This window comes from Aliivibrio salmonicida LFI1238 (genome assembly GCF_000196495.1).
GTDB classification, from domain to species: Bacteria; Pseudomonadota; Gammaproteobacteria; order Enterobacterales; family Vibrionaceae; genus Aliivibrio; species Aliivibrio salmonicida.
The window spans coordinates 2,418,344-2,533,686 of record NC_011312.1 but is presented as its reverse complement, the minus strand read 5'-3'; the positions used below and the strand labels follow the sequence as shown (position 1 = coordinate 2,533,686).

Below are 115,343 nucleotides of genomic sequence, written 5' to 3'. Positions count from 1 at the left end.
CTAAGAATGGGTTCATTTCTTCAGGAAGATCCATGTATGGTAGATCTTTATCACCACCGATATCCATAGTACGGATAATCACTGATTCACCATGCATTGCTTCTGCTACTTCTTTATAAGCAACATATTGCTCTTCTTCAGTAGGAAGTGCATCACGATCCATGAATAGGAATTCTGTACGATACAGACCAACACCTTCACCGCCGTTACGAATAATACCTTCACAGTCTTTTACTGTGCCGATGTTACCGCAAACTTCAACTTGGTGGCCATCTAGAGTGATAGCAGGTAGGTCTTTTAGTTTTGCTAGCTCTTCTTTTTCAGCAACTAAGTCGTCACGAATTTTTTTCGATTTAGCCAGTTCTGCTTCTGATGGGTTGATAACAATTCTGTTGTTAACCGCATCAAGAATCAACATGTCACCGTTTTTCACTTGCTTAGTGATATCGTTAGTACCAACGATAGCAGGAAGTTCAAGAGAACGTGCCATGATAGAAGTATGAGAAGTACGTCCGCCAATGTCACAAGCAAAACCAAGAACGTAATCTAGGTTTATTTGTGCCGTTTCAGACGGTGTTAAATCTTTAGCAACCAGGATAACTTCTTCATTAATGTTGCTTAAAGAAACAATTGTAATGCCTAGTGCATTTTTAACAAAGCGGCTACCGATATCACGGATATCTGTAGCGCGCTCTTTTAGATAGTCATCATCTAAAGATTCAAGTGCACACGCTTGCTCTTCAATTACAGAGTAAATTGCAAAATCAGCAGAAAGTTTGTCGTCTCTTATAAGGGCTAAGATTTCTTCTTCTAGCTCTTCATCTTCAAGAAGCATTATATGCCCCTCAAAAATCGCTTCTTTTTCTTCGCCAAATGTTGCTAGCGCTTTCGCTTTAACCGCTTCTAATTGCTCAGAAGACTTAGCTCTAGCGTCAAAGAAACATTGAATTTCTGTTTCTACTTGAGATTCAGAGATTGGAGTTTTGTTTAGGACAATTTCATCTTCCTGAAGTAATAATGCTTTACCAAAAGCAATACCCGGAGATGCTAGAATGCCAGAAATCATAGCTTTACCTTAACATTGATCAAATTAGAGAATGAGAATAATTAAAGAAAAAGCTGATTAATGCAGCTCGTCCATTAGTTTAACTAGGTGGTCTACTGCTTCTTTCTCTTGAGCGCCTTCGGCAGAGATAGTTACGTTAGTACCTTTAGTTAGACCTAAAGTTTGTAGTTTGAAAAGGCTAGTAGCGCTTGCGCTTTTGCCATTAGAAGTTACTGTGATTTTAGCATCAAACCCTTTCGCTTCTTTAACGAACTGAGCCGCTGGACGAGTGTGAAGGCCATTTTCTGCAGTAATTACTACGTCTTGTGAATACATTGTGTATACCCCGATTTATATTTTATGTTGAATTAATGTCGTTAACCCATTCGTTTCTGAAAACTACTTTCGCACATCATTGTGATAGACACAATCCACGAATGTTAAATAGATTAATGACAGTAATTTTATATAAGTTTACTTATTTTGTAATCTTAAGTTCACTTTTCAGTGATACTTTATAACGGATTGTAATTATTTTACACCTAAAAATAAAGTGGCTTGATTATTACTAAGGAGGGAAATGAAATCAACAAAAAAAAACCATAAGGGGCTTTTTTGGCGTAAAAATTGATTTCAACACATGAATGTTGCGGTTTTATTGCTCATTTTCTTGTTCTGTAAACAAACCAGCAAAAAGTGCTGTACTTAGGTAACGTTCACCCGAACTTGGTAATATGACAACAATTTGCTTATTTGCGAACTCTGGAAGCGCTGCAATGCGGTTTGCTGCAACGACGGCTGCTCCTGAAGATATGCCTGCTAAAATGCCTTCTTCTTCCATTAAACGACGAGCCATTTCGATTGAATCTTCTGATGTCACGGCTTCAACACGATCAATTAGCGTTAAATCTAGGTTTCCTGGAATAAACCCAGCGCCGATCCCTTGAATTTTATGTGGTGCTGGTTTTATCTCTTCGCCTGCAAGTGCTTGGGCAATAACTGGTGATTCTGCAGGCTCAACAGCAACAGACAGTACGGCTTTATTTTGAGTATGTTTTAAGTAACGACTGGTGCCTGTTAATGTGCCTCCAGTACCTACTCCAGCAACAAATACATCAATGTTGCCGTCAGTCGCTTCCCAGATTTCAGGGCCGGTTGTTTTTTCATGAATCGCCGGGTTTGCAGGGTTATTAAATTGTTGAAGAAGTAAATACTTACTAGGATCACTTGCTACAATTTCTTCCGCTTTAGCGATGGCGCCATTCATGCCTTTTACCGCTTCAGTAAGAACAAGGTTTGCCCCTAGTGCTTTAAGCAACTTACGACGTTCTAAACTCATTGATGCAGGCATAGTGAGTGTTAGTTTGTACCCTTTAGCTGCGGCAACAAAAGCCAATGCAATGCCGGTATTTCCTGATGTTGGTTCAACTAACTCTATGCCTTCTCTTAATGTACCCGCTTTTTCTGCTTCCCAAACCATGTTTGCACCAATACGGCATTTAACGCTAAAGCTTGGATTACGTGCTTCTACTTTTGCTAATACATTACCATTACTCACACGGTTTAAACGTACAAGAGGGGTATTGCCAATCGTTTGTGAATTATCTTCGTAAATCTTTGTCATGATCTGTTCCTTCATTTCACGTAAAGCGTGATTAATTATAAAGTAAATATTTTGGTCACTCATTTGAGCAACTCGACCTATCTAGAATACGAAGAGTTGCTTAAATGAGAAAGGATCTAAAGGTTATAAGATATAGATGAACTTATTCTATGTGGGTTTAAGCATTAAAGGCGAGAGTGCTTATCACGATAAACATCTACCCACATTGCTGTTGCGCCACATACAGCAATAGGCATTACAAATAAATTTAGAATAGGGGTCATCGTAAAGAGAGTAACTAGCGAACCAAATGATAGGCATTTACCGCGCTTTGTTTTTAAATCATCTCTCATCACTTCGAATGGTACTTTATGGTTATCAAATGGATAATCGCAATATTGAATTGCCATCATCCAAGCCGTAAACAAGAACCAAAGAATAGGAACCACACTTTGTCCTATTGCCGGAATAAAGAAGAGAATAAACAAGCCTAGCGCTTTAGGTAGATAATATTTCAGTTTTTGCCATTCACGTTTAAAGATCCGCGGGAAATCTTTTAATGCGTCAATGACCCCACCGTCAGGCGCAGGTTGATTGGTTAATTTTGCTTCTAAATGCTCCGCTAGTAAGCCATTAAATGGTGCCGCAATCCAATTCGCAATCGTACTAAAGAAATAGGAAAATACCGCAAGAATACTAATGACAATGAAAGGCCATAGTAAATACGATAACCAATCTAACCAACTCGGTATTTGGGCTAGAATTTGTTCGATCCATCCACCAATTTGGTTGAATAGATAAAAAAATGAACCGCCTAATAAAATAAAGTTTATCAGTAGGGGAATAAAGATAAAGCGTCGAATACCTGGGGTCATTGCAAGTGACATCCCTTTCACAAAATATTGAACACCTGATTGGGTTTGTTTAAATGAACTCATAATCTATATTTACAGTTTGTGTATCATTTATTCACTATACTCAAAAATACGCACAAAGAAATGCAATTACCGATAATTTAGCGACTGATATTGTTCAATTGTAAGATTTATGTCACCACTTTCATTTTGTTATTCAACAAGTACCCTATTATTTGGTACATTACCAATAAGTAATGGTAGATTAGCACTATTGGTTAGGCTACCTTAATAGTAGTGATAATATTTCTTCCTTATATACAGTAAGAAGAATTAATAAAGCAGAGAGTGAGCGATGCAAGAATTGCGATTAGTGTTGATACTTGTTGGGGCATTGGCCATTGCGGCATTGTTGTTTCATGGCTTATGGACAAGTCGAAAAGAGACAAGCTCAAAATTTGGTAAGAAAGTAGATATCGATTTTGATTCTGAAAGTGAAGATGAGCAACCAACCCCAGCTCGTGGTTTTGAACAACCAAAAGAAAGCGTAGTAGACGTTCGTCAAGAAAGAAAAGAACCAGCATTTGGTCGTGATGAACCTAATTTATCCCAAGATCCGTTGTTTGATGGTGGTACTGACGCGATTCTTAAACAGAATGCAGAAGAGAAGGAAGTGGAGCCGAAAGTAATTGAAGAGCCTATAATGACAAGGCCCTCAATTTCTGAATCGATGGTAAAAGAAGAGCCAACCATTTCGTTTTCTGCGATTGATGATGTTGAACCGACTTTTCACAAAGAGTCTTCAGTTGTTCCTGCGCCCGTTGAACCCGTTATTATTCCTGAAATAGAGCCTGAAGTTGTTCCTGAGCCAGAAGAAGATGTGATTGTCATCAATGTGCATGGTATGGGGAATGAGCGATTTAATGGTAATCGTTTATTTAATAGCTTAGAGCAAAATGGATTAATCTTCGGTGATATGGCTATTTACCACCGTCATTCTGATTTGGCCGGTTCTGGTAAAGTTGTATTTAGTACTGCTAATATGGTTGCTCCAGGGCATTTCCAAGTACCAGAGGGTGAAGAGTTTTCGACACCAGGTATTTCATTTTTCTTACCATTGCCATGTAATGGTGAAGCTGATTATAATTTCAAACTAATGCTACAAACTGCACAATTAGTCGCTTCAGAGCTTGGTGGGAATGTGTTGGATGAAAAACGAAATATGCTTACACCAAATAAAATAGATGAATACAAACAACGAGTAAAAGTTTTTTGTAATTAATCGTCTATTATTATCTTAATTTTTAAAGGCTCATTCGTGAGTCTTTTTTGTTTGTATACCATCAATAAAAGAACAAGAAGTTGACCCGTCATGAGTATTGAAAAAACACTAGATGAGCTTAAAAAACAGCTTAATTATCACGCTTACCGTTATTATGTTGAAGACAGTCCAGAGCTTCCTGATGCTGAATATGATCGAATGATGCAGCAACTATTGTTGATTGAAAAAGAACACCCAGAGTTCATGACTGTCGACTCTCCAAGCCAGCGCGTTGGTGGTGAAGCATTAGGTGGTTTTACTCAAGTTCAACATGAGATCCCTATGTTGTCATTGGATAATGCATTTAACGATAATGAACTCGACTCTTTTGAAAAACGCATTAATGATCGTCTTATTTCGGATTCGGTTTCCTTGTTTTGTTGTGAGCCTAAGCTTGATGGTTTAGCGGTAAGCCTTTTGTATGTTGATGGGCTGTTAGTTCAAGCGGGAACTCGTGGTGATGGTGCAACAGGCGAAAATATTACAGAGAACGTAAGAACTATTCGTTGCATACCGCTAACGTTACAAGGAGAAGGATGGCCAACTCGTTTAGAGGTTCGCGGTGAAGTCTTCATGCCTAAAGCCGGGTTTGATGCGTTAAATGAAAGAGCGCTAAAACGTGCTGAGAAGCCATTTGCTAACCCCCGTAATGCGGCCGCTGGCAGTTTGCGTCAACTTGATTCAAAAATCACAGCAACTCGCCCATTGAGCTTTTATGCATATAGTGTAGGAATCATTGAGGGGGGGGAGCTAGAAGGCAGTCATTATCAACGGTTTGTTCAGTTAAAAAACTGGGGTTTACCTATGTGTGAAGAGACAAAACAATGCCACTCACTGACCGATGTAAAAGCATATTATAAAGACATTCTCGAGCGTCGAGATGCATTGAAATATGAAATTGATGGTGTAGTGATTAAGGTTGATAGTATTTCTTTGCAAGAGCAACTAGGCTTTGTTGCAAGAGCCCCGCGTTGGGCTATTGCTTATAAATTTCCTGCTCAAGAAGAACTGACCGTTTTAAACGATGTTGAATTTCAGGTCGGTCGTACTGGGGCAATAACCCCCGTAGCCAAATTAGAGCCTATTTTTGTTGGCGGGGTGACGGTGAGTAATGCGACATTACACAATGCCGATGAGATTGCTCGCTTAGGGGTTCATATTGGTGATACTGTCATTATTCGTCGTGCTGGTGATGTTATCCCTCAGATTGTATCAGTCGTAGAAGCTCGTCGTCCTGAAGACAGTAAGGCGATTATCTATCCAACAACATGCCCTGCTTGTGATTCTCAACTGGAACGAATTGAAGGCGAAGTCGTCACGCGTTGTGTCGCTGGTTTAGTTTGTCCTGCTCAACGTAAAGAAGCGTTAAAACATTTTGTTTCTCGCAAAGCGCTTGATGTAGATGGCTTGGGAGATAAAGTGGTAGAGCAACTCGTAGATAAAGAAATGGTGGAGACACCGGCTGATTTATTTAAACTGTCTGCAGGTGTATTAACAGTCCTCGATCGTATGGGACCAAAGTCAGCGCAGAATGTGGTCAATGCATTAAATAAAGCGAAAGAAACGACGTTATCACGTTTCTTATATTCTTTAGGGATCAGAGAAGTTGGAGAGGCGACTGCGGCTAATTTAGCTCTCCATTTTCAAACATTAAATGCAATAAGTTCCGCCACATTTGAACAATTAATTGAAGTCAGTGATGTTGGCGATATTGTTGCTAAACATATACTTGGTTTCTTTAGTGAGCCTCATAATCAAGCTGTGATTGAAAATTTACAACTGATGGGCGTTAATTGGCCGGATATTAAAGCGCTTGATGAATCGGTTCCTCAGCCACTAGCTGATAAAGTTGTTGTATTAACAGGAACATTATACAAACTAAAACGCAATGAAGCTAAAGCGGCACTACAAGAATTAGGCGCTAAAGTTGCTGGTAGTGTATCGAAGAATACCGATATTCTTTTTGCTGGAGAAGCAGCCGGTTCAAAATTAGCCAAAGCAGAAGAACTCGGTGTTGAAATAATGAATGAAGAACAGTTGATTGAAATATTAAATAATTAATAATAAGTCATGCAACTAAAGGAGCCTTAAAGGCTCCTTTTTTTATGTTTTAAATTTACTTTTTGTTTTTATCCACTATTTAGTGGGATGTGAATAAATGATGACAAAACAAAAAAGACAAACTGACTTTTATAATTATCAGTAAGTAATTGTGATATTGGTCGCATTGACTATTTTTTTATATTTATAAGCGATTGTTTTAGAAGCTCTTGTTGTTTTTTGATGTTTTTCGATCTGTTTATTTTGATCTTAATCACTAATGCGAAAGAAGTTTGCGCTCGGTCATATTTTTTTTAATGGAAATTAAGTTTTTGTTTTATGTTTTTTTATAAGGGTTTATTGTTTGTCTCATGGATGCACAGAGTGTATGCAGGAAAACTATAAGGTAATTACAATTTTTGATGATTCACATTGAGAATTGGTGAAATTAGGAGATTTATTTACTGCTTTCGGCGGCCAACTTAAAGCCAGTAAATAATGAACACAGCTATATCCATTTTTAGGAGCTTTATTCCATGGAAAACAAATTTTTTAAAACTACACTATTAGGTGCAGCAATTGCTCTAGCATCTTCAGGTGTGACAGCAAAAGAAGTTGGTATCAACTCTGATTTTAATGTTGAAGTTTACGGCGTAGCCGCTATCTCATTGGTTAACTACAACACCACTGATAACAATGATGCAAGTTCTGGTTATGTAGTAGAAAATGAATCACGCATTGGTTTTCGTGCGCACAAAGAAATGTTTGAAAATGTGTTAATTACAATGCAAATTGAATCTGGTTATGTAGATAGTACTGACTGGCCACATGGTGGTGTTTCTGGTGGTACTCTTGGTTTCCGTGATACATTTATTGGTGCATCAGGCTATTGGGGTAATGTATGTGTCGGTCGTGTTCTTACGCCATTATATGAATTGGTTGACTGGCCGTTCTCTAACCCTGGTCTAGGCTCTGTATTCGATTGGGGCGGTATTGCTGGTCACTACGATCGTCAATCAAACCAAGTTCGTTATGATTCACCTAAATTCGGTGGCTTTTCGTTCGCAACTTCTGTAGGCCGTGATGATAATGATAATGATAATGATAATGATAATGATAATGGTGGCGGTGCTGCGACTCGTGATTCATCTTTTGCAAGTGCGAATGCAAAATACAGCTTTGAAAAAGTAACGTTAATGGGTGCGGTTGAAGCTGGTTCAGATTTTAACGGTGTTGCTGGTCAAGATAACCAATCATACTTAGTTGGCTTTGAAGCTTCATTACCAGCAGGTTTCGGTATTGCAGCGGCATATAAAGTAGAATCTTTGGACAATCAAGCTACAAGGCTGGTGTTTCTCAAAGCGGTGTTAATGTAGAGCAAGGCTCTTACTCTATTATCGGTCAGTACTGGAATGGCCCAATTGGTTTTAAATTGGGTTACGCAGCGAATTTAGAGTCTGAAACTAACAGTAAAACAGACAAAGACTCTGACAGTAATACTATTTCAGGTCAGCTAATGGCGGTTCATAATGGTTTTGTACCTTACCTTCGTGTAGCTGGTCGTACTGTTGGTGATGCAGATACAGATATCGTAACACGTGTTGGTTTAGAGTACGGTTTCTAAGAAAACTCGTATTTAGCTAACTTTAAAAGCGCTGGCAATTTTTGTCGGCGCTTTTTACTTTAAGAGCATTTAAAATTTAAGGTGTATAAGATGTATAAAAAGACAGTTGGATTAAGCATATTATTACTAAGTGGATGCTCAACATTATCTAGTGATGATGATTTTTCTGATGCAATAAATGAAGTTACCAGAAAGTATAATTATATTTCCATTGAAGGAAAAAATATTACCCCGATAGAGAATAAAGGCATTGGCGCTAATTCACTAAGAAACACATCACATGTTGTTGCTAATTACCCAACGACAGACAAAATAGCGCCAGAATCCTACATAGCCGTTGAATTGAGTTATTTTAGAAGCAGCTATGAATACAATTCGGTTGTATTTAATGGAATAGAAGAAAAATTAACCGCTTATTCGCCTTCTACGGAATCGTGTACAGAGCATTGCACTGCAACCCAATATTTTACGTTTCCTATTGATAATAAAGAAATTGAAAAATCAGCTAAAGACGGGTTAACGTATGATGTTAACACGACAAATAATATGTCTAAGTTGTCTTTTTCAATCCCTGCGGGTTATTTTCAAGCAATTTTAGATGAAAGAAAATTTAACTCGAATATGAATACGACCGCTCCTTTACCTGTTGCGGTGATTGACGTTGTGAGTGATTCTAAACCGGTAGAAATGACGAAATATTGGTTTGATGAATCAACAGCAGTAGAGCAAGAGGCGTTTACTGAGTGGGCCTTTGCAAATCGTAAAGCAATCAATAGTCCATTAGTGAGTACATCAAAATCTCTTGAAATGTTGACGTATTGGTATGAGAAATCGTCAGTGGAAGATAAGTCGACTATTTTAACGTGGCTACTTAATAAATAATGTAATTTATCTTATCTATAGTGATCGCTTACATTGGTATTTGTTAAGCGGTCCGCTTCCTTTCTTTATCTCTTCTTGAACTTAACCTCACTCAATCATTGTAGATTTACCTTATGGTGCTAAAATAGCGCATAAATTACATGGTGCTGATAGATTCAGCTCAACCTCTTCAAAAGGTAATATCGATGACGGTTAAAACACGTTTTGCTCCAAGCCCAACAGGCTACCTTCACGTTGGTGGTGCACGCACTGCACTTTATTCATGGCTTTTTGCTAAAAACAAAGGCGGCGAATTTGTACTTCGTATTGAAGACACAGATTTAGAACGTAACTCTCAAGAAGCGGTTGATGCAATTCTTGAAGGCATGAAGTGGATGGGAATGGAGTGGGACGAAGGTCCATACTACCAATCTAAGCGTTTTGATCGTTATAACGAAGTCGTAGATCTATTGCTTTCTGAAGATAAAGCATACAAATGTTATGCTTCAAAAGAATTGCTTGATGAAATTCGTACAGAGCAAGAAGAAAATAAAGAGATGGCTCGCTACGATGCAAACCATCCTAAAATTGTTGCCGCAAATGCCGCAGCAAAAGAAGGCGATGCTTCTGTTATTCGCTTCCGTAATCCAAAAGAAGGCAGTGTTGTCTTTGATGACCAAATCCGTGGTCGTATTGAAATCTCAAACAGCCAATTAGATGACTTGATCATTCGTCGTACTGATGGTGCACCAACGTATAACTTCGTTGTTGTCGTTGATGACTGGGATATGGGTATTACTCAGGTTATTCGTGGTGAAGATCATATTAATAATACACCTCGTCAAATCAATATCTATGAAGCACTTGGTGCTCCAGTACCAATGTTTGCACACTGTGCAATGATCCTTGGTGATGATGGCGCTAAATTATCTAAGCGTCATGGCGCGGTATCGGTAATGCAGTATCGTGATGAAGGCTATCTACCTAATGCACTAAATAACTATTTAGTTCGTCTTGGTTGGTCTCATGGCGATCAAGAAATCTTCTCTCAAGAAGAAATGATTAACTTATTTAGCTTAGATGCAGTAAGTAAATCAGCGTCGGCGTTTAATACTGATAAACTTCGTTGGTTGAACAATCATTACATCAAAACATCTGAACCAGAATATGTAGCTAACTACCTACAATGGCATTTAGATCAAAAAGAAATCTCTTTAGACAATGGTCCTGCAATTACTGACGTTATTACGTTAGTTAGTGAGCGTTGTAATACATTGATTGAGCTGGCTGACCAATCTCGTTATTTCTACGAAGACTTCGAAGCATTTGATGCTGGTGCAGCTAAAAAACATCTACGTGGTGTTGCAAAAGGTCCTTTAGAATTAGCGCTTGCTAAAATTGAAGCTCTACAAGAGTGGACAACAGAGAATCTGCATAACGTTATTGAAGAAGTTTGTGCAGAGCTAGAAATCGGTATGGGTAAAATTGGTATGCCTTTGCGTGTAGCCGTTACTGGCGGTGGTCAATCACCATCAGTTGACGCTGTAATGCAGTTAATCGGTAAAGAACGAGTAGTTACTCGAATTAAGATGGCGTTAGCATTTATTGCTGAACGTGAAGCGAACGCTTAATTCAAATACGATTAAATTAAAAAACCGCTGATTTCAGCGGTTTTTTTTGTGCTAAAGAATGCTTTTAATTGTCCCTTCCGCTGCTTTACACAGTGTTGCATATGTCATAACTACTGTGCCATCAGTTTGTTCACAGGACACTTTCGGACCTATTTCTGTTGAGCCTTCTAAAGCGAATACATTAGACGAAAAGGCAGCAATTAAAATGGCTAATAATCTATATTTCATGATGTTATCCTCAACAATACGTTTATTGATACATCCATGCTAGTTATTTATTTTTGCATATCCATTGCTTATTTAAATATAGTTATGAATGTAAAATTGTAAATATTCAGTTGGAAATTACATCGAATTACATTTATGCAGATCATTATCTTAAGTGATTGGATCAATTAACGCATCGACAATACAATTCCGACCATTCGCTTTAGCTTGATATAATCCTTCATCTAAAACGAAATAGATTTGGTCTATATCCGTCATTGATTCTTCAATATACATCCAAGAAAAGCTTGCCGTAATCGCTAATCTTTTTACATCTAACGTCATGAATGTTGATTGTTCGAGTTCAATTCTTAATTTATTTATTAACCTAGAGCATTCCAATTTTGAAAGGTTTTTTAAGATAATCATAAATTCCTCCCCCCCAACACGACCGATTTCATGAGGGAATGAGAGGTGTTTTTGTAGGACGATTGATAAATGCTTTAAAGCTAAGTCACCATTTGGATGTCCATGTTCATCATTGAATTGCTTGAAATTATCAACGTCGAGCATGATTAAGGCCATTTTTGAATGAGGTGTTTTTAATGTCGACTTAATTTTATTAAAAATAGAAGCCCTATTATTTAGGGTTGTTAATGTATCTTTCTCTGTGAGTAAACGAAGTTTTCTTCGTGAGTACGTCATATAGAGAGTAAATAAAAATAAAAAGATAAAGCATAAAAAAAGTAGATTACGATTTTGCTTTGTTTTTAGTAATTCAGTTTGTTGTTGTTTTTTATTGTTCTCTGAGTTTTGGATAATAATTTGATTTTCAAGGGTGTTTCTACGTAACTCCAATGCTTCGTAAGCTTGTTGTTCTTTATTATGATTTATCCATTGTTGTAATACTTCATACGATAAATGACTCTCTAATGCCGCTTCAAATCTTCCCATACTTTTTAATACCTTTGCTTGATGCAAATAGGATGAGACGAGTAAATTTTTACTTTCTGTTTTTTTGCTTTATTAATCGCTAAATTGATCAGTTCTAATGCTTTGTTGGGGTGTTGGTATTCTAAATAAATACGACTCAATGACTGATATGTATTGATGATTAATTTGGAATTTTTTTTATCTTTAAGCGTCGATAAGGCTAAATAAAGGTATTCAATACCTTCATCAAAAAAAACTTCTGCGGTTAATATTTTTCCATGTACTAAGTAAGCAGAACCTAAGCCTATTTTGAAAATCCCACTATTAAAGTTCTCAATAGCCCGCAGAGAAAATAATTTTGCTTTATCTAATTGTCCTTTTTTTAAATATAATTCATCTAAATCCGTTTCTGTTTGCGCTACTTTTTGAGCAATATTCCTGCTCTTTCTAATCTCTAATGATTTTAATAAATACAATTCACCTGAATTTAATTTACCCATAGAGATGAGTAAGTTTCCTATGTTATTAAAGGTAGTGTCATTAATGTCATAGGGTTGACTTAGCTTTATCACTTCTTCACTGGCTTTTAATGCTTTAGTGAAATTATTCATTTCTTGGTAGGCAAGCGCAAGCAATCGATAGGGCCATTTAAGGTCAATATAATGATTGGTTGATGTTTTTATATTTTGTATGGCGCTCTGACAATAAAATTCGCCGAGATAAAGTTGACCTAACATAAGATTATATTTACACAGTTGTATATTAAAAATTGCATCTAGGTCAGAGTCATCAAGCTTATCGGCTTGTTGGTAGCTCTGAGAGGTAAGAAAAAAAGCATTTGATACTTGGGCTTGGTCTTCAAGATTCATTGCTTTAACAATAGAATATTCAACTTGAGAGTAAGGATTAGATGTGGGGGATGGTAAAGGGTATTCACCGCCTCTGCGTGTTATGAAACCATGCATGCGAAGGGCGACATAAACCCGTTCAGCGCTAGGTTCAAGGCCATTATAAACGTCTTCTAGCATGATTAAAGCGATATTAGGATCTTGAATTCTTGCTTGGTGGTAGTCTTTTTTCCAAGAGTCAGATTCCATTATTGAAATGGCATTGGAAGAAAAAGACACCATTAAGCAGAGAGTTAATAGTGTCATCAATTTTATTGATGTGGACATAATAAGCCAGTTGGAATGATGTTCTAATTATTTCGAAATGATAACGTAATGGCAAACAGAAAACGATGGGCAGGATCGCGTTAATGGAAAAACAGCCTCAGGGCTGTCTTTCCATAAAATAAATGCGAGTAACTTATTATTTTGGTGTGACTTTATGCATAACATCACCAATTTGAATACTGTTAATTAATTGAGGTTGATTAACGATTAATTCAGCATTTTGTTCATAAACGCGATCAACCGTTAATGTTATATTCGTTTTGGCTACCTTATTACGAGGTAAACCATTTTGATCAATGAATGCACCAGTGTGCCATAAATCCAACGTATCGCCTTTTTTAACACCATGAATACGACCTAGATCCATCGTGATACGATTGTTATTGATATTTACTACTTGTGGCAATGTCATTTTACAAGCGAATTTATTTTCTAAATCGAGCATCATGTCACGATTAACACGAAGTACCATTTCACCAAAAGCTGAAGTCCAAAAACGAGCACTTTGTGTATCGACTTCGCTGGTTTTAGGGAAATCCCATTGAGCAACATCACGATAATTATTGCTGTAAACTGTTTGTCCTGTTTTTCCATCAATGACGGCAACGTCAATTGCAAACTGACGATTAATGGTGTCTTTCTTTAATAAATTTTGTTCAATGGTTGCACTTAAATCTGTAATTTGACCAGAGTAAATATATTGAGCCCCATGATCTTCGGCAATCATTTTAGCGACTTCTGGTTGACGTTTATCAATGCGGATATGAGACGTACCGACAGACACAAAGCTTTGTGATTCTTTATCTAACTGTCTAGCGAATACGGTGCTGAGATCTTCACCCATCTGATAAACCTTACCCATAACCGCTTGTTGTGGGGAGTCGATCGTGATTTCGCTTGTCATTACCGTTTTTTTGTATTGCCCAATATGGCAACTGTTTGCCGAAGGGTAAATGTCAATACGAGTGGTAACGTACAGCTTGCCGTTTTTCTTTTTTTCTTTAATCACTTCAATACTACGAACTTCAGTTCCGCTAAATTGATAGTGTTTATTATCGTTTTCTAAAAAGACACGAAGATCTTTTAGGCGGCTAATATCGGCCCCTGAGAAAAGCATCGCTTGGTAAGCTGCATCTTCTAGTGCATGGGTTCTTGCCGCATTTTTACTGGTAAGAACACTTGCAGAACCTGTGACCTCGAACCACTCGGCATTAACCTGTACGGTGTAACACATTGTAAATAAAGAGGTAATTAAATAAATTATTTTTTTCATCGTTACTATCTGCCAAATGGGTATGAAATTTGCTAACTAATATTTGTTGATTGATAAAAGTACTTACAAATTGCGTTTATTAGACTATAGCAAGTTTTGTTCCTAATTTGAGTTTTAAGCTTTTATTAGGAGAAACAGTAAGTATATAAAAACATTATCTGGAGATAATAGAATGAGAGTTTTGGTTGTAATGTTACTGTCTATGGTAATAAGTGCTTGTGCTTATTCACCTATTTATAATGGTAAAGAACCGTTTAATGGCAGCCCATTTATGTTAGCTGATACGCCTAGACATACGATGGATTATTTTATTGAAAGTTTAACTGAACAATTGATTACGTCTAACACGACGCTATCAGCGCGTTCTCCAATTGCGATTACTTCTTTTGTTGATTTACAGCAGATGGATCAAACGAACTGGTTAGGTAACTCTGTAACTGAAGGGTTTATTTTCCAACTGCAACGTCGTGGCTTTAAAGTTATTGATTATAAAACAACAGGAAACATCAGAGTTACTCAGCAAGGTGATTTTGCGTTTAGCCGTGATTGGAAAGAATTAGTTCAAGAGCAGCAAGTTGATTATGTATTAACAGGAACCATGCTTCGTCAAGATGGTGGCGTATTAATTAACGCTCGTATTATTGGAATGCAAACTCGTGTTGTTGTTGCTTCTGCACAAGGCTTTTTACCTGCGGATCGAATTGGCCGTGATTTAGATACATTAAATACCATGAGAATGGAAGATGGCGTTTTAATTCGTTCTGATGTCGAAAAAGCAGATCGCAATACTATTATTTTACGTCCATAGGAGATCTAATGATGAAGCATTGGTTTTTATTAGCATTATTAGTCTTAGTGGGTTGTCAGCCTTTAGGTGTAATGCGTGAAAGTGATCATTTGAATGCGGTTGGTTATGCGAGCATTAGTGAACAAGCCGGCAAGAATATTGATGAACAAAGAATTCGCGCAATGCGAGCATCAAAAGTTGATGCGTATCGTGAGCTTGCAGAGCAAGTCTACGGAATGCGTATCAGCGGTAAAGTTGAGATGAATGATCAACAACTTGGTGAAGAATCAACAACTGCAGGTGTGGATGGTATTATTCGCGGCGCAGAAGTGATCAGAACATACTTAGTTGGAGACAGCTACGTCACTGAGCTGAAATTAGATCTTAAAAAGATGGAACGCATGAAAAACCAAGGTCAGGTTTATGATGTGCCATCAACACAAAGAAAAACAACCTTATTTTAAGGTAATACTCTCATTCAACACCATTTTGCCCTAGGTATTAATACCTAGGGCTTTTTTATGTCAACCTTGAAAGAGAAAGAGGTAGATTGTTAATACCTATTAATAACAATGGGTATCATCGGTTAAATAATAAATATAATTTAATTAAAAGTGCGTAATATTCCGCATTATTAACTTTTTCTAGTATAAGGTTTGCCACCTGTTGAGATAGTTTATATTTTTAATAGGTAGTTAAGGAATATTAGGTTGATATGGTTGTTTTTATAAGCTGGATTTATGTGTCTTTATGCATTGGTGTTTCTATCATCGCGCATAGCCAAGAGCGTTCAGCACCTATTTTTTTTCTTATGTCTTTAATACTGACACCTATTGGTGGTTTTTTGATCACACTCTTCCTGAAAAAATCAGATAAGCGTCGTTATGAGTATTAAAGGGAATAATAGCGTTGTCTTGATGCAGAGAAACAATAGTCACATTGTTTCTAAATAGGGAAGGCGCAGGGTTATAAGTGACAAATTGGGCGGATCTATAGATGAATTAACCGAGATTGGTTACGCTTTTATGTTTGTACCAAGTGTCGTTATGTTACGTGTTTGCCCTTCAGCAGTATAAGTCATGCCATTTTTTCCACGACTTTGTTGCATAAGATTATTTAACTTATTAAAACTTAATTGGGCGCGCTGAAGTGCTTCCCCATTGATTTCATTTTCTTGTTTACAATCATGAATAATCGATTTTATTTCCGTTACTTTTTCATTTAACGCGCTATCTTCAGAAAGCAGCTCTCTTTCTGTATGGCTACCTAATAACTGATCATATTGACGTAGTTGGTTTAGCAAGCCTAATTTATCATGAGCAATGCTTTCCATATCTGCCGATTTTCTACTGGCTATCGCATATTTCTCTCGACTAAGAACCGTCGAAAGAGATAGAGCGACACTGCGTTGTAGATCTAATAATTCAGTTAATGTTTGTGCCATATTGTCTCGGTATACTTCTATTGGTTATCTTAAAGAGACTAACTAGCCTAGATTATAGGCCAGCCAGTTCATCTTCAAATTTGATAATATTGTCAGCTAGGCGTTCTGGATCAACAGAATACGATCCATTTGCGATAGCTGCTTTTATTGCCGCTACTTTGTCTGCGTTAAAAGAAGGTTCTGTCGCTAACTGTTGATGCATTTGGCCAATTTCTTTACCTTGATGGCTTAAAGAAACCGCATCTGCTTTTGCTGACATTGCCGGTGCTGCACTTGCTGGTGCTTTATCACCAGAGTCAACACGAGCTTGGCTGCGTAGCGTTGACATTGCCTGGCTAGCACGTAATTGGTCAATACTTGTCATAATATTCAAGCCTTTTCGCCGATTAAAACATTTTCTTAATGGATATATCGGCTGTCAAAAAAATAACTTAAGTAAATAATGAAGTTTTTTGACGCTTTTTCATTATTTAAAAACTGTTGTTAAACTAAGCATAAATAATGCCAGTTTCCACTTATCGGCGGTGTGTTAAGAAAGTTTAGAGGAAATATCATTAAATTTAAGTCAAATTAACATTCTGGCTTAAAATCGAATACTAATTTCACCTACCGCAGTAACAACGCCATTGATGATGCGTTTAGATTTGTTATTTTGGACGTTTACATTATCGCCCAAAGCCGCGTCACCCAATGCTGTTCCTTTAGTTAGGATACTTAATTCCCCTTTTACCGCTTTAATTATAACACTGTCATTGCGACATACCATGCAGATGTCGTTTTTTTCAACAACATCACCGGCTCGAACGCTGCGTTTAATTCGTGACCCAATAAGATCATTCGTATTAATATAGCCGCCTCGGCGATACGTTCGGCTGTTGACTAAGGTTAAATTTAAGTCATTTGCGCTGAGTGTGAGTCCTTTTGAAAGAGACGTTGCCGCCGTGACTAAAGGCATCATTAATTCTGCTTTTACAGGGACATAGATCTTCCAATTATCTGCAATACATTCCACTAATACGGATGTATTACCACTGGAATTAAGTCGACCAGGCAAGGAGGACGTTAAAGGTTCTGGACAGTCTGTCGCATGAATTCTACTATCTATTCGCGCGGACTCTAGACTTAATGTGCCATTACTCGGCACTTCAATTTGAGATTCTAGAAAAGACTCCGCAGAGTCTTTAATTGCTTCAAGTTGCTCATCTGTGGCAGCATGCGCATTAGTATTAAAGAAACTTATAAATAGGCCGATAAAGCTTATAAGTCGATAAAAAGTGATTTTGTTATCACGCTTTTTAATTATCATCATATTTTTATTATAAAATGCCATATGGTATGCCGTGCTCTTGATGGGTTTGTGTTAGGCTCGCGGTTTATTTATCATGGCACAAGATGGAGTCATATATGACAGGCATACTGGATTCGGTGAATCAGCGCACACAACTTGTAGGGCAAAACCGTTTAGAACTACTTACTTTCCGTCTTATGGGACGTCAACGTTATGGTATTAACGTTTTTAAAGTAAAAGAAGTATTACAGTGTCCGAAGTTGACTTCAATGCCAAATTTAAATCCATTAGTAAAAGGAATTGCTCACATTCGAGGTCAAACGATCTCTGTGATTGATTTAAGTCTTGCAACTGGTGGGCGAGCAACAACAGATATTGATAAGTGTTTTATCATTATTTCAGAATTTAACCGTACCATTCAAGGCTTCCTTGTTAAGTCTGTTGAGCGTATTGTTAATATGCATTGGGAGGCAATTTTACCGCCACCACAAGGCACTGGACGAGCAAACTACTTAACCGCAGTAACAAACATTGATGATGAATTAGTTGAAATCTTAGATGTAGAAAAGATTTTAGCTGAAATTGCGCCTATTGATGAGACAATGAATGAAGAATTGGTTGAAGAAATGGCGTCGATCAGTCCAGAAGTGGTTCGTAGAGTATTGATCGCTGATGATTCAAGTGTCGCTCGTAAGCAAGTGCAACGTGCCGTTCAATCGATTGGTTTTGAAACTATCATGGTAAAAGATGGTAAAGAAGCATTAGATAAATTAGTCGATATGGCAAATGCAGGTAGTGTATATGAACAAATTGGTTTGGTTATTTCCGATGTAGAAATGCCTGAAATGGATGGTTATACACTAACGGCAGAAATTCGTCGTGAACCAGCATTGAAAGATCTACACGTTATTTTACATACTTCATTAAGTGGTGTATTTAACCAAGCGATGGTTGAACGTGTCGGGGCAAACCAATTTATTGCGAAGTTTAACCCTGATGAATTAGGGGCTGCTGTTAAAAGAGCAGTTGAGAAGTAGAGCCTGCCTGTTATTTTGTCACCTGTAAAGTAAGGTGACATTCATTTTATTATTTGGAAATTTATTCGTTAATGACAACTATAACTATCAACGAACAAGAATATCGTGATTTTAGCCGATTTCTTGAGTCTCAATGTGGCATTGTCCTTGGTGACAGCAAGCAATATTTAGTGAGAAGCCGACTGAGCCCTTTAGTTGCTAAGTTTTCATTAGCTTCATTATCCGATTTATTAAAGCAAGTTATTGCTGGCAGAAATCGTGAATTGCGTGTTGCTGCTGTTGATGCAATGACAACGAATGAAACATTGTGGTTTAGAGACGGCTATCCGTTTACCGTATTGGCTGAAAAATTATTGCCAGAATTTGCTGCTAATCGTCGTCCATTGAAAATTTGGTCAGCGGCGAGTTCGTCAGGCCAAGAAGCGTATTCAATGGGAATGATTATTTCTGAGATCCAAGCGCGTAAACCCGGTTTCTTACCTAATATCGCGATTACGGGGACTGACATTTCACCATCAATGCTTGATACGTGTAAAGCTGGGGTTTATGACAATCTTGCGTTAAGCCGTGGGTTGTCACCAGAGCGTCGTCGTGCATTTTTTGAAGATGTGGGTGATGGTAAGATGAAGATCAACGATAAAATTCAACGTATGGTTAATTTTCGTCCTCAAAATCTAATGGACAGTTACAGCTTACTTGGTAAGTTCGACATCATTTTTTGTCGTAATGTATTGATCTATTTTTCTCCAGATATGAAAGCCAAAGTATTAAATCAAATGGCGGCAAGTCTTAACCCTGGCGGGTATTTATTGCTTGGTGCTTCGGAATCGTTAACAGGATTAACCGATAAATTTGAAATGGTACGTTGTAATCCAGGTATTATTTACAAACTAAAATGATCTAAATTGATTTATTTTTGAACAAAAAGCGGCTTTGGCCGCTTTTTTTGTGCCTCAAATTCAGGTTAGGCATGTTAATTGCTTTATTTTTTGTCAGTAGTATCGTCAATCTGCTTGTTAAGTAAAAAGTTGGCATACAGGTTGCAATATAGAATTTATATATACTGCTAGTCAGTTCTTGTGGAGGTTTTGAAATGGCAATTTCTTTTGATAAAGCATTAGGTATTCATCAGTACACCGTTGGAGTTCGCTCTCAACGTGCTGAAATGATAGCGACTAATATCGCTCAGGCGAATACTCCTGGCTATAAAGCAAAAGGAATGGACTTTCAAAAAGCAATGCAGTCGGCAACATCAAAGGCAAGCATGGGTCTTAGTCGTACGGATGGTCGGCACATTAATGCCTCAACACGAGTGGCAGGGGAAATTCAATACCGTCTTCCTACCCAACCTGATACAGGTGATGGAAATACGGTAGATGTGGATTTGGAGCGTAATTTATTTATGCAAAACCAACTTCGTCATCAAGCATCATTAGAGTTTTTAGGCAGTAAATTCAAAAATCTCACCAAAGCAATTAAAGGGGAATAGAGATGAGCTTATTTAATGTTTTTAACGTTGCAGGTTCTGCAATGAGTGCAGAGTCAGTTCGTCTCAACACCACTTCAAGTAACATGGCAAATGCGGACAGTGTCAGTAGCTCAGCTTCTGAAACCTACAAAGCTCGCCACGCTATCTTTGGTGCAGAATTGAGTAAAGCTAAATATAAACAAGACTTTACAGTACCTGTAAAAGTGCTGGGTATTGTTGAAAGCCAAAAACCGCTACGTGCTGAATATAACCCCGATCACCCTATGGCAAACGACGATGGTTATATTTTTAAACCAAACGTTAATGTGATGGAAGAAATGGCAAACATGATTTCTGCTTCTCGTTCATACCAAACGAATGTGCAAGTTGCAGATGCAGGCAAACAAATGTTGCAGAGTACTCTGCGAATGGGTCAATAAGGATAGGAGGTAGCTATGACTGGAATCAATAACGTTGGTCAACAAGGCTTGTCCTACATCGACCAGCTTAAAAGTCTTCAAGAGGCGAACAAGCCTGAAAAGACAACTGGCGGTAAAAATGAACTGAAGCAAGAAGACTTCCTTGCATTATTAACCAAACAGTTGTCTCAACAAGACCCATCTAAGCCGGTTGAAAACGATCAAATGATTGCGCAAATGGCATCATTTGCAACCGTTGATGGTATTGGCAAGATGAATAAGCAGTTCGATAGCTTAAATACATCAATGACATCTAACCAAGCATTACAAGCGTCTTCGCTTGTTGGTCGTGATGTGCTAGTACCAGGTGCTAAAGGCTTAAAAGAAGCTGATAAAGGTATGGCGGCAATGGTTAAATTGCCTAAAGCGATTAATAGCTTATTGGTTCGTGTTGAAAACGAACAAGGCCAATTAATTCGTACCTTAAATGTAGGCGCTAAACCAGCCGGAGACTCACGTGTTGAGTGGGACGGTAAAGATGATAAAGGCAATGCAATGCCTGCTGGCCGCTACAGCATTAAAGCGGCTGGTGTGCTAGATGGAGAAAACAAAGAATTTGGTGTATCAACATACGCTAACGTCAACAGTGTTCTTCTAGGCAAAGGCAATGGCAATGTTTTGCTTAATCTTGCTGGTTTTGCTTCACCGATGAAATTAGCCGAAGTGCTAGAGATCGGCAAAGCATAAAATGGCGAATATTCAGTGCAGCATTAATTGCTGCCTGAATACTCGTATTTATTGTTAAAAATTATTAAACCATAGAGCTATGCCAATTCCTTTAACATTCCCAAATGATTGTGATCGTTAATGGAATTGGAAAATAATCAGCGTAGCTAGATAGGAGATATTAAATGTCATACGTAGCATTAAGTGGTCTATCCGCTGCTCAAAAAGATCTAAACACAACGTCAAATAACTTGGCAAACGCCAACACCTTTGGTTTTAAAGAGTCTCGTGCAGAATTTGGTGATGTGTATTCGTCGTCACTATTCTCAAATACTAAAACCACAACTGGTGGTGGCGCGCAGACAACTAAAATTGCTCAGCAATTCCATGAAGGGTCTAGTATTTATACGAATAACCCAATGGATTTACGTATTTCTGGGCAAGGTTTCTTTGGTGTAGCAAAGGATCGTCTTCAGCCTGGAACGAATGAGTTGAGCCGTAATGGTGCGTTTCATTTAGATAAAGAAAATTACGTAACAACATCAAATGATGAATTTTTATTGGGTTACGACGTCGACCCTGAGTCGGGTAATGTGTCATCTTATCAGCCAAAAGCACTTAAGATTCCAGATCAATTTGGTAAGCCAAGAGCCACTGAAAACGTTGATATTGGCATGAACTTGCCAGCATCAGAAGTGCCAAAAGATCCGGCTCTTTTTGATATGAATGATCCTGATACGTTTAATAAATCAACCTCAGTTACAACGTACGATTTATTAGGTCAACCATACAAAATGACCACGTATTATGTGAAAGACGCAACGCAACCAAACCGTTGGAACGTGTTCTATTCTTCTACGGATACGGAAGGTGAAAAAGCGGTTAACATTAATGCGGGTGACGCAACAAATGCGGCAGGCCAAGTAGGCCACTCAATCGTATTTAATAATGACGGTACAACCCAAAGTGTGAATGCTGGCCAACCAGTGACTACAACACCTTTAGGGGCGAATGGTCTAAATATGAATGGTGCGGATACGCAACAAACATTAACCATGAAGTTTGATAATCCAACTCAGTTTTCAGCACCGTTTGAAATGCGTCGCTTCAGTGAAGATGGCGCAACAACAGGTTATTTATCGAAAGTAGACATTGATAAGAGTGGTAACATTGTTGGTTCTTACTCAAATGGTAAAGACGTCACGTTAGGTCGTGTCGCGATGGTTCGAGTAACCAACCAACAAGGTCTTGCGCAGAATGGCGGCACTCAATGGTCGACTACTCAAGCGTCTGGTGCGGCAATTTGGGGTGAAGCAAACCAAGGTTCATTTGGTGATATTCAAAGTGGTACGTTAGAGCAATCAAACATTGATATGACTCAAGAGCTGGTTGATTTAATCTCAGCGCAACGTAACTTCCAAGCGAACTCTCGTGCATTAGATGTGCACAACCAGCTACAACAAAATATCTTACAAATTCGATAAGCCAATTGAATTAATAACGCTAAAATTGCTGTCTACTTTGACGGCAATTTTTTACCCGAAACTATTGCCTCTTCCTCTCCATTCTTTTCCTCTTCGTATTTTTATGCCTACGTAAACCGAACGCCAATACAGTTAACCTATTGATCTATAGACCATGAAAAACTTGGCACACTCATTGCTATACTGAGTGTAGATAGATTTTTGGAGTTCATTATGGATCGCGCATTATTTTTAGCCATGAGTGGCGCTAAGCAAAACATGCAAGCTATGCAGCTTAGCTCAAACAACCTTGCCAACGTAAGTACGACTGGTTTTCGTGCTGATTTAGAGCAAGCGCGTGCAATGCAGGCGTATGGTGAAGGTTTGCCTAGTCGCGTATTCAGCATGACTGAACGCCCGGGACAAAATTTTGCACAAGGTTCTGTCATTACGACGGGCCGTGATTTAGATTTAACTATTGAAGGTGATGGTTGGATTTCAGTAATGGACAACACTGGCCGTGAAGGGTTGACCCGCGCAGGTAATCTAAAAATTGATGAGACAGGTTTGCTAATGAATGGCAGTGGTCATTTGGTGATGGGCGAAAATAATGCGCCGATTACCTTGCCGCTTCCAATTTCAAAAATTCAAATTGCAAAAGACGGTACGATTTCAGTATTAGAGCAAGGTGCACCAGCAGAAGCCATGGCTGAAGTCGACCGCATTAAATTAGTAAAAACAGATAACCGTGATTTATTCAAAGATACGAATGGTTTGTTCCGTTCTAAAAATCCTAATAATGCATTTCAAGCCGACGCTAGCGTGACGGTGCTTAAAGGTGCATTGGAAGGCAGTAACGTAAATGCCGTAGGTGAGATGACCAATTTAATTGATTTGCAGCGTCAGTTTGAAATGCAAGTCAAGATGATGAGTACTGCTGAAGAAATGGATAAAGCTTCAAGCTCATTATTACGTATGGGTTAATTGAACAATTAACTTGATTAACTTTATACATTAAAAAATTTATAGGAATACAAAATGAATCCAGCATTATGGGTAAGTAAAACAGGTTTAGACGCACAACAAACCAACATCGCAACTATCTCAAACAACTTGGCGAATGCCTCAACGGTTGGTTTTAAAAAAAGCCGTGCTGTTTTTGAAGATCTGTTTTACCAAAACGTAAACCAAGCCGGCGCTCAATCAACACAAAACACAGAGCTTCCAACGGGATTAATGCTTGGTTCTGGTTCTAAAGTTGTGGCAACACAAAAAGTATTTACTAACGGTAATGCACAAACCACGTCGAACGGCATGGACATGATGATCGAAGGTAAAGGCTTTTTCCAAATTACAATGCCAGACGGCAACCTTGGTTATTCTCGTAACGGTCAATTTACGTTGAACTCTGAAGGCGCAATGGTTACAACCGGTTCTGGTTACCCTTTAGAACCAGAAATTGTGGTTCCTGAAGATGCAATTAACGTGACCGTTGGTACGGATGGCGAAGTGTCTGTTCGTTTACGTGGTCAACAAGATAACCAAGTGATTGGTCAAATTACGACGGTTGATTTCATCAATCCAGGTGGTTTAGAACCTGTAGGCCAAAACCTTTACTTACCAACGGGTGCAAGTGGTGATCCTCAAGAAGGCACGCCAGGTTTAGAAGGCTTAGGAGCGATTCGTCAATCTATGCTTGAAGCATCAAACGTAAACGTAACCGAAGAATTGGTAAACATGATTGAAGCGCAACGTGTTTATGAAATGAACTCTAAAGTAATCTCTGCTGTTGATAAGATGGCAAGCTTTGTTAACCAACAATTATAATTGGTGATTAGGATGAAACGTCTTCTTTGTTTACTGCTATTAACAACCTTGACTGGGTGTGGATCTTTCTTGATTCAGAATCCAAATTTACAAGAAAATGAAGTGACTTCAGCGACCACCAACGTGGATGCAGTTGAGGGTGACAAAGAAGAAGATACGGGCATTATCGATACGCTTCGTGGTCGTAGTGAGCCGATTTCAGGTGATCCAGCGTGGGCGCCGATTCATCCAAAAGAAAAACCAGAACATTATGCAGCCGCAACGGGCTCATTGTTTAATGTGGATCATGCACAAGACATGTACGATGACACCAAGCCACGTGGTTTAGGCGACATTGTTACCGTTATGCTTGCTGAAAATACCAAAGCGGCAAAAAGTGCCGATGCAGAATTATCAAAGAAAAATGATTCAAGCATGGACCCTCTGCAAGTGGGTGGTCAAGAGTTGCAAGTGGGTGGGCAGTATAATTTCTCGTATGAGTTATCTAACGATAATAAATTTACAGGTAATACGTCTGCGAACCAAAGTAACAGCTTAAGTGGTTCCATTACGGTGGAAGTGATTGAAGTTCTTTCTAATGGTAACTTATTGATCCGTGGAGAGAAGTGGTTAACTCTAAATACAGGGGATGAATACATTCGTCTTAGCGGCACGATTCGTCCGGATGACATTGCTTTTGATAACACAATAGCCTCAACCCGTATTTCAAACGCTCGAATTCAATATTCAGGCACGGGTGATCAACAAGATATGCAAGAACCTGGATTCTTGGCACGATTCTTTAATGTAGCACTATAATAATGACGAATCGTTGGAGTTTTGACGTGAAGAAAAACCTAGTTACCTTAATTCTTACTTGGTTATGCCTAAGTATCTCTACTGCACAAGCGGCACGTATTAAAGACGTGTCAGAAGTTGCAGGAGTTCGTAGTAACCAATTAATCGGCTATGGTTTGGTTTCTGGTTTACCGGGAACGGGCGAATCAACGCCATTTACCGATCAAAGTTTCAATGCCATGTTGCAAAACTTTGGTATTCAATTGCCACCAGGCACAAAACCAAAAACGAAAAACGTAGCAGCAGTAATGGTCACTACGACATTGCCAGCTTTTGCAAAGCAAGGTCAAGTGGTCGATATTACGGTTTCATCTGTAGGTTCAGCAAAAAGCTTACGTGGTGGTACGTTATTACAGACCTTCTTAAAAGGCTTGGATGGAAAAACATACGCCATTGCACAAGGTAATTTAATTGTGAGTGGTTTTAGTGCAACCGGTGCTGATGGTTCTAAAATTGTGGGTAATAACCCAACAGTCGGCCGTATTTCTGGTGGTGCAATGGTTGAGCGTGAAGTGCCGTCGCCATTCGGTCGTGGTGATTTCATTACTTTCAACTTATTAGATTCAGATTTTACAACCGCTCAACGTATGGCTGATGCGGTCAATAATTTCCTTGGCCCTAATATGGCTTCAGCGGTTGATGCGACTTCTGTTCGAGTTCGAGCTCCCCGAGATATTAGCCAACGAGTTGCATTTTTGTCTGCGGTAGAAAATGTTAACTTTGATCCAGCAGATGGCTCAGCAAAAATTATTGTGAATTCTCGTACTGGTACGATTGTAGTTGGTAAGCACGTTAGATTAAGAGCGGCCGCAGTAACTCACGGTGGAATGACGGTAGCAATCAAAGAAAACCAACAAGTGAGTCAACCGGGACCATTCGGTAATGGAAAAACGGTTGTAACACAAGATTCTGACATCGAAGTAACCGAAAAGCAGGGTAAGATGTTTAAATTTGAACCGGGCTTAACGTTGGATGATTTGGTTCGAGCGGTGAATGAGGTTGGTGCAGCACCATCCGATTTAATGGCGATTCTTCAAGCGTTGAAACAAGCAGGCGCAATTGAAGGCCAACTGATCATTATTTAAGTTTGATTTCAATGATTCTAAAAACGCACTTTTTTGAGGTGCGTTTTTTTATGTTTGTTATTTACAAAATTAGCAGCACGACGACTTGGCATTAAACTTGCTCTAGTTAATAGAGTGTTAGTTGGCCTGATTTTAAATAATAAGTGTGACGATGAATAATTCAGTAAATATGACAGACGTTGGCTTTATCCACGATGTGGGTGGCCTAGATAAATTACGTAAAAGTGCGGTAAATGGCGATCAAGAAAGCCAAGACAAAGCCTTGCGTGCGGCGGCTGTGCAGTTTGAATCGATCTTTACACAAATGCTTTTTAAATCAATGCGTAATGCTAATAGTTCATTTAAATCAGACATGATGAGCAGTGATAATCAAAAGTTCTTTGAGCAAATGCGTGACGACCAAATGTCGACCGAATTATCAAAGCAAGGCTCGCTAGGATTAGCGGATATGATTGTTGCACAACTTGGTGCCTCACTAAATCAAGAACCGCCAGTGCACAATGGCAAGAATTTAGAGCAAAATGCACGAGTGGCAATGCGAAGAGCGGCAACGGATGAAACATTGCGTTTGCCTGCTGAGCATCAACCCCTGTCTGCGGCAAAACAAGCGTCACAAACCGAATCACCATCGGCCGTTAAATTAGAACAAATGCTAGCGGCAAGACAAATTCAACAGTCTGAGAAGTTTGATTCACCTCAGCAATTTGTTGATACGATGAAGCCATACGCTGAAAAAGCGGCAAAGGCCTTAGGTATTGATTCAAATGTATTAATCGCTCAGGCCGCATTAGAAACTGGCTGGGGTAAGAAAGTTATCAAGAATTCAGTGGATTCAAGCCATAACTTATTCAACATTAAAGCAGACAGAAGCTGGCAAGGCGATAAGATCGCTAAAAATACGTTGGAATATCACGATAACATTGCCGTTTCAGAGAATGCCGCTTTCCGTTCATACGACAATTATGAAGAAAGCTTCAGTGACTTTGTGCGTTTCTTAAATCAAAATCCACGTTATGAACGCGCATTGCAACAAACACAAAGTTCAGAAAGCTTTATTAAAGGCATTCACAGTGCGGGTTATGCAACGGATCCTAATTACTCAAGTAAAGTAATGAGCGTAATGAAGACGGTTGAAGACTTACTAAAATAATCGCTCACAATGTAACCTCTTGAATCCTGTCTCTTAAATCTAAGTGGCAGGATTTTTTATTGCCGCTTATAAAAGGAAAGAGGCAAAGAAAGGTGAGAGAGAGGATAAAAAGAGGCAATCGTTTCCTATAGTCTCAGTAGTGTCGCTTTATCTTGTTGATAATTAACAAAATAAAAGTTGGCACATTGATTGCTATATTAGATTTGTTAGGAAATTTTACTGCATCTTTTATAGAGTTTTTTGGAGGCTACATGGGACTTGATCTGCTTAATCTAGGTACACAAGGTGTGCTTACGGCGCAGCGTCAACTGAATACGACCAGTCACAATATTAACAACGTTAATACTGAAGGCTTTAGTCGTCAATCGGTAGTTCAAGAAACAAATATGCCTCATTGGGTGTCAGGTGCAAACCTCGGCGCAGGCGTGCATGTTGCCGCTGTGCGACGTTCGTTTGATCAGTTCGCAACCAATGAACTGAACCTATCGACAACCAATCTAAATTACTCGATGGATACAGAAGCAAATCTTGATGTTCTTACGAATATGATGTCGTCTATTGGCGCTAAACGTATTCCTGAAAACATTAATGATTGGTTTGATGCCGTAAAAACGCTTTCTGATAGCCCTAACGAAATCGGCGCACGTAAAGTCGTCCTTGAAAAATCACGTCTTATTTCACAAAGCTTGAACGACTTTTATGAAAATGTACGTCAGCAAAATGCCGACGTAAATAAAAAGATGGATCTTACTGTAGAGCGTATGAATGGTATTGCTCTAGAGTTAAAAGACATTAACAAGATGATGGTTAAGACCCCTGGTCCGCACAATGACCTAATGGACCGTCATGAAAAGTTAATTAAAGAGCTGTCTCAATACACAAAAGTAACGATCACAAAACGTGACAATGAGAATTCATTCAATGTCTTAATTGGTGGTGGGCACATGTTAGTGTCTGGTACTGAATCAAGTCAATTGAAGATGATTCAAGGAACGCCTGACCCATTACAGCGTCGACTAGCGATGGTTGAAGGCAATGGTGTTAAAGCCATTCAGCATGACAGCATTGGCGGTAAATTATCGTCATTGTTTGAGCTGCGCGATAAAACGATCCCTACGATTATGGATGAACTAGGCCGAGTAGCCGTAGGCTTCAGCAGTGAAGTTAACCGTTTACAAAGTCAAGCCATTGATTTACGTGGGCAGGTCGGTGCAAATATTTTCTCTGACGTAAACTCAGAACAAGCCGTTCGTAGTCGTGCCATTATTCCTGGTGATTCTTCAGCAGAAATCGGTGTATTTATTGACGACATCAGCTTATTGAAAGCCGGTGATTACGCCCTTAAATACGATGGCAGCCAATATACGGTGACCCGACCTACAGGCGAAGTACAACGCTTAGATCCAACCGGTAACCCATCGACCTTTTTCTTAGATGGCATGCGAGTAGAAATTCGCGAACCACTAAGTGCCGGTGAGCGTATATTACTTCGTCCAACCCGTCTTGCGGCTGGCGACATGAAGCTTGAAATGAACGAAGCTGAGAAAATTGCGGCACAAAGTTATGCGAGCTCTGCAACGTTTGCGACAGGTAATGCGAAATTTAAAGTATTACAGTCAGGCGACTTAAAAGAGTTCCAAGTTGTGATTTCTCCAGCAGCGAATCAATTTGCTGTGTTAGACATGAAAGGCAAAATGTTACTTGAGCCACAAACCTATCCGCCAAAAGGTCCAGTGACTGTCGGTGGAACTACGTTTGAATTGTCTGGTGGTGCTGCCGCAAATGATAAGTTTGCAGCAAACCTCGTTCCATCAGAGGGGGATAACGGTAACTTGTTGCTAATGCAAGGTCTGCAAACTCGTAAGGTCATGGACGAAGGCCGTTCAACGGTGATCGACTTATACCAAAACGTAAATACAGAAGTTGGCCTTAAAAAAGCAACCGCCACTCGTTTAACCGAAGTTGCACGTGTAGAGACCGAAGCTGCACAAAGTCGCGTTGCGTCTGTTTCTGGTGTTAACTTGGATGAAGAAGCGGCAAACATGATGAAGTTTCAACAAGCTTACATGGCGTCTTCTCGCATAATGAAAGCGGCAGATGAAACGTTTAATACAATTCTGCAATTATCGTAACTAAGAGGCATCAGATATGTTAAATCGTATTTCAAGCTTTCATAATTACCAATCAGTGCAGAATGATATTTCTCGCCAAGAAGTGAAATTGCATCATAACAGTGCACAATTGGCTTCAGGTAAAAAGCTATTAACGGCAGGGGATGATCCTGTTGCTGCGTTATACGCACAAAATTTAACGCAGAAAAAAGAAGAATTACGTCAATACAGCGATACCATTGTATTAGCTCGTAACCGTTTAGAGCGTCATGAAGTTGCGATTGCGAATGCTGAGCAATTTGCCGATGATGCTAAACGTAGTGTTATGGAAATGATTAACGGTTCTCTTGCACCAGAAGACCGCTATGCTCACGCCCAAGACATTAAAGGGATTGCTGATAACTTTTTAAATCTAACCAATATGTTAGATGAATCAGGCAATTACTTATTCTCAGGAACTAAATCAAAAACTCAGCCTTTTTTTAGAGCAAATGATGGAACAGTGACCTACGCGGGTGATGACTACCAACGTAACTTAAAAGTGTCAGGTTCAATTGAAGTTGCTGTAAATGATGCAGGTAATAAACTGTTTACTGAGATTAAAAATCCATTTGGTGATTACGACCCACAATATGCACTTCAAGAAGGGTCCGAGTTATTGCTGTCAAAAGCAAAAAATATGGATTACACCGACACGTCAACGTACCAAGTCGCTTTTAGTGCTGCAGACAATGGGCAATACAATTACCAGTTATCTCAAGATGGCAGTGTCGTAAAAAGTGCCCAATTTAATCCAGCAGAAGGGATTAAATACGAAGGCGTTGATATTCAGGTTCGTGGGCAATTAAAAGCGGGCGATGCCATTACATTAGAACCAAAGAAAACCATCAGCATTTTTGATGCGTTTAAAAAAGCACAAGAACTATCAATGAAAGATGTTTCAGATGCGTCTAGCACGGCTGAATTACATCAAGTGACTGAAGAGTTTCATGCGGCGTTTATTCATTTAAGCCAAGCAAGAGCAGAAGTAGGTACGAGACAGAACACACTTGACCAACAAGAATCACAACATCAAGATTTTGATTTAACAATTTCAAAATCATTAAGCTCAATAGAAGATCTTGATTACGCTCAAGCAGTGATTGAATTTAATGAAAACACCCGTGCGCTTCAAGCTTCACAGCAAGCGTTTGGTAAAGTAAAAGACATTACTTTATTTAATTACGTGTAACGGACATTCATTTGAAATAAAAAAGCCCAGTAGAAATACTGGGCTTTTTTATTGATTGCTAACTGATTGAATTATCAGTTTTTTGCATGGGAATATCGTTGCCGCTTCATTAATTTTGTTGCCGCGTAAATGAGAAATTCCGTGATTAAATACACGTAATTTTTTACTAAAAGAAAGAGTGATAACCTTACTCTCTAATGATGACCATGAAAATTGTATTGATTAAGTCATTGAAAACAAATTAATTGTCAGTTTATTTTCGTATTACTTCCTTTTTTTGATAAAACTGGCACATCTTATGCTATCTAATAACTATGACTGAGTAGTTCACAGTTTGCCAATGGTAAATAGTGGCATAGCAGTTGCAAAGTAGAGTTCGAAGCTTTGCTTTTGTATGTTAGTCCTTAATTGTATTTCTACTGATTTTGGTATGAGTACGAATATGAATTTGTGACATTGATAATCATTGGCCAATTGTGGCTAATATTAACTATGAATTTTAAATATTTCTGAATAGAGCAGAAATTGATTTCGTGAAAACGAAGCCGAAGGAGAGCAACCATGGCTGTAAATGTAAATACTAACGTAGCTGCGATGACTGCACAGCGTTACTTGAATAACGCAACAAATGATCTAAATAATTCAATGGAGCGTTTGTCTTCAGGTACTAAAATCAACAGCGCAAAAGATGACGCTGCTGGTCTACAAATTTCTAACCGTTTAACAGCTCAGACTCGTGGTCTTGATGTTGCTATGCGTAATGCGAACGATGGTATTTCTATCGCTCAAACGGCTGAAGGTGCGATGAATGAATCGACAAACATCCTTCAACGTATGCGTGACTTGTCATTGCAAGCGGCAAATGGTTCTAATTCAAACCAAGATCGTTCTTCAATCCAAGAAGAAGTACACGCGCTATCTGATGAATTAAACCGTATCGCTGAAACAACGTCATTTGGTGGTCGTCGACTACTTAATGGTCAGTTTGGTGAATCTGCATTCCAAATTGGTGCAAACTCAGGCGAAGCTATTCTTATTAAACTGCCATCTGTACGTTCTGACGACGACAGCATGGGCGGTCAGCGTTTTGTTTCTGAAAACGGAAAAACAGCTGAGTGGAACGTTGAAACGGGTAAAAACGACTTAAAACTTGAGTTTACTACGAAGAAAGGCGAAGCGGTTTCTATCAATATCAATGCTAAAGCAGGCGATGACATTGAAGAGCTAGCAACGTACATCAATGGTCAATCAGACAAGATCTCTGCGTCTGTTGGTGATGAAGGTAAACTGCAACTGTTTGTTGCTGAACCATCAATTGAAGGTGAATTAGCGGTTTCTGGTAATCTTGCTTCAGAGCTAGGTTTAGCTGGCGGCGTTGGTACTAAAGCAACGGTTGATAAACTGGACGTAACGTCTGTTGGTGATGCACAAGTGTCTATCGGTGTTATCGATTCAGCGCTTGCTTACATTGACCGTGAACGTGCTGATTTAGGTGCGAAACAAAACCGTCTAGGTCACAGCATCAACAACTTGTCTAACATTCAAGAGAATGTGTCTGCTTCTAACAGCCGAATCAAAGATACTGATTTTGCTAAAGAAACAACAAACATGACAAAAGCACAAATCCTTCAGCAGTCTAGTACGTCTATTCTTGCTCAAGCGAAACAGTTACCAAACGCTGCACTAAAATTACTGCAGTAATAGTAACGAACAACAGTCATTAAGATTGAACAAGAGGTGCTCTCATCTCTCATCAACCTCTTGTTCAACTGATTGTTGGCAAGCTTTAGGTAACTGGTTTTTTGTGGTTCTTCTCACAGATCTCCTCATAAAAAACCAACCTAGCTTTATGCCCCGCAAGGGGCTTTCCCTCAAATTTCACCCTATTTTATTTAGAAAATCACACAACGGTCGATGACTTACTGTCTATTTATTTAAGTAAGGTCATGTTGTGAATTCATTCTTACGTTTTTTATTATTAAGTTCTCTGCCTTTTTCTGCATTAAGTGTTCAACCGCAGTATTCTTCTTTATCTGTTTCCAATTCTGATTCGTTTATTTTAGCAAAGTCATGCATTGATTCTAGCGTCGTCTCCTATTTTGAAGAGAAAGGGATTACCCCTGACAACAGTCATATTCAAGGGTATGGTTCGTGCTTTAATGTGCCTAAATACAAAGTGAAACACTCATCAAAAAAGGATTTGAAACACTACTTAGGTGAAGGGTGTTCAGATCCTGCACTTATTAAACTATTGAAAAGTGAAGGTATTGATCCTCGCTATTATCAAATAGAAAGTAGTGAGCGCTGTCAGCATCAAAATATCAGTTAAGCTTTGAGTATTTAGGCCGATATACTTATTAAGATAAAAATTCATTAAGAGATTGTTATGTCTGTAACGGTAAACACCAATGTGTCTGCAATGACGGCACAGCGATATTTAAATCAAGCAACCGACCATTTAAATCAGTCAATGGAGCGCCTCTCATCCGGCAAGCGTATTAATAGCGCGAAAGATGATGCCGCCGGTTTGCAGATATCGAATCGATTGCAAGCGCAGATGAGTGGGTTAGATGTTGCCGTTCGTAATGCGAATGATGGTATTTCTATTGCTCAAACGGCGGAAGGTGCAATGAATGAAAGCACCAATATCCTCCAACGCATGCGCGATTTGGCTTTGCAATCGTCGAATGGGTCTAATGCCCTTCAAGATAGACAAGCGATTCAAGAAGAGTCAGACGCATTAAACGATGAGCTTAATCGTATTGCTGAAACAACGTCTTTTGGTGGTCGCCGTTTATTGAATGGTCAATTTGGTACGTCGACATTTCAAATTGGCGCTAACGCAGGTGAAGCAGTTCAGCTCACGCTAGGCAGCATGCGATCAGATACATTAGCGATGGGCGGTTTTAATTACACCTCTCAAAACCAATTAAACAAAGGGTGGACAGTGCCAGAAGGCCGTCAAACGTTAACCCTGTCTTTTAATGATAAAGAAGGCAAAGCACAAGAGATCACGATTGAAGCGAAAGCGGGTGATGATATTGAAGAGCTAGCCACTTACATTAATGGGCAAAATGATACGGTTCAAGCGTCTGTTGATGATAACGGGCAACTGCAGTTATTTACAGCGGGGGACTTGGTATCCAGTGCTGTGACGTTTGGTGGAACCTTATCCGCCGAGTTAGCGGTTGGTGGTGCTGTTTTTGATACGGTGAATGATTTAGATTTGACCAGTGTTGGTGGTTCACAAAAAGCGATTGCGACCTTAGATGCGGCATTGGGTTTTGTTGATCAAGAGCGAGCGACATTAGGGGCATTTCAGAATCGATTTGGTCATGCAATTAATAACTTAAATAATATTCATGAGAATATTGCTTCGTCAAATAGTCGAATTGAAGACACGGACTTTGCAAAAGAAACCGTAGAAATGATGAAAGCACAGATCTTACAACAGGTAAGTTCGACAATATTAGCGCAAGCAAAGCAATCTCCTGACATTGCATTAAAATTATTAGGCTAATGAGAGAGTGAATGTCTTTTCTCTTTTTATTAAACCAGCATTGAGCTGGTTTTTTTTCGCCTAGAGAAAAGGTAAGTGACGTTTAAAGACAGTAAGCGTGCGGGGAACTACACCTAACAAATAAAATTCATTATGCGTATCTTACGATCTTTCATTTAACGAGAACGTAATTATGCAAAAAGATAAAAAGAGAACACCAGAGCAATGGCACGCTCTATTTGAATCTCAGCAATCTAGCAAGCTTAGTGCCGCTGAATTTTGTCGTAACCATAATATTCTGCCAAAGACATTTAGTGCACGTAAAGCACGATGGAAACAAAAGATTAACGCTTCTACTTTCTTGAAAGTAGAAGCGTTAACATCAACTATCATCGCCACTCCACAATTACCAGATATTCAACTTTCTATCGGAAAATTGCGATTAACATTGCCAGCTAATACTGAACCTCACTGGATAGGACTCTTATTAAAAGGGTATCAATCATGAATGTATTTAACCTGAATTCTGGATAAAACATGCTTTAAGCGAGGATTAGTTCAAATTCACATTCTGATAGCTTAATTCGTGGCTTTTGTTTTTTTAAACAATAAGCCACAACGCCTGAAATTACATTTAGCATGAAACCAGTCACGCTACGATGACGGCTATGTTCAATTTGAGAGATATTCTTCAATTGGTCATTTATCGTTTCGATAATGTATCTCTTTGATAACATAGCCTTATCAAAAGCACTTATCTCTTTTGCTTTCATGTTTTTTCGCGAGGTAGTCACTAAATCGACATCAGAGTTCTTTAAGCTCTCACTCAACTTTTTACCTATGTACCCTTTATCAGCGTACAATTTCCCCGAGAGTTCTTTGCATAAATCAGGTACAGGAGTCCTATCATTTACATTGCCAGCTGTGATTTTCAGCGAAATAATTTCTCCAAGATGGTTAATCAATAAATGAAGTTTGAAGCCGAAAAACCATCCCATGGTACCTTTTCCTCTTTTCGCAACACCATCAAAGACTTTATGGCGAGGAATTCGAATGTTATGGCATACTTTAAGACTCGTGGAGTCAACAAAAGCAATGCCAGTCGGCTTACCTTTGATAGATTGAAAATAGGCACACATTGGGGCGATTAGGCTAGGCATTTTGCTCACAAATCGAGTGTAGCTAACCTGAATTCTGGATAAAACATGCTTTAAGCGAGGATTAGTTCAAATTCACATTCTGATAGCTTAATTCGTGGCTTTTGTTTTTTTAAACAATAAGCCACAACGCCTGAAATTACATTTAGCATGAAACCAGTCACGCTACGATGACGGCTATGTTCAATTTGAGAGATATTCTTCAATTGGTCATTTATCGTTTCGATAATGTATCTCTTTGATAACATAGCCTTATCAAAAGCACTTATCTCTTTTGCTTTCATGTTTTTTCGCGAGGTAGTCACTAAATCGACATCAGAGTTCTTTAAGCTCTCACTCAACTTTTTACCTATGTACCCTTTATCAGCGTACAATTTCCCCGAGAGTTCTTTGCATAAATCAGGTACAGGAGTCCTATCATTTACATTGCCAGCTGTGATTTTCAGCGAAATAATTTCTCCAAGATGGTTAATCAATAAATGAAGTTTGAAGCCGAAAAACCATCCCATGGTACCTTTTCCTCTTTTCGCAACACCATCAAAGACTTTATGGCGAGGAATTCGAATGTTATGGCATACTTTAAGACTCGTGGAGTCAACAAAAGCAATGCCAGTCGGCTTACCTTTGATAGATTGAAAATAGGCACACATTGGGGCGATTAGGCTAGGCATTTTGCTCACAAATCGAGTGTAGCTAAGTAAATTTGGAAAGTATCCTTTCCAATATTGATGAACTAACCCGATATAGAAGTTCTTGAAATCTCTATGATTTGATTGATGAAAAGCGATGACAATAGTCATACATTCACTAGTAGACATTACTGACTGACGTTTTCTTTTTCTCTCACTAGCCTCAACAAGGTATTTTTCCCATTGAGATAAGAATTGATAACAAAAATCATCGACATCACAAAATATATCAACTAATTTATTCATCTTGCCCACCTTTTAAAATACGTTCAAATAATTCTTGGTCGAAAGATCTGATCGTTAGGTGGGCAATTAGTTCAGCCTTATCCAGAATTCAGGTTAGCTAAGTAAATTTGGAAAGTATCCTTTCCAATATTGATGAACTAACCCGATATAGAAGTTCTTGAAATCTCTATGATTTGATTGATGAAAAGCGATGACAATAGTCATACATTCACTAGTAGACATTACTGACTGACGTTTTCTTTTTCTCTCACTAGCCTCAACAAGGTATTTTTCCCATTGAGATAAGAATTGATAACAAAAATCATCGACATCACAAAATATATCAACTAATTTATTCATCTTGCCCACCTTTTAAAATACGTTCAAATAATTCTTGGTCGAAAGATCTGATCGTTAGGTGGGCAATTAGTTCAGCCTTATCCAGAATTCAGGTTATTTACTGATGTTTCCACCATTTATCTTCATCGTGATTTTGTCGATTTTCGCAAGGCCATTAATGGCCTTGTCGTGATTGTTGAGCAAGAAATGCAACTATCACCGTTTAGTGATGCTCTATTTATATTTTGCAATAAGCCTCGTGATAAACTCAAAATATTGTATTGGGATAAAACAGGATTCGCTTTATGGTACAAGCGATTAGATGAAGACCGCTTCAAATGGCCACGAAATATAAATAACGATACGTTAGCATTATCAGAGCAGCAACTGACACTGCTATTACAAGGTTTTGATATCTTAGGACATCAACCGGTACATTATCAAACAACCCTTTAAATAGTTGATTCTCAGTCAAGAATAGGAGGCAACCGATTGATTACCTGTATTATCGTTATATAGTCATCTACATGATTGATAAAATAAAACCACTTCCTGATACCATTGACGAGCTGAAAGCACTTGTGCTTCAGCTTGAAAATAAATATAACCGTCTTCTAGAGCAATTTCGACTGGCTCAACATCAGCGCTTTGGTAAAAGCAGTGAATCTGACTCGACTCAATTTGATTTATTCAATGAAACAGAAGAAGAAATCATCATTGAAAATGATGACACACAAACGATTACCTACACTCGTCAAAAGCCAAAACGCCAACGCTTACCTGAAGACTTACCGCGTACTGTTATTATCCACGACATAAAAGATAAAACTTGTAAGTGTTGCGGTCTAGAGATGCATGCGATGGGTAAAGACATCAGTGAAAAGTTGGAATTTGTACCAGCTAAAGTGGAAGTTATTCAACATGTTCGTCCTAAATATGCTTGCCGAAATTGTGAAAAAAACAATACTTCAGTAGACATTAAACAAGCCCCAATGCCAGCGTCACCAATCCCTAAAGGGATTGCGACCGCAAGTTTACTTGCTCAAATTATTACGGCTAAATTTCAATACAGTCTTCCACTTTATCGTCAAGAAACGTTATTTCAGCAATGGGGTATCATTATTGGACGGCGAACGATGGCGGATTGGTTAATAAAATGCTCGGTACTATTTACCCCTCTTAATAACGAGTTACATCGTATTTTGCTTGAACAACCCACTCTGCATTGTGATGAAACAACGGTAAATGTGTTGGATGTTGAAAAAGCAAAATGTTATATGTGGGTCTACTGCTCTGGCTATGATTCTCCAGGCTCTGGTGTTTTGCCTGGAATTGTACTTTATGATTATCAATCTAGCAGGCATGGCTACCATCCAGTTAACTTTTTAAAAGGTTATAACGGGTATTTACATACCGATGGTTACCAAGGTTATGAACAAACTGAAGCGATTTTAGTTGGCTGTTGGGCACACGCACGTCGACGATTTATTGAGGGCTCAACGTGTTCAAGTAAAAGGGAAAACAGGGAGTGCAGATTGGGTATTGAGTAAAATCCAAAAGCTATACCGGATCGAATCGTTATTAAAAGAGGCTTCCCCTGAAGCCAAGTATGTTGCTAGGCAGACAGAAGCCCGCGATTTACTTAAAGAGCTCCGTGATTGGCTTGATAGCGCAGTTAGTCGAGTATCACCTAAAACAAAATTAGGTGAGGCGATTAGCTATACATTAAATCAATGGGATAAATTAGTTCGTTATATTGATGATGGATTGTTATCTATTGATAACAATCGAGCAGAGCGAGCGGTTAAACCGTTTGTTATCGGCCGGAAAAACTGGTTATTTTCGGGTTCAACGGCTGGTGCAGATTCAAGTGCAATGCTTTACAGCATTGTAGAAACAGCAAAGGCAAACGGATTAATCCCTTACGATTATATTAGGTATTGTCTAGATCGTTTATGTGTTGGATCGCCAGATATCGATTCACTTTTACCTTGGAATGTAAAAGACAAGGTGTAGTTCCCCGCACGCTTACTAAAGACAGAGAATGCGCCCTTTGTTGATAAAGTACTCAAAAGATTCTTTTTATATCAATGAGATACTGTTCACTTGGCGGGTTGGCTTAAAACTTGAGCTATTTTTCTGTCAGATTTTAAAAACTTTGAAGCACGATCATGGTTCATAAAGTAATCGGTTATTTTATAAAGAAAACAATAAAGGTTTATTTTTAACCGTCGCTAAATTAAGTATCAGGGGCTACTGGTTAGGATTGGTAGCACCGAATAATGAAGCTCAGTTTTCCGAACTCCGGAAAACAATCGGAAAACTAAACGGAGATACCACTATGTCGATTACAGTAAATACGAACGTATCAGCGATGACGGCTCAGCGTTACTTGAACAATGCAACAGATGGCGTAAATAAATCAATGGAACGCTTATCTTCTGGCTATAAAATTAACAGCGCGAAAGACGATGCGGCTGGTTTGCAAATTTCAAACCGCTTAACGTCACAATCTCGTGGCTTAGATGTTGCTGTTCGTAATGCTAACGATGGTATTTCTATTGCACAAACCGCAGAAGGGGCGATGAATGAGTCAACCAACATTCTGCAACGTATGCGTGATTTATCGCTTCAATCTTCAAATGGATCAAATACCACGTCTGATCGTGAAGCGATTCAGCAAGAAGTGGGTGCATTGAATGATGAACTAAACCGAATTGCAGAAACAACGTCATTTGGTGGCTCACGTCTTCTTAATGGTCAGTTTGGTACTAAGTCTTTCCAAATCGGTGCTGATTCTGGTGAAGCCGTCATGCTGAATTTAAGTAACATGCGTTCAGATTCTGCATCAATGGGTGGCACAAGCTATAAGGCAGAAACAGAGCTTGGTGCTGGTTGGGCAGTTAATGCTGAAAATTCAGAATTAAAAGTCTCGTTTTTAAATAAAGCAGGCGAAGAGAAAGAGCTAACTATTAATGCGAAAGCTGGCGATGACATTGAGCAAGTTGCGACTTACATTAATGGTCAAACGGATTCTATTAATGCCTCTGTCTCAGAAAAGGGTGAGCTTCAGATTGTGACCTCTAATGATAAAGTGAAAGGTGAAGTAAGCTTCGGTGGTTCTCTTGCTGGCGAACTAAAAATGGGCGCAGCTCAAGCTGAAACCGTAAAAAGTATTGATGTAACGACAGTGGGGGGCTCTCAGAAGTCAGTGGCGATACTGGATGCGGCAATGCAGTTTGTTGATTCTAATCGTGCCGATTTAGGGGCATTCCAAAACCGCTTTAGTCACGCGATTTCTAACTTAGATAGTATTAATGAAAACGTATCTGCGTCTAATAGCCGTATTAAAGATGTCGATTTTGCAAAAGAAACGACAGAGATGACAAAAGCTCAAATTCTTCAACAAGCAAGTTCGTCTATTTTAGCTCAAGCTAAGCAAGCGCCAAACGCAGCTCTTGGTCTATTAAGATAGTCGACAGTGAAAAGCTTCTAAGGTAATAGTGCTCTCACACTATGCCAAAGCCGGGGATTACCTCGGCTTTTTTATGCTTTTTATTTCATTATTTTGTTTTTTATATTAGCGCTATAAATAAAGTATCGTACTGTAAATTGGATTGGCTTTTCTTTTTGTTTATAAAGTCATCAATAATCATCTATTTGCAGAGATCTTCCTCACATTTTACCTTTCATCCCAATTAATTTCGTTTTTTTTGCATTTTTTACTAAAGACTTTCTGAGATCGAGCGATAACGTAATTACCAAAGCATAACGCCTGAAAAATTGAAAATTCTTGAAAAAGAAAAACTTAAAAAATGAAAAGTTTTTCTAAAGTAATTTGAAATCAGGTCGTTAAGTTAAGTACTAACGATGATTAATACGGTTTCCAATCCAGGAGCGGAGTGGTTCGAAACCAAAGCGGAGATATAAGATTATGGCTATAAATGTAAACACAAACGTATCAGCAATGACGGCACAGCGTTACTTAAACAACGCAACTAACGACCTAAACAGCTCAATGGAGCGTTTGTCTTCAGGTCTTAAAATTAACAGTGCAAAAGATGATGCGGCTGGCCTACAAATTTCAAATCGTCTAACTTCTCAAACTCGCGGCTTAGATGTTGCAGTTCGAAATGCAAACGATGGTATCTCAATGGCGCAAACTGCTGAAGGCGCGATGAACGAAACAACGAACATCCTTCAACGTATGCGCGATTTATCACTTCAATCTTCAAACGGTTCAAATACATCAGCTGACCGTGGCGCAATTCAAGAAGAAGTGGTTGCTTTGAATGACGAGTTAAACCGTATTGCAGAAACAACGTCATTTGGTGGTTCTCGCCTACTGAATGGTCAATTTGGTACTAAGTCTTTCCAAATCGGTTCAGATTCAGGTGAAGCAGTAATGCTAACACTGAATAACATGCGCTCTGATACGACAGATATGGGTGGTTCAACTTACTCAGCGACTGAAGGCAAAGATTCAAGCTGGAAAGTAGGCGCTGAGAACTCAGAATTAACAATGAATTTTGTTGATAAAGACGGCAAAGAGCAAAACATCTCAATCAATGCGAAAACTGGCGACGACATTGAAGAAGTAGCGACTTACATCAATGGTCAAAGTAACGCGATAAACGCATCTGTTACCGGTGAAGGCAAACTGCAAGTATTTGCATCTGCTGACGCGAGTGATATTAAATTTGGTGGTTCACTAAGCAGTGAATTAGGTATGGGTAACAAGGTTGCCGATACAGTAAAAAGCATCGATGTCACAACCGTAGGTGGCTCACAAAAAGCCGTTGCGATTCTTGATTCAGCAATGCAATACGTTGATTCAAACCGTGCAGACCTTGGTGCTTTCCAAAACCGCTTTGGCCACGCTATCAGCAACTTAGAAAATATTAATGAGAACGTTAATGCGTCTAACAGCCAAATCAAAGATGTTGATTTTGCTAAAGAAACGACAGCAATGACGAAAGCTCAAATCCTGCAACAAGCGAGCTCTTCAATTCTAGCTCAAGCTAAGCAGGCACCAAATGCAGCATTAGGCCTGTTGGGCTAATCAGCATAGTAAATACTTGTGAGAATGGGCGTTTATGCGACACGCTGGATACCTTCCCAACAGCTCATGAGTAAGTCTGACTTACTTTTAAACATTAAACTTAGGCTATCTCGTTATGTATTTTGTAGAGGTGAGAGTCTACAAAGTGCATTGAGATACGCTTTATTAAATATATGTGAGAATCAATGGCTGGTTTGGAGGATGAGACTAAACCACCATTGAACAATTTTCCTTAGGAGATCTATTTATGTCTATTACAGTAAATACTAACGTATCAGCAATGACAGCACAGCGTTACTTAAACAGCGCAACATCTGACGTTAACCAATCAATGGAACGTCTGTCTTCTGGTAGCAAAATCAACAGTGCTAAAGATGATGCTGCTGGCCTACAAATCTCTAACCGTCTAAACACGCAAACTCGTGGTCTAGACGTAGCGGTTCGTAACGCAAACGACGGCATCTCTATGATGCAAACTGCTGAAGGCGCAATGAAAGAGACTTCAAACATTCTTTCTCGTGTACGTGACCTTGCACTGCAATCTTCAAATGGTTCAAACACTGACGCTGACCGTGGCGCGATCCAACAAGAAGTAACGGCTCTTTCTGATGAAATGAACCGTATTGCTGAAACAACTTCTTTTGGTGGTACTCGTCTACTTAACGGTAACTTCGGTACTAAATCTTTCCAAGTTGGTGCTGATTCTGGTGAAGCAGTAATGCTTACTTTGAACAACCTACGTGCAGACGAAGCTAACATGGGTGGCCAATCTTTCACTGCGAAAGAAGGTGTTGCTGCTGGTTGGACTGCTGGTAAAGACGCAAACATGACTATTTCTTTCACAGACAAATCTGGCGAAGATCAATCTGTTTCTATCAACGCTAAAGCTGGCGACGATATCGAAGAAGTAGCAACTTACATCAACGGCCAAACTGACAAAGTTAGCGCTTCTGTTGGTGAAGATGGCAAGCTACAAGTATTCGCAGCTAAAGGCACAATCGAAGGCGAAATCGCATTCTCTGGTGCTCTAGCGAACGAAACTGGTATGTCTGACGCTGTTCAAGCTCAAAAAACAGTGGGTAACATTGATGTTACGACTGTAGCTGGTTCTCAAGACGCAGTAGCGGTTGTTGATGCAGCAATGAAATTTGTTGATAGCCACCGTTCTGAGCTAGGTGCTGCTCAAAACCGTATGGGTCACACAATCAACAACTTAGACAACATTAACGAAAACGTTTCTTCTGCTAAGAGCCAAATCAAAGACGTTGATTTCGCGAAAGAAACAACTGAAATGACTAAAGCACAAATCCTACAGCAAGCAAGCTCTTCTATCTTAGCTCAAGCTAAGCAAGCGCCAAATGCTGCTCTAGGTCTATTACGTTAATCGTATCGATTAAGTAATAACACATGAATAGGTAGGTGGGCGGCTTCATCGTCAACCCACTTACTGAAATATGACAGCAGGAGACGCTACTCTTGCTGTCTTTTTTCGTATTAGGCGGAAAATATTATGAACTTATCATCTGTCTCTTCATCAATCTTCTCCTCTCTTTCTTCAAATGACGGCACGCAAATTGCTAGTTCTAGTCTACAACCAACACCTTCTGTGAAAACAGACGCGCAGGCCGTGCCAGTAGAGCATTCAGAATCATTGACTCCTAGCCAAGCCATTGTCGTCGAAGCACAGGAAAAGCTTGAAACAAAAAAGAAAGAATAACTTCATAACGCGGTAAAAGAGTTAAATGAACACGTAAAAAGTTTAGATCGAGGACTGTCGTTTCGTCTTGATGAAGAATCAGGGCGGCAGGTTATTACCGTTATTGAGGTTAGCTCTGGTGATATCATTCGCCAGATCCCCGACGAAAAGATGTTGGAAGTTGCTAGAGATCTTGCTGCTAGTGCATCAGGGTTAATCGCAATGAAGATATAAACCATTAATTGAGGAAAACGATTCATGAGTATGAGCCCGATGGGGATGGGTGGTGGCCTAGATATTAATTCTATGGTGAGCAAAATAGTTGAAAGCGAGCGCTTACCAAAGCAGCAGCGCATCGACCGTGAGCGTTCAGACATAGACATGAATATCAGTGGTTATGGTCGTCTGCAAGAATCGTTAGATACTATGAAAACTCTGATGGCGACTTTTCGTCAAGAGGATACGTTTGCCTCGAGAAGTGTGAATACCAGTAATGAAGATGCCGTTCATGCCACTGCATCACCAGATGCGCTTGCCGGTAAATACTCGATTGATGTATTGCAATTGGCACAAGCACAAAAGTTAGCATCGTCCCCAGTAAAAGAGGACGCAAGATTTGGCCCTGGTGAATTAACGATTCATCTTGGTGAAAAAGAGTTCTCACTGACGGTCGTTGGTGATCAGAATAAAATCACCGACATTGTACGACAAATTAACAGCGCGCCTGGTAATCCGGGAGTGCAGTCTTCTATAGTTAAAGACGATGGCGGATCTCGTCTGATTCTTGCCTCTGACAAACCAGGGGAAAGCAATGAAATCAAAATCGATGTAAAAGCTAAATATAATAATACATTGCATCGTTTTGGATTTAATCCTGATTTTGATCCTTCAGTGTCGACTGAATACGATATTCCGACGTTATTAGCGCAACAATCTCCTCAAGCGCCAGTTCAAATAACAAAAGAAGAAGTGAAAGATCTGTCAGATGAAGAGAAATTTGCTTATTTCAAACCACTTATTGATAACGCAAAACGTGAGACGGCTGAACTTGATCAAGCGGCAAAAGAAATCGTTCAGCAGCAAGAAGCGACAGCGGCATTGTCTACGTTAGAAGACCCAACGGATCCTACCTCTGGCATGTCTGGTTGGAGTGAAAGAACAGCAGGTACATTACAAGCCGCATTACCAAGTGCTGATGAAAAAATTGAATTAGCAAAAGCGGCAAAGCAAGGCGATCAATCAGCCGCTGAAGCCCTTGCCGAAATTGGACAAACACCTGACACCGTATTTAATGCCGCAGGCATTACTTATGAACCATCTCAACCTGCGCCAAAGAAAGACGTCGTTGAGATAGCAAAAGAAAAAATTGAACAAGTTCCTACTGCACTTAAAGAAATAGCGAAGAAAAAGCTAGAGCCCATTGAAGATTTAGTGGATCAAATGAAGCCAAGAAAGCCCCTTTATTCAGGGCTTCAAGAAGTGCAATCGGCAACCAGTGCTAAAGTGGTATTAGATGGTGTAGCTCGAATTAGTAGTGACACCAATGTTATTCAAGATGCAATTCAAGGCATTGATTTAACATTAAAGAATACAACCACAAAAGACGGTAAACGTGTTGAATTAGACGTTGAGTTTGACCGAGCGAGTGTGAAAGCCGCTATCGAGCAGTTTGTAACAACCTATAACCAGTTTTATCAAACCACGCAATCACTGAGTGGGTTTGATCCTGCGACAGGGCAAAGTGGTCCATTGGCTGGGGACAGTGTCGTTCGTTCTGCTGAATCTCGTTTAAAGTCAGTCTTTGTTGCTCCAGTAGAATCGGCACCTAAAGGGATAAAAACCTTGATCGAGCTTGGTATCTCAACCACTCGTCAAGGCTCTTTAGAAATCAATGATGCAATGCTTGATCGTCAATTGAATGAGAACTTCAGTCAAATGCACACATTTTTTGACGGTTCTAAAGGTTTTGCTAAAAAAGTTGAAGACGTTATTCAAAGTATGACTGGGGTCGCGGGGCCAATTCGTACACGTATGAATACGTTACGTGATCAGAATTACCGTTTAAATGATCAACAAGTTGATTTAGATCGTCGAATGGACAGCGTTCAAGAGCGAACTCGCAATAAATTTGCCAACATGCAAGATGTGACAGGGAAAATGAAAGCCCAATTGTCTGGCATGATGAATGCGTTAGGTTAACAAGTAGAGTAGAAGCCCAAAAAGGTGTTACCGATGGATTTATTAGCAAAATTAAACGAATTAGATCAGCAATTACAACAAGAATATCAAGCCCACGATATTAATTTTGAATTGCTGGCTACTTTTTTATCAGATCGGGAACAACTTTTGCATGACTGCATGCAAGTGTCAGAAATAGTGAATTCTACTGAATGGCAAACCGCAATTGCACGAACGGAATTGATCATTAAACAAATGACCACTTTAAGTCAGAAATTTGCATTAGATTATCAAAAGTTGAACCATGCGAAAAAATCGGTTCAGCTCTATAGAAAATTTCAATAATACTGAGGAAATACGATGAGAGGCTCACTACAGGCATATAAAAAGGTATCAATTGATAGCCAATTAAGTGCTGCATCACCTCATAAGGTCATTCAAATGTTGATGGCTGGTGCAATTGAGCGCCTGATCCAAGGGAAAGCTGCAATGCAACAGGGCAATACGGCTGTAAAAGGCGAGCGTCTTGGTAAAGCATTAGATATCGTAATTAGTTTACGTTCTTGTTTATCAATGGATGACGGTGGTGACATTGCGAGCAACCTAGATTCTCTGTATGATTTTATGATCCGTCAAATTTCACAAGCAAATCAAAATAATGAAGCTCAACCGATTGATGATGTGGTTGAGATGCTGCGTGAAATAAAATCCGCATGGGACCAAATTCCGGCTGAATTTCATAATTTGACAGCAGATCAAGTCGGAATATAACAATTACGTATAAATCAAATTTAGTTTTAAATTATTATACTAACCTCTCATTTGCCGTACGAGTGACGATATGGCGTCGATAGATTGACGCTCATGGTTGCCTTATTTTTCTTATGCTATAAAATGGTGGAACAATTTTGTTGCTGTTCAATGAATTGGCCAATTAAATCAAAGAATTAAGGCATATCACACTCCTATGCAAGGTTTAGCAAAGACACTAATTATTGAAGATGACGATCAGAACCGACATAATCTTGAGGTAATTCTTGAGTTTATTGGCGAGCATTGTCATGCTATCTCAACATCAGAACTGTCTACTTTTGACTGGAGTGATCCTTGGAGCGCATGCTTTTTAGGTCAAGTTACTGATGAATCTTTAAAAAAATCAATCAAACACTCACTGGTTTCTCATAACCATATTCCCGTTATCATGATTGCGGGGGCTACGCATGATATTGAGGATTTAACCAACTATGTGGGTGAATTGAATCAACCGATTAACTATCCTCAACTGACAGATGCCTTGCGTCATTGTCAAGAATTCATGGGTCGTCGTGGCTTAGGTATTCCTCATCTTGGTAGAAAAAATACGTTATTTCGTAGTATGGTTGGACAAAGTTCAGCGATTAGCGCCGTTCGTCATTTGATTGAGCAAGTGTCTGGTACCGAAGCAAGTGTACTTGTATTGGGTGAATCTGGTACGGGTAAAGAAGTGGTTGCTCGTAATCTGCATTATCATTCTCCTCGTCGTAAAGGACCATTTGTACCGGTTAACTGTGGTGCGATTCCTCCTGATCTTCTTGAAAGTGAACTCTTTGGTCATGAAAAAGGCGCATTTACTGGGGCAATCACTGCTCGTAAAGGTCGTTTTGAATTGGCTCAAGGTGGTACGCTTTTCTTAGATGAAATCGGTGATATGCCAATGTCGATGCAAGTGAAGTTACTTAGAGTACTTCAAGAGCGTTGTTTTGAGCGTGTTGGTGGTAATCAAAGTATTAAAGCGGATGTACGTATTGTTGCGGCAACGCATCGTAATCTTGACGACATGATTGAAAATAACAGTTTTCGTGAAGATCTTTATTACCGCTTAAATGTCTTCCCAATTGAAATGCCTGCTTTGCGTGAACGTAAACAGGATATTCCGTTATTACTGCAAGAATTACTGACAAGAATGGAAGCGGAGGGCAGTACTCGTGTGCGCTTAACGCCTCGTGCTGTTAATTCATTAATGGAACACCATTGGCCGGGTAACGTTCGTGAACTGGCGAATTTAATTGAACGCTTAATGATCTTATTTCCTGGTGAGTCGGTTGACGTTAATCATTTACCCACTAAGTATCGTTACAGTGATATTCCTGAATTCCAGCCAGAAAACCACAATCAACAAAGTATTGAAGAGCAAGAGCAAGCTGCGTTAGCGGATATGTTTGCAAACTTCAATGATGATGGTGTACCTCAAGTAAATAATCAAAGTTTTGGGCCTTCTTCAAGTGATTTACCTGAAGATGGATTAAATCTAAAAGAGATGCTTGCGGATGTCGAAGTTAATATGATCTGCCAAGCATTAGAAGCTCAGAACGGCATCGTTGCTCGTGCTGCTGATATGTTAGGTATGCGCCGTACAACTCTTGTTGAGAAAATGCGTAAATACAATTTAAATAAAGATGACGTCAGATAGTGTGTGACAATTAATTGACTCGTCACTGTCAATAAGTTTTCAATTTAACTTGTTGATAAGTAACAGTAAAAGGGCTGGCATGTAAAATGCATTAGCCCTTTTGTTGTTTTGGCGGGAAATAAATATATGCAAGGTAATATTGAGAGTGAATCTTACTCACTTCTTGGTTCAGTAGAAGAGCAAAATACACGATATAAGCAAGTGCTTGATGTTATGCCTGCTGGGGTGATCCTATTGGATACCCAAGGTATTGTGTGTGAAGTAAACCCCGAAGCGGTTAAGTTATTAGGTCCGCCATTATTAGGTGAACGTTGGTTTGAAGTAATTCAACGATCGTTTGATCCTAAAGAAGATGATGGTCACGAGATCTCTTTACGCAGTGGACGAAAAGTACGTTTAGCTATTTCTGCGTCTGCGACGGGCCAGTTGATTCTTATTACGGATTTGACGGAAACACGGCTATTACAATCTCGCGTCAGTGATCTACAGCGTTTATCTTCATTAGGTAAAATGGTGGCTTCTTTGGCTCACCAAGTAAGAACGCCACTATCAAGCGCCATGCTATATGCCTCTAATCTAGGCTCTCCAAATCTCCCTGCCGCGACACACAAACGATTTCAAACCAAACTTGTTGATAGACTTCATGATCTAGAAAAACAAGTGAATGACATGCTGTTGTTTGCCAAAGGCGGCGACAATAAAGTGGTTAAACCTTTTTCAATTGCAGAGCTTGTTGCCGAATATCGCCCAATGGTAGAAACCGCATTGCAATCGAATAACGTTGATTACTACTTAGAAGTTGAGCATGAACATACAACGATGATGGGAAATGCAAACGCCATTGCAAGTGCCATCAGTAACCTCATTATGAATGCGATTCAGGTCATTGGAAAAGGCGCTCAAATTGATGTCTTTTTTCGACCCGTTAACGGTTTCTTAAAAATATCGGTGCAAGACAACGGCCCCGGTATTCCGTTTGAGCTACAAGATAAAATTATGGAACCCTTTTTTACAACACGGTCACAAGGCACCGGTCTTGGTCTGGCGGTTGTTCAAATGGTTTGCCGAGCACACAAAGGGCAATTAGATTTGTATTCAAAACCAGATGATGGTGCGTGCTTCACCATGTCAATTCCTCTTACCACTACTCAAACTGATTCTGGAGAATAACAATGGCTCAAAGCAAAGTATTAATTGTTGAAGATGATGAAGGTCTACGCGAAGCATTGATCGACACATTGGAATTGGCAGGGTATGAGTGGGTAGAGGCGGATAGTGCGGAAACTGCATTACTTATCTTGAAGAAAGAACCCGTTGATATTGTTGTTTCTGATGTGCAAATGGCAGGAATGGGTGGATTAGCCTTGCTTCGTAGCATTAAATTAAATTGGCCGAATTTGCCCGTTTTATTGATGACCGCTTACGCCAATATTGAAGATGCCGTTTCAGCAATGAAAGATGGCGCAATTGATTACATGGCGAAGCCGTTTGCGCCAGAAGTGCTGCTTAATATGGTTAGTCGCTATGCGCCAGTTAAAAACGAACAAACAGGCAATGCCATTGTTGCTGATGAAAAAAGCTTAAAATTACTTAAGTTAGCAGACAAAGTGGCAAGAACTGACGCGAACGTGATGGTGCTTGGACCTAGTGGTTCAGGTAAAGAAGTGATGTCTCGCTATATTCATAATAATTCCCAACGCAGTGAAGGGCCTTTTATTGCCATTAACTGTGCGGCAATTCCAGATAATATGTTGGAAGCAACCTTATTTGGTTATGAGAAAGGTGCCTTTACTGGTGCAGTTCAAGCGTGTCCGGGCAAGTTTGAGCAAGCTCAAGGTGGCACTATCTTACTGGATGAAATCAGTGAAATGGACCTTAACTTACAAGTTAAATTGCTTCGAGTGCTTCAAGAGCGAGAAGTGGAACGTTTAGGTGGCCGTAAGAGCATCAAATTAGATGTTCGTATTTTGGCAACCAGTAACCGAGATCTTAAGAAATACGTTGAAGAAGGTAATTTCCGTGAGGATTTATATTATCGACTAAACGTGTTCCCAATTGCATGGCCGCCATTAAAAGAACGTAAAGGGGATATTATTCCTCTGGCTCAACATTTGGTTGAGCGTCACTGTCAAAAACAAGGTCTGCCAGTGCCGACGTTAACCTCTGAAGCGATTGCCAAATTAGAGATTTATCCTTGGCCTGGTAACGTACGTGAATTAGACAATGTAGTTCAACGTGCCCTTATTTTGGCAGAGGAGAATTACATCACTGCGGATGACATATTACTTGAAGGGGTTGATTGGGCTGATGCAAGTAGTTTACAGAAAATAGTCAGTGGTGAAGTGCCAACGATTAAGCCTGAGCAACAAATACCGTCAATAAATGAACCTTCAGTTGAATCAACAGATAGCGTCAATATGGATGCATCAAGTTCGTCGACAGGGCTGGGTGGGGAATTACGTGAGCAAGAATACATTATTATTCTTGAAACGATTAAAGCGTGTGATGGAAAGCGCAAAGAAGTGGCTGAAAAGCTGGGTATTAGCCCAAGAACACTGAGATATAAATTAGCAAAAATGCGTGATGCTGGAATAGATATCCCAAGTTAAACAACGGGTTAAGTTTATTGATATTTTGGTATGTAAATTGCTTTATATACTTCGGGTCGTAACATTAAGTCAATTAGTTGACTGGGTCGGAGAAAGATAAATGAAAATCGGTGGTATACAGGACGAAATGCAAGCAATGATGCTAGACGCGACAAATACGACGCGTCCAGCAACAGGTAAAGAAGTCGGTGCGGACTTCAGTGCTATGTTTGCAAAAGCAGTAAATAACGTAAATGGTCTACAACAAGCGTCAAGTGATTTGGCTGTGCGTTTTGACAGAGGTGATGAAGGGGTTTCATTGTCTGACGTTATGATCGCAAGAAATAAATCAAGTGTTGCTTTTGATGCAACCATTCAAGTACGAAATAAGCTAGTAGACGCTTATAAAACACTAATGAACATGCCTGTATAATATCTAGGAAGTAAGCCGTGTCGGAAGATAAGAAAAATACAGATTTGTCAGTATCTGATGATATGTCAATAGGCGGTGCAATGGCACTTGATAGCTCTGTTGATGTACAGAACCCAGACGTTGATGAGCAAAGTTCATCAAAGTTGGATTCAGCATTAGGTAACCTTGATTTATTACGTCAAGTTATCTTAGTTCTGTCTGTTTCTATCTGTGTTGCGTTGATCGTTATGCTGTTTTTTTGGGTTCAAGAACCTGAAATGCGCCCATTGGGTGTCTATGAAACAGACGAACTTATTCAAGTTCTCGACCATCTTGATGCTCAAAAAGCAGAATACAAACTGGATGGGAATACGATTTTAGTTCCAGCTTCAGAATTCAGTCAAATGAAACTTAACCTTTCACGTGCTGGCTTAAATGGCAGCGTTAACGGAGAAGGGGACGAGATATTATTACAAGACATGGGCTTTGGTGTATCACAGCGTTTAGAACTAGAACGTCTAAAATTAAGCCGTGAACGTCAATTAGCCAGTACATTTGAGCAAATGCGTCCAATTCGTAAAGCTCAAGTGCTACTTGCAATGCCAAAACAAAGTGTGTTTGTACGTCATAATCAAGAAGCTTCTGCAACGGTATTCTTGACGATGCGTATGGGCGCAAATTTAAAACAAGAATAAGTCGATTCGATTGTTGATATGGTATCAAGTGCCGTTCCTGGCATGAAACCAACGCGTGTCACGGTGACGGATCAACACGGTCGTTTATTGAGTTCTGGTTCGCAAGATCCGATGGCGACAGCGCATCGTAAAGAACAAGAGTTAGAGCGTAAACAAGAGCAATCTTTACGCGATAAAATTGACGCGATTCTTATCCCTATTCTCGGTTTAGGTAACTATACCGCACAAGTTGATGTGTCCATGGATTTCAGCGCGATTGAACAAACGCGTAAGCAGTTCGATCCGCAAACACCATCAACACGAAGTGAATACACATTAGAAGATTACAACAATGGTAATGTCATTGCGGGTATCCCTGGGGCATTGAGCAATCAACCGCCTGTTGATTCAGCTATTCCACAAGACATTTCTGAGCTAAAAGACGGTTCAGTGCTTGGTAAGGGCGCGGTTCATAAAGAAGCGACTCGAAATTTTGAATTGGATACGACGATCAGCCATGAGCGAAAGCAAACGGGGACGTTGTCTCGTCAAACGGTTTCTGTTGCAGTCAAAGAACTTAGAACCGTCAATCCAGATACGGGTGAAGCCACGTACACACCAGTACCAGCTGAACAAATTGATAAAATTCGTCAAATTATAATTGGCAGTGTAGGTCTTAACGAAGATCGTGGTGACTTATTGAATGTTATCAGTGTGAAATTTGCGATTGAAGAGCAACCAATTTCAATTGATGTGCCTATTTGGGAAAATCCTAACTTTAACGAGTGGGTTAAATGGCTTGCTGGTGCATTAGTTATTATTGCCGTGCTTCTTATTCTTGTTCGTCCTGCGATGAATAAACTTCTGTTCCCTAATCAAGCAGAAGAAGATGCCCTTGCGAATGGTAACACTGGCGCTGATGGCGACATGGGACTGATTGGTAGTGATTTGGATGGCGATGGATTTGAATTTGGTTCAGGCATTGATTTACCAAATCTGCATAAAGATGAAGATTTATTGAAAGCGGTTCGTGCACTTGTTGCAAATGAACCAGAATTAGCAGCGCAAGTAGTTAAAAATTGGGTATCTGAAAATGGCTAATGACATTATTGAAGCAGACAAGAAAGAGGAAGACGCGACAGAGTTTGATCTTTCTTCATTATCGGGCTCAGAGCGCGCAGCGATTCTATTACTTAGTTTAAGTGAAGATGACGCCGCAAGTATCATTCGTCATTTAGAACCCAAACAGGTTCAGAAAGTCGGTGCAGCAATGGCAACAGTGTCTGATTTAAATCAGACTAAAGTGTCCGCGATTCATCGTGCTTTCTTAGAAGATATTCAGAAGTACACAACGATCGGCATGGGCAGCGAAGACTTTATGCGTAATGCATTAGTTGCTGCACTTGGTGAAGACAAAGCCAATAACCTTGTTGACCAAATTTTATTGGGTAGCGGGTCTAAAGGGTTGGATTCATTGAAATGGATGGATCCTCGTCAAGTGGCTAGCATCATTATGAATGAGCATCCACAGATCCAAACGATTGTACTGTCTTATTTAGATCCTGATCAGTCTGCTGATATTTTATCCCAGTTCCCTGAACGTGTTCGTCTTGATTTAATGATGCGTATTGCACACCTTGAAGAAGTTCAACCATCAGCACTGGCTGAATTGAACGAAATCATGGAGAAACAATTCGCGGGTCAATCTGGCGCTCAAGCAGCCAAAATTGGCGGCCTGAAAGCGGCGGCAGAAATCATGAACTACCTAGATAACAGTATTGAAGGTATGTTGATGGATCAAATTCGTGACCAAGATGAAGAAACAGCAACGCAAATTCAAGATCTGATGTTTGTGTTTGAAAACCTGATAGATGTTCAAGATACGGGTATTCAAATGTTGCTGCGTGATGTACCACAAGAAGTGCTACAAAAAGCGCTTAAAGGTGCAGATGACGGTCTTAAAGAGAAGATGTTTAAGTGTATGTCGAAACGTGCGGCAGAACTTATGCGTGATGATCTTGAAGCCATGGGACCGGTACGTGTTGCTGATGTTGAAGCTGCACAGAAAGAGATCTTGGCTGTGGCGAGAAGAATGGCGGACTCCGGTGACCTTATGTTAACCGGTGGTGCTGATGAATTCGTGTAATACGATGTCGTCTTCAAAGCTATAATTAAACGGCTATTTCATTAGATTATGGAATGGCCGTTATACTTTTTGATATTCAAAATAAGTATCTGAATTCTAATTTAATCTTCTTATATCCCTACAGGTTATCATCATGAGTCTCAGCAAAAAACGTGGTTTTATTCGTATTACCGATGAGAGTGAACTGCAAAAAACAAATATTTGGCAATCTCCTGATTACTCTGATCCTGCAAACCCTGCTCGTGAAACTGCATTAAATTATGACCCAAGCTGGACGCCGTCATTACCGAAAGAAGAAGTGGCTGAAGAGTTTGTACTGACAGATGAAATCATCGAGCAGATCAAGCAAGGCGCTTATAATGAAGGGAAATTGGAAGGTCAAGAATTTGGCTACAAAGAAGGGCTAGAAAAAGGCCAAGCAGAAGGTTTTGAAACAGGTAAGCCTGAGGGCTATCAAGTGGGTTATGAGGAAGGTATCGCAGCGGGACAAGCTGAGATCCAAGCGCGTATTCAACAATTGATTGAAATGGCCGATAAATTTTCTGAGCCGCTTGCCTTACTTGATTCTCAAGTAGAAAAACAACTTATCGACATGGTATTGGCGTTAACTAAAGAAGTAACTCATGTTGAAGTAAAAACCAATCCTCAAATTATTTTAGACACGGTACGTGAAGCGGTAGAGACTCTTCCCGTGACGGAACGAGAAATTAAAATATCGTTAAACCCTGAAGATCACCAACGAGTGGTTGAGGCGTATGGCGAAGAAGCGTTAGCTCAAAAGCAATGGACGTTATCTATCGAGCCATCCATGAATTTAGGCGATATTAACATTCAAGCGTTTGACTCTAAAGTGAATTACTTGTTGGAAGAACGAATTAAAACCGTATTAACTAAGTTTTGTGGTGTGAATCGTCATCAAGGAAATCAGTAAATGCTGCCGTTATCTGAACGTCTTTCTCAATACAAAACATCAGGACTGACAACTCGTGCGATTGCCTCTGGTAAGTTAGTTCGTGTTGTTGGACTAACCCTTGAAGCGACAGGGTGCCGAGCTCCGATTGGCAGCTCATGCATGGTTGAAACCGTTAATGGTGAAATTGAAGCGGAAGTGGTTGGGTTTTCAGGTGACAATTTATTCTTAATGCCAAACGAACAAATCTCTGGGGTATTACCTGGAGCGAAAGTCACGCCAATTGCCGATGTCAGTGGCATACCTGTTGGTATGGAATTATTGGGTCGAGTTATTGATGGTGTTGGTAAACCTATCGATGGGTTAGGTGATATTTACACTGAACAAACGGCTTCTTTTACATCAACACCTATCAATCCACTTTCTCGTAAACCCATCAGAGAGCCATTGGATGTTGGCTTAAAAGCGATTAATGGATTACTGACGGTGGGCAAAGGTCAGCGTATTGGTCTTTTTGCAGGTTCAGGTGTGGGTAAGTCGGTCACACTTGGCATGATGACTCGTGGTACCACGGCTCAAGTTGTGGTTGTGGGGCTGATTGGTGAACGTGGACGAGAAGTAAAAGAATTCATTGAAGACATTCTGGGTACAGAAGGCCGCCAACGTTCTGTTGTTGTTGCTGCTCCTGCCGATTCATCACCATTAATGCGATTAAAAGGGTGCCAAACCGCTTTAACCATTGCTGAATACTTTCGAGATCAAGGGTTAGACGTGTTGTTATTAATGGACTCACTGACTCGTTTTGCTCAAGCTCAGCGTGAAATCGCCTTGTCGGTTGGTGAGCCTCCTGCGACCAAGGGCTATCCGCCATCGGTATTCGCTAAATTACCTGCACTGGTTGAACGTGCGGGTAACGGTAATGAAGATCAAGGCTCTATCACGGCTTTTTTTACCGTGTTAACTGAAGGCGATGATTTACAAGATCCAATTGCCGATGCTGCCCGAGCTATTTTGGATGGTCACATTGTATTATCACGAGAAATGGCCGATGCTGGACATTATCCTGCGATTGATGTTGAACGTTCTGTCAGCCGTGTTATGCCACAGATTACGGACGAAGAGCATATGCTGATGTCAAAAGCGGTGCGTCAAGTTCTGGCCACGTGTCGTAAAAACCAAGATCTGGTTTCTATCGGTGCGTATAAACCAGGAACGAATCCGGCGATAGACCAAGCCTTTACGTTGAAACCACGATTAGATGAATACTTGCAGCAACGCATGAAAGAAACGGTTCCTTTCGATATGTGTAAAAACATGCTTAAAATGTTGTTAAGTGGTTAATCGTAATTTAACTTATTTTTCGTTGTAAAACCCTTTAATGACCACTAGGAAATTGCATGAGCAGTGCCTTTGATTTTTTACTAGAACAAGCTCAAGAAAGAGAGAACCAATCGGTACTGGCGTTAAACAAAGCCAAGTCTGAATTGGATAATTTTTATAAGCAAGTAAAACAAATTGAAAAATACCGTTTGGATTACTGTAATCAGCTACTAGAACGTGGTCAGAAAGGGTTAACTGCAAGCCAATACAGCCACCTAAATAAATTTCTTGTTCAGTTAGATGAAACCCTAACAAAACAAAAGAGTGCGGAATCTCATTTCACTTCTCAAGTGGATAACTGCCAAACCTATTGGCAAGAAACCCGTAAGCAGCGTCGCTCTTATGAGTGGATGATGGATAAGAAAAAAGCAGAAAAACAAAAAATGCTGGATAAACAAGAACAAAAAATGATGGATGAATACGTGACGTTGCAATTTGCACGTAGGCCAAAATAGTCTTGCTAACACGTCTTTATTTATCACTTCTCGCTTGGTCGTATTCTCTTTTTCTTCTGTGATTATGTCGCTTTTAAACAGACGTTGTGAAAGGTCTAATTAAAAGTGGCTTAATACTTGCTTTAAAATAGTAAAAATTAGTGTTTTATGGCACTCGTCAAAAAAGCCACACTCAATGTAGAGAACATACTATGAGCAGTAATGACTTATCATTAAAAAGTATCAACACCACTGCACCTGTAAAGCCTGATACTAAAACGGCTGCCGTAGAAAAAAACGATTCAGAAGGCTTCATTGAAGAGCTGAAAGAGTTGATGGGTTTAGAGGCGAAAGAAGACGCCAAAAAAGCAGCGGAAACAGAAAAAACAGCCGCCGATGAAAAAGCAGCGGCCATAGAAAAAGAAAAAAGTGATAACGCAGCAAAAAAAGAAGACACCGTTGAAGAGAAAGTGGAAGAAGGCTCAGAGCTATTATCTCGACTTGATCAAGCCAATGGCACGTTAGTTAAAGAGAAAGAATTAAAAGAAAAATCAGATAAAGAAACCTCTGATTCAGAAGACAAAGTAGTGACTGAAAACGGTGAGGTTGTGCTTACTCAAGCCCAAGCCGCTGTGGCAGGAAAAGAATCGGTAAAAGGTGATGCTTCTAAGTCTGACCCATTAAAAGAAATTCAATGGGGACAATCTAGTAAAGTGTCATCAGAAGGAACAAAAGAAAAGGGCGATGCTTCTGGTAATAAAGAATCGACCAAAGAAATGTTAACGTCAGCGGCGTTAATTGGTAAAGCAGAGGCGGAAGCCGGTAAGTTAGTTGAAAAGCAAAAAGGTAAAATGGATATTTCTGCATTAGGCATGACACAGATTGCCAATGGAGAAGCGATCAGTTTAACCGACGCTAAAAGCAGTGATTCGTTTGCACAACAACTGTCTAATGTTGCTGGTACAACGGGAACACAACAAGTCACCGCAAGTCAGCGAACCGATCCAGCAGCAATGCCACTGAACATTCGTCAAGAACAAGTCAGTGATGAAGTGGCAGAACGCATCAATATGATGATGGCAAAGAATTTAAAGTACGTTGATATTCGATTAGATCCACCAGAAATGGGGCGCATGCACATTCGCCTAAATATGGGCGCAGACAGTGCTGGGGTTCAATTTACGGTGTCGAACCCACAGGCAAAAGAGGCGATTGAACAATCTTTACCACGACTACGTGAAATGTTTGCTCAACAAGGAATTCAATTGGCCGATACGTCTGTACAACAGCAAAGTTCAGGTGATTCTTCACAGTATGGTTATCAGAAAGAGGAATCGTCTCGTCAAGGTTCTGGCTTTAGTGAAGAGTCTTCAGAAGAGCATGAAATTAATGTTCAAGTATCGAAACCTAAAGATGGTATTAGCTTTTACGCTTAATCGTGCATCAACGGATTTTTAAAATAATAATTAACGGTTTATTCAAGAGGAAAGACAATGGCTGAGCAGGGTGACGCACCTAAAAGCAAAAATAAGATGATGTTTGTCATCGCACTACTTGTTTTATTGCTAGTAGTGGGAGGCGTTGGTGCTTGGTTCTTTATGTCTGGAGAGAGTAAACCAGAACCAACAGAGCATGATATCGCGGCGTTAGAAGCAAAAATGCCAGCATTGTATTTAAACTTGCCACAGCCTTTTATTTTCAATGTGGCAGGTGATAAACGAGATCGTCTTGTACAATTAAAAGTGCAAGTAATGATGCGCGGTAGTGATAATGAAGCAATAGCAAAACAGCACACGCCATTAGTAGAAAGTACGTTATTATCGACTTTTGCTGCGGCAACGGTTGAGCAATTAAGAGAGCCTCGTGGTCGAATCGAACTTCGTGAACAGGCAACGCGTGATATTCAAGATGCCTTTACTAAAATTACAGCGAAACCTGTAATTGAAAAAGTATTATTTACTGACTTTGTAATGCAATAGGTTCAATGTGACAGATCTATTATCCCAAGATGAAATTGATGCTCTACTTCATGGTGTAGATGACGTAGAAGATGATGTAGTCGGTGCTGATGACAGCTCAGGCACGATGAAGAGTTTTGACTTTTCATCGCAAGACAGAATCGTTCGTGGTCGAATGCCAACACTGGAGTTGATCAATGAACGTTTCGCTCGTCATATGCGTATTAGCTTATTTAATATGCTGAGAAAAACCGCGGAAGTGTCGATTAACGGCGTTTCAATGGTTAAATTTGGTGAGTATCAAAATACACTTTATGTACCGACAAGTCTGAATATGGTGCGTTTTCGTCCATTGAAAGGCACGGCATTAGTTACGATGGAAGCGCGTTTGGTTTTCATTTTAGTTGAAAACTTCTTTGGTGGTGATGGACGTTTCCACGCTAAGATCGAAGGTCGTGAATTTACACCGACTGAGCGTCGAATCATTCAGCTATTGTTGAAAGTTGTTTTTGAAGATTACAAAGAAGCATGGTCTCCTGTCATGGGGGTTGAATTTGAATACCTAGATTCAGAAGTTAACCCAACCATGGCAAACATTGTAAGCCCGACAGAAGTTATCGTCGTAAGCTCATTCCATATTGAAGTTGACGGTGGCGGTGGTGATTTCCATGTCGTGTTCCCATACTCAATGGTTGAACCGATACGCGAACTACTTGATGCTGGTGTTCAAAGTGACAAGATGGACACCGATGTTCGATGGAGTAAAGCGTTACGTGATGAAATCATGGACGTTCCTGTTGAAATGAAAGTGAATTTATTAGAAAGCGAAATCTCATTACGCGATCTAATGGACCTTCAAGCGGGTGATATTATTCCAATTGAAATGCCAGAAGCCGCAACCGTGTTTGTCGAAGATTTACCGACGTATCGCGGTAAAGTAGGTAAATCTGGTGATAAATTAGCAGTACAGATCACAGAGAAAATCAAGCGCCCAGACATGGTCAAAACGGATCTTGCCTTCTTAGGTAAAAACGTTTTATTTGATTTAGATGACGAATAAGAAATAGAGAAGGTAGTGGATCATGGATTCAAATGAGCAACAAATGGCTGACGAATGGGCAGCAGCATTAAGTGAAAGTGCAGAAGCAGTAAGTGCACCTCTGGAAGATTTAGAAGAAACAACCCCTGCGTTTAACGAAGATGAACGCCGTAAGCTTGATACGATTCTAGATATTCCTGTGACTATTTCTATGGAGGTAGGGCGCTCACATATTAGTATTCGTAACTTACTGCAACTTAACCAAGGTTCTGTGGTTGAGCTTGATCGTATCGCTGGTGAATCACTGGACGTTATGGTTAACGGCACGCTTATCGCTCATGGCGAAGTCGTTGTCGTGAATGACAAGTTTGGTATTCGTTTAACTGACGTTATCAGCCAAACTGAACGTATTAAGAAATTGCGTTAATCGAACAACATTGAACAAAAAGGAAAGGAATATGAAACAGCTATGGTTATTGGCATTTTTGCCCTTTCCTTTGTTCGCAGCAACGAGTGCACCAAATATCGACTTGGCGGCAACGTTAGGCTCTCTTATTTTTGTTATTGCATTGATTCTTTTCTTTGCATGGTTATTAAAACGAATGAAAGTTCCCGGTATGACTGGTGGTTCAGGCGGTGGCATGAACATTGTGAAACAACTGCCTGTTGGTACAAAAGAGCGAGTTGCTGTTATTCAAGTTGGAGAAGAACAATTCCTAATTGGGATCACTTCTCAAAATATCAATATGCTAAGTAAGCTTGAAAAACCGTTAGAAGTGAACGAAAAAAAACTAACGCCATTTTCAACACAACTCAGCCAACTGATGAAAAAAGATGCTAAAAACTAATTTAATTGCCGTCACTCTGGCGGTTTTTTCCCTATTCTTTATGGCATCGCCTGCATGGGCAGTTGATGACTTAGCAACCTCTATTCCTGCGACAGCGGCCAGTGCTGAAGGCATGACCGTTACTGCAATGGAAAAAGATTCAGGGGCTGCAAAAACCATTGCAAAAGGCAGCAGTTCAGGTGGTGGCATTCCCGCATTTACCATGACGACAAATGCCAGCGGTGGCGAAGACTATTCTGTTAATCTCCAAATATTAGGGTTAATGACCATGCTAGGCTTTTTGCCTGCGATGGTTATCCTAATGACCTCATTTACTCGAATTGTTGTTGTGATGTCGATTTTACGACAGGCAATGGGTCTACAACAGACGCCCTCGAATCAAGTGATCATCGGTATTGCGATGTTTTTAACTTTCTTCATTATGGCGCCGGTTTTTGACAAGGTAAATGAGACGGCGATTCAGCCTTATATTGGTGAAGAAATTACAGCACGTGAAGCGTTTGATGCTGCTCAAATCCCAATGAAAGAATTTATGCTGGCGCAAACCCGTGTTAAAGATTTAGAAACGTTTGTGAATATGTCAGGCGTAGAAGTTGAAAACCCAGAAGATGTGCCAATTACGGTCGTTATTCCAGCCTTCATTACTTCCGAGCTAAAAACCGCATTCCAAATGGGTTTTATGCTGTTCTTGCCGTTTTTAATTATCGATTTAGTGGTGGCATCAGTATTGATGGCCATGGGTATGATGATGCTTTCGCCAATGATCGTGTCGTTGCCATTTAAACTTATGTTGTTTGTGTTGGTCGATGGGTGGAATTTAATCCTTTCAACTCTCGCTGGCAGCTTTACTACTTAAGGATCCAACATGACCCCTGAAATGGCCATTGAGCTATTCCGCGGCGCACTGTACATGGTGCTTATCATGGTGTGTGCCATTATTATTCCAAGCTTATTAATTGGTTTGGTGGTTGCGGTTTTCCAAGCGGCAACCTCTATCAATGAACAAACGTTGAGTTTCTTACCTCGTTTGATCGTGACGCTATTATCATTAATGTTATTCGGACATTGGATGACGAGAATGTTGATGGAATATTTTTATGAGCTGATCGCTCGAATGCCGACGATACTTTATTAATCCAGTGTTGATACACAACGACTTGATGACTAAATACAAATTACTAAGCACAAGCTGATGTTATGGAATACCCAACTCAAATAGTTTTAGATTTTATTGCGACCTATTTTTGGCCCTACACTCGAATTTCTTCCATGTTGATGGTGATGTCGGTGTTTGGGGCTCGATTTGTGTCACCTAAAATTCGACTGTATTTGGGATTAAGTATTACGTTTGCGGTCATGCCTGCGATTCCTGCAATGCCTCCTGAAATCCAATTGTTGTCTTTTCAAGGTTTTATGACCACTGCGGAGCAAATCATCATTGGTGTTGCGATGGGAATGGTGACTGTTTTTGTTACCCAAACATTCGTCTTACTTGGGCAAATTTTGGGTATGCAATCGAGCTTAGGTTTTGCCTCTATGGTTGACCCGGCTAATGGTCAAAATACCCCTTTGCTTGGGCAATTGTTTATGTTTTTGTCGATCTTGTTCTTTTTAGGAACTGATGGGCACTTAAAAATGATTAACTTTGCGGTGATGAGTTTCACTACGTTGCCTGTCGGAGTCGGTAAATTAACCAGTGTTGATTTTCAATCTCTTGCTGGTTGGCTTGGTATTATGATGAAAGCCGGTTTAAGTATGTCATTGTCTGGGATCATCGCGCTACTTACGGTGAATTTATCGTTTGGTGTTATGACTCGTGCCGCACCGCAATTAAACATTTTCTCATTGGGTTTTGCGTTTGCATTACTGGTTGGTTTACTGCTGACGTCTTACATTGTTCTTGGGTTATTCACTCATTATGATTTGCATTGGGGTCGTGCTGAAGCACAGATCTGTAGCCTAATAAGGTTGGATTGTTGATGAAGACACTGAAGTCGATGGAGAGTCATAATGGCTGATAGTGACGGTCAAGAACGCACCGAAGACGCCACGTCCAAACGCTTGCAACAGGCCAAAGATAAAGGGCAAGTTGCAAGGTCAAAAGAACTGGCGTCAGTGTCAGTATTAGTCTGTGGTGCTATTTCGTTGATGTGGTTTGGTGATGAGGTTGGTAAAGCATTGTTATCGATAATGAGTCGCTTCTTTTCTATTTCTAGAGAAGAAATCTTCGATACCAATAAATTACTTGAGATAGTGGGCGGGGCGTTAGTCGCCTTAGTTTTCCCTGTTTTAAAAATTCTGCTTATGTTGTTTGTGGCGGCTTTAATTGGAGCAGCAGGCCTTGGTGGGATCAGCTTTTCTGCCGAAGCCGCAATGCCAAAACCGTCTAAAATGAACCCAATGTCAGGTATTAAACGTATGTTTGGTATGCAAAGTTGGGTTGAGCTTTTAAAGTCGATCTTAAAAGTATCGCTTGTTGGTGGCACTGCTTTCTATTTGATCAATAAAAGTAAGGCGGACTTATTTCAATTAAGTTTAGATACGTATCCGTCGAATATTTTTCATTCTCTAGATATCCTATTGAATTTTATTCTGTTGATCAGCTGTACTTTATTGATTGTTGTTGCGATTGATATTCCCTTTCAAATTTGGCAACACGCCAATCAATTGAAAATGACAAAACAAGAAATTAAAGATGAATACAAAGAAACAGAAGGGAAGCCAGAAGTAAAAGGGCGTATTCGTATGCTGCAACGTGAAATGACGCAACGTCGAATGATGGCTGATGTGCCATCGGCGGATGTTATTGTCACCAACCCTGAGCATTATTCTGTTGCTTTACGTTATGATCAAACTAAAGACTCTGCACCGATTGTGGTGGCGAAAGGGGTCGATCATATCGCAATGAAAATCCGAGAAATTGCTCGTGAACATAATATAGATATATTGCCAGCCCCACCTCTTGCGCGAGCGTTATATCACTCAACAGAAGTGGAACAACAAATCCCTGATGGTTTATTTGCTGCTGTGGCGCAGATATTGGCTTATATATTTCAAATGAAGCAGTATAAAAAGCGCGGTGGAACGAAACCTGAGCTAGATGATGATTCACTAACCATCCCAGATGATTTGAAAAAATAACAAGGGGAGGAGGTCTACAACTCCCACCCTTTTAATACGCATTGGTGATGAAGGGTCTGAAGATCGGAATCAGTAATGCTATCCGCATTGAACATCACGCCCACTTTCGACTTTTTCTCCTTCGCGTCTATATTCTTTATCTTCCCTTTAATGAGGATCGGCTCTAACGTATCTAATTGAATCGAGACACTAACGGGTTGATTAAGAAGATTGTCTGGATTTAATTTTGACGGAAAGAGTACCGCACACCCTCCTGCTGAAAAGTCACTTATCTTACCTGACAGTACATGGTTACCAACCGTAAGTTCACACTCAAATTCGGTTTCAATACGCTGATGTGTACGTATTTGTCTCATCGAGATACTTTTTGGTGCATGCAGACAAAGCATTTCCATTGGACGATAAATAACGGAGTGGATCTGTGTTCGAAACGCAATAACATCACGCAATGTGGTGTTTGTCATTGCTCTAAAGGTGACTTCCGCGCCTTCCAAATAAATCTTATTAAATTCTAAAGAGGTTGATGAAGGGTATTCAATAAAGATGTATTGGCCTTTTTTAAACCCAATTAACGTCGAGGTGGCTTGAGCGGATTGCCCATTTGGGCAGCTCACCTCAATGATCACTCTTCCTCCAATATCCATTTTATTTAGTACATTTTGATTCGTGCTTAGAGAAACACCAGTCATGCTATTTACCTGATAGAGATGTCATTAGACAAAGAGTGGAGCGATGATTATACAAAGGAAGAGTTATTTTTCAATCGTGTTTACTATTTTTCCTTAAGAATTAACTGGTTAATTACATTTATGTGAATGTTGTTCAAGAGATAGAAGGCCTGTCAGAAAAGAGGACTTGAGTGCCAAAAAACTGACATTAATCTGGCTCGAAAATTGCTTTGTTAGATGTAGCCGTAAATGATCAGACTAAGATTATTAATTTTTATTAGTAATAACAATGAGTAAGAAGCCTAAGTGATGAAATTTCAAATTCCACTACCGAATAAACTCTCTGCCTTAAAAGGCAAGAAAATCCCATCAATAGGTGCGCCGATTTTAGTGCTATCAGCACTAGCGATGGTGATATTACCGATCCCGGCTTTTTTACTCGATCTTATGTTTACGTTCAATATCGCCTTAGCAATGGTTGTATTGTTAGTGACAATCTACACTCGTAGACCTCTTGATTTTGCTGCGTTCCCAACCATTCTTCTTGTATCTACCTTACTTCGCCTTGCTTTGAACGTGGCATCGACTCGTGTGGTATTGCTGCATGGTCATGAAGGGCCGGGAGCGGCAGGTAACGTTATCGAGGCGTTTGGTAATGTGGTTATCGGCGGTAACTATGCGGTTGGTTTGATTGTTTTTATTATCTTGATGATCATTAACTTTATGGTTGTAACCAAAGGTGCGGGCCGTATTTCAGAAGTAAGTGCACGTTTCACCTTGGATGCCTTACCAGGTAAACAAATGGCGATTGATGCGGATTTGAATGCCGGCTTAATCGATCAAGAACAAGCAAGAACACGTCGTTTTGAAGTCACCAAAGAAGCTGACTTTTACGGTTCAATGGATGGCGCGTCAAAATTTGTAAAAGGGGATGCCATTGCTGGTATCTTAATTCTATTTATTAATATTATTGGTGGCTTTGCCATCGGTATGGCGCAATTTGATTTAGGTTTTAGTGAAGCGATTCAAATTTATACTTTGCTAACGATTGGTGATGGCTTGGTTGCTCAAATCCCATCATTACTATTGTCGATTGGTGCTGCGATCATGGTAACTCGTCAAAACACAGACGAAGACATGGGCGAGCAATTGGTGTTTCAATTAGTTGATAACCCAAAAGCATTGATGGTAACGGGTGGGATCATGTTTATCATGGGTATTGTTCCTGGAATGCCTCATTTTCCATTTATATTGCTTGCGATTCTGGCGAGTGGTTGGGCGTATTACCTAACGAAGAAAAAAGCACAAGAGGGAGAAGATAAAAAAGCAGCACCTCCAATGGAGTTGTCTTCTTCACAACCTAAAGAACTGTCATGGGATGATGTTCAACCTGTCGATGTGATTGGATTAGAAGTTGGTTATCGTTTGATCCCAATGGTAGATAAAGAACAAGGTGGCGAGCTTCTTGACCGTGTTAAAGGGGTTCGTAAGAAGCTGTCTCAAGATTTCGGTTTCTTGGTACCTGCGGTTCATATTCGAGATAATTTAGAACTGCCACCAAACGTATACAGAATTACCTTGATGGGTGTGGCCGGTGGCGAAGCTGAAATTCGTCCAGATAAAGAATTAGCGATTAACCCAGGGCAAGTGTATGGCTCGATTGAAGGTGAACCAACGCTTGATCCAGCCTTTGGTCTTGAAGCCGTATGGATAAACGAAGAGCAAAGAGAGCATGCTCAAGCCTTAGGCTATACTGTTGTAGATGCTGCAACGGTATTAGCAACCCATTTAAGTCAATTGTTAACAAATAATGCGGCGCAGTTATTAGGACATGAAGAAGTTCAGAACTTATTAGAGTTGCTCTCACAAAGCTCACCTAAATTAGTTGAAGGGTTAGTACCCGATCAATTACCGTTAGGGGCGGTTGTAAAAGTACTTCAGAATTTATTGAATGAAGCAATTCCAGTTCGTGATATTAGAACCATTGTCCAAACTTTGTCTGAATATGCGCCAAAAAGTCAAGAACCCGACATTTTGACGGCCGCCGTCAGAATTGCGCTAAAACGACTAATTGTTCAGGAAATCAATGGGGTAGAGGCTGAAATGCCTGTTATTACCTTAATCCCAGAACTGGAACAAATTTTGCATCAAACTATGCAGGCGTCAGGCGGTGAAACAACGGGCATTGAACCTGGTTTGGCTGAACGCTTGCAAGCTTCATTAACGCTTGCGACTCAAGAACAAGAGTTAAAAGGAGAGGCCGCTGTCTTGCTGACATCGGGGGTGTTGCGTTCAACATTAGCGAAATTTGTTAAGAATACAATTCCAAATTTACGAGTGCTTTCTTATCAAGAAATTCCAGATGAGAAGCAAATTAGAATAGTTCAAGCCGTTGGTCATTAATCGCGTCGACTTATTTAACGCAGGAATACGAAATTGAAAATTAAACGATTTTTTGCAAAAGATATGCGCTCAGCTCTAGTTCAAGTAAAAGAAGAACTGGGTGTTGACGCCGTCATTATGTCAAATAAAAAAGTCACTGGCGGTATTGAAATCGTAGCGGCAATCGATCCTAACGGTAGTTCAACGTCGTCTGCTGCGCCTGTACGTCGTGAAATTGAAGATGACAGAGTGAATGTAGGCAATAACAATAAAGGCTCTATGACGCGTCGCTTTGCTAATATGATAAAGCAATATGGTTCAAATTCAGGGGCTCCTGCTGAACCTGAAAAGACAGAGCAACGTGAAGAAGACAGTTTAGCGGCTTTGCTTCAGCGTCAATCTAAGTTTCAACATCAATCAGTATCATCAAAGCCTGCAACACACTCAAGACCTAAATTAGATACGTCTGAAATGACTCGTGCGATTCAAAGTAATCCAAACTTAGCGCACCTTATTTCGGATAATCCAATGAATGATCGTCCTGAGAGAATGCAGCCTAAATTAGATCCTTCTCGTTATGAGAAAGGAAGACGATCAAATCAAGAATCGAATGAAGATTTAGAAGGCATGCGTTCTGAAATGTCGTCTATTCGTCGTTTGTTAGAACATCAAGTGTCAGGATTAATGTGGCAAGAAGTCGAGCGTAGAGAGCCACTTCGAGCAATGTTAATTAAACGTTTAGAGAAAATGGGTTTATCTGAAGAATTAGCGGATCAATTAGCGTGTTATATTCCTGAAGATACCGAACCTAAAGACGCATGGGCATCATTACTAAAATTGTTAGCAGAGCAAATTCCAACCACTAAAGTCGATACATTGGCTCGTGGTGGTATTGTTGCTTTGCTTGGTCCTACTGGGGTTGGTAAAACAACAACAATCGCAAAATTAGCAGCAAGAGCTGCAATGGAATATGGACCAGATCAAGTTGCCTTAGTTACGACGGACACTTTCCGTATTGGGGCACAAGAACAATTGGCTATTTATGGCCGAATCATGGGTTGCCCAGTTCGAATTGCAAAAGATGCCGATGAACTTGCAACCGTCTTATATCAATTACGCAATCGCCGTTTAATTTTGGTAGATACTGCGGGTATGGGTCAACGTGATGTTCGATTAACAGAGCAATTAGACACATTAATGGAGCATAGTGGCTCACAAATAAATAGTTATTTAGTTATGCCAGCAACGGCACAACGCCGAGTGCTACAAGAGACGATCGATCACTTTAAACGTATCCCATTGTCTGGGTGTATTTTAAGTAAGATTGATGAGTCATTGAGCTTAGGTGAGTTAATTAGTGTAACCATCGAAAATGGGTTACCGATCTCTTATATTGCTAATGGTCAGCGCGTACCTGAAGATATCGTACTTGCTCAACCTAAATACCTAGTAGCTAAAGCAAATGAATTACTAGAAAAAGCGACGGAAAAGGACCCTCATTTCTGGAATAGCGACATGCCAGAGGCAAATAATTTATGATTGATAATAATATATACGATCAGGCTAGTGGATTACGACGACTGACCAAACCTACGTTGACCAAAGTGGTTGCCGTAACGGGTGGTAAAGGCGGCGTAGGCAAAACAAACGTAACATTAAATTTAGCATTATCACTTGCTCAGCAAGGAAAGAAAGTGATGGTGTTGGATGGCGATCTTGGCTTAGCAAACATTGATATCATGCTTGGTGTCCGTGCGCATAAAAACCTAGGTCACGTACTTGAAGGCGAATGTGATTTAGCGGACATCATTGTAGAAGGCCCGTACGGAGTGAAAATTATTCCCGCGACGTCTGGTACAAAATCGATGGCTGAACTTTCGCCTGTGCAACATGCAGGGTTAATCCGAGCTTTTAGTAGCTTAGAAGATGATATTGACATATTACTGATCGATACCGCGGCTGGCATATCTGACATGGTGACGAGTTTTGCTCGTGCTGCACAAGATGTATTAGTGGTGGTATGTGATGAACCAACGTCAATTACGGATGCATACGCACTGATTAAATTACTGAGTCGTGAACATAATGTTCAACGATTCAAAATTGTCGCTAACATGGTGAGAAGTTACCGTGAAGGCCGCGAGCTATTTGCAAAACTAACGTTAGTAACGGATCGTTTTTTATCTGCAAACATGGAATTAGTGGCTTGTATTCCATTAGATGAAAAAGTGCGTTTAGCGGTAAGAAAGCAAAAAGTAGTTGTAGACGCTTACCCTCGTTCACCTGCGGCATTAGCGATGAAGTCATTAGCGAATAAAATCGTGACATGGCCTGTGCCTAAAGCACCAAGTGGACATTTAGAATTTTTTGTAGAGAAACTGCTACGAAATGAAAAAACCAGCGAAGTAGAGGACGACTATGTCTAATACCTTAACTTACGATCATAAAGGCAATGTGAACAGTCAGAAAGCATTTTTAGAGCGCTATTCTGAACTGGTAAAACGCATTGCCCATCACTTAATGGCAAGATTACCAGCAAGTGTATTAGTTGATGATTTAATACAGTCTGGAATGATCGGCCTGTTAGAAGCACAACAAAATTATGACGGCAGTAAAGGCGCAAGTTTTGAAACATACGCTGGAATAAGAATCAGAGGTTCGATGCTGGATGAAATTCGACGCGGGGACTGGGTTCCTCGCTCTGTTCATAAGAATAGTCGAATGGTTAATGCAGCAATTAAAGCACTTGAAGCTAAACTTTCTCGCGAACCGACCGATAAAGAGATAGCAGAACATTTAGAATTACCGTTAGATCAGTATTATCAGATACTTAATGATGTAAATTGCGGTAAACTTGTAGGTATGGAAGATTTAGGCGTTTCCGAAGATGTAATAACAACGGAAGAACACGCTGATGATAATATTCCATTTCAAGGTGTTGTAGATGAACATTTTCGAGTTGCTCTTGTGGAGGCGATTAAAACCCTTCCAGAAAGAGAAGCTTTAGTTTTATCTCTTTATTATGATGAAGAGTTAAATTTGAAAGAAATTGGTGCAGTTATTGGTGTCAGCGAGTCTCGTGTCAGCCAAATACACAGTCAATCAATGCAACGACTACGGGCCAAGTTATCAACTTGGACAGTAGAATAATTAAATCCCGTTACTTTGTGCCCTCACTGGAGGCGATTTTGAATAAAAACATGAAGATCCTTATTGTTGATGACTTCTCAACAATGCGCCGTATTGTAAAAAACTTATTACGTGACTTAGGTTTTAATAACACCCAAGAAGCGGATGATGGTTTAACAGCATTACCATTGCTTAAAAAGGGCGGTTTCGATTTTGTAGTAACAGATTGGAACATGCCAGGCATGCAAGGGATCGACTTGCTAAAAACAATTCGTGCCGATGGCGAATTAAAACATTTACCTGTATTAATGATCACCGCTGAAGCAAAACGCGAGCAGATCATTGAAGCCGCTCAAGCGGGTGTTAATGGTTATATTGTTAAGCCATTTACTGCTGCAACATTGAAAGAAAAATTAGACAAGATTTTTGAACGTTTATAAGAAAGTGTTGCGTAAGTAAGGACCACCTAACAATGATTTCATTAACAGATGCCAAGGAACTTGTCGCTTTATTAGAAGACGGCAAGCAAGAAGAAGCCAATCAATTGGTTGCCGCACTCGCCGTTCCTCAAGAGCAGCCAATGCTTCAAGAAATAGGATCTTTAACTCGTGATCTTCACGAATCATTAAAGAACTTTAAACTTGATCACCGCGTTGTTGCTATTGCTAATGATGAGATCCCTGATGCACGTGATCGTTTGCAATATGTGATTGATAAAACGGAAATAGCCGGCAATAAAACCATGGATGCTGTTGATCGTTCATTACCTATTGCTGACGAGTTGCATGAAGGACTTCTTCAGGTTCGTCCTCAATGGAATAGCCTAATGAAAGGTCGAATTGAGTTAGCTCAATTTAAATCTTTATGTCACAACATTGATGGACTTCTTACTCAAGTTGAAGGTAATAGCTCGGAACTTCGTAACGAGTTAACCAACATTTTAATGGCGCAAGACTTTCAAGACCTTTCCGGTCAGATAATTAAACGTGTAATAACATTAGTTCAGGAAGTCGAAGACCGACTGGTTGATATATTGACGTTGTTTAAAGTTGAAGAACGCCTAGGTGCTGCAGAAGACGAATCTAAAAAACCGTCTAAAGCTGAGGGTCCTATTTTGAACCCGCATGAACGTGAAGACGCTGTGGCATCGCAAGATGATGTCGATGATTTATTAGCCAGTCTTGGATTTTAGAGGAATATTATGAGCTTTGAAATGGATGAAGACATTCTGCAAGATTTCTTAATTGAAGCAGGAGAAATTCTTGAGCTACTTTCTGAACAATTAGTTGAATTAGAGCAACGCCCTGATGATTCTGATTTATTAAATGCAATTTTCCGTGGTTTCCATACAGTAAAAGGGGGCGCAGGCTTCCTTTCATTAACTGAATTGGTTGATGCATGTCATGGTGCGGAGAATGTGTTTGATATCCTTCGTACTGGTAAACGCAAAGTTACCTCTGAGCTGATGGATACGATTCTAGAAACGCTAGATACCGTGAACGTTATGTTTGGTTCAGTGCAAAATGGTGAGCCTTTAGCGCCAGCATCGCAACAGGTTTTAGATGAGTTACATCGTCTAAGCAAGCCGACAAGCGAAGATGAAGTTTCCGTAGCTGCACCTGCACCAGCCGTTGTCGCTCCTGTGATCACTGCGACTTCAGCTATCCATGATTCTGTGGATGACATTACAGAAGATGAATTTGAGAAACTGTTAGATGAATTGCACGGTAAAGGAACGGCACCTTCAGCGGTGACTTCTGCGCCAGTTGCGTCAACTCCTGTTTCTTCAAATACCGTGAGCTCTATGCCTGAAGGCGATATTACTGATGATGAATTTGAGCGTTTACTTGATGAGCTACATGGTTCAGGTAATAGCCCGACAAATTCATCGGTAGCGGCCGTGTCTGCTCCGGTTGTTGACACAAAATCAGCCGATATTGCGATGTCTGGTGATTCAGATGTAATGTCTGATGATGAGTTTGAAAAGTTATTAGATCAGCTGCACGGTTCTGGTAAAGGCCCAACAGATGAAGAGTTAGAACAAGCGGTTAAGCCTGCTTCTTCAATGGTAGAAACGCCAGTGGTAGAAAAAGCACCGGTAGTTGAAGCTCCGCTTGCGCCAACAAGAACACAAGCCCCAAAACCGGTTGAAGCACCTAAGCCAGTTCAAAAAGCGCCAACTAAACAACAGAAATCACAAGCAGAAAGCACGGTACGTGTTGATACATCAACGCTAGACAACATCATGAACATGGTGGGTGAATTAGTATTGGTTCGTAACCGCTTAGTGAGTCTTGGTTTGAACAGCAATGACGAAGAAATGTCTAAAGCAGTTTCAAACCTTGATGTCGTTACTGCTGATATCCAAGGCGCAGTAATGAAAACACGTATGCAGCCAATCAAGAAAGTATTTGGCCGCTTCCCACGTGTTGTTCGTGATTTAGCTCGTACTCTGAAAAAAGACATTGTGCTTGAAATGCGCGGTGAAGAAACGGATCTAGATAAAAACTTAGTGGAAGCACTTGCTGATCCATTGATTCACTTGGTTCGTAACTCTGTCGATCATGGTATTGAAATGCCAGATGTTCGTGAAAAAACGGGCAAAGATCGTACCGGTAAAGTGATTCTGTCTGCTTCACAAGAAGGCGATCATATCTTACTAAGCATCATCGATGATGGTGGTGGTATGGACGCTGATAAGCTTCGTGGAATCGCGGTTAATCGTGGTTTGATGGATACTGATGCAGCCTCTCGCCTTACGAACAAAGAATGTTATAACCTTATTTTTGCACCTGGTTTTTCAACGAAAACTGAAATCTCAGACATTTCAGGCCGTGGTGTAGGTATGGATGTTGTGAAGACAGCCATCAACCAATTAAATGGGTCTATCGATATTGATTCAAGCATGGGCGAAGGGACTAAGATTGTAATCAAAGTACCATTAACACTCGCTATTCTTCCTACATTAATGGTAGGGGTTGCAAACCAGCCGTTTGCATTGCCACTAGCAAGTGTGAATGAGATTTTCCATCTTGATCTTTCTAAAACAAATATTGTTGATGGGCAGCTAACGACCATCGTTCGTGAAAAATCGATACCATTATTTTATTTACAAGATTGGCTTGTTTCTGGTGCTCGTAAAACAGAGCGCACGGGATTAGGTCATGTAGTCATTATTCAATTAGGTGCTCAACGCGTCGGTTTCGTGGTTGATACATTGATTGGACAAGAAGAGGTGGTAATTAAACCTCTTGATGAATTACTGCAAGGCACTCCAGGAATGGCAGGTGCAACCATCACTTCAGATGGTCACATCGCACTTATTCTTGATGTTCCAAACTTGCTTAAGCGTTATGCAGTACGTATGCATTAATGCACAAGGATTGACATGGCAATAAAAGTATTAGTTGTTGATGATTCAAGCTTTTTTCGACGTCGAGTGAGTGAAATTATCAACTCAGATCCACGCCTTGAAGTCATCGATGTAGCAACAAACGGCAAAGAAGCCGTTGAAAAAGCACAATCTTTAAAGCCAGATGTTATCACCATGGATATAGAGATGCCTGTTATGGACGGTATCTCAGCAGTTCGAGAAATCATGAAAGTGTGCCCAACACCAACTTTGATGTTTTCTTCGTTAACTCATGATGGTGCAAAAGCGACATTAGATGCGTTAGATGCGGGTGCATTGGATTTCTTACCAAAGAAATTTGAAGATATCGCCCGTAATCGTGATGAGGCGGTTTCATTGCTTCAACAGCGCATTGTTGAGATTGCACGTAAGAAATTGTTTATGCGTCGACCTGCTTTAGCTACTCAAGTGACTAAAACTGAGCCTAGAGCAGCGGCAACAACAAGAGTAACTGCGTCACGAATTACATCGCCAATGAGCGCTGAACCAGTAAAAGCAGTGCCAAGTGCACCTATTGGTCAACGCTTTAAAGCAACGGGTAAAAAATATCAGCTAACCGCAATAGGGACTTCAACCGGAGGCCCTGTGGCATTACAAAAGATATTAACGGCACTTCCTGCTAATTACCCACATCCGATTATTTTAGTTCAGCATATGCCAGCAACGTTTACTGCTGCGTTTGCCGCTCGATTAAATAACTTATGTAAGATCCAAGTGAAAGAAGCGCAAGATGGCGATATTTTAAAGCCGGGTTGTGCGTATTTGGCTCCAGGTGGCTTACAAATGATGATTGATGGTCGTCCTGGTTCTTCTCGTTTGAAGATCCTTGATGGTGGTGAACGCATGAATTACAAACCATGTGTTGATGTGACTTTTGGCTCCGCCGCGAAAGTGTATGGCGATAAAGTATTGTCTATGATCTTAACGGGTATGGGAGCGGATGGTCGTGAAGGCTGTCGTATGCTTAAAGCTGCTGGCGCAACCATTTGGTCTCAAGATGAGCAAAGTTGTGTTGTCTATGGCATGCCACAAGCCGTCGATAAAGCCGGTTTGTCTTCAGAAAGTTTGCCGATAGAACGTGTCGCTGAACGAATGCTTGTTGAAGTTGGATTAAAGTAGGAAAACCGAATGATTGTCTGGAGCATAGCAAACCAGAAAGGTGGTGTGGGTAAAACAACCACAACAATTACACTGGCTGGTTTATTAAATGAACGTGGTAAACGAGTACTTATGGTGGACACCGATCCACACGGTTCGTTAACTACGTACTTAGGCTATGATTCAGACAATTTACCTTCTAGCTTATTTGGGTTATTTCAACTTCCAACGATAAATAAAACAACCGTGAAACCGTTTGTTTTACACAGCAAGGTACCGGGCTTAGACATTATTCCTGCACATATGTCATTAGCGACACTTGATCGTGTGATGGGGAATCGAACCGGCATGGGATTGGTCCTTAAGCGTGTATTAAAAGCGCTTGAAGATGAATACGATTATGTACTTATTGATTGCCCACCGATCTTAGGTGTCATGATGATTAATGCCTTAGCGGCCAGTAATCGTGTCTTAATTCCAGTTCAAACTGAGTTCTTAGCAATGAAAGGCTTAGAACGTATGATGAAAACATTAGCCATCATGCAAAGAAATAAACCGTCTTTATTTGATGTTACGATCATTCCAACAATGTATGACAAACGAACGAATGCGTCGTTACAAACATTAATGGAACTGAAGCATATGTATACTGATCAAGTGTGGGCTTCAGCCGTTCCTATTGATACAAAATTTAGAGATGCAAGTCTAAAAAGAATGCCACCGTCTTTTGTTTCTCCAAACAGCCGTGGTGTTTTTGCCTATAAAACGTTGTTGAACTACTTGGAGCGATTAGTTTAATGACGAGTTTCAAACCATTGACCAGTGAAGAAGCACTCGAAGATTACTTTTCAGCATTATTAAATGAAGAGGTTATTGAGCTTGAAGATGATCAAGATATTGAGATCATTTTGCCAGAGCCAGAGCCAGAGCCAGAGCCAGAGCCAGAGCCAGAGCCAGAGCCAGAGCCAGAAATTACATGGACATCTGAAACGGTAATGGTAGAAGATCAGGTTACTTCTCACTATCAACCACAATTAGCACAACACATTGATGATGACGATGAATACCCATTTGAGCTGCCTCAATTGGAGGATGTTCAACGATTATTAAGTCAATTAGAGAATTCACAACTTGAAGCTCAGGTTGAAATTGATTCATTAATTACTGATGAATTCGTAAAACAAGAAAAAGAAGATCTCGCTGTTGAAACGACAATAGTGTCTCAAGATGTGGTTAATGACATTGAGAGTGAAGAATCGAAAGAAGAACTGGATCTTTCTGATTGGGATATTTCAGATAAAATTGTTACTAAAAAACCAGAAGAAATAAAAGAATTCGATTCGATTTCTGAAGAACCTGCAATTGATTCAGAGATAGAATTAGAGACTCAAACAGGAAAATCACCTCCTTTGAGTGGATTAGATTGGAAGAACTCAGAATTAGATGAAGAGTTCCAAGTCTTATTTTTTGAAGTGATGGGCGTTACTTTTGCTGTGCCATTGGCTCAATTAGGTGGCATACATCAGATCACGGAATTGAATCATTTAATTGGTCGTCCTGATTGGTATCTTGGGTTACAAAATAATCGAGAAACCACCATTGATGCGTTAGATACCGCGAAATGGGTGATGCCACAAAGCATCAAAAATGAGAGCTACAAAGAGAATTACCAATACCTTGTTATGCTTGGTGATAGCAAATGGGGATTAGCGTGTAATGCGTTAGCCGGAACAGAAACATTAACCAGTGATCGAATTCGTTGGCGTGAAACCGCAGGAAAACGTCCGTGGTTGTCTGGAATGGTAAAAGAGAAAATGTGTGCCTTGATTCACGTTGAGGCAATGATTACGATGCTTAATGCCGGTCTCGACATTAAGGGAATAGAGTAAGATAACTCTAAGAGGACGAGGAAATACAATGTCTCAGTATAATCAAGTAGAGATCCGTAAAGATAAAGTAAACGATGAAGTACTACAATGGGTAACTTTTCAATTAGAAGAAGAAACCTATGGTATTAACGTGATGCAAGTTCGTGAAGTATTACGCCATACAGAAATTGCGCCAGTACCAGGTGCACCAGACTACGTTTTAGGTATTATCAACCTTCGTGGTAACGTCGTAACAGTTATTGATACTCGTTCACGTTTTGGTTTAATGCAAGGCGAGATCAGTGATAATACACGCATCATTGTGATTGAATCAGAACATCAAGTTATCGGTATCCTTGTTGATAGCGTGGCAGAAGTTGTATACTTACGTTCATCAGAAATTGATACAACGCCAAGTGTTGGAACGGAAGACAGCTCTAAATTTATTCAGGGTGTTAGTAACCGTGAAGGCAAACTACTTATCTTGGTTGATCTTAATAAACTTTTGTCTGAAGACGAATGGGATGACATGGCAAGCCTATAATGGTCGATATTTTAACTCAGCTCTCAGAGCTACTAGCTGCAACAGCAATGATCCTTGTTTTGGTTTTCTTCTTTGTACTAAATAGAAGAAATAAGCAACTCGTGCAACAGCTGACAGAAGCGAAAGCGCAGTATAAAAACCTTCAAGATGAACAACAAAAGCTGCAAAAGCAATTTGTTGAATTTCGTTCTGGCTCTATTAATATGGGGCAGAAAGTCGCGGAAATGACTCAATTAAGTCAACATTTTGATGACCGATTAAATGAACTTGAGAATACGGATGTCGACAGTCGATTGTATTCAAGAGCAAATAAATTGGTTCAACTGGGTGCAGGGATTAATGAGCTTATGGAAGAGTGTGAACTTCCAAAAGCCGAAGCTGAGTTAATGATGTCTTTACAAGCCAAAATTGTTGGCGGTAAAGGCACTATGCCACCATTAAGAATGGAAGACGAAGAATAACGATTTCTTCAGATTAACGAATTCAAAAGCTCCTTATTTAAGGGGCTTTTTTCGTTATGGGATATGGTAAAAAATGCACCTACCCATAAGGTGGTATTTGATTTTTTAATATATAACCCTATGAATTAAATGTGGATTTTTTTCATTATGAAAATGAAACTAAATGACATATTTATTTACTTATCTATGCAAATAGATTTGTTTTATATCTAAGTTTCCCTGTTTTTGCTGTGCTAGAATACTTTCAATATTCTCAAATGATAAAAGTCTATGCTAGAAATTCGTAATGTAACCTGTATTCGAGATGAAAGAGTTTTATTTGAACAACTCAGCTTTACCGTATCAGACGGTGAGTTAATTCAAATAGAAGGTCAAAATGGTGCAGGAAAAACCACATTATTGCGAATTATTGCCGGTCTTGGTTATTCTGATGAAGGTGATATTTATTGGAATGGCGAATCGATTAAACAGAATCGAGAAGAATTTCATTCCGCGTTACTTTTTCTAGGTCATCACACGGGTGTAAAACGTGAGTTGACAGCATTTGAAAATCTGGCTTTTTATCAATCAATGCATAACGACTATAATGAAGAGGCTATTTGGGATGCACTTGCTCGTGTTGGCTTAGCGGGCCGAGAAGATGTTGCAGCAGGACAATTGTCCGCAGGACAACAGCGCAGAGTTGCATTAGCTCGTCTTTGGTTGAGTAATCATAAGTTGTGGGTTCTTGATGAGCCATTAACTGCAATTGATAAGCAGGGCGTTAAGGTGTTGGAGCAGTTGTTTATGGATCACGCAAAACAGGGTGGAATTGTCTTGCTAACGACGCATCAGGATTTATTTACTGACAGTAATGAATTGAAAAAAATCAGGTTAGGTGAGTAATAGATGTTTTCTTCAATGACTACGATAATAAAACGTGAATTATTGATCGCTTTTCGTCGTAAAGCCGATGTTTTAAACCCATTATGGTTTTTTATTATCGTGATTACCTTATTCCCATTAAGTATTGGCCCTGAGCCAACTCTACTTGCGCGTATTGCGGCGGGTATTGTTTGGGTTGCTGCTTTATTGTCTGCCTTACTTTCTCTTGAACGTTTATTCCGAGACGATTTTTCCGATGGCTCATTAGAACAAATGATGTTAATGCCAAGCCCATTGTCGGTTTTAGTATTAGCCAAAGTGTTTGCTCATTGGGTACTGACTGGCCTGCCGTTGATTATTATCAGCCCATTACTGGCTATTTTATTATCCTTAGATTTCAATACATGGTTAGCCATTGTACTTACCCTATTACTTGGAACACCCACACTGAGTTTTCTTGGTGCCGTAGGGGTTGCATTAACCGTGGGTCTGCAAAAAGGGGGAGTGTTGCTAAGCCTTCTTATACTCCCACTTTATATACCGGTTCTAATTTTTGCGACATCTGCAATTGATGCTGCAACTCTAGGGATGGCTTATAATGGCCAACTTGCTATTTTAGGAGCGCTTCTTATGGGCTCCGCAACATTGACTCCGTTTGCCATTAGTTCGGCACTACGAGTCAGTGTGCAATAAATCATAATTATAATTATAATTTTTATATTTAAGTAAGTGAGATAAACCAATGTGGAAATGGCTACATCCTTACGCTAAACCAGAAAAAGCGTATCAATTAAGTACTACACTGCTACCATGGTTTGCGGTGATCTCTATCATCAGTTTGACCGTTGGGACCATCTGGGGCCTTGCTTTTGCACCTTCTGATTATCAACAAGGTGACAGTTTTCGAATTATTTACATACACGTACCTGCTGCTATTTTGTCTATGGCCGCTTATATGTCGATGGCGATAGCTGCTTTTATTGGTTTGGTTTGGCAATTAAAATTGTCTGATATGGCCGCGGCAGCAATGGCGCCTATTGGTGCGGTATTTACGTTCATCGCTTTACTTACTGGTGCCGTTTGGGGCAAACCTATGTGGGGTGCTTGGTGGGTATGGGATGCCCGTTTAACGTCAGAATTAATTCTTCTATTTTTATACCTAGGGGTTATGGCCTTATATAACGCGTTTGATGATCAACGAACCGCTGCTCGTGCTGCGGGTATTCTTGCTATTGTTGGTGTGATTAATCTGCCAATCATTCACTTCTCTGTCGAATGGTGGAATACGCTTCATCAAGGTGCAAGTATTACAAAGTTTGATAAACTTTCGATTTCTTCAGATATGTTGTGGCCTTTACTATTAAATATCATAGGCTTTGCAACTTTCTTCGGTTCTGTGACTCTTATTCGTTTTAGGAATGAAATTTTAGCAAAAGAGAGTCATCGTCCTTGGGTTAGAGCATTGGTAGAGACTAAATCTACCGTCTCTAAATAATGTAAGAGAAGGGAATTACTGTTATGCATTTTGAAACATTAAGTGATTTTTTTGCCATGGGTGGTTACGCCGCTTATGTATGGGGTGCTTTTGGCGCTACTTTTCTTTCTTTATTTTGGATTCTATTTTCTAGCCTTGGAAAACGACGCCAATTATTAAAAGAAATTGAGCAAAGAATGGCAAGAGAAGAACGAATTAAAAAAGCAAAAACTATGGAGAATACATTATGAATCCAAGACGTAAAAAGCGCCTAGGGTTGATCCTTGCTCTAGTCCTAGGGGCGAGTGCAACGGTTGGGTTGATGCTTTATGCATTGAATCAAAATATGGATTTATTCTATACCCCAACAGAATTAGTGAATGGTAAGCCTGATGGAACAAAACCTGAAGTCGGCCAACGTTTACGTATCGGTGGTATGGTTGTTGTAGGATCGGTTAAACGTGATTCTCAGTCTTTAGAAGTTCGTTTTCAAGTCGAAGACATTGGCCCTAAAGTCACCGTTATTTATGATGGTATTCTTCCTGATTTATTCCGTGAAGGCCAAGGTATTGTCGCGCAAGGTGTTCTTGTTGATGCGACAACAGTTAAGGCTCATGAAGTATTAGCGAAACATGATGAAGAGTACATGCCGCCAGAGGTTGCAGAAGCGATGAAAAAAACGCACTAACCTCTTAAATACACAGAAGAACAAAAACAAGGAACTGGTCAATGATTCCAGAACTCGGTCATTTTGCGATGATTGCCTCATTAGGACTTGCTGTCCTATTGAGTATATTGCCTATGTACGGTGCAAGCCGTGGCAATAAAGCATTAATGCAAAGTGCAAGACCTCTCGCTTGGGGGATGTTCCTACTCCTCAGTTTATCATTTGGGATCTTAATGTGGGCATTCTACGTTAACGATTTCACTCTCCAATACGTCGCAAGTAACTCAAACAGTTTACTGCCTTGGTATTATCGTTTAACGGCGGTGTGGGGGGCTCATGAAGGTTCATTGCTTCTTTGGGTATTAATTCAAGCAGGTTGGACTGTGGCTGTAGCGACATTTAGTCGTGGTATGCCTCAAGAGTCTGTTGCTCGAGTATTGGCAGTGATGGGCTGGATTACCCTTGGTTTCTTACTGTTTATCATTTTAACATCGAACCCATTTTTACGTACTCTGCCATTTTTTCCAATTGATGGACGTGATTTAAACCCATTACTTCAAGATCCTGGGTTGATCATTCATCCACCAATGCTTTATATGGGCTACGTTGGTTTCTCTGTTGCGTTCTCATTTGCTATTGCGTCATTAATGACGGGTCGATTAGATACTGCATGGGCTCGTTGGTCTCGTCCTTGGACGATTGCTGCATGGTCATTTCTAACCGTAGGTATCTCTCTAGGTTCGTGGTGGGCATATTATGAACTTGGCTGGGGTGGTTGGTGGTTCTGGGATCCAGTAGAAAACGCATCATTCATGCCTTGGCTTGTTGGTACCGCATTAATGCACTCATTAGCGGTAACCGAGAAACGTGGTACGTTTAAAGCTTGGACCGTTCTACTTGCAATATCAGCATTCTCATTAAGTTTATTAGGTACGTTCCTTGTTCGTTCTGGCATCTTGGTATCGGTTCATGCCTTTGCTTCTGATCCCGCTCGAGGCATGTTCATCCTTGCCTTCTTAGTGATGGTTATCGGTGGTTCATTACTGCTGTTTGCTTTAAAAGGTTCTTCAGTTCGTGTTCGTGGTAATTTTGCTCTCTTTTCTCGTGAAAATGCATTATTAGCCAATAATATTTTATTAATAACGGCTTTAGTTGTTGTTCTTGTTGGTACGTTATTACCCTTAGTACATAAGCAACTTGGTTTAGGCTCAGTCTCAATCGGTGCACCGTTCTTCGATATGCTATTTGCATGGTTGATGATCCCATTTGCATTTTTATTGGGTATTGGTCCTCTGATCCGTTGGAAGAAAGATAATTTAAATAGTCTTGTTAAACGTATGGTAATCACAGGAGCGGTAACCGTTCCTCTTGCTGCTGTAATGATGGTTATCTTTGCAGATAAGTTCCTATTTATGGCTTACCTAGGTTGGATGATGTCAATTTGGATCATTATTCTTCATGGTTTTGAAATGTATGAACGTGCAACTCACCGTCATACACTTGCTGTTGGTTTAACGAAACTTGGCCGCAGTCATTGGGCGATGGTATCTGCACATATCGGTCTTGCTATTACGATTATCGGTATTGCAATGGTACAAAACTACAGTATTGAAAAAGACGTACGTTTGGCACCTGGTGAGCACATTGAAATGAATGGCTACCAATTCTACTTTGCTGGCATTCGTGATACTGATGGTCCTAACTATGATGGTTATACCGCTGATTTTGATATTTCGTTAGATGGTAAAGCCATCAATACATTACATGCTGAAAAACGTTTCTACGCAACGTCTGGAGCGATGATGACGGAAGCGGCGATTGACCGTGGCATTACTCGTGATCTATACATTGCGATGGGTGAGCGTTTAGATGACAACCGTTCATGGGCTGTACGTATTTATTACAAACCGTTCGTTCGTTGGATCTGGGCTGGTACTCTATTCATGGCATTAGGCGGTGTGTTAGCAATGTCTGATAAGCGTTACCGTTTCCGTAAAACATCGAAAAAACAGGAGGCATAATAATGAAAAAGTTTTTATTTGTGCCACTCGCTTTGTTTTTACTTTTAGTTGCCGTGTTTGCTACCCAATTAACGCGTAACTCAAATGGCGATGATCCAACAAAACTGGAATCAGTTTTAGTGGGTAAACCGGTACCTGAATTTCGCTTAGAAGATCTAGCGGAAAAAGGTAAGCTTTATGATCAAAGTATCTTTAGAGGCGAACCTCTGCTTCTAAATGTATGGGCGAAATGGTGTCCAACATGCTATGCAGAGCATCAATACCTTAATACGCTGGCAACTGAAGGCGTAAAAATTATTGGTATGAACTATAAAGATGAGCGAGCAGGAACGGTCAAATGGCTTAAAGAATTAGGTAATCCATACTTAATTACGTTGTTTGATGGTGATGGCATGCTAGGAATGGATTTAGGTGTTTATGGTGCGCCTGAGACGTTCTTAATCGATAGAAATGGCATCGTTCGCTATCGTCACGTTGGTGATGTAAATGATCGTAATTGGAATGAGAAACTAAAACCAATGTACGATCAACTAGTTGCGGAGTCTAAATAATGAAGATGATATTACGTAAATTGAGTCTTCGTCTTGCTGCTATTCTTGCGTTGAGCTTTTTTGCTGCTCAAGCAAGTTATGCCACTATCGATTTGTATAAATTTGATTCACCAGAACAAGAACAGCAATTTAAAGAATTAGGGCAAACCTTGCGTTGCCCTAAATGTCAGAACAACAACATTGCTGATTCAAGTGCTGAGCTTGCTCAAGACATGCGTCACAAAGTGTATGAAATGACCAAGCAAGGTAAATCTGATGATGAGATCGTTTCTTATATGATTGATCGTTACGGTAACTTTGTTACTTATGATCCACCGCTAACTGCTGGTACGCTTGTTTTATGGTTAGGTCCATTGGCTGTATTAGTGTTTGGATTTGGTTTCATTGTACTTCGTAGCCGTAAAAGCAAAACCGTAACTGAAGACAATTCAGAAGAGTGGGATAACGAACATGAAGATCGTTTGAACGCATTACTAGATGACACTAAAGAAGATGGGAAGGTAAACAAATGAGTTTGTTTTGGATTTCAACCTTAGCCCTAATTTTTGTTGGTATCGCATTCATCGTTCTTCCGCTATGGAAAGCTAAAGCGCAAGATGATGATGCTCGCCGAGATGAATTGAACAAAGCGTTCTATAAAGATCGCTTACTAGAGTTAGAAGAAGAAGACGCTGAAGGTCTTGTGAACAATCAAGAAGAGTTGATCACAGAGCTTAAACAATCATTACTTGATGATATTCCAGCGCCAGAGAAAGCACAGCAAGACAGTATGGATGCAAAATTATTCATCTTGCCATCTATTCTTGTGTTTGTTGCTATTTCTTACGGTTTTTACTTTAAGTTCGGTAATATCGATAAAATTGAAAAATGGCATGAAGTTTCTGAACGTTTACCTGAGTTATCAAAACAATTGATGAATCCTGAAGGTGTTTCGTTAAGTGATTCTGAAATGATCGATTTAACGTTAGGACTTCGTACTAAATTGTATGAAGAACCAAACGATGCAATGGGTTGGTTGTTATTAGGTCGTATTGGTATGGCTAACCGAGATATTGATACTTCTGTTGGAGCAATGCAAAAAGCTTATAAGCTTAAGCCTGACGATGTTGAAATTAAATTGGGTTATGCGCAATCATTAATGCTTTCTGGTGACGATGCGAAAGCAGAGCAGTCGAAGACATTACTTCGTCAAGTTCTGCGTCAAGACTCAACCAATCTACGTGCATTATCATTATTAGCGTTCAGTGCGTTTGAGCGTCAAGATTATAAAGGTGCAGTATCTGCTTGGAAAGCGATGCAAATGCTGATTGGTCCTGATGATTCACGTTATGAAATGCTAGTACGCAGTATTGAACGAGCAAAATCTAAGATGAACCCAGAAGCGACTTTAGATAAGCAAGTTCCTATCACTGTGAATTTAGGCTCTAATGTGACGTTACCTTCACAAGGTGTCGTGATTGTTTCAATTCACCCTGCGGATGGTTCTGCTATGCCTGTTGCAGCGGCTCGTATCCCACTCAGCCGTTTTCCTCTGAAAATCATGATGTCAGATGACAATAATATGATTGAACAGCGTAAGCTGTCGGATATGCCTGATTTTATCGTTCGTGCACGTATTGACCAAGATGGCAATGTGTCTACGAAAGAAGGAGATTGGTATGGTGAGAGCGCAGTCAGCACATTAGGAAAGAATGTATCGCTTGATATTGATAAGCAATACTAATACCTTTTAGCAAATGTCATACTATGACGGGCAGAAGCATTGAGCTTCTGCCCGTTTTTTTAATGACTATAATTGTATAACTATAATAATAAATAAAGAGTACAGCCGAGCAAGTTACTCGTTCAGTTAGTCTCAGTAGGTTAAAGGTGTGTTGTGTATAAAAAAATATGTTTTTCTTGGGTGCTACTTTTTGTTATCACGGGGTGTTCTCAAACACCTGAGTCGATTGATCCTGAAATAGAAACCAATGAGGCTGTCGAAGTTGAATACGATGACTCGCATGATGGTGACCCAATTGAAGGGTTTAACCGAGTTATGTGGGATCTTAACTATAATATTTTAGACCCTTACTTAGTTCGTCCGGTATCTATTGCCTATGTTGATTATACGCCAAGCCCAATTCGAATCGGGATCGCAAATTTCTTAGCGAACTTAGATGAACCCTCAAGCATGGTAAATAATTTGATTATGGGGAATGGTGAGCAAGCAATGGTGAATTTCAATCGATTTTGGTTGAACACAACACTAGGTCTTGTTGGACTTATTGATATTGCCAGTGCTGCTGAGATTCAAAAACCAGACAGTCGCTCTTTTGGGGATGCATTAGGTTATTATGGTGTCGGTAACGGGCCTTACTTTATGTTACCTGGTTATGGTCCATGGACATTGCGTGAAGCTGGTGATTTTGTTGATGGCTTATACATGCCGTTATCGTATTTAAACTTTTGGCAAGGTTTAGGTAAATGGGGATTAGAAGGCATGGAGTCACGAGTTGGTTTAATATCTCAAGAGCCAATGCTAGAAACGTCACCCGATCCCTACGTATTAACCCGTGATGTTTATTTACAAAGACAAGATTTTAAAGCAGAAATAGAACCAGAAAGTGATAGTAATTCAGAAGAAGACTTAAATGACTTCTTAGATGAAATTGATGAATAATTGATCTGTTCAGAGTTCAGAGCAAATACTGCCTGAACTCTAGTTATTCTTTTTACGTTGAACCATCATCAATAATAAAGCGACGAGTGATCCTGAAGTGTCACATAACATGTCCTTTTGAGCATCCCAGATATCGCCTTGAGATCCTAAGAAAGCGATGCCTTCTTCTCCTCCTGCAACTGCCGCGTACCACCATTCAATAATTTCATAGCCTGCAGCAACACTCATTAATGTAAATAAACCGAATAACATGGCAAGTGGAGCAGAACATTTTTTTGTTTTAATCAAATATTCTGCAATCGGGTAAGCGTAAAAACCAATAGAGAAATGAGCGACCCGATCAAAGTTATTACGGTCAGAACCGATCAATTGATTAAACCAATCAAAGGGAACATCAGCAAACGTATATTTAGCGCCGATGGTATGAAGAATAAGCCAGATAAACATTAAGACATAGGCGGTTTTACTGAACGTAAATCGAAGGGATACGTAATAAATTCCTATTAAAATGAGTAGGGCTGGTAAGATTTCGGCAAACCAAACGGCTCGTGATGAAGGCTCAATTGCTGAGAACAATAAAACGATGAAATAAATATTGGTTAATACGAGAAAAATAGGCTGCTTTTTAAGAGTCATAGAAATCGACATGATTAATCACACCTGAATGTTTGAATAAAAGACTAAGGTAATTGTAGCGTTAATGAATTATGGGACAAGTATAGGGGCGAGGTAATGAGATCAATGAAAGAAAAATTGCACGATATAACGATTAGAATTAACCCCTCATTAGATAAGAAAAAGGCCTCATAAAAAGAGGCCTATAGAGTAATGTAATTAATTAGAAGCGGTAGTTCGCTTGAACACCTACTAACCATACGTTACCTGTCGTTTCGCCGTCGAAAGTACCACCGAATAGAGCTGCTTCATCTCCCTGATCTTCAGACATTTTTGCATCTTTTGCGAAGATGTAAGTAAAGCCAGCATCTAGAGTTAAATTGTTAGACCACGCGTAGCCTACACCAGTACTCAGCCATAAACGGTCCGTTTCAGGAATTGTCGCGGTGCGGTCTTCATCACTTACTGCTGATGTGTCATAAGCAACACCAGATCGTAGAGTTACTTTTTGGTTTAATTGATAAGTACCACCAAAGGCTAAACGGTAGTTATCTTCCCAATTCTCTTCTTTGATTAGGTCTTTGCCACCTAATGTGGGGATATTAGCTTCTAATTTTTCAAAGCTGCTCCAATCTGTCCAGTTAAAGCTCGCATGAATAGCGACTTTATCTGTTAATTGGTGATAACTTGCTAACTCGGCTGTTGCTGGTAAATCTAAAGCCATTGAACCAGCAAAGTGTTGTGTTGGGTTTTTCGGATTGAAAGCCGCCCCTTTTGCATGGCCAGCTAAATCAAGTTTTACTTCTGATTTGTAGCTAAAGCCAATACGGTTAGCATCATTGATTTGCCATGCAGTACCAACTTGCCATCCCCACGCTTCATCAGTGCCTTCCATGTATTTCAGCGTTGTTCCTGCTGGTGGTAACGGTATATTTCCAATTGGTGTTGGGATATGAGTCGGACTTTGATTTGGAATTGTTGCACCAAAACTGCCTTCAGCAATAACATAACGAACACCGCCACCAACACTGAATTGTTGGTTAATTTTGTAAGCCATATTTACGTTAATTTCTTTAGTAATGACGCTTGCTTCGTTACCAAAGTTAGTTGCTGAAAAATCAGAACCTAAGTCTGTTTCCATACCGTAGTTAGTGCCAACCGCAAAACCAATTGCTACTTGTTCATTTACTCGATGAGAAACGTATAAGTTAGGGATAAAAGCATCGTGAGCAAAATCTTCTGATTTAGTTGATGTGGTTCCAGATCTTTGAGTAGAAACACCTTCAACGTCAATATTTGGGTTTACGTAAATACCGCCAACAGAAACTTGAGTGCCTTCTAAGTACGTTAGCATTGCAACGTTACGCCATTGTGCATCAGCGCCATCTGCGATAGCGGCTTCACCTGCGTATGCGCGGCCTAAACCTGTTGCTGAATATTCAGCAAGTTGGAAGCCGGCAGCCATAGTGTGTGAGCTTGCTACTGAACCTAAAAGGCCAAGAGCCACTGCGATAGAAAGACGGTTTTTATTATTGTTCATTCTTGTTTCCATGAGCAAATTCAAATGTTCGCTGAATTTGTTGGTGATAATTAGACGTGGATAATACGAGTTAGAGTAAAAACTTCAAATAAAAAATGGTATTTTTCACATTTTAAGGGGATTTTTCTGTAAAAAGTTTCCATTTCAGATGAATTTTCTGTATTTATCTGGTCTGATGTGTTAATTGAGCGTACAGGTGTAGGTTTGAATCGTTGTTTTGGAGTACGCGTGTACGCTGAGATTTTAGTGAAGCAGGGACTAGTTTTTAGGGACTAGGGACTAGGAAGAGCAGGGTTCAGATCGCTTCGCTTGCAGGTTTCAGGGGGGGGGGCTCAAGAACTAACAGCGTTAAATCAAGTCAAATTGATATTTTATTCTACCTGTATCGCAGCAACCCCTCCCTAACCCTCCCCTTATTAAGGGGAGGGGACTGCCTATCATTTGTTGTAACCACCGCGATCACAATACTGTTCTCCCCCTTTATCTATGATCTTTTGAAATCGATAAAGTAAATAGAAGGGGGGAGTTAGAGGGGGTTGTTTGCTCTTACTCGTCCCTAGTCTCTTGAAGTGAAACGTTCTAATTACTGATTTTTAAGATCAAAAAAGGCCAGCGTGTGGCTGGCCTTTTGGATTTACACTTTTAAGAATGAATCTTAGAAGCTGTAGCTGTACTGAACACCAGCAAGAATTGCATCTGCGTGTGTAGTTGCTGTTAGTGTTGGTGTTGGAGCTGATGTTTCTGAAACATCAACATCATCACCCATTAGGTAAGTTATGCCGAAATCAACCGTATGTTTTTTAGCAAAGTGGTAGCTGAAACCACCAGAAAGCCATTGACGGTCTGAATCAGGTACAGAAATAGATGTTAGTTCATCTTGAGCTGAAGTGTCGTACATGTAACCAGCACGCAGTGTCCATGCATCATTTAGGAAGTAAGTACCACCAATTGCGTAATGCATACCATTCTGCCACTCATAGTTGTTAATATTTACGCCTTCTTTAGTATTTAGCTCGTCAAATGCACTCCAACCAATCCACTGTACTGAGTAGTGAACTGCAAATTTAGTGTCTTTGATTTCATGGTAGCCAGAAAACTCAGCCATACTTGGTAGCGGCATTAATAATTTGTGACCATCGATAGCGTTGCCACCTGCGCCATTATTCATGTACATATCACCTTCAGCTTCTATTTCAGGGCTATAGTGGTATGAGAAGCCGAAACGATTACCTTTATCTAGTTCATAAACGGCACCAAGATTCCAACCTAGACCGACGCCATCAGCTTCGACATCCAGAGCGGTTGTATTACCTGTAGGAGTTAATAAGGCTGATTCTCTTTTTAAGGTACCTGTACCTTGAACGATGTCTAAACCACCACCAAGACTAAATTGCTCGTTAATGCGGTAAGAAACTGTTAAAGCATAATTAATGCTTTTAATTTCAGTTGTACCGCCGTAAACGCTAGCTCCTGGTATCATTGAGTCTGAACCAAAATTGCTATCAAAATTATTTGTCGTGCCGAAGTTGGAATAGATACCTGCACCAAATGCCCATTGGTCATTTAAACGGTGGATGTAATAGATATTTGGAACCGCCGTACCACTACTGTTGTTTGTATCTGAAATGTTTTGTCCAGCATAACCAATATCAGTCACATCAATATCTGTTTTGATGTAGTTAACACCAGTAGAAAACTGTGATGAATCAAAAAGAGCCATTGCAGCGGCGTTACGTGACATTACTGATGCGTTATCAGCGATTACAGCATCACCAGCAAATGCACGGCCTAGACCTGTTGCTGATTGAGCGTTTAGTTGGAAACCAGCAGCGGTAGCCTGTTGTGTTGCAAGAGTGATGGTCGCTGCTAGAAGTGTTTTTGAAAACAGACGCTTCTTATTCATAATTATTATATTCCATATATTGTTATTTCCTTTCAATTGTTAAAACTGAAAAGAGTTTTTTAGTTGAGACTTAGATCTCGTTGCCGAGATAATAACGATCAGAGCATAGACGACAAATCCGACCACTACCAAAAAAACGTTAAAATTCGTGATCTCGTCGTGATTTGTTGATAAAAAGCACATGAAATACATAAACTAGAGTTTTAACTCTATAAAAGGTCGGTTTTTATTGAATTTAAGATGGTGTTAACCTTTTGATTTTTAATGAAATTAAATGACAGGAACTCAAATTTAGAGCTAAGGATCTAAAGATGGTTGGTTAACTCGATTTATTCATGTTATTTATTGTTTTTTCAGCGATTTATAAGCAGAATGTGACTTTTTAGTTAAACGTATGGCTGTGGCGATTGTTTTGCTGTTGAATCATTCATGAAATCAAATCGTAGTAAAAGAACATAAAATTGATCTATTTCAATAAATGAATTGAAATTCACGTTATAGTAATCCTCGTTATCTGGTTGAGTAATCAACCCGTTGAGCAAGATAACATTTCCTTTTGAAGGCTGACTTTACTTTCTCCTTATCAGGTGAAACTGATTTTACAATTGGCTACACGTTAATTGTTTTTTATTCTGACCACATCGATTGATGTGGTTTTTTTTTATCTAAATATTGCCACTCTTTATTTATTCAGCAGAATATTCCCCTATATCACATTTCTACTATAATCTACTTTTCAAAATTAACAAGTTAGTTACAATTTGAGGTCTGACCACTAATTTGATATTTTCGCAAGGAGACGCGATGTCAAACTCACAACGTTCAAGCTCATCATTATCAAGACATTATCAGCCATTAACGACACGACAAGGTGACCGTATTGCTGTGGTTTCTGGGATCCGAACTCCTTTTGCTAAGCAATCTACCGCCTTTAGTTCAACGCCTGCGGTTGATCTGGGTAAATTGGCAGTAAAAGCTTTGATGGATAAAACTGAGATCGATCCTAAATTGATTGATCAAGTTGTGTTTGGTCAGGTTGTTCAAATGCCAGAAGCCCCGAATATTGCTCGTGAAATTGTTCTTGGTACAGGAATGAATGTGGGGACGGATGCGTATAGTGTTACGCGTGCCTGTGCGACCAGCTTTCAAACAACAGCCAATGTTGTTGAAAGTATCATGGCAGGATCGATTGATATCGGAATTGCAGGCGGGGCTGATTCTTCGTCAGTACTGCCAATCGGCGTGTCAAAAAAATTGGCTTCAACCTTATTAGCATTAAGTAAAACCAAAACGGTAGGACAAAAACTGTCTTTATTACGAACGTTATCGTTAAAAGACATTGCTCCTGTACCTCCTGCCGTTGCTGAATATTCAACGGGGATCTCGATGGGGCAAACCGCAGAACAAATGGCAAAAAGTCACGGTATTACCCGAGAAGAACAAGATGCATTGGCTCACCGCTCTCATTCTTTGGCAGCAAAAGCATGGCAAGATGGGTTAATTCAAGACGAAGTGATGACTGCATTCCCTGATCCCTATAAAGAGTGGATCGATCAAGACAACAATATTCGCTATAACTCTGATCTGGCCAGTTACGCAAAATTACGTCCCGCGTTTGATAGAAAATACGGTTCAGTAACGGCAGCAAACAGTACACCATTAACCGATGGTGGAGCCGCAATTTTATTGATGAGTGAAAAGCGAGCAAAAGAATTAGGTTATGAACCGCTTGGCTATATTCGTTCATTTGCGTTTAGTGCAATGGATGTACATCACGATATGTTAATGGGTCCTTCTTACGCAACCCCAATCGCATTAGATAAAGCAGGAATTTCATTATCTGATCTTACTTTAATTGATATGCATGAAGCCTTTGCAGCGCAAACATTATCGAACGTGAAAATGTTTTCCTCAACCAAGTTTGCTAAAGAGTGTCTTGGCAGAGATAAAGCCATTGGGGAGATCGATATGGATAAATTCAATGTCCTTGGCGGTTCGTTGGCTTATGGCCACCCTTTTGCTGCAACTGGAGCGAGAATGATCATTCAAACGTTGCGAGAATTAAAGCGTAGAGGTGGTGGTTTTGGATTAAATACAGCGTGTGCTGCTGGTGGTCTAGGTGCTGCAATGGTGTTGGAGGTTGAATAAATGACAGTAGAAAACATAAATCAAAAGGCAGAAAGTAATAAAGAAACCAACAGTGCCTTTGTGTGGCATAAAGATGCCGATAATTTGGCTTGGCTGACGATAGACGTCCCCAATGAAAAAATGAATACGTTACAAGCGGCTTTCGCGGAACAAGTATCTCAAGTGCTTGATGAGATGGAAGTCCAGAAGAAAGAAATCAAAGGGTTAATTATTCAATCAGGTAAACCGGACAATTTTATTGCTGGTGCGGATATTAGTATGATTGCGGGTTGTCAAAATGAAACTGATGCAAAAGATCTCGCAGAGAAAGGTCAGCAATTATTTCAACGCATTGAAAACCTGCCTTTTACAACGGTTGCCGCGATTCACGGTCCTTGTTTAGGGGGCGGTTTAGAATTAGCCCTAGCGTGTGATTATCGAGTATGCAGTGATGACAATAAAACGAAATTAGGGCTGCCTGAAGTTCAATTAGGTTTACTGCCCGGTTCAGGAGGAACTCAGCGCTTACCTCGTTTAATTGGGTTACTACCAAGCTTGGATATTATTTTAACGGGTAAGCAGTTACGTCCTAAAAAAGCGCTTAAATTAGGCGTTGTGAATGCATCAGTACCACTGACTATTCTGTCACGCATTGCCGCAGAATTTGCGCTTAAAAAGAAAGCGAAAAAGAAAATTGATTTCAAAGAATGGGGAATGTCGAGAAACCCACTTGGGCGTAACCTTATTTTCTCTCAAGCCACAAAGCAAGCACAGAAAAAAGCTCGAGGAAATTACCCAGCAATTGATGCCATTTTAGAGAGTATTAATACAGGATTAGAGAAAGGCATTAAAAAAGGACTCCAACGTGAAGCGGAGTTGTTTGGTCAACTAGCCATGACACCAGAATCAGCGGCATTACGCTCACTTTTCTTTGCCATGACTGAAATGAAAAAAGAAAAAGGCAGTGGGGCTGAGCCAAAAAAAATCACTAAAGTTGGCGTGCTAGGTGGTGGATTAATGGGCGCGGGTATTGCTCATGTTTCTATTAATAAAGCGAATAAACACGTCACGATAAAAGACATTAACAATGATGGGTTGCTTAATGCTTACCAATACCAGTATCAGAGACTGGATAAATTAAGAAAGCGTCGTATTATTTCAAAAGCAGAACTACAGCAACAGATGTTGCAGTTAACGGGTGTGACGGATTTTTCTAAGTTTACGCAGTTAGATATTGTGGTTGAAGCCGTATTTGAAGATCTTTCTCTAAAGAAAGAAATGGTCAAAGCGGTGCAAGAACAAGGTCGAGATGATGTAATTTTTGCTACAAATACGTCTTCACTTCCGATAGGCCAAATTGCGGAAGGGGCCGATAAACCAGAGAATATTGTGGGCTTACATTATTTTAGTCCAGTAGAAAAAATGCCTTTGGTAGAAGTGATTCCTCATGCAACGACGAGTGATGAGACCATTTCTACGGTCGTATCATTAGCGAAACAACAAGGTAAAACGCCAATCGTGGTAAAAGATTGTGCAGGCTTTTATGTTAATCGAATTTTAGCGCCTTATATGAACGAAGCTGCTCGCTTATTGCTAGCGGGTGAACCAATGGACGTTATCGACGAAGCGTTACTTGATTTTGGATTCCCTGTTGGGCCAATCTCTTTACTTGATGAGGTTGGGGTGGATATTGGTGCGAAGATAATGCCGATATTAGAAGCTGAATTAGGCGATAGATTTAGAAGTCCTGATGTTTTCCAAACATTAATTGATGATAAGCGCTTAGGTAAAAAAACAAAGCGTGGTTTTTATGTTTATAAAGGAAAGAAGAAGGAACCCGATCAAGAGGTGTATACCTTGCTTGCGATAAAACCGAGCGCGAAATTAAGTAAGGAAGAAATTGCAATGCGTTGCGTGCTTCCAATGCTTGCAGAAGCACAGTGTTGTTTAGAGGAAGGGATTATCAGCTCAAAACGAGATGGCGATATTGGTGCTATCTTTGGTATCGGATTTCCTCCTTTCTTAGGTGGCCCATTTAGGTATATGGACAGTCTAGGGGAAGAAAAACTGCACAAACTCATGGCTAAATACGCAGAAAAATATGGTGATAGATTTATGCCATCGAAATAGACATTAAATGTCATTCATTCAATGGATTTTCTGAGTAATTAAAATAAAAAAGGCTGCATAATGCAGCCTTTTTTGTTTTTAGAGATGAAGATTTACCCTAATGTGATGTCTTTTGCTCTAAGTTGGAAATCATCAATTGAATCAATTTCGTAAGCGTGCGGGGAACTACACCTAACAAATAAAATTCATTATGCGTATCTTACGATCTTTCATTTAACGAGAACGTAATTATGCAAAAAGATAAAAAGAGAACACCAGAGCAATGGCACGCTCTATTTGAATCTCAGCAATCTAGCAAGCTTAGTGCCGCTGAATTTTGTCGTAACCATAATATTCTGCCAAAGACATTTAGTGCACGTAAAGCACGATGGAAACAAAAGATTAACGCTTCTACTTTCTTGAAAGTAGAAGCGTTAACATCAACTATCATCGCCACTCCACAATTGCCAGATATTCAACTTTCTATCGGAAAATTGCGATTAACATTGCCAGCTAATACTGAACCTCACTGGATAGGACTCTTATTAAAAGGGTATCAATCATGAATGTATTTACTGATGTTTCCACCATTTATCTTCATCGTGATTTTGTCGATTTTCGCAAGGCCATTAATGGCCTTGTCGTGATTGTGAGCAAGAAATGCAACTATCACCGTTTAGTGATGCTCTATTTATATTTTGCAATAAGCCTCGTGATAAACTCAAAATATTGTATTGGGATAAAACAGGATTCGCTTTATGGTACAAGCGATTAGATGAAGACCGCTTCAAATGGCCACGAAATATAAATAACGATACGTTAGCATTATCAGAGCAGCAACTGACACTGCTATTACAAGGTTTTGATATCTTAGGACATCAACCGGTACATTATCAAACAACCCTTTAAATAGTTGATTCTCAGTCAAGAATAGGAGGCAACCGATTGATTACCTGTATTATCGTTATATAGTCATCTACATGACTGATAAAATAAAACCACTTCCTGATACCATTGACGAGCTGAAAGCACTTGTGCTTCAGCTTGAAAATAAATATAACCGTCTTCTAGAGCAATTTCGGCTGGCTCAACATCAGCGCTTTGGTAAAAGCAGTGAATCTGACTCGACTCAATTTGATTTATTCAATGAAACAGAAGAAGAAATCATCATTGAAAATGATGACACACAAACGATTACCTACACTCGTCAAAAGCCAAAACGCCAACGCTTACCTGAAGACTTACCGCGTACTGTTATTATCCACGACATAAAAGATAAAACTTGTAAGTGTTGCGGTCTAGAGATGCATGCGATGGGTAAAGACATCAGTGAAAAGTTGGAATTTGTACCAGCTAAAGTGGAAGTTATTCAACATGTTCGTCCTAAATATGCTTGCCGAAATTGTGAAAAAAACAATACTTCAGTAGACATTAAACAAGCCCCAATGCCAGCGTCACCAATCCCTAAAGGGATTGCGACCGCAAGTTTACTTGCTCAAATTATTACGGCTAAATTTCAATACAGTCTTCCACTTTATCGTCAAGAAACGTTATTTCAGCAATGGGGTATCATTATTGGACGGCGAACGATGGCGGATTGGTTAATAAAATGCTCGGTACTATTTACCCCTCTTAATAACGAGTTACATCGTATTTTGCTTGAACAACCCACTCTGCATTGTGATGAAACAACGGTAAATGTGTTGGATGTTGAAAAAGCAAAATGTTATATGTGGGTCTACTGCTCTGGCTATGATTCTCCAGGCTCTGGTGTTTTGCCTGGAATTGTACTTTATGATTATCAATCTAGCAGGCATGGCTACCATCCAGTTAACTTTTTAAAAGGTTATAACGGGTATTTACATACCGATGGTTACCAAGGTTATGAACAAACTGAAGCGATTTTAGTTGGCTGTTGGGCACACGCACGTCGACGATTTATTGAGGCTCAACGTGTTCAAGTAAAAGGGAAAACAGGGAGTGCAGATTGGGTATTGATTAAAATCCAAAAGCTATACCGGATCGAATCGTTATTAAAAGAGGCTTCCCCTGAAGCCAAGTATGTTGCTAGGCAGACAGAAGCCCGCGATTTACTTAAAGAGCTCCGTGATTGGCTTGATAGCGCAGTTAGTCGAGTATCACCTAAAACAAAATTAGGTGAGGCGATTAGCTATACATTAAATCAATGGGATAAATTAGTTCGTTATATTGATGATGGATTGTTATCTATTGATAACAATCGAGCAGAGCGAGCGGTTAAACCGTTTGTTATCGGCCGGAAAAACTGGTTATTTTCGGGTTCAACGGCTGGTGCAGATTCAAGTGCAATGCTTTACAGCATTGTAGAAACAGCAAAGGCAAACGGATTAATCCCTTACGATTATATTAGGTATTGTCTAGATCGTTTATGTGTTGGATCGCCAGATATCGATTCACTTTTACCTTGGAATGTAAAAGACAAGGTGTAGTTCCCCGCACGCTTACCGTCAATCAGCTTGATAATGAATTTACTCGCTTATCTACTCGTTATGCGGCTCATGCAAAAGACATTGATCGTGTCAGCAAAAAATACAGCCGACTTAAACGCGCCATGGCACCCATCAATAAACTCAGTAGAGCCCTCTCCTTTCCCAAAATTGGGGGGCAGCACTCACCAAGGGCGTGGCCCTATTGAGTGGGTTAAGTATGGGGAGTTTGTACTCCCAAATCAATAGCACCGCCTCAGAAATGGATGCACTCTCTAAATCAGCTCAGACGCTCAAAATGCCAATTGGAGAGCTGCAAGCCATGCAATCACAAGCGGAGCATGCGGGGGTCGGCGCTGACAGTCTAACCGCCTCCATGGGCAATTTTACTAAGCGATTAGGCGTGCTACAAACCACCGGCTCAGGCGCATTAGGCTCGTTTTTAAAAGGAGGTAAAAACCCACTGTATCGAGCGCTTAAAAATGCCGAAGACACGCAAGACGCGTACGAGAAAGTACTCGACGCCTTTTCAACATTAAAAAGTAATCAAGAGCAAATGGCGTTCGCAGACGCGGTGTTTGGGGGAAGCGGCCGTAAAATGCTCATCATGCTACGTGACGGCACCAAAGGACTCACCGCCGCTCGCAAAGAATTCAATGAGACTGGCGGTGGCGTCACCGAAGAAGACGCTGGCAAGGCGGAAGCCTACAACGATGCGCTTCAAAAAGTGCAGGAAAGTATCCGCTCAATCAAATTTGCAGTACTCACGCCAATCATGGAAAAACTCACCCTCAAGTTCTCTGAATTCTCAGATAACTTCAAAGACATGGACTGGCGCAATGACATCATAAATAAAACAACTAAAGTGATAAACACACTCGTAAGCGTGCGGGGAACTACACCTTGTCTTTTACATTCCAAGGTAAAAGTGAATCGATATCTGGCGATCCAACACATAAACGATCTAGACAATACCTAATATAATCGTAAGGGATTAATCCGTTTGCCTTTGCTGTTTCTACAATGCTGTAAAGCATTGCACTTGAATCTGCACCAGCCGTTGAACCCGAAAATAACCAGTTTTTCCGGCCGATAACAAACGGTTTAACCGCTCGCTCTGCTCGATTGTTATCAATAGATAACAATCCATCATCAATATAACGAACTAATTTATCCCATTGATTTAATGTATAGCTAATCGCCTCACCTAATTTTGTTTTAGGTGATACTCGACTAACTGCGCTATCAAGCCAATCACGGAGCTCTTTAAGTAAATCGCGGGCTTCTGTCTGCCTAGCAACATACTTGGCTTCAGGGGAAGCCTCTTTTAATAACGATTCGATCCGGTATAGCTTTTGGATTTTACTCAATACCCAATCTGCACTCCCTGTTTTCCCTTTTACTTGAACACGTTGAGCCTCAATAAATCGTCGACGTGCGTGTGCCCAACAGCCAACTAACATCGCTTCAGTTTGTTCATAACCTTGGTAACCATCGGTATGTAAATACCCGTTATAACCTTTTAAAAAGTTAACTGGATGGTAGCCATGCCTGCTAGATTGATAATCATAAAGTACAATTCCAGGCAAAACACCAGAGCCTGGAGAATCATAGCCAGAGCAGTAGACCCACATATAACATTTTGCTTTTTCAACATCCAACACATTTACCGTTGTTTCATCACAATGCAGAGTGGGTTGTTCAAGCAAAATACGATGTAACTCGTTATTAAGAGGGGTAAATAGTACCGAGCATTTTATTAACCAATCCGCCATCGTTCGCCGTCCAATAATGATACCCCATTGCTGAAATAACGTTTCTTGACGATAAAGTGGAAGACTGTATTGAAATTTAGCCGTAATAATTTGAGCAAGTAAACTTGCGGTCGCAATCCCTTTAGGGATTGGTGACGCTGGCATTGGGGCTTGTTTAATGTCTACTGAAGTATTGTTTTTTTCACAATTTCGGCAAGCATATTTAGGACGAACATGTTGAATAACTTCCACTTTAGCTGGTACAAATTCCAACTTTTCACTGATGTCTTTACCCATCGCATGCATCTCTAGACCGCAACACTTACAAGTTTTATCTTTTATGTCGTGGATAATAACAGTACGCGGTAAGTCTTCAGGTAAGCGTTGGCGTTTTGGCTTTTGACGAGTGTAGGTAATCGTTTGTGTGTCATCATTTTCAATGATGATTTCTTCTTCTGTTTCATTGAATAAATCAAATTGAGTCGAGTCAGATTCACTGCTTTTACCAAAGCGCTGATGTTGAGCCAGCCGAAATTGCTCTAGAAGACGGTTATATTTATTTTCAAGCTGAAGCACAAGTGCTTTCAGCTCGTCAATGGTATCAGGAAGTGGTTTTATTTTATCAGTCATGTAGATGACTATATAACGATAATACAGGTAATCAATCGGTTGCCTCCTATTCTTGACTGAGAATCAACTATTTAAAGGGTTGTTTGATAATGTACCGGTTGATGTCCTAAGATATCAAAACCTTGTAATAGCAGTGTCAGTTGCTGCTCTGATAATGCTAACGTATCGTTATTTATATTTCGTGGCCATTTGAAGCGGTCTTCATCTAATCGCTTGTACCATAAAGCGAATCCTGTTTTATCCCAATACAATATTTTGAGTTTATCACGAGGCTTATTGCAAAATATAAATAGAGCATCACTAAACGGTGATAGCTGCATTTCTTGCTCAACAATCACGACAAGGCCATTAATGGCCTTGCGAAAATCGACAAAATCACGATGAAGATAAATGGTGGAAACATCAGTAAATACATTCATGATTGATACCCTTTTAATAAGAGTCCTATCCAGTGAGGTTCAGTATTAGCTGGCAATGTTAATCGCAATTTTCCGATAGAAAGTTGAATATCTGGTAATTGTGGAGTGGCGATGATAGTTGATGTTAACGCTTCTACTTTCAAGAAAGTAGAAGCGTTAATCTTTTGTTTCCATCGTGCTTTACGTGCACTAAATGTCTTTGGCAGAATATTATGGTTACGACAAAATTCAGCGGCACTAAGCTTGCTAGATTGCTGAGATTCAAATAGAGCGTGCCATTGCTCTGGTGTTCTCTTTTTATCTTTTTGCATAATTACGTTCTCGTTAAATGAAAGATCGTAAGATACGCATAATGAATTTTATTTGTTAGGTGTAGTTCCCCGCACGCTTACCTTTCGCCCATAAAAAAACGAGAACCTATTGGCTCTCGTTTTTATTTATCATCCTACTGTAAACTGGATGATTATCGTATGTAAGTGGTCATTAACTCATCTTTATAAACCGGTCGATACCAAACACGCTCGGCTTCTTGGCAGCATTGTGTCTTATCACAACCGATTAATTCACGGGTTAACTTTCCTTTTTTTACCCATAGATCAAGCATTGCATCAACACCATCTTCACTCATACTGAACTTTTTCGCGAGAGTCAGTCTTTCAACCCGACCCTCTTCATCAATATATTGCTTAAGCTCAGTGAGTATCATACTAATGCCGCCTCTTGGTTTTCAACCTCTCGACTCTTTCTCTTCAACGCTAAATAAGTTACAGCCATTGCAGCTAGTGAAATCGCAATCCACATACTGCTTGTCATCGGAGCATTAGAGAAGTTTGCAATTTGGTAAAATAATGTCGAAGACACATAAGCCAATAACATCGTCCAACCAGCAATAAAATAAGAATATTGACGACCAAATTCACGCATGTAAGCCCCCATTGCAGCAACACATGGTGTATACAGCAAGATAAAGATTAAATACGCCATTGCACTTGCACTCGTTACAAAATACGTTTGTAAGTTACCAAAGATAGAGCGTTCTACACCTTGGTCTGCCGCGACAGCCGCACTGTCCGTTAAATCCCCCACTTCAACCCCTAATGGATCAGAATAACTAAGACCCGTTAAGTTCTCAGGGATCGACATTACGGCTTCTTCAAGGCTAGCCATAAGATTAAATTCAGCGTCATCTCCCGCAGGATCAGCATATAAGCTGTTTAATGTACCCACTACCGCTTCTTTAGCAAAAATACCCGTGATAATACCGACGGTTGCAGGCCAGTTGTCTTCTTGAATACCAATTGGTGCTAATATCGGTGTCACAATTTGAGCCGCTTTTGATAATACTGAATTTTCACTGTCTTCATTACCAAAAGAACCATCCATTCCTAAAGAATTAAAGAAACTCAAAATAGTCACTACCACAACAATAGTTTTACCGGCACCAAGAACAAAGCGCTTCAATTTCTGCCATGTTTTAATCATGATGTTACGTACCGTTGGAAATTCATAATCAGGAATTTCCATAATGAACGTATCACTACGACCAGGATAGATAGTATGTTTTAGCAGTAAGCCGGTAAATACAGCGGCTAAAATACCTAAAAAGTACAAACCAAACACAACATTTTGTCCATTTTCTGGAAAGAATGCCGCAGCAAACAACGCATAAACAGGCAAGCGTGCACCACATGACATAAATGGCGCCATTGAAGCCGCTAGTTTACGTTCACGCTCCTGCTCTAACGTTCGAGTTGCCATAATGGCAGGAACGTTACAACCAAAACCAAGCACTAAAGGAACAAACGCTTTACCAGGTAAACCAATTTTTTGCATTACTTTATCAAGAACAAAAGCAGCACGAGCCATGTAGCCTGAGCTTTCAAGCAAAGATAAAAATAGGTATAAACAACCGATAACAGGAATAAATGTTGCAACAGTTTGAATACCACCACCAACACCATCAGCAATCAATGTCACTAGCCAAACCGGTAAATGGTTATCTAATAAATAATGACTTCCATCTACCAATAATGCACCCACACCGATATCAAAGAAATCGATAAATGCGCTGCCTATATTGATAGAAAACATGAACATTAAGTACATAACGAAGAAAAAGAAAGGAATACCAACCCATTTATTCAAAATTACACTATCAATTTTTTCGCTTACGCTGTGGCTTAGTCCACCTTCTTGACGACGTAACTTTTGGCATAGTTGATGTAAAAAAGTATATCGACAATCTGCAATATGGAAATCCGCTTCAACTTCGGTCGTTAAGACATTCGCAATGTTAGCAATCGCATTTCGTTTATCAGCTTCTAATGTATTTAACACTAATGCATCATTCTCTAATGCTCTGATCGCTAAAGAACGACTTGATGCGTATTTACTTGAGAATAAATGAGACGCTTCTTTTATTGCCGCTTCAACTCTATCACCATACGATAATTCAAGCGGTGCCATTTTAATGCCTTGGGCAATGGATTTATGCAGTTTTTCTTTAAACATATGTACTTGACCATTATTATTCGCAGAAAGAGCTAAAACTGGGCAACCTAACGTTTTTTCTAATCCCTTGATATCTAATACTTGTCGTTGACGCTTTAATACATCCATCTTATTTAGCACAACAATCATTGGTCGACCCAATTCACGTAACTGCAATGTCATGTATAAACTGCGCTCTAAGCACGACGCATCAACCACATTAATAATAACGTCGGCATCATGAGTAAGCACGGCGCGTGAGGCAATGGTTTCATCAAGACTGTTTACATCATTACCACTATCCAGCGCGTAGATACCCGGTAAATCCGTTAATAAAAATTCATCGCCAGAACAGATATATTTACCTGTTTTCTTCTCGACCGTAACACCAGCCCAATTACCAACTTGTTGCTTTGCACCTGTTAATCCATTAAATAAGGTTGTTTTACCGCTGTTTGGATTTCCTACAGTTAATACCTGATACTGCATTTTATAATTCCTTAACTGTAATCTGTTCTGCTAGATTTTTACGAATGGCAAGAGAAGTACCTCTTACACTGATCTGTAACGGGTCACCCATTGGAGCCTTACGCAATATAGAAATTTCAGTATGTGGCAGCATTCCCATTACCATTAATTTCTTTCTTGTATCCGTTGGTAATAAAGACATGTCTGTTACAACGGCTTTTTTACCGCTTTCTAATTGCGCTAAATTCATTCAAAGCTCCACGATAGTGAGAATCATTATTATTTCGTTTCATTTTATAACTAACTGTTACTTTTATCTTGCGCTAAATCAATTTTTTTCAGTAAATTGACAAAAATACTATAAATAACGATTTTTAATCGAAAATAAGATCGTGATACTGCTTCAAAAAAAACGTCAATCACGTTAATTTAAATATGTATTGAATTGACGTCGAAAATGACACAAATATAGGACAAATGCGACATGGGAATATAGTTATTTAAAAACAACAACTTAAATTAAAAATATCGATTTGTCGTATTTATCCTTATCGATTGGCGTTATTTTGATATGTAAAAAAAGGCGGTGGGATTATAGTTATTCCATCGAGAGGGAGACCTCTTAATTTTTATTCTATAAGAGGAAACAAGAGAAATCTTACTTCCTCGGCAGCAAGCGAAGGTGCCTTTGGTACCCGTGGCGTCGTCCCCCCGGCGACGCCACGATCTTTTTTTTCTTTCCTTATTAAGTCCCTTACCTTATATCTACAATATAAAATCCCATAGCTATAAAATTTCATTCTCAGAAACAAACTGTGTCGGTGATAAACCATAATGACGCTTAAAGCGCTTACTAAAATAAGAAGGATCATTAAATCTGGATTCAAACGCTGCATTAGCCACTTTATTTCCTGAAATTAACATTTCACACGCTTTTTCTAATCTGATTTCTGTCACATACTCCATGAATGAACGTTGCGTTATTTGTTTAAACTTTCTCTGCAGATTGCGTTCAGAGGTGTATAGCAATTTAGCTGCCGCACTTGTACCAAAAGTAGGGTCACCGTAAGACTGTTCAACTAAACGATATACATCAATTAACCATTGTTGTTGATTATCATCTTTATCATTATCAATCTTATAATTAAATTTCTCTGGTCTTTCTACTAACGCATCAACAGCCACAGGCCAAGATAATTTTATTTCACCATTACTGGCTTCATTTTTAACTAATACAAAATGCCCACCATTTTGTATGGTAAGCAATTTTACAGATGATAACCCTAACGCTGCTTGACTCATGATTTGAAGGTGTTGAGAAAGATCAATTCGTTTTAGCTCATCGAGTTCATTGTCATTGATGACCTCTCCTGAGCTTAAGAATTGCACGTGGATCTCCCCATTATCATGAAATAAAACAATTTCTACTTGTTGTCCAAAATCACTTCTTTTTAATAAATTAAATAGCATATTATTAAAAATCGTATCGATAAAAAGAGGCTCAACAAAAATAGAACACCCTTTAGAATCATCACATAATATTAACTCCACTCCTTTAGAGTAAAACTCATCTTTCCAACTCTTAATAGCGGCAGTAAGTAACGGCTGTAGTACTTGATTCATTCTTCTATTTTTTTGCAAATCGGCAAACGACTCTAATTGAGTTAATTGCTGTAAAAGCTGTAAGCTATACTCACACTGATTAGCCAATGACAAGTTAGTTAACGATCCCTTTTTGTATAGGTTTACTTGAATGTCTTTAATCGGTTGTTGCGCTTGCTCTGCCATCTCAGCAATAACATGTTGTCGCACAGTAAGTAACTTTTGCAACTGGCGATTACTTGATGTTAATACCTTCCCTTGATTACTCAATTGCTTCGTTTTTACTCCCACGCTTTTTCTTAAATTTTCATTACTTCTCTTAATTTCTTTAGAGCGCCAGTAATATATAGCAATGACAACGCTAACCAAGCTGACAAAAAGTAAAAAAACAAACCAAGGAGCAAAAAACCAGGGTACTTCAATATAGAAAATAAACTCTGTGACATTACTGCTTCTTTGCCCATCATTCTTAGGTCTGATCCGTAGTGTGTACTTACCTGGATTTAATGAGTCAAAAATCAACAAGTTACCTTCAAAATCTAACCACGATTCATCATTAGAACCCATCAATTGAAACGATAAATATTTATTCTGAAATTCCGGTAAAATACCAAATAAGAAAGAGATACTAGAACCATAAGGGACTTGTTTTGTTAATTTATTATCCTCGCCATAACTAACAATACGATCCCCCACTTTTACTTTGCCAAAGACCACCTTCGGCTTCGTTATTTGATACTCAATAAGATCTTGCTCATTAACAAAGATCACACCATCTTTGCTTGCGAAAAGCATTTTACCCGCAGGAGAAATAGAACAAAGATTAGGCAATAATTCATTATTAATTAACCCTCTTTGGCTACCAAAATGTTTCATTAAGCGGCCTTGGTGGGTGTATAAAGAAAGCCCTTTACTAGAAGATAGCCATACACCTTTGCTACTTGGCAGTACACAATGAGGGGTTATATATTCAGCAGGGAGTTTGATGTCTTTACGAACCCCATTAAGTAGGGTCAATTGTAGGCCGTAGTTACTTACTATCCATGAATTACCATATTCAGTATCAGCCATATCTAAAATGCTGCCTGTATGGCTATAAGCATAATCAAACGTTAATGCTCCATTAGAATATTGATACAAACCAACATTTGTGCCAATAGAAACTCGTCCATCTTTATTCTCATAAATATGCGTAATTTGAGTGGAGTATTTCTGTTGAATTGCCCAATAAAAACCTAAAGGAACCAATTTATTTTCTGCTACATTGTATTTATACAGCCCCTTTTTGCTTGAAAACCATAATGTTTGGGTTGAATCAATAAAGATATGTTCGATGTTTTGTGTCGATAACGATTTTAATGCATTCGGAGTCGTTCTTTTCTGGTTATACCGATCAATTCTCTCCACGCCAAAAGACGTTGCTGCCCATATTGAGTCAGAATCATAAGAAAGATCATTAATTGGCTTTGCTATTATTTTTCGTAAGCTTTTCTTTATATTATGTGAATCAACCAAAAACAAGCCAGTAGATGAGCCTAACCATGCCAATTCATCTGGTGTTTGTAAGACCGAATTAATTTCATTCACGTCTAAACTGCCATTGGCTTCTTTATAACGAATGCGTGTAAATAATCGACTACTATCCGAGTAATAACTGACGCCATTATCTGTCGCTATCCATAACCCATTATTTTTATCGGCAAGTAATGCATAAATTTTATTTCCTTCAAGAGAGTAATCATCTCTAAGAACTGAATTAAATTTGTGGTATTTTTTATATTCCATTGATATAACCCACCATCAGTCCCAAACCAAAAAAGCCCATCCGTCTCGGCAAAAGAAATAAATGACGCGTTTATCGGTAACTTTTGTTTAATCAATAGGTTATTTTTTGTTAACTCCATCATCCAAATGCTGTCATGTGTCCCTAGAATGATTTGATTTGTCACCTTCGAATAAAAAATCGTATCTATATATTGCCCTAAATATAAAGGGGCAAAACTTTCTGTTATCGTATCAAATTCAAAAATCCCTTCAGAGATAGAAACTAACCAACGCCCATTAACATTGATAGCACCAGTGATCGTGATTTGATCCAGAATAACGCTTGTATTTGATTCATTTATCATTGAAGACGAGAAAGATTCGGTTAACGGATTATAAACAAAGAAGTACTCGTCATCGTTTCCCCACAGCATCCCATTGGTACTATTAAGCATGCTCACTTTTTTTGAGGCAGGTAAAGGCTGCTCGTCCCTAAACCCCTCTTTATGAGACCATGATTTAATTACATTGTCTTTGATATACCAAAAACGCCCATCAAATAAGGTAATTTTTCTTGGTAATTCAGTTTGAGATTTTTTACCTAGCGTGAAAATATTTTTACCATCAAACAAATGCAGTTGACCATAAACATCATACATCCACAACGCTCCATCTTCTCGAAGGAAGAGTTGTTGCGCCGTAATGTATTGTCCATCAGCATAGATAGGCATAGGGTAAAAAATAAAATTTTCTGAAAGAGAAAAGCTTGAAGCAGAGAAAAGAAGGCAAACACTTGTAAAAAGTATTTTAATGAAAGACATCTACTCGCCTTGATATATTGATAAGTGAAAGACTTACATAATAAAAAAACTCTCTACACTTATCAATAAAAGCCGTGATTCTGTATTCATTCCTATTGTAATCGATACAAAATGTGCTTTTTCACTCTCAAAACGCCACATTCGACCCATTAAAAAGAGCAATAAAGATTAAACTTTATTACTCTTTTTTTATTCTATTCATTCTAGGCTGTTAGAACTAACGTTCCAAAAAATGCTAGGCCTGAAAATACAGCGACAGTAGTAATAAGTGCGAATTTAAAATCACGATCCATAATAGCTCCTTGCCATGTTGTTTGTAACAAAAAATTAACACCAATTTGAAGTATGTTCAAGGAATAGACACAGTTAATCAATCAAGTTGGTATTAGAGTCACAATGTCAGCATAATAATCACTTCTATGAAATGGAATTCTAGGGGAACACATGAATCGATTAACATTATTTACACTATTAGCTTTTACGCCACTTTCTGCCTTTTCTCAGATCTATATCACGCCTTCCATTGGCTACGCTTCTGGCGGTGAAGTTGAAACCGTTAATGATGACATTCTCGATTTAAAAGCAGATACCGCTTATTCATTAAGTATTGAGACCGATTATGATTTAGGTCGAATTGGCTTATTTTATAGCAATCAAACCAATGATGTTGATGGTGTAAACCTCAAATCAAAACTTCAATATTTGCATTTTCAAAGCGCTTTAGATTATCAATTAACACATAACCTAAGCTCTTTCTTAGGTTTAAGTATTGGTACAACTTACTCTGATGTTGATTGGGTTGATGACAGTCTTCACTTTTCAGCAGGCGCATTTGCTGGTTTGCAATACCATTTTACGGATCATTTTGCATTGCAGTTCGAGGGCCGTTGGTTAGGGACTTCTATGAATAGTAGTGTTGATAGCACCTGCGCTTCAAACTCAACAAGCAGCACTTGTGTAATAAAATACGAAAGTGATTGGGTGAACCAATTTCAAGCTAACGTAGGCTTTCGTTTCAATTTCTAACAATTAAAAAAACACAATACTTCGACTATTAAGCATTTCATTTTCATTAATTTAAAATGAAATGCTTATTTTCCCATCATTTGGGCTTTTTTATAAAAAAACACAATCAATTATTTAACCATTAATTAACAATAGTAAACTTTATATACATTCCCCCCTATAAAACCATACTCTAGTTATAACCAAAAAATCAGCATAATCGACTATTTAGTACAAATTGCACTACCTTTTATTCATATTGCCTTAACAAGTATTAATAGGTAATCTGCCTGTAATGCTTAGCTAATCCATCTAGTTTGAGCAAATTTATTTCAAATTTAATAGAGAATGATACTAAACAAGCTTCAATTCTCAGGGAAAAGTTTTTTAAAGGAGTGTTTTATGAAGCGTGAACAATGGGGTTCTCGAGCAGGATTTATTCTTGCCGCAGTAGGTTCTGCTATCGGATTAGGTAATATTTGGCGTTTTCCATATATGGCTTATGAAAATGGTGGTGGTGCTTTCTTTATTCCTTATCTATTTGCCATGCTAACTGCTGGTATTCCATTTATGATAATGGAATTTGGTATGGGTCATAAATACAGAGGTTCTGCACCTCGTGCCTTTGCAAAATTAAATCAAAAATATGAATGGCTTGGTTGGTTCCAAGTATTAATCGCAGCGGTAATTGCCGTTTATTACGTGGCCGTTATTGGTTGGGCTATCTCTTACTTCAGTATGTCTTTTTCACAAAGTTGGGGACAAGACACGAATGCCTTTTTCTTTGGTGAGTACCTACAACTAGGTGATAACTCTCCAAGCAAACTAGGTAGCATTCAATGGCATATAGCAATTCCAATGGTGATTGCTTGGGCGATTACCTTCGCCGCTATTTTTGGCGGTGTTAAGAGCGGTATTGAACGAGCAAGTAAAATCATGATGCCTTTACTCTTTATCATGGTTATCGCACTTATTGGACGTATGGTCTTCTTACCGGGCGCATTAGATGGTCTTAACTATCTATTCCAACCTGATTTCAGCAAAATAACCGACCCTAAAGTATGGTCAGCGGCTTATGGACAAATATTTTTCACATTAAGTGTTGGTTTTGCAATCATGTTAGCTTATTCAAGTTACTTACCTGAGAAATCAGATATAAATAACAATGCTTTCATGACCGTATTGATCAACTGTGGTTTTTCTATTATTGCTGGTATCTTAATCTTCTCTATCTTAGGCAATATGGCCCAAGAACAAGGGAAACCATTAACAGAAGTTGTTAGTGCTGGTGTGGGTCTTGCCTTTGTAACTATCCCTGCTGCCATTAACTTATTGCCTGCTCCTTATATTTTAGGTCCTCTGTTTTTCCTTGCTCTTGTTGTTGCAGGACTAAGCTCTCATATTTCTATTATTGAGGCCGTGACTTCTGCCTTTATTGATAAGTTAAACTGGTCACGTAAAAAAGCAGCGTCTGTTGTTTGTGGTACAGGTTTAGTTGTGTCAATGGCCTTTGCAACCAATGGCGGTCTGTTATTACTTGACCTAGTCGATTACTTTATTAATAACATAGCTCTACTTGCAAGTTGCTTACTTGAACTCATTATTATGGGGTGGTTAGTTAAACTTACTGATATTCGTAAGCATGTAAATGCAATATCTGAATTTACAATAGGTAAATGGTTTGAAATCTGCCTCCGCTTTATTAGCCCGGCATTCTTAATCGTTATCCTTGGAACTAATATTGTAAATACGATTACAGATGGTTACGGTGGTTATGCACAATCAGATCTACTGATCCTTGGTTGGGGTCTTATCGCTGCAATGTTAGTTGTTGGGATTGTTATTAATAAAACAAGTAAGGAAGCTTAATATGACAACTGGTGCAATTATTATGATGGTTATTGGTTTAGGAATTACTTGGGGTGGCGCTGCCATCTGTATTCGTAAAGCGATGAAAAGTGAATAACCTCAGCCCTAAACAATAGTAATATAAAGCAGATCTTCGGATCTGCTTTTTTTATTTCTCCTAAGGTGTAAATTAATGACGATACTTTATTCATTTCGACGCTGTCCTTATGCAATGCGCGCTCGATTAAGTCTTTTACTCTCTCATCGTACCGTGATGCTACGGGAGATAGAATTAAAGCATAAACCAGAAGCCCTACTTATAGCATCCTCTAAGGGAACGGTGCCTGTTTTAGTTAAAGATAATGGCTGTGTTATAGATGAGAGTTTGGACATTATGAAGTGGGCTTTAATCGACTCAGATCTTCTTATTAATGCCACAGAAGAGATGCATCTTTTAATTCAAGAAAATGATCATGAATTCAAAGGATGGCTAGATAAATATAAATACTCAGATCGCTACCCTGAACATTCCGAAGCCTATTATCGCGAACAAGGAGAGATATTCTTGGAAAAGATAGAGAGTCGATTATCAAAATCAACAATGCTTTTTAATGAACAATACAGCTTTGCAGATATTGCCATTTTACCCTTTATCAGACAATTTGCTTTTGTGGATATTCAATGGTTCAAACAAAGTAACTATACTCTTACTCGACAATGGCTTGATCACTTTATAGAGTCACACTTATTCCTTTCCATTATGACAAAATACCCGACTTGGTTAGACTCACAACATGAAGTCAGTTTCCCTCAAAATAAAGACCGTACTCTTTAGACTGGCAATAAAAAAGGAGACTCGAAAGTCTCCTTTTTTTCATTCATAAAATCAGGAATTAGTTATGGCTAATCCATTCATTCATGTCTGTTTTCAAGTTATCTGATTTAGTACCAAAAATTGCCTGAACACCAGAACCAGCAACAACAACGCCTGCTGCACCTAGTTGTTTCAGTCTGTCTTGGTTTACCGCTTCTACACTTGCTACAGAAACGCGTAAGCGAGTAATACAAGCATCTAAGTTGGTGATGTTCTCTTTACCACCAAAGGCAGCAACAAGTTCACCTGCCAATTCAGTACCAGTTACTACTGGAGCTGCATTGTCATCTTCATCTTCACGACCTGGCGTTTTAAGGTTCATTGCTTTAATCACAAAGCGGAATACGATGTAGTAAACAGCAGCGTAAACAAGACCTAATCCAATTAGAAGAGGCATTTTCTCAGCATGTGGAGATTGAACAATGAAGTCAATGAAACCATTTGAGAATGTGTGACCGTGAACAATACCTAATGCGTTAGTCAGCATGTATGCCACGCCAGCAAGAGCTGCGTGAATAGCATAAAGAACAGGAGCAACAAATAAGAATGCAAATTCAATCGGTTCTGTAATACCAGTAAGGAATGAAGTTAACGCAGCAGATGCCATGATACCCATTACTTTTGCACGGTTTTCAGGTTTTGCTGAATGTGCAATCGCGATTGCAGCAGCAGGAAGACCGAACATTTTAAACAAGTAACCACCAGCAAGTTGACCGAAACCATTACTCGCAGCACGAGACGCATCATCAGCGGTTAGGAAACAAGTCATAATACCGTGAACTTGTTCACCCGCATTATTTACACAAGAACCCGCTTCATAGAAGAATGGTACGTTCCAGATATGGTGTAAACCAAAAGGAATTAGAGAACGTTCAACAACACCGTAGATACCAAAAGCAGCTACTGGGTTCTGATGAGCAGCCCAATCAGAGAAAGACGCGATTACTGAACCAATTGGTGGCCAGATAACAGATAAAATCACACCCAAAGCAATTGATACAAAACCAGTAATGATAGGTACTGCACGTTTACCAGCAAAGAAGCCTAAATATTCAGGAAGTTGAATACGGTAAAAACGATTAAATGCCCAACCAGCAACACCACCCGCAAGAATACCACCAAGAACACCCGTTTCGATGCCATCAACACCCATCACTTCAGCCATTACGCCTAGTGTTGCTGTCATGATGCCATAACCAACGATAGCAGAAAGACCTGCTACACCGTCATTATTTGTGAAACCAAGAGCAACACCAACTGCAAAGAGTAGTGCCATTTGGCCGAATACTGAACCACCAGCTTGTTCCATTAAATGAGAAACAACTTCTGGAAGGAAACTAAAGTTGGCTGCACCAACTCCTAAAAGAATACCAGCAACAGGAAGAACTGATACTGGCAACATAAGTGCCTTACCAACTTTCTGTAAACTGGCAAAAAGGTTTTTAAACATGTTTTGCTCCTAATATTTATAAATAACCTGAATTCTGGATAAAACATGCTTTAAGCGAGGATTAGTTCAAATTCACATTCTGATAGCTTAATTCGTGGCTTTTGTTTTTTTAAACAATAAGCCACAACGCCTGAAATTACATTTAGCATGAAACCAGTCACGCTACGATGACGGCTATGTTCAATTTGAGAGATATTCTTCAATTGGTCATTTATCGTTTCGATAATGTATCTCTTTGATAACATAGCCTTATCAAAAGCACTTATCTCTTTTGCTTTCATGTTTTTTCGCGAGGTAGTCACTAAATCGACATCAGAGTTCTTTAAGCTCTCACTCAACTTTTTACCTATGTACCCTTTATCAGCGTACAATTTCCCCGAGAGTTCTTTGCATAAATCAGGTACAGGAGTCCTATCATTTACATTGCCAGCTGTGATTTTCAGCGAAATAATTTCTCCAAGATGGTTAATCAATAAATGAAGTTTGAAGCCGAAAAACCATCCCATGGTACCTTTTCCTCTTTTCGCAACACCATCAAAGACTTTATGGCGAGGAATTCGAATGTTATGGCATACTTTAAGACTCGTGGAGTCAACAAAAGCAATGCCAGTCGGCTTACCTTTGATAGATTGAAAATAGGCACACATTGGGGCGATTAGGCTAGGCATTTTGCTCACAAATCGAGTGTAGCTAAGTAAATTTGGAAAGTATCCTTTCCAATATTGATGAACTAACCCGATATAGAAGTTCTTGAAATCTCTATGATTTGATTGATGAAAAGCGATGACAATAGTCATACATTCACTAGTAGACATTACTGACTGACGTTTTCTTTTTCTCTCACTAGCCTCAACAAGGTATTTTTCCCATTGAGATAAGAATTGATAACAAAAATCATCGACATCACAAAATATATCAACTAATTTATTCATCTTGCCCACCTTTTAAAATACGTTCAAATAATTCTTGGTCGAAAGATCTGATCGTTAGGTGGGCAATTAGTTCAGCCTTATCCAGAATTCAGGTTAAATACAATTATAAAGAACCCTACTTACTTACTCATTACGGCAATATCCCCCTTGCCTTATGTAATCAACAAATTGTAAGTATTCGTATCTATAATCAAACTGTCGCTAAATATAGACCTATGTAAAAACACTTTCTAGCATGTTTTCATTTATTGTTTTAAACCCTGCAGTGATCACAAAAGCAAGTCTTTATAAAAGTTGCACATAAAAGTCGACTTTACTCTATCATATTGAAAAATAACAACTATTGATAATATTCTCATAAAGTGGAATGTTATTTTTAGCAACAAAAATAGATCGAGTAAATAAGCATCTAACGAAAACGTTGTAAGCGTGCGGGGAACTACACCTTGTCTTTTACATTCCAAGGTAAAAGTGAATCGATATCTGGCGATCCAACACATAAACGATCTAGACAATACCTAATATAATCGTAAGGGATTAATCCGTTTGCCTTTGCTGTTTCTACAATGCTGTAAAGCATTGCACTTGAATCTGCACCAGCCGTTGAACCCGAAAATAACCAGTTTTTCCGGCCGATAACAAACGGTTTAACCGCTCGCTCTGCTCGATTGTTATCAATAGATAACAATCCATCATCAATATAACGAACTAATTTATCCCATTGATTTAATGTATAGCTAATCGCCTCACCTAATTTTGTTTTAGGTGATACTCGACTAACTGCGCTATCAAGCCAATCACGGAGCTCTTTAAGTAAATCGCGGGCTTCTGTCTGCCTAGCAACATACTTGGCTTCAGGGGAAGCCTCTTTTAATAACGATTCGATCCGGTATAGCTTTTGGATTTTACTCAATACCCAATCTGCACTCCCTGTTTTCCCTTTTACTTGAACACGTTGAGCCTCAATAAATCGTCGACGTGCGTGTGCCCAACAGCCAACTAAAATCGCTTCAGTTTGTTCATAACCTTGGTAACCATCGGTATGTAAATACCCGTTATAACCTTTTAAAAAGTTAACTGGATGGTAGCCATGCCTGCTAGATTGATAATCATAAAATACAATTCCAGGCAAAACACCAGAGCCTGGAGAATCATAGCCAGAGCAGTAGACCCACATATAACATTTTGCTTTTTCAACATCCAACACATTTACCGTTGTTTCATCACAATGCAGAGTGGGTTGTTCAAGCAAAATACGATGTAACTCGTTATTAAGAGGGGTAAATAGTACCGAGCATTTTATTAACCAATCCGCCATCGTTCGCCGTCCAATAATGATACCCCATTGCTGAAATAACGTTTCTTGACGATAAAGTGGAAGACTGTATTGAAATTTAGCCGTAATAATTTGAGCAAGTAAACTTGCGGTCGCAATCCCTTTAGGGATTGGTGACGCTGGCATTGGGGCTTGTTTAATGTCTACTGAAGTATTGTTTTTTTCACAATTTCGGCAAGCATATTTAGGACGAACATGTTGAATAACTTCCACTTTAGCTGGTACAAATTCCAACTTTTCACTGATGTCTTTACCCATCGCATGCATCTCTAGACCGCAACACTTACAAGTTTTATCTTTTATGTCGTGGATAATAACAGTACGCGGTAAGTCTTCAGGTAAGCGTTGGCGTTTTGGCTTTTGACGAGTGTAGGTAATCGTTTGTGTGTCATCATTTTCAATGATGATTTCTTCTTCTGTTTCATTGAATAAATCAAATTGAGTCGAGTCAGATTCACTGCTTTTACCAAAGCGCTGATGTTGAGCCAGTCGAAATTGCTCTAGAAGACGGTTATATTTATTTTCAAGCTGAAGCACAAGTGCTTTCAGCTCGTCAATGGTATCAGGAAGTGGTTTTATTTTATCAATCATGTAGATGACTATATAACGATAATACAGGTAATCAATCGGTTGCCTCCTATTCTTGACTGAGAATCAACTATTTAAAGGGTTGTTTGATAATGTACCGGTTGATGTCCTAAGATATCAAAACCTTGTAATAGCAGTGTCAGTTGCTGCTCTGATAATGCTAACGTATCGTTATTTATATTTCGTGGCCATTTGAAGCGGTCTTCATCTAATCGCTTGTACCATAAAGCGAATCCTGTTTTATCCCAATACAATATTTTGAGTTTATCACGAGGCTTATTGCAAAATATAAATAGAGCATCACTAAACGGTGATAGTTGCATTTCTTGCTCAACAATCACGACAAGGCCATTAATGGCCTTGCGAAAATCGACAAAATCACGATGAAGATAAATGGTGGAAACATCAGTAAATACATTCATGATTGATACCCTTTTAATAAGAGTCCTATCCAGTGAGGTTCAGTATTAGCTGGCAATGTTAATCGCAATTTTCCGATAGAAAGTTGAATATCTGGTAATTGTGGAGTGGCGATGAT

The 115,343-nt window shown here is 39.6% G+C and carries 111 protein-coding genes and 6 pseudogenes (2 of these 117 running past the window's edge); 85 read left to right on the top strand and 32 right to left on the bottom strand.

Annotation, left to right across the window (positions count from 1 at the left end):
• The 4 genes from ptsI to cysZ all read right to left on the bottom strand — a co-directional run.
• Positions 1 to 1,066: the 5' portion of a phosphoenolpyruvate-protein phosphotransferase PtsI gene (gene ptsI, locus VSAL_RS12340; protein ID WP_012550852.1), read on the bottom strand. 659 nt of this gene lie to the left of the window's left edge; the window shows 1,066 of its 1,725 coding nt (coding positions 1–1,066); it begins with the start codon at positions 1,064 to 1,066; the stop codon falls past the left edge of the window.
• A 57-nt stretch (positions 1,067 to 1,123) separates the two neighbouring features.
• Positions 1,124 to 1,381, bottom strand: coding sequence for a phosphocarrier protein Hpr (gene ptsH, locus VSAL_RS12335; RefSeq protein WP_005420435.1), 258 nt, complete (start codon positions 1,379 to 1,381; stop codon positions 1,124 to 1,126).
• Between the two features lie 319 nt (positions 1,382 to 1,700).
• Positions 1,701 to 2,669, bottom strand: coding sequence for a cysteine synthase A (gene cysK, locus VSAL_RS12330; RefSeq protein ID WP_012550851.1), 969 nt, complete (start codon positions 2,667 to 2,669; stop codon positions 1,701 to 1,703).
• A gap of 164 nt (positions 2,670 to 2,833) precedes the next feature.
• Entirely contained in the window at positions 2,834 to 3,586 is a 753-nt protein-coding gene (gene cysZ, locus VSAL_RS12325) for a sulfate transporter CysZ (RefSeq protein WP_012550850.1), read from the bottom strand.
• Between the two features lie 271 nt (positions 3,587 to 3,857).
• Between cysZ and zipA the strand changes: the two genes are divergently transcribed.
• The 5 genes and pseudogenes from zipA (at position 3,858) to gltX (ending at position 10,979) form a co-directional block, all read left to right on the top strand.
• The gene (gene zipA, locus VSAL_RS12320) at positions 3,858 to 4,784 is read left to right on the top strand and encodes a cell division protein ZipA (protein ID WP_012550849.1); all 927 of its coding nucleotides are present in this window, start codon (positions 3,858 to 3,860) and stop codon (positions 4,782 to 4,784) included.
• 90 nt (positions 4,785 to 4,874) lie between these two features.
• Complete coding sequence (gene ligA / locus VSAL_RS12315; RefSeq protein WP_012550848.1) at positions 4,875 to 6,884, top strand: NAD-dependent DNA ligase LigA; 2,010 nt, start codon at positions 4,875 to 4,877, stop codon at positions 6,882 to 6,884.
• 515 nt (positions 6,885 to 7,399) lie between these two features.
• Positions 7,400 to 8,487 (top strand): annotated as a pseudogene (locus VSAL_RS12310) (porin).
• Between the two features lie 90 nt (positions 8,488 to 8,577).
• Positions 8,578 to 9,369, top strand: a complete 792-nt coding sequence (locus VSAL_RS12305) for a hypothetical protein (protein ID WP_012550847.1) — start codon at positions 8,578 to 8,580, stop codon at positions 9,367 to 9,369.
• Positions 9,370 to 9,554: 185 nt separating this feature from the next.
• Positions 9,555 to 10,979, top strand: a complete 1,425-nt coding sequence (gene gltX, locus VSAL_RS12300) for a glutamate--tRNA ligase (protein WP_012550846.1) — start codon at positions 9,555 to 9,557, stop codon at positions 10,977 to 10,979.
• Between the two features lie 51 nt (positions 10,980 to 11,030).
• Here the strand turns inward: gltX and VSAL_RS23660 are convergent, their stop codons facing one another.
• The 4 genes from VSAL_RS23660 to VSAL_RS12290 all read right to left on the bottom strand — a co-directional run bounded on the left by VSAL_RS23660 (position 11,031) and on the right by VSAL_RS12290 (position 14,567).
• Positions 11,031 to 11,207 carry a hypothetical protein gene (locus tag VSAL_RS23660; RefSeq protein ID WP_012550845.1) on the bottom strand — a complete coding sequence of 59 codons (177 nt, stop codon included), beginning with the start codon at positions 11,205 to 11,207 and terminating at the stop codon, positions 11,031 to 11,033.
• Between the two features lie 150 nt (positions 11,208 to 11,357).
• The gene (locus VSAL_RS22335) at positions 11,358 to 12,140 is read right to left on the bottom strand and encodes a GGDEF domain-containing protein (protein WP_012550844.1); all 783 of its coding nucleotides are present in this window, start codon (positions 12,138 to 12,140) and stop codon (positions 11,358 to 11,360) included.
• A gap of 5 nt (positions 12,141 to 12,145) precedes the next feature.
• Positions 12,146 to 13,273, bottom strand: coding sequence for a tetratricopeptide repeat protein (locus VSAL_RS12295; protein ID WP_158306882.1), 1,128 nt, complete (start codon positions 13,271 to 13,273; stop codon positions 12,146 to 12,148).
• Between the two features lie 157 nt (positions 13,274 to 13,430).
• A complete protein-coding gene (locus VSAL_RS12290; protein WP_012550842.1) occupies positions 13,431 to 14,567 on the bottom strand; it encodes a flagellar assembly protein FlgT in 1,137 nt (378 codons plus the stop codon).
• Positions 14,568 to 14,739: 172 nt separating this feature from the next.
• Between VSAL_RS12290 and VSAL_RS12285 the strand changes: the two genes are divergently transcribed.
• The 3 genes from VSAL_RS12285 to VSAL_RS12275 all read left to right on the top strand — a co-directional run bounded on the left by VSAL_RS12285 (position 14,740) and on the right by VSAL_RS12275 (position 16,249).
• Positions 14,740 to 15,375, top strand: a complete 636-nt coding sequence (locus VSAL_RS12285) for a FlgO family outer membrane protein (protein WP_012550841.1) — start codon at positions 14,740 to 14,742, stop codon at positions 15,373 to 15,375.
• Positions 15,376 to 15,383: 8 nt separating this feature from the next.
• The gene (locus tag VSAL_RS12280) at positions 15,384 to 15,818 is read left to right on the top strand and encodes an LPP20 family lipoprotein (protein WP_012550840.1); all 435 of its coding nucleotides are present in this window, start codon (positions 15,384 to 15,386) and stop codon (positions 15,816 to 15,818) included.
• A 251-nt stretch (positions 15,819 to 16,069) separates the two neighbouring features.
• The gene (locus VSAL_RS12275) at positions 16,070 to 16,249 is read left to right on the top strand and encodes a hypothetical protein (protein WP_044583310.1); all 180 of its coding nucleotides are present in this window, start codon (positions 16,070 to 16,072) and stop codon (positions 16,247 to 16,249) included.
• Between the two features lie 120 nt (positions 16,250 to 16,369).
• Here the strand turns inward: VSAL_RS12275 and VSAL_RS12270 are convergent, their stop codons facing one another.
• The 3 genes from VSAL_RS12270 to flgA form a co-directional block, all read right to left on the bottom strand.
• Entirely contained in the window at positions 16,370 to 16,798 is a 429-nt protein-coding gene (locus VSAL_RS12270; protein ID WP_012550839.1) for a flagella synthesis protein FlgN, read from the bottom strand.
• A 52-nt stretch (positions 16,799 to 16,850) separates the two neighbouring features.
• The gene (gene flgM, locus VSAL_RS12265) at positions 16,851 to 17,162 is read right to left on the bottom strand and encodes a flagellar biosynthesis anti-sigma factor FlgM (protein ID WP_012550838.1); all 312 of its coding nucleotides are present in this window, start codon (positions 17,160 to 17,162) and stop codon (positions 16,851 to 16,853) included.
• Positions 17,163 to 17,381: 219 nt separating this feature from the next.
• Positions 17,382 to 18,128 carry a flagellar basal body P-ring formation chaperone FlgA gene (gene flgA, locus VSAL_RS12260; protein WP_012550837.1) on the bottom strand — a complete coding sequence of 249 codons (747 nt, stop codon included), beginning with the start codon at positions 18,126 to 18,128 and terminating at the stop codon, positions 17,382 to 17,384.
• A 74-nt stretch (positions 18,129 to 18,202) separates the two neighbouring features.
• Here flgA and VSAL_RS12255 point away from each other — a divergent pair, with 74 nt between their 5' ends.
• From VSAL_RS12255 to tnpA (VSAL_RS12175), 17 genes are all read left to right on the top strand, one after another.
• Entirely contained in the window at positions 18,203 to 19,123 is a 921-nt protein-coding gene (locus VSAL_RS12255; RefSeq protein ID WP_012550836.1) for a chemotaxis protein CheV, read from the top strand.
• A gap of 71 nt (positions 19,124 to 19,194) precedes the next feature.
• Positions 19,195 to 20,022 (top strand): CheR family methyltransferase, encoded by an 828-nt coding sequence (locus VSAL_RS12250; RefSeq protein WP_012550835.1) that lies wholly within the window; start codon positions 19,195 to 19,197, stop codon positions 20,020 to 20,022.
• Between the two features lie 194 nt (positions 20,023 to 20,216).
• Positions 20,217 to 20,612 (top strand): flagellar basal body rod protein FlgB, encoded by a 396-nt coding sequence (gene flgB / locus VSAL_RS12245; protein ID WP_012550834.1) that lies wholly within the window; start codon positions 20,217 to 20,219, stop codon positions 20,610 to 20,612.
• A gap of 2 nt (positions 20,613 to 20,614) precedes the next feature.
• The gene (gene flgC, locus VSAL_RS12240; protein ID WP_012550833.1) at positions 20,615 to 21,031 is read left to right on the top strand and encodes a flagellar basal body rod protein FlgC; all 417 of its coding nucleotides are present in this window, start codon (positions 20,615 to 20,617) and stop codon (positions 21,029 to 21,031) included.
• A gap of 15 nt (positions 21,032 to 21,046) precedes the next feature.
• Positions 21,047 to 21,757, top strand: a complete 711-nt coding sequence (gene flgD / locus VSAL_RS12235) for a flagellar hook assembly protein FlgD (RefSeq protein WP_012550832.1) — start codon at positions 21,047 to 21,049, stop codon at positions 21,755 to 21,757.
• 164 nt (positions 21,758 to 21,921) lie between these two features.
• Positions 21,922 to 23,220, top strand: coding sequence for a flagellar hook protein FlgE (flgE, locus tag VSAL_RS12230; protein ID WP_012550831.1), 1,299 nt, complete (start codon positions 21,922 to 21,924; stop codon positions 23,218 to 23,220).
• A gap of 213 nt (positions 23,221 to 23,433) precedes the next feature.
• Complete coding sequence (locus tag VSAL_RS12225) at positions 23,434 to 24,183, top strand: flagellar basal body rod protein FlgF (RefSeq protein WP_017021168.1); 750 nt, start codon at positions 23,434 to 23,436, stop codon at positions 24,181 to 24,183.
• Between the two features lie 54 nt (positions 24,184 to 24,237).
• The gene (gene flgG / locus VSAL_RS12220) at positions 24,238 to 25,026 is read left to right on the top strand and encodes a flagellar basal-body rod protein FlgG (RefSeq protein WP_012550829.1); all 789 of its coding nucleotides are present in this window, start codon (positions 24,238 to 24,240) and stop codon (positions 25,024 to 25,026) included.
• A gap of 12 nt (positions 25,027 to 25,038) precedes the next feature.
• Positions 25,039 to 25,824, top strand: coding sequence for a flagellar basal body L-ring protein FlgH (gene flgH / locus VSAL_RS12215; RefSeq protein ID WP_012550828.1), 786 nt, complete (start codon positions 25,039 to 25,041; stop codon positions 25,822 to 25,824).
• A 2-nt stretch (positions 25,825 to 25,826) separates the two neighbouring features.
• On the top strand, positions 25,827 to 26,948 hold the full coding sequence (locus VSAL_RS12210) for a flagellar basal body P-ring protein FlgI (protein WP_012550827.1): 1,122 nt from the start codon (positions 25,827 to 25,829) through the stop codon (positions 26,946 to 26,948).
• A 151-nt stretch (positions 26,949 to 27,099) separates the two neighbouring features.
• Positions 27,100 to 28,098 (top strand): flagellar assembly peptidoglycan hydrolase FlgJ, encoded by a 999-nt coding sequence (gene flgJ / locus VSAL_RS12205; protein ID WP_012550826.1) that lies wholly within the window; start codon positions 27,100 to 27,102, stop codon positions 28,096 to 28,098.
• A 251-nt stretch (positions 28,099 to 28,349) separates the two neighbouring features.
• Entirely contained in the window at positions 28,350 to 30,230 is a 1,881-nt protein-coding gene (gene flgK, locus VSAL_RS12200) for a flagellar hook-associated protein FlgK (RefSeq protein ID WP_012550825.1), read from the top strand.
• 16 nt (positions 30,231 to 30,246) lie between these two features.
• Complete coding sequence (gene flgL / locus VSAL_RS12195; RefSeq protein ID WP_012550824.1) at positions 30,247 to 31,440, top strand: flagellar hook-associated protein FlgL; 1,194 nt, start codon at positions 30,247 to 30,249, stop codon at positions 31,438 to 31,440.
• A gap of 561 nt (positions 31,441 to 32,001) precedes the next feature.
• Complete coding sequence (locus VSAL_RS12190; protein ID WP_012550823.1) at positions 32,002 to 33,141, top strand: flagellin; 1,140 nt, start codon at positions 32,002 to 32,004, stop codon at positions 33,139 to 33,141.
• 250 nt (positions 33,142 to 33,391) lie between these two features.
• Positions 33,392 to 33,769: a hypothetical protein gene (locus tag VSAL_RS12185; RefSeq protein WP_012550822.1), complete on the top strand. Its 378-nt coding sequence runs from the start codon at positions 33,392 to 33,394 to the stop codon at positions 33,767 to 33,769.
• A gap of 57 nt (positions 33,770 to 33,826) precedes the next feature.
• Complete coding sequence (locus tag VSAL_RS12180; protein WP_012550821.1) at positions 33,827 to 34,960, top strand: flagellin; 1,134 nt, start codon at positions 33,827 to 33,829, stop codon at positions 34,958 to 34,960.
• A gap of 172 nt (positions 34,961 to 35,132) precedes the next feature.
• Positions 35,133 to 35,447, top strand: a complete 315-nt coding sequence (gene tnpA / locus VSAL_RS12175; RefSeq protein WP_012548925.1) for an IS66 family insertion sequence element accessory protein TnpA — start codon at positions 35,133 to 35,135, stop codon at positions 35,445 to 35,447.
• A 34-nt stretch (positions 35,448 to 35,481) separates the two neighbouring features.
• On the opposite strand, the pseudogene VSAL_RS12170 reads toward tnpA (VSAL_RS12175), so the two are convergent.
• The 3 genes and pseudogenes from VSAL_RS12170 to VSAL_RS12160 all read right to left on the bottom strand — a co-directional run.
• Positions 35,482 to 36,126, bottom strand: a pseudogene (locus tag VSAL_RS12170) (IS982-like element ISVsa6 family transposase); the annotation flags it as partial.
• Between the two features lie 23 nt (positions 36,127 to 36,149).
• Complete coding sequence (locus tag VSAL_RS12165) at positions 36,150 to 37,031, bottom strand: IS982-like element ISVsa6 family transposase (protein ID WP_012548944.1); 882 nt, start codon at positions 37,029 to 37,031, stop codon at positions 36,150 to 36,152.
• A 96-nt stretch (positions 37,032 to 37,127) separates the two neighbouring features.
• Positions 37,128 to 37,370 (bottom strand): annotated as a pseudogene (locus VSAL_RS12160) (IS982 family transposase); the annotation flags it as partial.
• Positions 37,371 to 37,484: 114 nt separating this feature from the next.
• Here VSAL_RS12160 and tnpB (VSAL_RS12155) point away from each other — a divergent pair.
• The 28 genes and pseudogenes from tnpB (VSAL_RS12155) to flhB all read left to right on the top strand — a co-directional run bounded on the left by tnpB (VSAL_RS12155) (position 37,485) and on the right by flhB (position 64,264).
• Positions 37,485 to 37,805 carry an IS66 family insertion sequence element accessory protein TnpB gene (tnpB, locus tag VSAL_RS12155; protein WP_044583309.1) on the top strand — a complete coding sequence of 107 codons (321 nt, stop codon included), beginning with the start codon at positions 37,485 to 37,487 and terminating at the stop codon, positions 37,803 to 37,805.
• Positions 37,806 to 37,876: 71 nt separating this feature from the next.
• A pseudogene (locus tag VSAL_RS12150) lies at positions 37,877 to 39,365 on the top strand (IS66-like element ISVsa2 family transposase).
• A 325-nt stretch (positions 39,366 to 39,690) separates the two neighbouring features.
• Complete coding sequence (locus tag VSAL_RS12145; RefSeq protein ID WP_044583308.1) at positions 39,691 to 40,824, top strand: flagellin; 1,134 nt, start codon at positions 39,691 to 39,693, stop codon at positions 40,822 to 40,824.
• Between the two features lie 459 nt (positions 40,825 to 41,283).
• Entirely contained in the window at positions 41,284 to 42,411 is a 1,128-nt protein-coding gene (locus VSAL_RS12140; protein ID WP_012550819.1) for a flagellin, read from the top strand.
• A gap of 247 nt (positions 42,412 to 42,658) precedes the next feature.
• The gene (locus VSAL_RS12135; protein WP_012550818.1) at positions 42,659 to 43,795 is read left to right on the top strand and encodes a flagellin; all 1,137 of its coding nucleotides are present in this window, start codon (positions 42,659 to 42,661) and stop codon (positions 43,793 to 43,795) included.
• A 126-nt stretch (positions 43,796 to 43,921) separates the two neighbouring features.
• A complete protein-coding gene (locus VSAL_RS23915) occupies positions 43,922 to 44,128 on the top strand; it encodes a hypothetical protein (protein WP_231850848.1) in 207 nt (68 codons plus the stop codon).
• Positions 44,129 to 44,143: 15 nt separating this feature from the next.
• Positions 44,144 to 44,341, top strand: a pseudogene (locus tag VSAL_RS23910) (flagellar protein FlaG); the annotation flags it as partial.
• A 24-nt stretch (positions 44,342 to 44,365) separates the two neighbouring features.
• Positions 44,366 to 46,306, top strand: coding sequence for a flagellar filament capping protein FliD (gene fliD / locus VSAL_RS12125; RefSeq protein WP_012550817.1), 1,941 nt, complete (start codon positions 44,366 to 44,368; stop codon positions 46,304 to 46,306).
• Between the two features lie 33 nt (positions 46,307 to 46,339).
• Positions 46,340 to 46,630 (top strand): hypothetical protein, encoded by a 291-nt coding sequence (locus tag VSAL_RS12120; protein ID WP_012550816.1) that lies wholly within the window; start codon positions 46,340 to 46,342, stop codon positions 46,628 to 46,630.
• Positions 46,631 to 46,645: 15 nt separating this feature from the next.
• The gene (fliS, locus tag VSAL_RS12115; RefSeq protein ID WP_012550815.1) at positions 46,646 to 47,056 is read left to right on the top strand and encodes a flagellar export chaperone FliS; all 411 of its coding nucleotides are present in this window, start codon (positions 46,646 to 46,648) and stop codon (positions 47,054 to 47,056) included.
• A 196-nt stretch (positions 47,057 to 47,252) separates the two neighbouring features.
• Positions 47,253 to 48,734: a sigma-54 dependent transcriptional regulator gene (locus tag VSAL_RS12110; protein ID WP_012550814.1), complete on the top strand. Its 1,482-nt coding sequence runs from the start codon at positions 47,253 to 47,255 to the stop codon at positions 48,732 to 48,734.
• 126 nt (positions 48,735 to 48,860) lie between these two features.
• Positions 48,861 to 49,904: a sensor histidine kinase gene (locus VSAL_RS12105; protein WP_012550813.1), complete on the top strand. Its 1,044-nt coding sequence runs from the start codon at positions 48,861 to 48,863 to the stop codon at positions 49,902 to 49,904.
• A gap of 2 nt (positions 49,905 to 49,906) precedes the next feature.
• Positions 49,907 to 51,343 (top strand): sigma-54-dependent transcriptional regulator, encoded by a 1,437-nt coding sequence (locus VSAL_RS12100; protein WP_012550812.1) that lies wholly within the window; start codon positions 49,907 to 49,909, stop codon positions 51,341 to 51,343.
• A gap of 100 nt (positions 51,344 to 51,443) precedes the next feature.
• A complete protein-coding gene (gene fliE, locus VSAL_RS12095; RefSeq protein ID WP_012550811.1) occupies positions 51,444 to 51,755 on the top strand; it encodes a flagellar hook-basal body complex protein FliE in 312 nt (103 codons plus the stop codon).
• Between the two features lie 17 nt (positions 51,756 to 51,772).
• Positions 51,773 to 53,509: pseudogene (fliF, locus tag VSAL_RS12090) on the top strand (flagellar basal-body MS-ring/collar protein FliF).
• Positions 53,502 to 54,554 carry a flagellar motor switch protein FliG gene (fliG, locus tag VSAL_RS12085; protein WP_012550810.1) on the top strand — a complete coding sequence of 351 codons (1,053 nt, stop codon included), beginning with the start codon at positions 53,502 to 53,504 and terminating at the stop codon, positions 54,552 to 54,554. The pseudogene fliF and the gene fliG overlap by 8 nt, the downstream one beginning before the upstream one ends.
• A gap of 133 nt (positions 54,555 to 54,687) precedes the next feature.
• Positions 54,688 to 55,485 carry a flagellar assembly protein FliH gene (fliH, locus tag VSAL_RS12080; RefSeq protein ID WP_012550809.1) on the top strand — a complete coding sequence of 266 codons (798 nt, stop codon included), beginning with the start codon at positions 54,688 to 54,690 and terminating at the stop codon, positions 55,483 to 55,485.
• Positions 55,486 to 56,805 (top strand): flagellar protein export ATPase FliI, encoded by a 1,320-nt coding sequence (fliI, locus tag VSAL_RS12075; RefSeq protein WP_012550808.1) that lies wholly within the window; start codon positions 55,486 to 55,488, stop codon positions 56,803 to 56,805.
• 56 nt (positions 56,806 to 56,861) lie between these two features.
• Complete coding sequence (fliJ, locus tag VSAL_RS12070) at positions 56,862 to 57,299, top strand: flagellar export protein FliJ (protein ID WP_012550807.1); 438 nt, start codon at positions 56,862 to 56,864, stop codon at positions 57,297 to 57,299.
• Between the two features lie 191 nt (positions 57,300 to 57,490).
• A complete protein-coding gene (locus tag VSAL_RS12065; protein ID WP_012550806.1) occupies positions 57,491 to 58,714 on the top strand; it encodes a flagellar hook-length control protein FliK in 1,224 nt (407 codons plus the stop codon).
• A 57-nt stretch (positions 58,715 to 58,771) separates the two neighbouring features.
• The gene (gene fliL, locus VSAL_RS12060; RefSeq protein WP_012550805.1) at positions 58,772 to 59,257 is read left to right on the top strand and encodes a flagellar basal body-associated protein FliL; all 486 of its coding nucleotides are present in this window, start codon (positions 58,772 to 58,774) and stop codon (positions 59,255 to 59,257) included.
• A 7-nt stretch (positions 59,258 to 59,264) separates the two neighbouring features.
• Positions 59,265 to 60,296, top strand: coding sequence for a flagellar motor switch protein FliM (fliM, locus tag VSAL_RS12055; RefSeq protein WP_012550804.1), 1,032 nt, complete (start codon positions 59,265 to 59,267; stop codon positions 60,294 to 60,296).
• A gap of 22 nt (positions 60,297 to 60,318) precedes the next feature.
• Positions 60,319 to 60,702, top strand: a complete 384-nt coding sequence (gene fliN / locus VSAL_RS12050; protein WP_012550803.1) for a flagellar motor switch protein FliN — start codon at positions 60,319 to 60,321, stop codon at positions 60,700 to 60,702.
• Between the two features lie 31 nt (positions 60,703 to 60,733).
• Positions 60,734 to 61,123 (top strand): flagellar biosynthetic protein FliO, encoded by a 390-nt coding sequence (gene fliO, locus VSAL_RS12045; protein ID WP_012550802.1) that lies wholly within the window; start codon positions 60,734 to 60,736, stop codon positions 61,121 to 61,123.
• Between the two features lie 40 nt (positions 61,124 to 61,163).
• Positions 61,164 to 61,979, top strand: a complete 816-nt coding sequence (gene fliP / locus VSAL_RS12040; protein WP_370527174.1) for a flagellar type III secretion system pore protein FliP — start codon at positions 61,164 to 61,166, stop codon at positions 61,977 to 61,979.
• 9 nt (positions 61,980 to 61,988) lie between these two features.
• Positions 61,989 to 62,258 carry a flagellar biosynthesis protein FliQ gene (gene fliQ, locus VSAL_RS12035; RefSeq protein ID WP_012550800.1) on the top strand — a complete coding sequence of 90 codons (270 nt, stop codon included), beginning with the start codon at positions 61,989 to 61,991 and terminating at the stop codon, positions 62,256 to 62,258.
• A gap of 62 nt (positions 62,259 to 62,320) precedes the next feature.
• Positions 62,321 to 63,103, top strand: a complete 783-nt coding sequence (gene fliR, locus VSAL_RS12030; protein WP_012550799.1) for a flagellar biosynthetic protein FliR — start codon at positions 62,321 to 62,323, stop codon at positions 63,101 to 63,103.
• A gap of 30 nt (positions 63,104 to 63,133) precedes the next feature.
• Positions 63,134 to 64,264, top strand: a complete 1,131-nt coding sequence (flhB, locus tag VSAL_RS12025; protein WP_012550798.1) for a flagellar biosynthesis protein FlhB — start codon at positions 63,134 to 63,136, stop codon at positions 64,262 to 64,264.
• Positions 64,265 to 64,278: 14 nt separating this feature from the next.
• On the opposite strand, the gene VSAL_RS12020 is transcribed toward flhB, so the two are convergent.
• Complete coding sequence (locus VSAL_RS12020; RefSeq protein ID WP_012550797.1) at positions 64,279 to 64,953, bottom strand: flagellar brake protein; 675 nt, start codon at positions 64,951 to 64,953, stop codon at positions 64,279 to 64,281.
• Positions 64,954 to 65,241: 288 nt separating this feature from the next.
• Here VSAL_RS12020 and flhA point away from each other — a divergent pair, with 288 nt between their 5' ends.
• From flhA to VSAL_RS11910, 22 genes are all read left to right on the top strand, one after another.
• Positions 65,242 to 67,335, top strand: a complete 2,094-nt coding sequence (gene flhA, locus VSAL_RS12015; protein ID WP_012550796.1) for a flagellar biosynthesis protein FlhA — start codon at positions 65,242 to 65,244, stop codon at positions 67,333 to 67,335.
• A 33-nt stretch (positions 67,336 to 67,368) separates the two neighbouring features.
• Positions 67,369 to 68,853 carry a flagellar biosynthesis protein FlhF gene (gene flhF, locus VSAL_RS12010; protein WP_017023448.1) on the top strand — a complete coding sequence of 495 codons (1,485 nt, stop codon included), beginning with the start codon at positions 67,369 to 67,371 and terminating at the stop codon, positions 68,851 to 68,853.
• A complete protein-coding gene (locus VSAL_RS12005) occupies positions 68,850 to 69,740 on the top strand; it encodes a MinD/ParA family protein (protein ID WP_012550794.1) in 891 nt (296 codons plus the stop codon). The genes flhF and VSAL_RS12005 overlap by 4 nt, the downstream gene beginning before the upstream one ends.
• A complete protein-coding gene (locus tag VSAL_RS12000; RefSeq protein WP_012550793.1) occupies positions 69,733 to 70,464 on the top strand; it encodes an RNA polymerase sigma factor FliA in 732 nt (243 codons plus the stop codon). Before VSAL_RS12005 ends, VSAL_RS12000 begins: the two co-directional genes overlap by 8 nt.
• A 50-nt stretch (positions 70,465 to 70,514) precedes the next feature.
• On the top strand, positions 70,515 to 70,883 hold the full coding sequence (gene cheY, locus VSAL_RS11995; RefSeq protein ID WP_012550792.1) for a chemotaxis response regulator CheY: 369 nt from the start codon (positions 70,515 to 70,517) through the stop codon (positions 70,881 to 70,883).
• Between the two features lie 32 nt (positions 70,884 to 70,915).
• Positions 70,916 to 71,635, top strand: a complete 720-nt coding sequence (locus VSAL_RS11990) for a protein phosphatase CheZ (protein ID WP_012550791.1) — start codon at positions 70,916 to 70,918, stop codon at positions 71,633 to 71,635.
• 9 nt (positions 71,636 to 71,644) lie between these two features.
• Complete coding sequence (locus tag VSAL_RS11985) at positions 71,645 to 73,816, top strand: chemotaxis protein CheA (protein WP_012550790.1); 2,172 nt, start codon at positions 71,645 to 71,647, stop codon at positions 73,814 to 73,816.
• A gap of 15 nt (positions 73,817 to 73,831) precedes the next feature.
• Positions 73,832 to 74,974 carry a protein-glutamate methylesterase/protein-glutamine glutaminase gene (locus tag VSAL_RS11980; protein ID WP_012550789.1) on the top strand — a complete coding sequence of 381 codons (1,143 nt, stop codon included), beginning with the start codon at positions 73,832 to 73,834 and terminating at the stop codon, positions 74,972 to 74,974.
• Positions 74,975 to 74,983: 9 nt separating this feature from the next.
• The gene (locus VSAL_RS11975) at positions 74,984 to 75,751 is read left to right on the top strand and encodes a ParA family protein (RefSeq protein WP_012550788.1); all 768 of its coding nucleotides are present in this window, start codon (positions 74,984 to 74,986) and stop codon (positions 75,749 to 75,751) included.
• Entirely contained in the window at positions 75,751 to 76,842 is a 1,092-nt protein-coding gene (locus tag VSAL_RS11970; protein WP_012550787.1) for a chemotaxis protein CheW, read from the top strand. The genes VSAL_RS11975 and VSAL_RS11970 overlap by 1 nt, the downstream gene beginning before the upstream one ends.
• 28 nt (positions 76,843 to 76,870) lie before the next feature.
• Positions 76,871 to 77,365: a chemotaxis protein CheW gene (locus tag VSAL_RS11965; protein WP_012550786.1), complete on the top strand. Its 495-nt coding sequence runs from the start codon at positions 76,871 to 76,873 to the stop codon at positions 77,363 to 77,365.
• On the top strand, positions 77,365 to 77,826 hold the full coding sequence (locus tag VSAL_RS11960; RefSeq protein ID WP_012550785.1) for a DUF2802 domain-containing protein: 462 nt from the start codon (positions 77,365 to 77,367) through the stop codon (positions 77,824 to 77,826). Before VSAL_RS11965 ends, VSAL_RS11960 begins: the two co-directional genes overlap by 1 nt.
• 270 nt (positions 77,827 to 78,096) lie before the next feature.
• Positions 78,097 to 78,711 (top strand): cytochrome c biogenesis heme-transporting ATPase CcmA, encoded by a 615-nt coding sequence (gene ccmA / locus VSAL_RS11955; RefSeq protein WP_012550784.1) that lies wholly within the window; start codon positions 78,097 to 78,099, stop codon positions 78,709 to 78,711.
• Positions 78,712 to 78,714: 3 nt separating this feature from the next.
• Entirely contained in the window at positions 78,715 to 79,383 is a 669-nt protein-coding gene (ccmB, locus tag VSAL_RS11950) for a heme exporter protein CcmB (protein WP_012550783.1), read from the top strand.
• 49 nt (positions 79,384 to 79,432) lie between these two features.
• Positions 79,433 to 80,185: a heme ABC transporter permease gene (locus VSAL_RS11945; RefSeq protein WP_012550782.1), complete on the top strand. Its 753-nt coding sequence runs from the start codon at positions 79,433 to 79,435 to the stop codon at positions 80,183 to 80,185.
• A 23-nt stretch (positions 80,186 to 80,208) separates the two neighbouring features.
• Positions 80,209 to 80,415 carry a heme exporter protein CcmD gene (gene ccmD, locus VSAL_RS11940; protein WP_012550781.1) on the top strand — a complete coding sequence of 69 codons (207 nt, stop codon included), beginning with the start codon at positions 80,209 to 80,211 and terminating at the stop codon, positions 80,413 to 80,415.
• Entirely contained in the window at positions 80,412 to 80,852 is a 441-nt protein-coding gene (gene ccmE, locus VSAL_RS11935; RefSeq protein ID WP_012550780.1) for a cytochrome c maturation protein CcmE, read from the top strand. The genes ccmD and ccmE overlap by 4 nt, the downstream gene beginning before the upstream one ends.
• A 41-nt stretch (positions 80,853 to 80,893) precedes the next feature.
• The gene (locus tag VSAL_RS11930) at positions 80,894 to 82,852 is read left to right on the top strand and encodes a heme lyase CcmF/NrfE family subunit (RefSeq protein WP_012550779.1); all 1,959 of its coding nucleotides are present in this window, start codon (positions 80,894 to 80,896) and stop codon (positions 82,850 to 82,852) included.
• A complete protein-coding gene (locus tag VSAL_RS11925; protein ID WP_044583307.1) occupies positions 82,852 to 83,403 on the top strand; it encodes a DsbE family thiol:disulfide interchange protein in 552 nt (183 codons plus the stop codon). The genes VSAL_RS11930 and VSAL_RS11925 overlap by 1 nt, the downstream gene beginning before the upstream one ends.
• A complete protein-coding gene (locus tag VSAL_RS11920) occupies positions 83,403 to 83,915 on the top strand; it encodes a cytochrome c-type biogenesis protein (RefSeq protein ID WP_023603874.1) in 513 nt (170 codons plus the stop codon). The genes VSAL_RS11925 and VSAL_RS11920 overlap by 1 nt, the downstream gene beginning before the upstream one ends.
• Positions 83,912 to 85,126, top strand: coding sequence for a c-type cytochrome biogenesis protein CcmI (gene ccmI / locus VSAL_RS11915; protein WP_012550776.1), 1,215 nt, complete (start codon positions 83,912 to 83,914; stop codon positions 85,124 to 85,126). Before VSAL_RS11920 ends, ccmI begins: the two co-directional genes overlap by 4 nt.
• Positions 85,127 to 85,279: 153 nt before the next feature.
• The gene (locus tag VSAL_RS11910; protein ID WP_012550775.1) at positions 85,280 to 86,065 is read left to right on the top strand and encodes an MlaA family lipoprotein; all 786 of its coding nucleotides are present in this window, start codon (positions 85,280 to 85,282) and stop codon (positions 86,063 to 86,065) included.
• A 39-nt stretch (positions 86,066 to 86,104) separates the two neighbouring features.
• Here VSAL_RS11910 and VSAL_RS11905 read toward each other — a convergent pair whose 3' ends face one another.
• The 3 genes from VSAL_RS11905 to VSAL_RS11895 all read right to left on the bottom strand — a co-directional run bounded on the left by VSAL_RS11905 (position 86,105) and on the right by VSAL_RS11895 (position 90,123).
• Positions 86,105 to 86,713 (bottom strand): DUF2238 domain-containing protein, encoded by a 609-nt coding sequence (locus VSAL_RS11905; protein WP_012550774.1) that lies wholly within the window; start codon positions 86,711 to 86,713, stop codon positions 86,105 to 86,107.
• A 190-nt stretch (positions 86,714 to 86,903) separates the two neighbouring features.
• The gene (locus tag VSAL_RS11900; protein ID WP_012550773.1) at positions 86,904 to 88,220 is read right to left on the bottom strand and encodes an outer membrane protein transport protein; all 1,317 of its coding nucleotides are present in this window, start codon (positions 88,218 to 88,220) and stop codon (positions 86,904 to 86,906) included.
• 655 nt (positions 88,221 to 88,875) lie between these two features.
• On the bottom strand, positions 88,876 to 90,123 hold the full coding sequence (locus tag VSAL_RS11895; protein WP_012550772.1) for an outer membrane protein transport protein: 1,248 nt from the start codon (positions 90,121 to 90,123) through the stop codon (positions 88,876 to 88,878).
• A gap of 804 nt (positions 90,124 to 90,927) precedes the next feature.
• Here VSAL_RS11895 and fadI point away from each other — a divergent pair.
• The 6 genes from fadI to VSAL_RS23405 all read left to right on the top strand — a co-directional run bounded on the left by fadI (position 90,928) and on the right by VSAL_RS23405 (position 97,803).
• On the top strand, positions 90,928 to 92,271 hold the full coding sequence (gene fadI / locus VSAL_RS11890) for an acetyl-CoA C-acyltransferase FadI (protein WP_012550771.1): 1,344 nt from the start codon (positions 90,928 to 90,930) through the stop codon (positions 92,269 to 92,271).
• Complete coding sequence (fadJ, locus tag VSAL_RS11885; RefSeq protein WP_044583306.1) at positions 92,272 to 94,380, top strand: fatty acid oxidation complex subunit alpha FadJ; 2,109 nt, start codon at positions 92,272 to 92,274, stop codon at positions 94,378 to 94,380.
• Positions 94,381 to 94,610: 230 nt separating this feature from the next.
• Complete coding sequence (tnpA, locus tag VSAL_RS11880) at positions 94,611 to 94,925, top strand: IS66 family insertion sequence element accessory protein TnpA (RefSeq protein WP_012548925.1); 315 nt, start codon at positions 94,611 to 94,613, stop codon at positions 94,923 to 94,925.
• Between the two features lie 94 nt (positions 94,926 to 95,019).
• Positions 95,020 to 95,268, top strand: a complete 249-nt coding sequence (gene tnpB, locus VSAL_RS11875; RefSeq protein ID WP_044583305.1) for an IS66 family insertion sequence element accessory protein TnpB — start codon at positions 95,020 to 95,022, stop codon at positions 95,266 to 95,268.
• Positions 95,269 to 95,339: 71 nt separating this feature from the next.
• On the top strand, positions 95,340 to 96,827 hold the full coding sequence (locus VSAL_RS11870) for an IS66-like element ISVsa2 family transposase (protein WP_012550770.1): 1,488 nt from the start codon (positions 95,340 to 95,342) through the stop codon (positions 96,825 to 96,827).
• A 259-nt stretch (positions 96,828 to 97,086) separates the two neighbouring features.
• On the top strand, positions 97,087 to 97,803 hold the full coding sequence (locus VSAL_RS23405) for a hypothetical protein (protein ID WP_129546060.1): 717 nt from the start codon (positions 97,087 to 97,089) through the stop codon (positions 97,801 to 97,803).
• Here VSAL_RS23405 and VSAL_RS11865 read toward each other — a convergent pair.
• The 9 genes from VSAL_RS11865 to cydH form a co-directional block, all read right to left on the bottom strand.
• Positions 97,721 to 99,208 carry an IS66-like element ISVsa2 family transposase gene (locus VSAL_RS11865; RefSeq protein WP_012549088.1) on the bottom strand — a complete coding sequence of 496 codons (1,488 nt, stop codon included), beginning with the start codon at positions 99,206 to 99,208 and terminating at the stop codon, positions 97,721 to 97,723. The two genes, VSAL_RS23405 and VSAL_RS11865, sit on opposite strands and share 83 nt — an antisense overlap.
• Before the next feature lie 71 nt (positions 99,209 to 99,279).
• Positions 99,280 to 99,627, bottom strand: a complete 348-nt coding sequence (tnpB, locus tag VSAL_RS11860; protein WP_012548924.1) for an IS66 family insertion sequence element accessory protein TnpB — start codon at positions 99,625 to 99,627, stop codon at positions 99,280 to 99,282.
• Positions 99,624 to 99,938, bottom strand: a complete 315-nt coding sequence (gene tnpA, locus VSAL_RS11855; RefSeq protein WP_012548925.1) for an IS66 family insertion sequence element accessory protein TnpA — start codon at positions 99,936 to 99,938, stop codon at positions 99,624 to 99,626. Before tnpA (VSAL_RS11855) ends, tnpB (VSAL_RS11860) begins: the two co-directional genes overlap by 4 nt.
• A gap of 152 nt (positions 99,939 to 100,090) precedes the next feature.
• A complete protein-coding gene (locus VSAL_RS11850) occupies positions 100,091 to 100,333 on the bottom strand; it encodes a FeoC-like transcriptional regulator (RefSeq protein ID WP_012550769.1) in 243 nt (80 codons plus the stop codon).
• A complete protein-coding gene (feoB, locus tag VSAL_RS11845) occupies positions 100,330 to 102,606 on the bottom strand; it encodes a Fe(2+) transporter permease subunit FeoB (RefSeq protein WP_012550768.1) in 2,277 nt (758 codons plus the stop codon). Before feoB ends, VSAL_RS11850 begins: the two co-directional genes overlap by 4 nt.
• A gap of 1 nt (position 102,607) precedes the next feature.
• Positions 102,608 to 102,835, bottom strand: coding sequence for a FeoA family protein (locus tag VSAL_RS11840; RefSeq protein ID WP_012550767.1), 228 nt, complete (start codon positions 102,833 to 102,835; stop codon positions 102,608 to 102,610).
• A gap of 536 nt (positions 102,836 to 103,371) precedes the next feature.
• The gene (locus VSAL_RS11835) at positions 103,372 to 105,972 is read right to left on the bottom strand and encodes a helix-turn-helix domain-containing protein (RefSeq protein WP_231850847.1); all 2,601 of its coding nucleotides are present in this window, start codon (positions 105,970 to 105,972) and stop codon (positions 103,372 to 103,374) included.
• Positions 105,861 to 106,772: a hypothetical protein gene (locus VSAL_RS23905; protein ID WP_231850846.1), complete on the bottom strand. Its 912-nt coding sequence runs from the start codon at positions 106,770 to 106,772 to the stop codon at positions 105,861 to 105,863. Before VSAL_RS23905 ends, VSAL_RS11835 begins: the two co-directional genes overlap by 112 nt.
• A gap of 203 nt (positions 106,773 to 106,975) precedes the next feature.
• Positions 106,976 to 107,065, bottom strand: coding sequence for a cytochrome bd-I oxidase subunit CydH (cydH, locus tag VSAL_RS23265; protein ID WP_017022089.1), 90 nt, complete (start codon positions 107,063 to 107,065; stop codon positions 106,976 to 106,978).
• Positions 107,066 to 107,216: 151 nt separating this feature from the next.
• Between cydH and VSAL_RS11830 the strand changes: the two genes are divergently transcribed.
• The 4 genes from VSAL_RS11830 to VSAL_RS11820 all read left to right on the top strand — a co-directional run bounded on the left by VSAL_RS11830 (position 107,217) and on the right by VSAL_RS11820 (position 110,460).
• Positions 107,217 to 107,798: an outer membrane beta-barrel protein gene (locus VSAL_RS11830; RefSeq protein WP_012550766.1), complete on the top strand. Its 582-nt coding sequence runs from the start codon at positions 107,217 to 107,219 to the stop codon at positions 107,796 to 107,798.
• Positions 107,799 to 108,179: 381 nt separating this feature from the next.
• Positions 108,180 to 109,646 (top strand): sodium-dependent transporter, encoded by a 1,467-nt coding sequence (locus VSAL_RS11825; protein WP_012550765.1) that lies wholly within the window; start codon positions 108,180 to 108,182, stop codon positions 109,644 to 109,646.
• Position 109,647: 1 nt separating this feature from the next.
• Positions 109,648 to 109,743 (top strand): MetS family NSS transporter small subunit, encoded by a 96-nt coding sequence (locus tag VSAL_RS23260; protein ID WP_017022092.1) that lies wholly within the window; start codon positions 109,648 to 109,650, stop codon positions 109,741 to 109,743.
• A gap of 75 nt (positions 109,744 to 109,818) precedes the next feature.
• Positions 109,819 to 110,460, top strand: a complete 642-nt coding sequence (locus VSAL_RS11820) for a glutathione S-transferase (RefSeq protein ID WP_012550764.1) — start codon at positions 109,819 to 109,821, stop codon at positions 110,458 to 110,460.
• A gap of 58 nt (positions 110,461 to 110,518) precedes the next feature.
• On the opposite strand, the gene ptsG is transcribed toward VSAL_RS11820, so the two are convergent.
• From ptsG to tnpA (VSAL_RS11795), 5 genes are all read right to left on the bottom strand, one after another.
• A complete protein-coding gene (ptsG, locus tag VSAL_RS11815) occupies positions 110,519 to 111,949 on the bottom strand; it encodes a PTS glucose transporter subunit IIBC (RefSeq protein WP_012550763.1) in 1,431 nt (476 codons plus the stop codon).
• A 50-nt stretch (positions 111,950 to 111,999) separates the two neighbouring features.
• Positions 112,000 to 112,881 carry an IS982-like element ISVsa6 family transposase gene (locus VSAL_RS11810; protein WP_012548944.1) on the bottom strand — a complete coding sequence of 294 codons (882 nt, stop codon included), beginning with the start codon at positions 112,879 to 112,881 and terminating at the stop codon, positions 112,000 to 112,002.
• A 439-nt stretch (positions 112,882 to 113,320) separates the two neighbouring features.
• Complete coding sequence (locus tag VSAL_RS11805) at positions 113,321 to 114,808, bottom strand: IS66-like element ISVsa2 family transposase (RefSeq protein WP_012550762.1); 1,488 nt, start codon at positions 114,806 to 114,808, stop codon at positions 113,321 to 113,323.
• Positions 114,809 to 114,879: 71 nt separating this feature from the next.
• Entirely contained in the window at positions 114,880 to 115,227 is a 348-nt protein-coding gene (tnpB, locus tag VSAL_RS11800; RefSeq protein ID WP_012548924.1) for an IS66 family insertion sequence element accessory protein TnpB, read from the bottom strand.
• On the bottom strand, positions 115,224 to 115,343 hold the final stretch of the coding sequence (gene tnpA / locus VSAL_RS11795; RefSeq protein ID WP_012548925.1) for an IS66 family insertion sequence element accessory protein TnpA. Its footprint extends 195 nt past the window's final position; the window shows 120 of its 315 coding nt (coding positions 196–315); its start codon lies off the right edge, out of view; its stop codon occupies positions 115,224 to 115,226. The genes tnpB (VSAL_RS11800) and tnpA (VSAL_RS11795) overlap by 4 nt, the downstream gene beginning before the upstream one ends.

Excerpts from the sequence above, each read along its gene's own strand:
- VSAL_RS11835 (WP_231850847.1), bottom strand. The coding sequence starts at position 105,972 with ATGGAATATAAAAAATACCACAAATTTAATTCAGTTCTTAGAGATGAT.
- tnpB (WP_012548924.1), bottom strand. The coding sequence starts at position 99,627 with ATGAATGTATTTACTGATGTTTCCACCATTTATCTTCATCGTGATTTT.
- feoB (WP_012550768.1), bottom strand. The coding sequence starts at position 102,606 with ATGCAGTATCAGGTATTAACTGTAGGAAATCCAAACAGCGGTAAAACA.
- fliR (WP_012550799.1), top strand. The coding sequence starts at position 62,321 with ATGGAATACCCAACTCAAATAGTTTTAGATTTTATTGCGACCTATTTT.
- VSAL_RS12285 (WP_012550841.1), top strand. The coding sequence starts at position 14,740 with ATGAGAGTTTTGGTTGTAATGTTACTGTCTATGGTAATAAGTGCTTGT.
- ptsG (WP_012550763.1), bottom strand. The coding sequence starts at position 111,949 with ATGTTTAAAAACCTTTTTGCCAGTTTACAGAAAGTTGGTAAGGCACTT.
- VSAL_RS23915 (WP_231850848.1), top strand. The coding sequence starts at position 43,922 with ATGAACTTATCATCTGTCTCTTCATCAATCTTCTCCTCTCTTTCTTCA.
- VSAL_RS11960 (WP_012550785.1), top strand. The coding sequence starts at position 77,365 with ATGGTCGATATTTTAACTCAGCTCTCAGAGCTACTAGCTGCAACAGCA.
- VSAL_RS12250 (WP_012550835.1), top strand. The coding sequence starts at position 19,195 with ATGACAACTATAACTATCAACGAACAAGAATATCGTGATTTTAGCCGA.
- VSAL_RS12120 (WP_012550816.1), top strand. The coding sequence starts at position 46,340 with ATGGATTTATTAGCAAAATTAAACGAATTAGATCAGCAATTACAACAA.
- VSAL_RS12145 (WP_044583308.1), top strand. The coding sequence starts at position 39,691 with ATGTCGATTACAGTAAATACGAACGTATCAGCGATGACGGCTCAGCGT.
- flgC (WP_012550833.1), top strand. The coding sequence starts at position 20,615 with ATGAGCTTATTTAATGTTTTTAACGTTGCAGGTTCTGCAATGAGTGCA.
- VSAL_RS11900 (WP_012550773.1), bottom strand. The coding sequence starts at position 88,220 with ATGAACAATAATAAAAACCGTCTTTCTATCGCAGTGGCTCTTGGCCTT.
- fadI (WP_012550771.1), top strand. The coding sequence starts at position 90,928 with ATGTCAAACTCACAACGTTCAAGCTCATCATTATCAAGACATTATCAG.
- flgK (WP_012550825.1), top strand. The coding sequence starts at position 28,350 with ATGGGACTTGATCTGCTTAATCTAGGTACACAAGGTGTGCTTACGGCG.
- flgE (WP_012550831.1), top strand. The coding sequence starts at position 21,922 with ATGTCATACGTAGCATTAAGTGGTCTATCCGCTGCTCAAAAAGATCTA.
- cydH (WP_017022089.1), bottom strand. The coding sequence starts at position 107,065 with ATGGATCGTGATTTTAAATTCGCACTTATTACTACTGTCGCTGTATTT.
- ligA (WP_012550848.1), top strand. The coding sequence starts at position 4,875 with ATGAGTATTGAAAAAACACTAGATGAGCTTAAAAAACAGCTTAATTAT.
- flgH (WP_012550828.1), top strand. The coding sequence starts at position 25,039 with ATGAAACGTCTTCTTTGTTTACTGCTATTAACAACCTTGACTGGGTGT.
- VSAL_RS11870 (WP_012550770.1), top strand. The coding sequence starts at position 95,340 with ATGACTGATAAAATAAAACCACTTCCTGATACCATTGACGAGCTGAAA.
- VSAL_RS11830 (WP_012550766.1), top strand. The coding sequence starts at position 107,217 with ATGAATCGATTAACATTATTTACACTATTAGCTTTTACGCCACTTTCT.
- fadJ (WP_044583306.1), top strand. The coding sequence starts at position 92,272 with ATGACAGTAGAAAACATAAATCAAAAGGCAGAAAGTAATAAAGAAACC.
- flgJ (WP_012550826.1), top strand. The coding sequence starts at position 27,100 with ATGAATAATTCAGTAAATATGACAGACGTTGGCTTTATCCACGATGTG.
- VSAL_RS12180 (WP_012550821.1), top strand. The coding sequence starts at position 33,827 with ATGTCTGTAACGGTAAACACCAATGTGTCTGCAATGACGGCACAGCGA.
- VSAL_RS12005 (WP_012550794.1), top strand. The coding sequence starts at position 68,850 with ATGATTGATAATAATATATACGATCAGGCTAGTGGATTACGACGACTG.
- VSAL_RS11850 (WP_012550769.1), bottom strand. The coding sequence starts at position 100,333 with ATGATACTCACTGAGCTTAAGCAATATATTGATGAAGAGGGTCGGGTT.
- flhA (WP_012550796.1), top strand. The coding sequence starts at position 65,242 with ATGAAATTTCAAATTCCACTACCGAATAAACTCTCTGCCTTAAAAGGC.
- VSAL_RS11970 (WP_012550787.1), top strand. The coding sequence starts at position 75,751 with ATGACGAGTTTCAAACCATTGACCAGTGAAGAAGCACTCGAAGATTAC.
- flgA (WP_012550837.1), bottom strand. The coding sequence starts at position 18,128 with ATGGCATTTTATAATAAAAATATGATGATAATTAAAAAGCGTGATAAC.
- ccmI (WP_012550776.1), top strand. The coding sequence starts at position 83,912 with ATGAGTTTGTTTTGGATTTCAACCTTAGCCCTAATTTTTGTTGGTATC.
- VSAL_RS11945 (WP_012550782.1), top strand. The coding sequence starts at position 79,433 with ATGTGGAAATGGCTACATCCTTACGCTAAACCAGAAAAAGCGTATCAA.
- ptsH (WP_005420435.1), bottom strand. The coding sequence starts at position 1,381 with ATGTATTCACAAGACGTAGTAATTACTGCAGAAAATGGCCTTCACACT.
- flgL (WP_012550824.1), top strand. The coding sequence starts at position 30,247 with ATGTTAAATCGTATTTCAAGCTTTCATAATTACCAATCAGTGCAGAAT.
- VSAL_RS12020 (WP_012550797.1), bottom strand. The coding sequence starts at position 64,953 with ATGACTGGTGTTTCTCTAAGCACGAATCAAAATGTACTAAATAAAATG.
- fliO (WP_012550802.1), top strand. The coding sequence starts at position 60,734 with ATGAAACAGCTATGGTTATTGGCATTTTTGCCCTTTCCTTTGTTCGCA.
- VSAL_RS11980 (WP_012550789.1), top strand. The coding sequence starts at position 73,832 with ATGGCAATAAAAGTATTAGTTGTTGATGATTCAAGCTTTTTTCGACGT.
- VSAL_RS12000 (WP_012550793.1), top strand. The coding sequence starts at position 69,733 with ATGTCTAATACCTTAACTTACGATCATAAAGGCAATGTGAACAGTCAG.
- VSAL_RS11905 (WP_012550774.1), bottom strand. The coding sequence starts at position 86,713 with ATGTCGATTTCTATGACTCTTAAAAAGCAGCCTATTTTTCTCGTATTA.
- VSAL_RS11920 (WP_023603874.1), top strand. The coding sequence starts at position 83,403 with ATGAAGATGATATTACGTAAATTGAGTCTTCGTCTTGCTGCTATTCTT.
- tnpB (WP_012548924.1), bottom strand. The coding sequence starts at position 115,227 with ATGAATGTATTTACTGATGTTTCCACCATTTATCTTCATCGTGATTTT.
- VSAL_RS12225 (WP_017021168.1), top strand. The coding sequence starts at position 23,434 with ATGGATCGCGCATTATTTTTAGCCATGAGTGGCGCTAAGCAAAACATG.
- flgD (WP_012550832.1), top strand. The coding sequence starts at position 21,047 with ATGACTGGAATCAATAACGTTGGTCAACAAGGCTTGTCCTACATCGAC.
- fliG (WP_012550810.1), top strand. The coding sequence starts at position 53,502 with ATGGCTAATGACATTATTGAAGCAGACAAGAAAGAGGAAGACGCGACA.
- tnpB (WP_044583305.1), top strand. The coding sequence starts at position 95,020 with ATGCAACTATCACCGTTTAGTGATGCTCTATTTATATTTTGCAATAAG.
- VSAL_RS11975 (WP_012550788.1), top strand. The coding sequence starts at position 74,984 with ATGATTGTCTGGAGCATAGCAAACCAGAAAGGTGGTGTGGGTAAAACA.
- fliP (WP_370527174.1), top strand. The coding sequence starts at position 61,164 with ATGGCATCGCCTGCATGGGCAGTTGATGACTTAGCAACCTCTATTCCT.
- fliH (WP_012550809.1), top strand. The coding sequence starts at position 54,688 with ATGAGTCTCAGCAAAAAACGTGGTTTTATTCGTATTACCGATGAGAGT.
- fliL (WP_012550805.1), top strand. The coding sequence starts at position 58,772 with ATGGCTGAGCAGGGTGACGCACCTAAAAGCAAAAATAAGATGATGTTT.
- tnpA (WP_012548925.1), top strand. The coding sequence starts at position 35,133 with ATGCAAAAAGATAAAAAGAGAACACCAGAGCAATGGCACGCTCTATTT.
- VSAL_RS11810 (WP_012548944.1), bottom strand. The coding sequence starts at position 112,881 with ATGAATAAATTAGTTGATATATTTTGTGATGTCGATGATTTTTGTTAT.
- VSAL_RS12290 (WP_012550842.1), bottom strand. The coding sequence starts at position 14,567 with ATGAAAAAAATAATTTATTTAATTACCTCTTTATTTACAATGTGTTAC.
- flgG (WP_012550829.1), top strand. The coding sequence starts at position 24,238 with ATGAATCCAGCATTATGGGTAAGTAAAACAGGTTTAGACGCACAACAA.
- VSAL_RS11865 (WP_012549088.1), bottom strand. The coding sequence starts at position 99,208 with ATGACTGATAAAATAAAACCACTTCCTGATACCATTGACGAGCTGAAA.
- VSAL_RS12305 (WP_012550847.1), top strand. The coding sequence starts at position 8,578 with ATGTATAAAAAGACAGTTGGATTAAGCATATTATTACTAAGTGGATGC.
- ccmA (WP_012550784.1), top strand. The coding sequence starts at position 78,097 with ATGCTAGAAATTCGTAATGTAACCTGTATTCGAGATGAAAGAGTTTTA.
- VSAL_RS12295 (WP_158306882.1), bottom strand. The coding sequence starts at position 13,273 with ATGACACTATTAACTCTCTGCTTAATGGTGTCTTTTTCTTCCAATGCC.
- VSAL_RS11825 (WP_012550765.1), top strand. The coding sequence starts at position 108,180 with ATGAAGCGTGAACAATGGGGTTCTCGAGCAGGATTTATTCTTGCCGCA.
- cheY (WP_012550792.1), top strand. The coding sequence starts at position 70,515 with ATGAAGATCCTTATTGTTGATGACTTCTCAACAATGCGCCGTATTGTA.
- VSAL_RS23405 (WP_129546060.1), top strand. The coding sequence starts at position 97,087 with ATGGATGCACTCTCTAAATCAGCTCAGACGCTCAAAATGCCAATTGGA.
- VSAL_RS11895 (WP_012550772.1), bottom strand. The coding sequence starts at position 90,123 with ATGAATAAGAAGCGTCTGTTTTCAAAAACACTTCTAGCAGCGACCATC.
- VSAL_RS11820 (WP_012550764.1), top strand. The coding sequence starts at position 109,819 with ATGACGATACTTTATTCATTTCGACGCTGTCCTTATGCAATGCGCGCT.
- VSAL_RS12165 (WP_012548944.1), bottom strand. The coding sequence starts at position 37,031 with ATGAATAAATTAGTTGATATATTTTGTGATGTCGATGATTTTTGTTAT.
- VSAL_RS22335 (WP_012550844.1), bottom strand. The coding sequence starts at position 12,140 with ATGGGAAGATTTGAAGCGGCATTAGAGAGTCATTTATCGTATGAAGTA.
- ccmD (WP_012550781.1), top strand. The coding sequence starts at position 80,209 with ATGCATTTTGAAACATTAAGTGATTTTTTTGCCATGGGTGGTTACGCC.
- VSAL_RS11930 (WP_012550779.1), top strand. The coding sequence starts at position 80,894 with ATGATTCCAGAACTCGGTCATTTTGCGATGATTGCCTCATTAGGACTT.
- fliJ (WP_012550807.1), top strand. The coding sequence starts at position 56,862 with ATGAGCAGTGCCTTTGATTTTTTACTAGAACAAGCTCAAGAAAGAGAG.
- fliI (WP_012550808.1), top strand. The coding sequence starts at position 55,486 with ATGCTGCCGTTATCTGAACGTCTTTCTCAATACAAAACATCAGGACTG.
- VSAL_RS12135 (WP_012550818.1), top strand. The coding sequence starts at position 42,659 with ATGTCTATTACAGTAAATACTAACGTATCAGCAATGACAGCACAGCGT.
- VSAL_RS12190 (WP_012550823.1), top strand. The coding sequence starts at position 32,002 with ATGGCTGTAAATGTAAATACTAACGTAGCTGCGATGACTGCACAGCGT.
- fliQ (WP_012550800.1), top strand. The coding sequence starts at position 61,989 with ATGACCCCTGAAATGGCCATTGAGCTATTCCGCGGCGCACTGTACATG.
- fliS (WP_012550815.1), top strand. The coding sequence starts at position 46,646 with ATGAGAGGCTCACTACAGGCATATAAAAAGGTATCAATTGATAGCCAA.
- VSAL_RS12110 (WP_012550814.1), top strand. The coding sequence starts at position 47,253 with ATGCAAGGTTTAGCAAAGACACTAATTATTGAAGATGACGATCAGAAC.
- VSAL_RS11990 (WP_012550791.1), top strand. The coding sequence starts at position 70,916 with ATGATTTCATTAACAGATGCCAAGGAACTTGTCGCTTTATTAGAAGAC.
- gltX (WP_012550846.1), top strand. The coding sequence starts at position 9,555 with ATGACGGTTAAAACACGTTTTGCTCCAAGCCCAACAGGCTACCTTCAC.
- VSAL_RS12105 (WP_012550813.1), top strand. The coding sequence starts at position 48,861 with ATGCAAGGTAATATTGAGAGTGAATCTTACTCACTTCTTGGTTCAGTA.
- tnpA (WP_012548925.1), bottom strand. The coding sequence starts at position 99,938 with ATGCAAAAAGATAAAAAGAGAACACCAGAGCAATGGCACGCTCTATTT.
- zipA (WP_012550849.1), top strand. The coding sequence starts at position 3,858 with ATGCAAGAATTGCGATTAGTGTTGATACTTGTTGGGGCATTGGCCATT.
- VSAL_RS23660 (WP_012550845.1), bottom strand. The coding sequence starts at position 11,207 with ATGAAATATAGATTATTAGCCATTTTAATTGCTGCCTTTTCGTCTAAT.
- ccmB (WP_012550783.1), top strand. The coding sequence starts at position 78,715 with ATGTTTTCTTCAATGACTACGATAATAAAACGTGAATTATTGATCGCT.
- VSAL_RS12270 (WP_012550839.1), bottom strand. The coding sequence starts at position 16,798 with ATGGCACAAACATTAACTGAATTATTAGATCTACAACGCAGTGTCGCT.
- flgM (WP_012550838.1), bottom strand. The coding sequence starts at position 17,162 with ATGACAAGTATTGACCAATTACGTGCTAGCCAGGCAATGTCAACGCTA.
- ccmE (WP_012550780.1), top strand. The coding sequence starts at position 80,412 with ATGAATCCAAGACGTAAAAAGCGCCTAGGGTTGATCCTTGCTCTAGTC.
- VSAL_RS11985 (WP_012550790.1), top strand. The coding sequence starts at position 71,645 with ATGAGCTTTGAAATGGATGAAGACATTCTGCAAGATTTCTTAATTGAA.
- VSAL_RS12255 (WP_012550836.1), top strand. The coding sequence starts at position 18,203 with ATGACAGGCATACTGGATTCGGTGAATCAGCGCACACAACTTGTAGGG.
- fliN (WP_012550803.1), top strand. The coding sequence starts at position 60,319 with ATGGATTCAAATGAGCAACAAATGGCTGACGAATGGGCAGCAGCATTA.
- fliE (WP_012550811.1), top strand. The coding sequence starts at position 51,444 with ATGAAAATCGGTGGTATACAGGACGAAATGCAAGCAATGATGCTAGAC.
- VSAL_RS12210 (WP_012550827.1), top strand. The coding sequence starts at position 25,827 with ATGACGAATCGTTGGAGTTTTGACGTGAAGAAAAACCTAGTTACCTTA.
- tnpA (WP_012548925.1), top strand. The coding sequence starts at position 94,611 with ATGCAAAAAGATAAAAAGAGAACACCAGAGCAATGGCACGCTCTATTT.
- VSAL_RS12280 (WP_012550840.1), top strand. The coding sequence starts at position 15,384 with ATGATGAAGCATTGGTTTTTATTAGCATTATTAGTCTTAGTGGGTTGT.
- cysK (WP_012550851.1), bottom strand. The coding sequence starts at position 2,669 with ATGACAAAGATTTACGAAGATAATTCACAAACGATTGGCAATACCCCT.
- VSAL_RS23905 (WP_231850846.1), bottom strand. The coding sequence starts at position 106,772 with ATGTCTTTCATTAAAATACTTTTTACAAGTGTTTGCCTTCTTTTCTCT.
- VSAL_RS12065 (WP_012550806.1), top strand. The coding sequence starts at position 57,491 with ATGAGCAGTAATGACTTATCATTAAAAAGTATCAACACCACTGCACCT.
- flgB (WP_012550834.1), top strand. The coding sequence starts at position 20,217 with ATGGCAATTTCTTTTGATAAAGCATTAGGTATTCATCAGTACACCGTT.
- VSAL_RS23260 (WP_017022092.1), top strand. The coding sequence starts at position 109,648 with ATGACAACTGGTGCAATTATTATGATGGTTATTGGTTTAGGAATTACT.
- flhB (WP_012550798.1), top strand. The coding sequence starts at position 63,134 with ATGGCTGATAGTGACGGTCAAGAACGCACCGAAGACGCCACGTCCAAA.
- VSAL_RS11840 (WP_012550767.1), bottom strand. The coding sequence starts at position 102,835 with ATGAATTTAGCGCAATTAGAAAGCGGTAAAAAAGCCGTTGTAACAGAC.
- VSAL_RS12275 (WP_044583310.1), top strand. The coding sequence starts at position 16,070 with ATGGTTGTTTTTATAAGCTGGATTTATGTGTCTTTATGCATTGGTGTT.
- VSAL_RS11805 (WP_012550762.1), bottom strand. The coding sequence starts at position 114,808 with ATGATTGATAAAATAAAACCACTTCCTGATACCATTGACGAGCTGAAA.
- fliD (WP_012550817.1), top strand. The coding sequence starts at position 44,366 with ATGAGTATGAGCCCGATGGGGATGGGTGGTGGCCTAGATATTAATTCT.
- VSAL_RS11965 (WP_012550786.1), top strand. The coding sequence starts at position 76,871 with ATGTCTCAGTATAATCAAGTAGAGATCCGTAAAGATAAAGTAAACGAT.
- cysZ (WP_012550850.1), bottom strand. The coding sequence starts at position 3,586 with ATGAGTTCATTTAAACAAACCCAATCAGGTGTTCAATATTTTGTGAAA.
- VSAL_RS12100 (WP_012550812.1), top strand. The coding sequence starts at position 49,907 with ATGGCTCAAAGCAAAGTATTAATTGTTGAAGATGATGAAGGTCTACGC.
- VSAL_RS12140 (WP_012550819.1), top strand. The coding sequence starts at position 41,284 with ATGGCTATAAATGTAAACACAAACGTATCAGCAATGACGGCACAGCGT.